The 114418-nt window shown below is 59.3% G+C and carries 101 protein-coding genes, 2 tRNA genes and 3 pseudogenes (1 of these 106 cut by a window edge); 55 read left to right on the top strand and 51 right to left on the bottom strand.

Translation table 11 applies throughout. The annotated features are described in order from the left end of the window. Together AC3WMT_RS14600 and rfbC are read right to left on the bottom strand one after the other, a co-directional pair. Positions 1 to 902, bottom strand: the 5' portion of a protein-coding gene (locus AC3WMT_RS14600) for a sensor histidine kinase (protein ID WP_103304161.1). The gene continues 907 nt to the left of window position 1, outside the view; the window shows 902 of its 1809 coding nt (coding positions 1-902); the start codon lies at positions 900 to 902; its stop codon lies beyond the left edge, outside the window. Between the two features lie 181 nt (positions 903 to 1083). Further along, positions 1084 to 1629 (bottom strand): dTDP-4-dehydrorhamnose 3,5-epimerase, encoded by a 546-nt coding sequence (gene rfbC / locus AC3WMT_RS14595; RefSeq protein ID WP_103304162.1) that lies wholly within the window; start codon positions 1627 to 1629, stop codon positions 1084 to 1086. A gap of 564 nt (positions 1630 to 2193) precedes the next feature. Here rfbC and AC3WMT_RS14590 point away from each other — a divergent pair. The 4 genes from AC3WMT_RS14590 to AC3WMT_RS14575 all read left to right on the top strand — a co-directional run bounded on the left by AC3WMT_RS14590 (position 2194) and on the right by AC3WMT_RS14575 (position 7859). Next, positions 2194 to 5106: an aminotransferase gene (locus AC3WMT_RS14590; RefSeq protein ID WP_103304163.1), complete on the top strand. Its 2913-nt coding sequence runs from the start codon at positions 2194 to 2196 to the stop codon at positions 5104 to 5106. 303 nt (positions 5107 to 5409) lie between these two features. After that, a complete protein-coding gene (gene aguB, locus AC3WMT_RS14585; protein WP_103304164.1) occupies positions 5410 to 6288 on the top strand; it encodes an N-carbamoylputrescine amidase in 879 nt (292 codons plus the stop codon). Between the two features lie 5 nt (positions 6289 to 6293). Next, complete coding sequence (gene aguA, locus AC3WMT_RS14580; RefSeq protein WP_103304165.1) at positions 6294 to 7400, top strand: agmatine deiminase; 1107 nt, start codon at positions 6294 to 6296, stop codon at positions 7398 to 7400. Between the two features lie 246 nt (positions 7401 to 7646). Further along, a complete protein-coding gene (locus AC3WMT_RS14575) occupies positions 7647 to 7859 on the top strand; it encodes a hypothetical protein (RefSeq protein WP_103304166.1) in 213 nt (70 codons plus the stop codon). Positions 7860 to 8034: 175 nt separating this feature from the next. On the opposite strand, the gene AC3WMT_RS14570 is transcribed toward AC3WMT_RS14575, so the two are convergent. Continuing rightward, on the bottom strand, positions 8035 to 10134 hold the full coding sequence (locus AC3WMT_RS14570; RefSeq protein WP_103304167.1) for a TonB-dependent receptor: 2100 nt from the start codon (positions 10132 to 10134) through the stop codon (positions 8035 to 8037). Positions 10135 to 10390: 256 nt separating this feature from the next. On the opposite strand from AC3WMT_RS14570, the gene AC3WMT_RS14565 reads away from it, so the two are divergent. The 6 genes from AC3WMT_RS14565 to AC3WMT_RS14540 all read left to right on the top strand — a co-directional run bounded on the left by AC3WMT_RS14565 (position 10391) and on the right by AC3WMT_RS14540 (position 15124). After that, complete coding sequence (locus AC3WMT_RS14565) at positions 10391 to 11059, top strand: DsbA family protein (RefSeq protein ID WP_103304168.1); 669 nt, start codon at positions 10391 to 10393, stop codon at positions 11057 to 11059. Positions 11060 to 11356: 297 nt separating this feature from the next. Next, a complete protein-coding gene (locus tag AC3WMT_RS14560; protein ID WP_103304169.1) occupies positions 11357 to 12679 on the top strand; it encodes an OprD family porin in 1323 nt (440 codons plus the stop codon). 232 nt (positions 12680 to 12911) lie between these two features. After that, a complete protein-coding gene (locus AC3WMT_RS14555; protein WP_034151909.1) occupies positions 12912 to 13658 on the top strand; it encodes a 2OG-Fe dioxygenase family protein in 747 nt (248 codons plus the stop codon). A 79-nt stretch (positions 13659 to 13737) separates the two neighbouring features. Next, a complete protein-coding gene (locus tag AC3WMT_RS14550; protein WP_016986309.1) occupies positions 13738 to 14115 on the top strand; it encodes a GNAT family N-acetyltransferase in 378 nt (125 codons plus the stop codon). Next, a complete protein-coding gene (locus tag AC3WMT_RS14545) occupies positions 14112 to 14828 on the top strand; it encodes an AzlC family ABC transporter permease (protein WP_103304170.1) in 717 nt (238 codons plus the stop codon). The genes AC3WMT_RS14550 and AC3WMT_RS14545 overlap by 4 nt, the downstream gene beginning before the upstream one ends. Then, a complete protein-coding gene (locus AC3WMT_RS14540; RefSeq protein WP_007909127.1) occupies positions 14807 to 15124 on the top strand; it encodes an AzlD domain-containing protein in 318 nt (105 codons plus the stop codon). Before AC3WMT_RS14545 ends, AC3WMT_RS14540 begins: the two co-directional genes overlap by 22 nt. Here the strand turns inward: AC3WMT_RS14540 and AC3WMT_RS14535 are convergent. Continuing rightward, positions 15041 to 15967 carry a LysR family transcriptional regulator gene (locus AC3WMT_RS14535; RefSeq protein ID WP_103304171.1) on the bottom strand — a complete coding sequence of 309 codons (927 nt, stop codon included), beginning with the start codon at positions 15965 to 15967 and terminating at the stop codon, positions 15041 to 15043. The genes AC3WMT_RS14540 and AC3WMT_RS14535 overlap by 84 nt on opposite strands. A 442-nt stretch (positions 15968 to 16409) precedes the next feature. On the opposite strand from AC3WMT_RS14535, the gene AC3WMT_RS14530 reads away from it, so the two are divergent. From AC3WMT_RS14530 to AC3WMT_RS14520, 3 genes are all read left to right on the top strand, one after another. Beyond that, positions 16410 to 16919 carry a PBECR2 nuclease fold domain-containing protein gene (locus AC3WMT_RS14530; protein ID WP_158249173.1) on the top strand — a complete coding sequence of 170 codons (510 nt, stop codon included), beginning with the start codon at positions 16410 to 16412 and terminating at the stop codon, positions 16917 to 16919. Between the two features lie 309 nt (positions 16920 to 17228). Next, a complete protein-coding gene (locus AC3WMT_RS14525) occupies positions 17229 to 17639 on the top strand; it encodes an MbcA/ParS/Xre antitoxin family protein (protein ID WP_103304172.1) in 411 nt (136 codons plus the stop codon). Then, on the top strand, positions 17636 to 18316 hold the full coding sequence (locus AC3WMT_RS14520; RefSeq protein ID WP_103304173.1) for an RES family NAD+ phosphorylase: 681 nt from the start codon (positions 17636 to 17638) through the stop codon (positions 18314 to 18316). The genes AC3WMT_RS14525 and AC3WMT_RS14520 overlap by 4 nt, the downstream gene beginning before the upstream one ends. A gap of 149 nt (positions 18317 to 18465) precedes the next feature. Here the strand turns inward: AC3WMT_RS14520 and AC3WMT_RS14515 are convergent, their stop codons facing one another. From AC3WMT_RS14515 to AC3WMT_RS14485, 7 genes are all read right to left on the bottom strand, one after another. Beyond that, positions 18466 to 21813: a DEAD/DEAH box helicase gene (locus tag AC3WMT_RS14515; protein ID WP_158249174.1), complete on the bottom strand. Its 3348-nt coding sequence runs from the start codon at positions 21811 to 21813 to the stop codon at positions 18466 to 18468. A 131-nt stretch (positions 21814 to 21944) separates the two neighbouring features. Next, a tRNA-Thr gene (locus AC3WMT_RS14510) sits at positions 21945 to 22020 on the bottom strand. A 418-nt stretch (positions 22021 to 22438) separates the two neighbouring features. After that, positions 22439 to 23674, bottom strand: a complete 1236-nt coding sequence (locus AC3WMT_RS14505; RefSeq protein ID WP_103304175.1) for a methyltransferase — start codon at positions 23672 to 23674, stop codon at positions 22439 to 22441. After that, a complete protein-coding gene (locus AC3WMT_RS14500) occupies positions 23655 to 24344 on the bottom strand; it encodes an ABC transporter permease (RefSeq protein WP_099757735.1) in 690 nt (229 codons plus the stop codon). The genes AC3WMT_RS14505 and AC3WMT_RS14500 overlap by 20 nt, the downstream gene beginning before the upstream one ends. Beyond that, complete coding sequence (locus AC3WMT_RS14495; RefSeq protein ID WP_095047149.1) at positions 24344 to 25036, bottom strand: ABC transporter permease; 693 nt, start codon at positions 25034 to 25036, stop codon at positions 24344 to 24346. Before AC3WMT_RS14495 ends, AC3WMT_RS14500 begins: the two co-directional genes overlap by 1 nt. 75 nt (positions 25037 to 25111) lie before the next feature. After that, positions 25112 to 25861, bottom strand: a complete 750-nt coding sequence (locus AC3WMT_RS14490) for an ABC transporter substrate-binding protein (RefSeq protein ID WP_103304176.1) — start codon at positions 25859 to 25861, stop codon at positions 25112 to 25114. Between the two features lie 13 nt (positions 25862 to 25874). Further along, positions 25875 to 26648, bottom strand: a complete 774-nt coding sequence (locus tag AC3WMT_RS14485; protein ID WP_103304177.1) for an ABC transporter ATP-binding protein — start codon at positions 26646 to 26648, stop codon at positions 25875 to 25877. 552 nt (positions 26649 to 27200) lie between these two features. On the opposite strand from AC3WMT_RS14485, the gene gabP reads away from it, so the two are divergent. Further along, positions 27201 to 28592, top strand: a complete 1392-nt coding sequence (gabP, locus tag AC3WMT_RS14480; RefSeq protein ID WP_103304178.1) for a GABA permease — start codon at positions 27201 to 27203, stop codon at positions 28590 to 28592. Positions 28593 to 28661: 69 nt separating this feature from the next. Here the strand turns inward: gabP and vapC are convergent, their stop codons facing one another. From vapC to AC3WMT_RS14450, 6 genes are all read right to left on the bottom strand, one after another. Continuing rightward, positions 28662 to 29069 (bottom strand): type II toxin-antitoxin system tRNA(fMet)-specific endonuclease VapC, encoded by a 408-nt coding sequence (gene vapC, locus AC3WMT_RS14475; protein ID WP_103304179.1) that lies wholly within the window; start codon positions 29067 to 29069, stop codon positions 28662 to 28664. Continuing rightward, positions 29069 to 29299, bottom strand: coding sequence for a type II toxin-antitoxin system VapB family antitoxin (gene vapB, locus AC3WMT_RS14470; RefSeq protein WP_103304180.1), 231 nt, complete (start codon positions 29297 to 29299; stop codon positions 29069 to 29071). Before vapB ends, vapC begins: the two co-directional genes overlap by 1 nt. Positions 29300 to 29463: 164 nt before the next feature. Beyond that, positions 29464 to 29916: a hypothetical protein gene (locus tag AC3WMT_RS14465; RefSeq protein ID WP_103304181.1), complete on the bottom strand. Its 453-nt coding sequence runs from the start codon at positions 29914 to 29916 to the stop codon at positions 29464 to 29466. Between the two features lie 6 nt (positions 29917 to 29922). Then, the gene (locus tag AC3WMT_RS14460) at positions 29923 to 30336 is read right to left on the bottom strand and encodes a hypothetical protein (RefSeq protein ID WP_103304182.1); all 414 of its coding nucleotides are present in this window, start codon (positions 30334 to 30336) and stop codon (positions 29923 to 29925) included. Between the two features lie 29 nt (positions 30337 to 30365). After that, a complete protein-coding gene (locus tag AC3WMT_RS14455; RefSeq protein ID WP_249412148.1) occupies positions 30366 to 31277 on the bottom strand; it encodes an alpha/beta hydrolase family protein in 912 nt (303 codons plus the stop codon). 130 nt (positions 31278 to 31407) lie between these two features. Continuing rightward, positions 31408 to 32466: a PDDEXK nuclease domain-containing protein gene (locus AC3WMT_RS14450; protein WP_103304184.1), complete on the bottom strand. Its 1059-nt coding sequence runs from the start codon at positions 32464 to 32466 to the stop codon at positions 31408 to 31410. 261 nt (positions 32467 to 32727) lie between these two features. On the opposite strand from AC3WMT_RS14450, the gene AC3WMT_RS14445 reads away from it, so the two are divergent. Beyond that, positions 32728 to 33177 (top strand): hypothetical protein, encoded by a 450-nt coding sequence (locus AC3WMT_RS14445; RefSeq protein ID WP_103304185.1) that lies wholly within the window; start codon positions 32728 to 32730, stop codon positions 33175 to 33177. Here AC3WMT_RS14445 and AC3WMT_RS14440 read toward each other — a convergent pair. From AC3WMT_RS14440 to AC3WMT_RS14385, 12 genes are all read right to left on the bottom strand, one after another. Further along, entirely contained in the window at positions 33174 to 33521 is a 348-nt protein-coding gene (locus tag AC3WMT_RS14440) for a hypothetical protein (protein WP_103304186.1), read from the bottom strand. The two genes, AC3WMT_RS14445 and AC3WMT_RS14440, sit on opposite strands and share 4 nt — an antisense overlap. A gap of 29 nt (positions 33522 to 33550) precedes the next feature. After that, positions 33551 to 35029, bottom strand: a complete 1479-nt coding sequence (locus AC3WMT_RS14435) for an aminotransferase-like domain-containing protein (RefSeq protein WP_103304187.1) — start codon at positions 35027 to 35029, stop codon at positions 33551 to 33553. Positions 35030 to 35056: 27 nt separating this feature from the next. Further along, positions 35057 to 36481, bottom strand: coding sequence for an L-lactate permease (locus AC3WMT_RS14430; RefSeq protein ID WP_103304188.1), 1425 nt, complete (start codon positions 36479 to 36481; stop codon positions 35057 to 35059). Between the two features lie 17 nt (positions 36482 to 36498). Further along, positions 36499 to 37113, bottom strand: a complete 615-nt coding sequence (locus AC3WMT_RS14425; RefSeq protein ID WP_103304189.1) for a glutathione S-transferase family protein — start codon at positions 37111 to 37113, stop codon at positions 36499 to 36501. Next, a complete protein-coding gene (locus tag AC3WMT_RS14420) occupies positions 37110 to 38885 on the bottom strand; it encodes an FAD/NAD(P)-binding protein (protein WP_103304190.1) in 1776 nt (591 codons plus the stop codon). Before AC3WMT_RS14420 ends, AC3WMT_RS14425 begins: the two co-directional genes overlap by 4 nt. Beyond that, positions 38879 to 39910, bottom strand: coding sequence for a 2,3-diaminopropionate biosynthesis protein SbnB (gene sbnB / locus AC3WMT_RS14415; RefSeq protein WP_371919312.1), 1032 nt, complete (start codon positions 39908 to 39910; stop codon positions 38879 to 38881). The genes AC3WMT_RS14420 and sbnB overlap by 7 nt, the downstream gene beginning before the upstream one ends. Before the next feature lie 5 nt (positions 39911 to 39915). After that, on the bottom strand, positions 39916 to 40890 hold the full coding sequence (gene sbnA, locus AC3WMT_RS14410) for a 2,3-diaminopropionate biosynthesis protein SbnA (RefSeq protein WP_349306216.1): 975 nt from the start codon (positions 40888 to 40890) through the stop codon (positions 39916 to 39918). Positions 40891 to 41296: 406 nt separating this feature from the next. After that, a tRNA-Phe gene (locus AC3WMT_RS14405) sits at positions 41297 to 41372 on the bottom strand. A 103-nt stretch (positions 41373 to 41475) separates the two neighbouring features. Continuing rightward, positions 41476 to 41748, bottom strand: coding sequence for an oxidative damage protection protein (locus AC3WMT_RS14400; RefSeq protein ID WP_003220737.1), 273 nt, complete (start codon positions 41746 to 41748; stop codon positions 41476 to 41478). Next, on the bottom strand, positions 41745 to 42812 hold the full coding sequence (gene mutY / locus AC3WMT_RS14395) for an A/G-specific adenine glycosylase (protein WP_103304191.1): 1068 nt from the start codon (positions 42810 to 42812) through the stop codon (positions 41745 to 41747). Before mutY ends, AC3WMT_RS14400 begins: the two co-directional genes overlap by 4 nt. Continuing rightward, a complete protein-coding gene (locus AC3WMT_RS14390) occupies positions 42809 to 45031 on the bottom strand; it encodes an AsmA family protein (protein ID WP_103304192.1) in 2223 nt (740 codons plus the stop codon). Before AC3WMT_RS14390 ends, mutY begins: the two co-directional genes overlap by 4 nt. 78 nt (positions 45032 to 45109) lie before the next feature. Beyond that, entirely contained in the window at positions 45110 to 45514 is a 405-nt protein-coding gene (locus tag AC3WMT_RS14385; RefSeq protein WP_103304193.1) for an acetyl-CoA sensor PanZ family protein, read from the bottom strand. Positions 45515 to 45747: 233 nt separating this feature from the next. Between AC3WMT_RS14385 and AC3WMT_RS14380 the strand changes: the two genes are divergently transcribed. The 7 genes from AC3WMT_RS14380 to AC3WMT_RS14350 all read left to right on the top strand — a co-directional run bounded on the left by AC3WMT_RS14380 (position 45748) and on the right by AC3WMT_RS14350 (position 51620). After that, complete coding sequence (locus AC3WMT_RS14380) at positions 45748 to 47412, top strand: OFA family MFS transporter (protein WP_103304194.1); 1665 nt, start codon at positions 45748 to 45750, stop codon at positions 47410 to 47412. Positions 47413 to 47681: 269 nt separating this feature from the next. Beyond that, positions 47682 to 48275: an imidazoleglycerol-phosphate dehydratase HisB gene (hisB, locus tag AC3WMT_RS14375; protein WP_007909204.1), complete on the top strand. Its 594-nt coding sequence runs from the start codon at positions 47682 to 47684 to the stop codon at positions 48273 to 48275. Next, the gene (gene hisH, locus AC3WMT_RS14370) at positions 48275 to 48913 is read left to right on the top strand and encodes an imidazole glycerol phosphate synthase subunit HisH (RefSeq protein ID WP_103304195.1); all 639 of its coding nucleotides are present in this window, start codon (positions 48275 to 48277) and stop codon (positions 48911 to 48913) included. Before hisB ends, hisH begins: the two co-directional genes overlap by 1 nt. Beyond that, positions 48913 to 49170, top strand: coding sequence for a DUF2164 domain-containing protein (locus tag AC3WMT_RS14365; RefSeq protein ID WP_103304196.1), 258 nt, complete (start codon positions 48913 to 48915; stop codon positions 49168 to 49170). Before hisH ends, AC3WMT_RS14365 begins: the two co-directional genes overlap by 1 nt. Positions 49171 to 49273: 103 nt before the next feature. Beyond that, a complete protein-coding gene (hisA, locus tag AC3WMT_RS14360) occupies positions 49274 to 50011 on the top strand; it encodes a 1-(5-phosphoribosyl)-5-[(5-phosphoribosylamino)methylideneamino]imidazole-4-carboxamide isomerase (protein WP_003220753.1) in 738 nt (245 codons plus the stop codon). Between the two features lie 9 nt (positions 50012 to 50020). Continuing rightward, entirely contained in the window at positions 50021 to 50791 is a 771-nt protein-coding gene (hisF, locus tag AC3WMT_RS14355) for an imidazole glycerol phosphate synthase subunit HisF (RefSeq protein ID WP_003220755.1), read from the top strand. A 73-nt stretch (positions 50792 to 50864) separates the two neighbouring features. Further along, positions 50865 to 51620 carry a substrate-binding periplasmic protein gene (locus tag AC3WMT_RS14350; protein ID WP_103304197.1) on the top strand — a complete coding sequence of 252 codons (756 nt, stop codon included), beginning with the start codon at positions 50865 to 50867 and terminating at the stop codon, positions 51618 to 51620. Here the strand turns inward: AC3WMT_RS14350 and AC3WMT_RS14345 are convergent. The 5 genes from AC3WMT_RS14345 to gpmI all read right to left on the bottom strand — a co-directional run bounded on the left by AC3WMT_RS14345 (position 51601) and on the right by gpmI (position 58342). Then, entirely contained in the window at positions 51601 to 52980 is a 1380-nt protein-coding gene (locus AC3WMT_RS14345; protein ID WP_103304198.1) for a Vps62-related protein, read from the bottom strand. The genes AC3WMT_RS14350 and AC3WMT_RS14345 overlap by 20 nt on opposite strands. Positions 52981 to 53095: 115 nt before the next feature. Continuing rightward, entirely contained in the window at positions 53096 to 53872 is a 777-nt protein-coding gene (locus AC3WMT_RS14340; RefSeq protein WP_103304199.1) for a divergent polysaccharide deacetylase family protein, read from the bottom strand. A 2-nt stretch (positions 53873 to 53874) separates the two neighbouring features. Continuing rightward, positions 53875 to 55194, bottom strand: a complete 1320-nt coding sequence (locus tag AC3WMT_RS14335; RefSeq protein WP_103304200.1) for a S41 family peptidase — start codon at positions 55192 to 55194, stop codon at positions 53875 to 53877. 34 nt (positions 55195 to 55228) lie between these two features. Next, entirely contained in the window at positions 55229 to 56515 is a 1287-nt protein-coding gene (locus AC3WMT_RS14330) for a murein hydrolase activator EnvC family protein (RefSeq protein ID WP_103304201.1), read from the bottom strand. A 300-nt stretch (positions 56516 to 56815) separates the two neighbouring features. After that, positions 56816 to 58342, bottom strand: coding sequence for a 2,3-bisphosphoglycerate-independent phosphoglycerate mutase (gene gpmI, locus AC3WMT_RS14325; RefSeq protein WP_103304202.1), 1527 nt, complete (start codon positions 58340 to 58342; stop codon positions 56816 to 56818). 153 nt (positions 58343 to 58495) lie between these two features. Here gpmI and AC3WMT_RS14320 point away from each other — a divergent pair, with 153 nt between their 5' ends. Genes AC3WMT_RS14320 through secB form a run of 3 tightly spaced genes read left to right on the top strand, consistent with a single transcriptional unit; the run spans position 58496 to position 59707 of the window. Beyond that, the gene (locus AC3WMT_RS14320; RefSeq protein ID WP_083367280.1) at positions 58496 to 58909 is read left to right on the top strand and encodes a rhodanese-like domain-containing protein; all 414 of its coding nucleotides are present in this window, start codon (positions 58496 to 58498) and stop codon (positions 58907 to 58909) included. 1 nt (position 58910) lies between these two features. Next, positions 58911 to 59165, top strand: coding sequence for a glutaredoxin 3 (gene grxC / locus AC3WMT_RS14315; protein ID WP_103304203.1), 255 nt, complete (start codon positions 58911 to 58913; stop codon positions 59163 to 59165). Between the two features lie 56 nt (positions 59166 to 59221). Further along, on the top strand, positions 59222 to 59707 hold the full coding sequence (gene secB, locus AC3WMT_RS14310; protein ID WP_103304204.1) for a protein-export chaperone SecB: 486 nt from the start codon (positions 59222 to 59224) through the stop codon (positions 59705 to 59707). Positions 59708 to 59810: 103 nt separating this feature from the next. Here the strand turns inward: secB and AC3WMT_RS14305 are convergent, their stop codons facing one another. Continuing rightward, complete coding sequence (locus AC3WMT_RS14305; RefSeq protein ID WP_003220777.1) at positions 59811 to 60266, bottom strand: tRNA (cytidine(34)-2'-O)-methyltransferase; 456 nt, start codon at positions 60264 to 60266, stop codon at positions 59811 to 59813. Here AC3WMT_RS14305 and AC3WMT_RS14300 point away from each other — a divergent pair. After that, positions 60265 to 60705, top strand: coding sequence for a hypothetical protein (locus AC3WMT_RS14300; RefSeq protein ID WP_103304205.1), 441 nt, complete (start codon positions 60265 to 60267; stop codon positions 60703 to 60705). The genes AC3WMT_RS14305 and AC3WMT_RS14300 overlap by 2 nt on opposite strands. Before the next feature lie 559 nt (positions 60706 to 61264). Here AC3WMT_RS14300 and ntrC read toward each other — a convergent pair. From ntrC to glnA, 6 genes are all read right to left on the bottom strand, one after another. Further along, on the bottom strand, positions 61265 to 62701 hold the full coding sequence (gene ntrC / locus AC3WMT_RS14295) for a nitrogen regulation protein NR(I) (protein WP_007909238.1): 1437 nt from the start codon (positions 62699 to 62701) through the stop codon (positions 61265 to 61267). Beyond that, the gene (gene glnL, locus AC3WMT_RS14290) at positions 62698 to 63783 is read right to left on the bottom strand and encodes a nitrogen regulation protein NR(II) (RefSeq protein WP_103304206.1); all 1086 of its coding nucleotides are present in this window, start codon (positions 63781 to 63783) and stop codon (positions 62698 to 62700) included. Before glnL ends, ntrC begins: the two co-directional genes overlap by 4 nt. Before the next feature lie 231 nt (positions 63784 to 64014). Next, positions 64015 to 64638: a DUF4124 domain-containing protein gene (locus tag AC3WMT_RS14285; RefSeq protein WP_103304207.1), complete on the bottom strand. Its 624-nt coding sequence runs from the start codon at positions 64636 to 64638 to the stop codon at positions 64015 to 64017. After that, positions 64635 to 65147: a DUF4124 domain-containing protein gene (locus tag AC3WMT_RS14280; RefSeq protein ID WP_103304208.1), complete on the bottom strand. Its 513-nt coding sequence runs from the start codon at positions 65145 to 65147 to the stop codon at positions 64635 to 64637. Before AC3WMT_RS14280 ends, AC3WMT_RS14285 begins: the two co-directional genes overlap by 4 nt. A gap of 108 nt (positions 65148 to 65255) precedes the next feature. Beyond that, entirely contained in the window at positions 65256 to 67319 is a 2064-nt protein-coding gene (locus AC3WMT_RS14275; protein ID WP_103304209.1) for a toxin-antitoxin system YwqK family antitoxin, read from the bottom strand. Between the two features lie 127 nt (positions 67320 to 67446). After that, on the bottom strand, positions 67447 to 68853 hold the full coding sequence (gene glnA / locus AC3WMT_RS14270) for a glutamate--ammonia ligase (protein ID WP_007961736.1): 1407 nt from the start codon (positions 68851 to 68853) through the stop codon (positions 67447 to 67449). Positions 68854 to 69181: 328 nt separating this feature from the next. Here glnA and thiI point away from each other — a divergent pair, with 328 nt between their 5' ends. Next, complete coding sequence (gene thiI / locus AC3WMT_RS14265) at positions 69182 to 70636, top strand: tRNA uracil 4-sulfurtransferase ThiI (protein WP_103304211.1); 1455 nt, start codon at positions 69182 to 69184, stop codon at positions 70634 to 70636. 139 nt (positions 70637 to 70775) lie between these two features. Beyond that, on the top strand, positions 70776 to 72596 hold the full coding sequence (gene typA / locus AC3WMT_RS14260; RefSeq protein ID WP_003220792.1) for a translational GTPase TypA: 1821 nt from the start codon (positions 70776 to 70778) through the stop codon (positions 72594 to 72596). A gap of 214 nt (positions 72597 to 72810) precedes the next feature. Here the strand turns inward: typA and AC3WMT_RS14255 are convergent, their stop codons facing one another. Then, positions 72811 to 73248: a YkgJ family cysteine cluster protein gene (locus AC3WMT_RS14255; protein ID WP_008080573.1), complete on the bottom strand. Its 438-nt coding sequence runs from the start codon at positions 73246 to 73248 to the stop codon at positions 72811 to 72813. Between the two features lie 260 nt (positions 73249 to 73508). Between AC3WMT_RS14255 and AC3WMT_RS14250 the strand changes: the two genes are divergently transcribed. The 5 genes from AC3WMT_RS14250 (at position 73509) to AC3WMT_RS14230 (ending at position 83163) form a co-directional block, all read left to right on the top strand. Continuing rightward, entirely contained in the window at positions 73509 to 75959 is a 2451-nt protein-coding gene (locus AC3WMT_RS14250; protein ID WP_103304212.1) for a glycogen/starch/alpha-glucan phosphorylase, read from the top strand. Between the two features lie 291 nt (positions 75960 to 76250). Continuing rightward, positions 76251 to 79847 (top strand): DUF2339 domain-containing protein, encoded by a 3597-nt coding sequence (locus AC3WMT_RS14245; protein ID WP_103304213.1) that lies wholly within the window; start codon positions 76251 to 76253, stop codon positions 79845 to 79847. Continuing rightward, entirely contained in the window at positions 79844 to 81208 is a 1365-nt protein-coding gene (locus tag AC3WMT_RS14240) for a DUF3999 domain-containing protein (RefSeq protein ID WP_103304214.1), read from the top strand. Before AC3WMT_RS14245 ends, AC3WMT_RS14240 begins: the two co-directional genes overlap by 4 nt. Before the next feature lie 338 nt (positions 81209 to 81546). After that, positions 81547 to 82557: a class 1 fructose-bisphosphatase gene (locus AC3WMT_RS14235; RefSeq protein ID WP_007909265.1), complete on the top strand. Its 1011-nt coding sequence runs from the start codon at positions 81547 to 81549 to the stop codon at positions 82555 to 82557. Positions 82558 to 82560: 3 nt separating this feature from the next. After that, entirely contained in the window at positions 82561 to 83163 is a 603-nt protein-coding gene (locus tag AC3WMT_RS14230) for a DUF924 family protein (RefSeq protein WP_103304215.1), read from the top strand. 1 nt (position 83164) lies between these two features. Here the strand turns inward: AC3WMT_RS14230 and AC3WMT_RS14225 are convergent, their stop codons facing one another. From AC3WMT_RS14225 to AC3WMT_RS14210, 4 genes and pseudogenes are all read right to left on the bottom strand, one after another. Continuing rightward, complete coding sequence (locus AC3WMT_RS14225; RefSeq protein WP_103304216.1) at positions 83165 to 83497, bottom strand: type II toxin-antitoxin system RelE/ParE family toxin; 333 nt, start codon at positions 83495 to 83497, stop codon at positions 83165 to 83167. After that, positions 83494 to 83766: a type II toxin-antitoxin system Phd/YefM family antitoxin gene (locus AC3WMT_RS14220; RefSeq protein ID WP_095190102.1), complete on the bottom strand. Its 273-nt coding sequence runs from the start codon at positions 83764 to 83766 to the stop codon at positions 83494 to 83496. The genes AC3WMT_RS14225 and AC3WMT_RS14220 overlap by 4 nt, the downstream gene beginning before the upstream one ends. A 222-nt stretch (positions 83767 to 83988) precedes the next feature. Next, positions 83989 to 84753: a methyl-accepting chemotaxis protein gene (locus AC3WMT_RS14215; protein WP_371850962.1), complete on the bottom strand. Its 765-nt coding sequence runs from the start codon at positions 84751 to 84753 to the stop codon at positions 83989 to 83991. A 93-nt stretch (positions 84754 to 84846) separates the two neighbouring features. Further along, positions 84847 to 85869, bottom strand: a pseudogene (locus AC3WMT_RS14210) (HAMP domain-containing protein); the annotation flags it as partial. A 293-nt stretch (positions 85870 to 86162) separates the two neighbouring features. On the opposite strand from AC3WMT_RS14210, the gene AC3WMT_RS14205 reads away from it, so the two are divergent. After that, the gene (locus AC3WMT_RS14205; RefSeq protein WP_034152995.1) at positions 86163 to 86417 is read left to right on the top strand and encodes a lipoprotein; all 255 of its coding nucleotides are present in this window, start codon (positions 86163 to 86165) and stop codon (positions 86415 to 86417) included. A 30-nt stretch (positions 86418 to 86447) separates the two neighbouring features. Then, positions 86448 to 87017 carry a lipocalin family protein gene (locus tag AC3WMT_RS14200; protein WP_103304218.1) on the top strand — a complete coding sequence of 190 codons (570 nt, stop codon included), beginning with the start codon at positions 86448 to 86450 and terminating at the stop codon, positions 87015 to 87017. A 142-nt stretch (positions 87018 to 87159) separates the two neighbouring features. Here the strand turns inward: AC3WMT_RS14200 and AC3WMT_RS14195 are convergent, their stop codons facing one another. Next, a complete protein-coding gene (locus AC3WMT_RS14195; RefSeq protein WP_103304219.1) occupies positions 87160 to 88524 on the bottom strand; it encodes a formimidoylglutamate deiminase in 1365 nt (454 codons plus the stop codon). Between the two features lie 145 nt (positions 88525 to 88669). On the opposite strand from AC3WMT_RS14195, the gene hutC reads away from it, so the two are divergent. From hutC to AC3WMT_RS14095, 20 genes and pseudogenes are all read left to right on the top strand, one after another. Further along, a complete protein-coding gene (hutC, locus tag AC3WMT_RS14190) occupies positions 88670 to 89380 on the top strand; it encodes a histidine utilization transcriptional repressor HutC (protein ID WP_162130175.1) in 711 nt (236 codons plus the stop codon). Further along, positions 89377 to 89949, top strand: a complete 573-nt coding sequence (locus AC3WMT_RS14185; RefSeq protein WP_103304220.1) for a HutD/Ves family protein — start codon at positions 89377 to 89379, stop codon at positions 89947 to 89949. Before hutC ends, AC3WMT_RS14185 begins: the two co-directional genes overlap by 4 nt. Before the next feature lie 46 nt (positions 89950 to 89995). Continuing rightward, positions 89996 to 90256, top strand: coding sequence for a hypothetical protein (locus AC3WMT_RS14180; RefSeq protein ID WP_146041239.1), 261 nt, complete (start codon positions 89996 to 89998; stop codon positions 90254 to 90256). Positions 90257 to 90441: 185 nt separating this feature from the next. After that, positions 90442 to 92127, top strand: a complete 1686-nt coding sequence (hutU, locus tag AC3WMT_RS14175) for a urocanate hydratase (protein ID WP_103304239.1) — start codon at positions 90442 to 90444, stop codon at positions 92125 to 92127. A gap of 146 nt (positions 92128 to 92273) precedes the next feature. Beyond that, on the top strand, positions 92274 to 93746 hold the full coding sequence (locus AC3WMT_RS14170; protein ID WP_103304221.1) for a purine-cytosine permease family protein: 1473 nt from the start codon (positions 92274 to 92276) through the stop codon (positions 93744 to 93746). Between the two features lie 70 nt (positions 93747 to 93816). Next, positions 93817 to 94785 carry an ABC transporter substrate-binding protein gene (locus AC3WMT_RS14165; RefSeq protein WP_103304222.1) on the top strand — a complete coding sequence of 323 codons (969 nt, stop codon included), beginning with the start codon at positions 93817 to 93819 and terminating at the stop codon, positions 94783 to 94785. Between the two features lie 70 nt (positions 94786 to 94855). Beyond that, a complete protein-coding gene (locus AC3WMT_RS14160) occupies positions 94856 to 95707 on the top strand; it encodes an ABC transporter permease (protein ID WP_007949591.1) in 852 nt (283 codons plus the stop codon). Then, positions 95704 to 96534, top strand: coding sequence for a quaternary amine ABC transporter ATP-binding protein (locus tag AC3WMT_RS14155; RefSeq protein WP_103304223.1), 831 nt, complete (start codon positions 95704 to 95706; stop codon positions 96532 to 96534). The genes AC3WMT_RS14160 and AC3WMT_RS14155 overlap by 4 nt, the downstream gene beginning before the upstream one ends. Before the next feature lie 188 nt (positions 96535 to 96722). Further along, positions 96723 to 98246, top strand: coding sequence for an HAL/PAL/TAL family ammonia-lyase (locus AC3WMT_RS14150; RefSeq protein ID WP_103304224.1), 1524 nt, complete (start codon positions 96723 to 96725; stop codon positions 98244 to 98246). A 116-nt stretch (positions 98247 to 98362) separates the two neighbouring features. Then, positions 98363 to 99895, top strand: coding sequence for a histidine ammonia-lyase (gene hutH / locus AC3WMT_RS14145; RefSeq protein ID WP_103304225.1), 1533 nt, complete (start codon positions 98363 to 98365; stop codon positions 99893 to 99895). Between the two features lie 136 nt (positions 99896 to 100031). Continuing rightward, positions 100032 to 101237, top strand: a complete 1206-nt coding sequence (gene hutI, locus AC3WMT_RS14140; protein WP_103304226.1) for an imidazolonepropionase — start codon at positions 100032 to 100034, stop codon at positions 101235 to 101237. A gap of 10 nt (positions 101238 to 101247) precedes the next feature. Then, positions 101248 to 102051, top strand: a complete 804-nt coding sequence (hutG, locus tag AC3WMT_RS14135) for an N-formylglutamate deformylase (protein WP_103304227.1) — start codon at positions 101248 to 101250, stop codon at positions 102049 to 102051. Positions 102052 to 102057: 6 nt separating this feature from the next. Beyond that, a pseudogene (locus AC3WMT_RS14130) lies at positions 102058 to 102180 on the top strand (metal ABC transporter ATP-binding protein); the annotation flags it as partial. 99 nt (positions 102181 to 102279) lie between these two features. Then, positions 102280 to 103251 carry a prolyl aminopeptidase gene (gene pip, locus AC3WMT_RS14125; protein WP_103304228.1) on the top strand — a complete coding sequence of 324 codons (972 nt, stop codon included), beginning with the start codon at positions 102280 to 102282 and terminating at the stop codon, positions 103249 to 103251. Then, entirely contained in the window at positions 103248 to 103685 is a 438-nt protein-coding gene (gene dtd, locus AC3WMT_RS14120; protein WP_103304229.1) for a D-aminoacyl-tRNA deacylase, read from the top strand. The genes pip and dtd overlap by 4 nt, the downstream gene beginning before the upstream one ends. Positions 103686 to 103990: 305 nt before the next feature. Continuing rightward, positions 103991 to 105775 carry a glucan biosynthesis protein G gene (locus tag AC3WMT_RS14115; RefSeq protein ID WP_177431399.1) on the top strand — a complete coding sequence of 595 codons (1785 nt, stop codon included), beginning with the start codon at positions 103991 to 103993 and terminating at the stop codon, positions 105773 to 105775. Beyond that, positions 105768 to 108338, top strand: coding sequence for a glucans biosynthesis glucosyltransferase MdoH (mdoH, locus tag AC3WMT_RS14110; protein WP_103304230.1), 2571 nt, complete (start codon positions 105768 to 105770; stop codon positions 108336 to 108338). Before AC3WMT_RS14115 ends, mdoH begins: the two co-directional genes overlap by 8 nt. A gap of 190 nt (positions 108339 to 108528) precedes the next feature. Then, positions 108529 to 109326 (top strand): transporter substrate-binding domain-containing protein, encoded by a 798-nt coding sequence (locus AC3WMT_RS14105; RefSeq protein WP_103304231.1) that lies wholly within the window; start codon positions 108529 to 108531, stop codon positions 109324 to 109326. A 161-nt stretch (positions 109327 to 109487) separates the two neighbouring features. Then, positions 109488 to 110447, top strand: a complete 960-nt coding sequence (locus AC3WMT_RS14100; RefSeq protein ID WP_103304232.1) for an amino acid ABC transporter permease — start codon at positions 109488 to 109490, stop codon at positions 110445 to 110447. After that, positions 110440 to 111174 (top strand): amino acid ABC transporter ATP-binding protein, encoded by a 735-nt coding sequence (locus AC3WMT_RS14095; RefSeq protein WP_103304233.1) that lies wholly within the window; start codon positions 110440 to 110442, stop codon positions 111172 to 111174. The genes AC3WMT_RS14100 and AC3WMT_RS14095 overlap by 8 nt, the downstream gene beginning before the upstream one ends. A 154-nt stretch (positions 111175 to 111328) precedes the next feature. On the opposite strand, the gene AC3WMT_RS14090 is transcribed toward AC3WMT_RS14095, so the two are convergent. The 4 genes and pseudogenes from AC3WMT_RS14090 to AC3WMT_RS14075 all read right to left on the bottom strand — a co-directional run. Further along, on the bottom strand, positions 111329 to 112042 hold the full coding sequence (locus AC3WMT_RS14090; RefSeq protein WP_407047289.1) for a methyl-accepting chemotaxis protein: 714 nt from the start codon (positions 112040 to 112042) through the stop codon (positions 111329 to 111331). Between the two features lie 141 nt (positions 112043 to 112183). Further along, positions 112184 to 113128, bottom strand: a pseudogene (locus tag AC3WMT_RS14085) (methyl-accepting chemotaxis protein); the annotation flags it as partial. Positions 113129 to 113483: 355 nt separating this feature from the next. Next, positions 113484 to 114191, bottom strand: a complete 708-nt coding sequence (locus AC3WMT_RS14080; RefSeq protein ID WP_103304235.1) for a 16S rRNA (uracil(1498)-N(3))-methyltransferase — start codon at positions 114189 to 114191, stop codon at positions 113484 to 113486. Next, positions 114188 to 114418, bottom strand: a 231-nt coding sequence (locus AC3WMT_RS14075; RefSeq protein ID WP_177431400.1) for a twin-arginine translocase subunit TatC, incomplete at its 5' end; no start/stop codon positions are given. The genes AC3WMT_RS14075 and AC3WMT_RS14080, both read right to left, overlap by 4 nt.

Raw genomic sequence — 114418 nt, 5'->3', positions numbered from 1 at the left:
ATCATCAGACCGAGCAACAGCATCACCACCAACAGCGTGGCGCCGCCGATGGCTACGACGGTGCGCACCGGCCGGTCGATCAGCGTGCGCGGGGCAAGGATGCTGACGCTCCAGCCGGTTTCGGCGATGTCGTGGGTCTGGGTGAGCCAGGCATCGGGGCTGAGATTGAGTGGGCGTGGTTCGCGGGTCGGGTAAGGCTGGATCGCAGTGATCGCCGCTCGCTCGGCGTCACTCAAGACACGCGTCGAGCGGAAGCGCCATTCCGGACGCGAGGTGAGGATGACCACGCCGTTATGGTCGGTCACCAGCAGTTGTTCCGGGGTTTTGCCCCAGAGGCTTTCGGTGTGGTCGAGATCGACCTTGATCACCAGCACGCCAATGATCTTTTCGCCATTGCGCACGGCGGCGGCGAAGAAATAACCACGCTTGGCAGACGTTGTGCCAAGACCGAAGAATCGTCCGAGGCGTCCGGCCATGGCTTCGCTGAAATACGGCCGGAACGAGAAATTGCGGCCGACGAAACTGTCGTGTTTGTCCCAGTTCGACGCCGCCAGCGTTTGGCCGTTGGTGTCCATCAGGTACATCACTTCAGCGCCGGTCTGCGCACTGATGTTTTTCAGCAGGCGATTGGCATTGCCTTGGGTGACACCATCGTCCGGTGCCCCCAGCACCGCGCGCAGGGCTGGCAGGTCGCCGAGGATTTGCGGCAGTACTTCATAGCGGTGCAGGGTGCCCAGCAGGTTGGCGACATACAGGTCGAGCGTCTGGCGGTTCTGACCGGCCAGTTCGCTGCGGTAATAGCGCTCGGCCAGATGTTCCAGCGGCCACAGCAGTGGCGCCAGACACAGGGCCAGCAGGGCGAGGCTGCGCCAGCGAGGTCTGCGGGGGAGAGATGGTTTCATGAGCGTGCGCCTGTGGGGACAGGCGCATTATGCCCTTGCTCCCTACGAACTGCCTGCGCGTCGATCATGCTGCGTTAAAAACAGGCTCGTAATGCTCGTTTAGGCCCCTGAACTCCGCTTACTCGCCTGTTTTTGCCTTGCCAGATCGTCGCTCGGCTGGTTTTCGCAGGGGCCCGATGGCTCAGGCGAAGACTTCAGCGTCCTTGAGCAGGGCTGCTGCCTGATCCTTGGCCGACAGCGTCGGCGCTTCGTTCAACTGCCAGTCGATACCCAGAGCAGGGTCGTCCCAGCGAATACTGCGCTCGGACGAAGGGTCGTAGTAGTTGGTGGTCTTGTAGAGGAATTCAGCGAACTCGCTCAATACCACAAAACCATGGGCAAAACCTTCCGGGATCCACAGCTGACGATGGTTGTCAGCCGACAGGCGCACTGCTACCCACTTACCGAAGTGCGGCGAGCTGCGGCGGATGTCCACGGCCACATCCAACACTTCACCGGCGGTCACGCGGACCAGTTTGCCTTGGGTGTTTTCAAGCTGGTAATGCAGACCACGCAACACACCTTTTTGCGAACGCGAATGGTTGTCCTGGACGAACTGTGTATCCAGACCGGTCGCTTGCTGGAACCCCTTGGCGTTGAAACTCTCGTAGAAGAAACCGCGCTCGTCACCAAACACCTTGGGTTCGATGATCAGAACACCGGGCAGATCGGTGGTGATTACATTCATGAGGATTGTCCAGTGTTAGGTGTGGATTGCTGACATTCTTGCGCAAAGTATTGGTTAGTGCGAGTGAGAACCGCGACGGGATACTCATTCGACTTCACCCCAATACCAACGTTGTTCTTCATAGGTCTGGCCTTCTTGATATTCAACATGGTAGCGCAGGCCTCTCTCTGCCACGTCCTGCGGCAAGACGAGTCTCCACTCTTTACCAGCCTTTTAGCGGTTTTGATGTATCTGTCACATGGAAACCATGTCAGGGCAGGCAGAGGGGGTCGTCGTTCGACAATCGATAGCCTGTTCCGTTCGGGACATACGCAGGTGAAGCGCTGCGGGACATTTCGGTAATGGTTTCTAGTCGATAATGGTTTCTGGCTGATGACATTCAAGCGTCTCAGGTTGAACAGTGAAGCCTTCAAACACAATCTGAAAATGTTGTGGGAAAAGTTACCCGGAGTGCTCTCGGTGCAGCGTTGCGCCCTTGATTAGATCGATAGTCGGTACAAGGGGTTGCGTCTCGCCGGAAGCAATGGCGATATAGGCGCCTAATAAAATTTCAGGGGTCGTTTCATGCCGCTCGCCACGTTGATTCATCGCGCCAGTTTGCCCAGTCCGCAAATTTGTGAAGAGCAGGCGCTGCAATGGCTGGCGGAGCATTACGGGCTCAGTGGCACGTTGCAGGCCCTTGGCAGTCAGCAGGATCTGAATTTTCGTGTCGACAGTGCGCGCGGGCGCTTTGTGCTGAAGATCTGCCGTGGCGATTACGCCCTCGTTGAGTTGCAGGCCCAGCACGCCGGGCTGAAATATCTTGCCGAACATTCTAACGTCAATGTGCCACGGGTGATTGCGGCCAATAACGGCGAGGACCTGCTGTCACTGGAGGTCGGTGGCGAAACGGTGCATGTGCGGCTGCTGGATTACATCGAAGGCCAGTCGCTGACCCACCTCGATCATTTGGGCAATACCGTGGTGGCCGGGTTTGGCCGGCTCTGTGGCGAGATGGATCTGGCGCTGGCCGGGTTTGACCATCCGGGCCTTGAGCGCACGTTGCAGTGGGACGCACGCCATGCCAGTGCATTGATCAGCCATTTGCTGCCGGTGATCAAGGATGAACGGCAACGCGCGCTGATTGCCGATGCCGCCCAGCAGGCCGAAAGCCGCTTGCGACCCTTGCTCGACAAACTGCCGGTGCAGGCCATCCACATGGACATCACCGATGACAACGTGGTCTGGCAGCGCGACGCCCAGCGTCACTGGCAATTGCAGGGCGTCATCGATTTCGGCGATCTGATACGCACGTGGCGGATCACCGATCTGTCAGTGACTTGCGCGGCATTGCTGCATCACGCCGGCGGTGATCCTTGGGTGATTTTGCCGGCGGTGCAGGCTTATCACTCGGTCAATCCGCTGCAACGCGAAGAACTGCAAGCGCTGTGGCCATTGATCGTCGCGCGTGCGGCGGTGTTGGTGCTCAGTGGCGAGCAGCAGGTCAGCATTGACCCGGGCAACGCCTATAGCCGCGACAATCTCACACACGAATGGGAAATCTTCCGCGTCGCGACATCGGTGCCGCTGGCGCTGATGGAGGCGGCGATCCTGACGGCGGTGGGGCAGAGCTTGCCGGCGATCAACGGCGAAGGTTTTGCACCGTTACTCCCGAGTCTGGTCGGGCGCGAGTTTGCGCTGATCGACCTTGGCGTGCTGAGCCCGCATTTCGAGGCCGGCAATTGGGAGCAGGCAGGCATCGATCAGCGCCTGCTGACGGAAGCGGCGGCGGCCCATGGCCTGGCGGCGAGCCGTTATGGTCAGTACCGTTTGTCGCGCACCCGGCCCGACAGCGCCGAGGAACCGGACACCTTCCCGCTGCACGTTGAATTGCGCGTACCCGATGGCACAGCGGTCGAAGCGCCGTTTGCCGGTGTGTTGCATCAAACGGCGGACGGCGTGCTGCAACTCGATGGCCCGCAACTCAGTGTGCGGCTGTGGGGCGTGACGCCTTCACTGCACAGCGGCGCGGCACTGGTCAAAGGTCAGGTGCTGGGCGCGGTCAGCGGGCCGTTGATCGTGCAGTTGAGCCGAGGTGCGCAACTGAACGCGCCGCTGTTCTGCACGCCTTCCCATGCCCCGGCCTGGCAAGCACTGTGCCCATCGCCCGCCGCGTTGCTGGGACTGGCCTGCGATGCCGAACCGGAGCTGGACGCGAAAACCCTGCTTGAACGCCGCGATGCCAGTTTTGCCCGCACGCAGAAACACTACTACGTCGACCCGCCGCGCATCGAACGCGGCTGGCGCAATCACCTGATCGACATGCAGGGCCGCTCCTATCTCGACATGCTCAACAACGTCGCGGTGCTCGGTCACGGTCACCCGCGCATGGCTGCAGTCGCGGCACGCCAATGGTCGTTGCTCAACACCAACTCGCGCTTCAACTATGCGGCGGTCGCCGAGTTTTCCGAGCGCTTGCTGAAGCTTGCGCCGCAAGGCATGGACCGGGTGTTTCTGGTCAACAGCGGCAGCGAGGCCAATGACCTGGCGATCCGTCTGGCGTGGGCCTACAGCGGCGGGCGCGACATGATCAGTGTGCTGGAGGCCTATCACGGCTGGACAGTTGGCGCCGATGCGGTGTCGACGTCGATTGCCGACAACCCCAAAGCCCTCGAAAGCCGCCCGGACTGGGTACATCCGGTGACCGCACCGAATATCTATCGCGGGGAATTCCGTGGCCTCGATTCGGCGCCGGAATATGTGCGCAGCGTCGAGCATCATCTGGCGAAAATCGCCGAGCAGAAACGCCAACTGGCTGGGTTTATCTGCGAACCGGTGTACGGCAATGCCGGTGGTATCTCGTTGCCGCCGGGTTACCTGCAAGCGGTGTATGCGAAGGTCCGCGCGCTGGGCGGCGTTTGTATTGCCGATGAAGTGCAGGTCGGCTACGGGCGCATGGGCCATTTCTTCTGGGGTTTCGAAGAGCAAGGCGTGGTCCCGGACATCATCACCATGGCCAAAGGCATGGGTAACGGCCAGCCCCTGGGCGCGGTCATCACTCGCAGGGATATCGCCGAGGCACTGGAGGCCGAGGGTTACTTCTTCTCGTCGGCGGGCGGCAGTCCGGTGAGTTGCCAGATCGGCATGGCGGTGCTGGATGTCATGGAAGAAGAAAAACTCTGGGAAAACGCGCAGGTGGTCGGTGGCCATTTCAAGGCACGGCTCGAGGCGCTGATCGATAAACATCCGCTGGTGGGGGCGGTGCACGGCTCAGGGTTCTATCTCGGGCTTGAGTTGATCCGCAATCGCCAGACGCTGGAGCCGGCGACCGAGGAGACGGCGTTGCTGTGCGATCGCCTGCGCGAGCTGGGTATCTTCATGCAGCCGACCGGTGATGACCTGAACATTCTCAAGATCAAACCGCCGATGGTGACGTCGCGCCAGAGTGTGGATTTCTTTGTCGACATGCTTGATCGCGTTCTAACCGAGGGTCTGTAAACCCTGCAAATCCCTGTGGGAGCGAGCCTGCTCGCGAATGCGGTATGTCAGTCACTGATTAGGTTGACTGACGCGCCGCCTACGCGAGCAGGCTCGCTCCCACATTTTTTTGGGTTGTTAGTTAGATTTATATCGGTATTTATTCGGATTATTTAGACGTAAGGCATTTTACACGCTTCTAAAGCCGATATTTATCGGCTATAAAGTCGCCATTGCTCCGGCATGGCGATGGCTGTCCGGTGCGCGCGTTTTTTCTTTTCGGTCGAATCCTCGGCCGTCAAAGCACTTGCCCGGAGATGATTCATGAGCCGTATCGTTACCGTCGCCGCCACTCAGATGGCCTGTTCCTGGGATCTGGAAGCCAACCTCGAAATCGCTGAAAGGCTGGTGCGTGAAGCTGCCGCCAAAGGCGCGCAGATCATCCTGATTCAGGAGCTGTTCGAGGCGCCGTACTTCTGCCAGAAGCCGAACCCGGACTATCTGCAACTGGCGACGACGGTGGAAGAAAACGTCGCGATCAAGCATTTCCAGAAAATCGCCAAAGAGCTGCAAGTGGTGCTGCCGATCAGCTTCTACGAACTGGCCGGGCGTGCGCGTTTCAACAGCATCGCAATCATCGATGCCGACGGCAGCAACCTCGGGATTTATCGTAAAAGCCACATCCCGGACGGCCCGGGCTATCACGAGAAGTACTACTTCAACCCAGGCGACACCGGTTTCAAGGTGTGGAACACCCGTTACGCGAAGATCGGCGTGGGCATCTGCTGGGATCAGTGGTTCCCGGAAGCAGCGCGGGCGATGGCGTTGCAAGGTGCGGAAATCCTGTTCTATCCAACAGCCATCGGCAGCGAGCCGCACGACAAGACCATCTCCTCACGCGATCACTGGCAGCGCGTGCAGCAGGGCCACGCCGGCGCCAACCTGATGCCGTTGATCGCCAGCAACCGCATCGGCAACGAAGAACAGGACGGCTACGACATCACGTTCTACGGCTCGTCGTTCATCGCCAACCAGTTCGGTGAAAAAGTGCAGGAGCTGAATAAAACCGAAGAAGGTATTCTTGTGCACACTTTCAACCTCGACGAGCTGGAACATATTCGCAGCGCGTGGGGTTCATTCCGTGACCGCCGGCCAAACCTGTACGGCGCGTTGAAAACCCTCGACGGTTCCCTGGAGTCCTGATCCCGATGACCACATTGAAAAGTACCCCACGTGCCGACGGCTTCTACATGCCGGCCGAGTGGGCTCCCCAAACTCAGACTTGGATGATCTGGCCCGAGCGCCCGGACAACTGGCGTCTTGGCGGCAAACCGGCGCAAGCCGCCCACGCGGCGGTGGCCAAGGCCATCGCCCGTTTCGAACCGGTGACCGTGGCCGTGTCCGCCGGCCAATACGAAAACGCCCGCGCTCGTCTCGACGTGCCGAATATCCGCGTGGTCGAGATGTCCAGCGATGACGCCTGGGTGCGCGACAGCGGCCCGACGTTCGTCATCAACAACAGCGGCGAAGTACGCGGTGTGAACTGGGATTTCAATGCCTGGGGCGGCTTCGATGGCGGTCTGTACTCGCCGTGGAATCGTGATTCGCAGGTCGGCGGCAAGATCCTCGAGATCGAGCGCAGCCCGCGTTATCGCACCGAAGGTTTTGTGCTCGAGGGCGGCTCGATTCACGTCGACGGCGAAGGCACGCTGATCACCACCGAAGAATGCCTGCTGAACCGCAATCGCAACCCGCACCTGGGCCGCGAAGAAATCGAAGCGGTGCTCAGCGCCAATCTGGCTGTGGATAAAATCATCTGGCTGCCGGACGGTTTGTTCAACGATGAAACCGACGGCCATGTGGATAACTTCTGCTGCTACGTGCGTCCGGGCGAAGTGTTGCTGGCATGGACCGATGATCCACAGGATCCGAACTACCCACGCTGCCAGGCCGCGATGAAAGTGCTGGAAAGCAGCACCGACGCCAAGGGTCGCCCATTCACGGTGCACAAGATGCCGATTCCGGGGCCGCTGTTCGCCACCGAAGAAGAGTGCGCTGGTGTTGATCCGGTGGACGGTACGCAGGAGCGTAATCCGTCCGTGCGCCTGGCCGGTTCTTACGTGAACTTCCTGATCGTCAACGGCGGCATCATCGCGCCGAGCTTCGACGATCCGATGGATGCACCGGCTCGGGAAATTTTGCAGAACCTGTTCCCGCAACACGAAGTGGTGATGGTGCCGGGTCGTGAACTGTTACTGGGTGGCGGCAACATTCACTGCCTTACCCAACAGCAGCCAGCACCGCACAAAGAGTGAGTTGAGTCGTAACAGCTTGAGTTGATTAACAAATCAACCGGGCAATGTTTAGCTCGCTATGCATCAACTGAGGCCCGCAGCCCGAAAGGACGGCGGGCTTCTTTGTATCCGCTTGTCGACAAATCGCAAACCTTGGCATAGCTCTTGTATCGGTCCAGGCGCACTAGGGAGGGGGAAAGAACTTCAACAGTTCTGTCATAAACCTTGGATAACGTAGCCGCTCACGAACGGGGAGAGAGCGCTGAAATGAACGCCGAAGTGAACGTAGTCAGCGAGCGGACGTTGCATCCCATGGCCGTAAACGGCGAATCGCTCCAGATTGTCGCGCACTTTTTGAAGTCCAATGGAACGCGTCAGATCAGGGAAGCTGATCCGCGCCGGATGATGATCGAGCGCTACCCCGCTGGCCTGTTCAGCGAGGCCGAACTGGAAGCGTTGTGGGCTGTGATGGAAGGATAAGAAAAACAACAGGGATTACTGAAAGCGCTGCCGGGATGGCGGCGCTTTTTTATGCACGACACATAACCCTTTGTAGGAGTGAACCTGCTCGCGATTGCTATCTGTCAGCCGCCATAAATATCAACTGACACACCGCTATCGCGAGCAGGCTCACTCCTACAGGTATTGGGTTGAATCAGAAGGAATAGGTACCGGTCATCACGACGCTACGTGGCGCGCCCGGCATTATCTGCGCGGCGCTGGTTGCCGACGCGTAATACTCGCGATCGGTGATGTTGTTCAAAGCCGTGCGCAAATCCCAGTCCTTGAAGCGATAACCGACCAGCGCATCCCAGCGGCCATAACCCGGCAGCACCGTGGTATTGGCGTTATCGGCATAACGCTGGCCGACCAGCGTCAGGCCGGTTTCGCCATACCAGCCCATCTCCGGTTTCCAGGTCAGGAACAGGCTGCCGTTGTGCTTGGCGACGTTGTTGATGCGTTTGCCTTCGAGGCCGTTGTTGTCCTTTTCGATTTTCGCGTCCTGCATACCGACGCCACCGCGCATGTACCAGTTACCGACGATGTTGCCGGTGGCGGTCAGCTCGATCCCGCGTGAACGTTGCAGGCCGGACATCACCGTCAGGGTCGGATCATTCGGATCGGTGGTGCGGCGGTTGTAGAGTTCCAGGTCATAGATCGCCAGCGTCGTGCTCAAACGATCATCGAGCCAGTCACTCTTCACGCCGATTTCTTTCTGCTTGGTCAACTCGGGGCTGAGGTCGTTGGTGTTGCCGGCCGCACCGGGAGTGATGCCAATCAGGCCACCGCCCACCGGCGAAAAGGTCTTCGACCACGAGGCGTAGAACGAGTGATTCTGCAACGGCGTCCAGACCAGGCCCACACGCGGGCTGGTGCTGTGGCTGTCGCGGTCTTCGGAAGTGTTCTTGAGCTTGTTGGTCGATTCGATATCGAAGGTGTCGTAACGCAAACCGCCGAGCAATTGCCATTGATCGTTCAGGCGCAGTTGATCCTGCACGTACACCGCACGGCTTTCGACTTCGGTGTGGCTGTCGCTGAAGGTCTGCATGCTGCCGGTGTGGCGCAGGTCGCGATTGGGGTTGAACAGGTCCAGCGACGGCACGGCTTGCGCGCCAGGTGTCCTGCCGGTGGCGGCGTTGTACAACTTCGGATCGCGACGCTGGCTGCCGATTTCGATACCGGTCAGCAGGCGATGCTCAAGGCCGAAGGTATCGAAACCGCCTTCCAGTTCAAGGTTGTTAGTGACGTTGCGGGTGGTCAGATCCTGTTGCCAGTGCTGGCGCGTAACCTTGTTGGTCGCCGGGGTGTAACCGGTCAGGTAGGTGTTGTCGAAATCACTGTCGAGCTTGAACACGCCGAGGGTCTGGCGCAGTTGCCAGTTGTCGTTGATCTCGTAAGTGAGTTTCGAGCGCAGCGATTGCGCCTTGTCGTCGATGAAATCGTGATCGTTGCCATAGGTCGTGTCGCGGCCGACATCGGCTGGCCGCCCGTTTACGCCTGGAATGCCGCGATCCGGCGTGCGGTTGTAGCGGCTGTATTCGTACTGCACCAGCCAGTTCAGGTCGGGTGTCAGCTGCCAGCTCATCGACGGTGCGAACAGTTGGCGGTTGCCGCTGACGCCGTCGCGGAAACTGTTTTCGTCCATGTTGCCCATGTTCAGGCGCAGGCTGATGTTCTCGCTCGGATCGGTGCTGAGGTCGGCGTACAGGCTGCGCAAGTCTTCACTGCCGCCCTGGGCTTCGATGGTCGAGCGACGGCCAGCCACAGGCGCCTTGCTGACGCGGTTGACGATCCCGCCCTGACTGCCGCGACCGTACAACACGGCGGCCGGGCCTTTGAGCACTTCAACGCGTTCGATGTTGTGCAAGTCGCGTTTGTATTGGCTATCGTCGCGGATGCCGTCCAGATAGAAGTCGTTGCTGGCGTCGAAACCGCGGATGCGCAAGCTGTCGAAACGGGTGTCGGCGCTGCTGCTGACGTTGGGCATTCCGCTCAGGGCATCGCCGATGTCGTTAGTGCCGTAGTTGGCAACGTTCGACGTCTTGATCGAATCGATGGCCTGCGGCACGTAGCGCACCGGAGTCGAGGTGCGGGTTGCGGTGTTGCTGATTTTTACGCGCGGGTCATCGGCTTCCTCTTGCGCTTGAGCGCTGATGGCGGTGGCGGGCAATTCAGTCGCCGAGTAGGCAAAACCACTGGATAGAAAGGCAGAAAGCCCAAGGGTGGCGGGCGTAAGACGGAACGGGGCAGGCATTGAAAAGCGCATCCGAAAGGGTGGAAGAATTCGAGTGCGCGAATGGTAATGCTTTGCATTTACTTCCGTTAATTATTCCCTATAAGTTCCTTTGTCAGTTTGTTTCTATTTGTGTCGATGTCGATACAACTTGAACGATCGGACAATTCGTCCGATTCGCGAAACAGACTGAAAGCCAATCTGGCGTTTTTCCGCAACAAGTCGAGGGCTAGTCTGCCGGCATCGATTTTCCCCACTTTTCTGCCGGAGTTTTCTGATGGTCCTTCACTACATTTACGACCCGCTGTGCGGCTGGTGCTACGGCGCCAAACCATTGGTGCAGGCGGCGCAGGCAGTGCTGCCAGTGATCGCTCATGCCGGCGGGATGATGAGCGGCGCCAATCGCCAGCGTGTTTCGTCGCAGCTGCGCAACTACGTCATGCCCCATGATCGGCGGATTGCCGAATACACCGGACAACCCTTTGGCGAGGCCTATTTCGAAGGCTTATTGCGCGATGACACGGCTATTTTCGATTCGACGCCCCCGATCGCCGCCGTCATGGCAGCAGAGACCGTTGATGGTCGTGGTCTTGAGCTGCTCGGGCGTTTGCAGACGGCGCATTACCTGGAAGGTCGCCGGATTGCCGATGAATCCGTACTTCTCGAATTCGCCCGTCAGATGGGCTATGCCGGTGAAGCGTTTCTCGCGGCGTTCCAATCCGTGGATACCGAACAACATATAAAGGCCAGCCGCGCACTGCTGGCTCAGCTGGGCGGCCAGGGATTTCCGACGTTTGCGCTAGAGCGGGACGGCCAGTTCACGCTGGTCGATATCAGCCCTTGGTTAGGCAAGCCACAAGCCTTCGCTGCTTGGTTGGGACAGTCCGTTGAAGTGAATGGGGCGGGTGAATCGCCAGCGCTCTGTGGTCTTGATGGTTGTGCGTGATACGCCTTGATTCACTGGCTGGCGGCATTTCCCAGCAAGGAGTCAGCGCAAAATTTACGATTCTTAGACGATTTTTGCCTATTTAAAGACGATTCTTGAAATTGACACATAGTTCAGGGCGCGGCTACGATTCGGCCCAACGCCTGTGGCCAACCGCCATGACTCAAAATAAGGAGCAGGCCCGCCATGACATTGTCTTGGGCGGGTCTTTTTGTTTCGGGGTGAATAAAAGAGTGCAATAAGCGCCGTTTCAGCCGTTCGACACAGCGCGTTTCAACCCGTAATAAGGAAAACAAAATGTTGAACAAGCGAATCAGTCTGATCGCATTGGGGATGTTGAGCGCCACTTCGGCCATGGCTAACGACCAGGCCGAGTCCAAGGGTTTTCAAGAAGACAGCAGCCTGAAAGTGTTGCTGCGCAATGCCTACATCAATCGTGACTACAAAGACGGTAACAAGGACAAAGCCGAATGGGGCCAAGCGGCCATCGGTACGTTCTCGTCCGGCTTCACCCAAGGCACCATCGGTGTCGGTGTTGACGCTTTCGGTTTGTACGCGCTGCGTCTGGATGGCGGCAAGGGCCGCAGCGGCGCCGGTGGGATCGACTTCTTCAAGCAAGACAACAGCTATGAAGAAGGCCACAACGGTAGCGCGGCCAACGACCTGGCCAAGGCCGGCGCGGCGGTCAAATTCCGCTTCTCCAACACCGTGCTGACCTACGGTGACCAGATGCCGGCTCTGCCGGTGCTGAACTACGACAACTCCCGCCTGCTGCCGGAAAGCTACACCGGTACTTTGATCACTTCCAAAGAGATCAAAGGCCTGGAGCTGAACGCCGGTCGTTTCACCGCTGAATCGCGCAAGAGCGATGAAGGTCGTGACAGCGGTGGCCTGAAGTCGATCAACGTGTTGGGCGGTAGCTATCAGTTCACTGAGCGCTTCAAAGGTGCGCTGTACGCTTCCGACGTTGAAGACGTATTGAAGAAACAATACGTGAACGCCAACTACGTGTTGCCGTTCAACAAGGATCAGTCCCTGACCCTGGACTTCAACGGCTATCGCACCAAGCTCGACAGCTCGTACGTCCGCGAAAACACCGTGCCGGGCAAAAGCATCGTGACCGGTCAGGACAACAAGATCTGGAGCCTGGCAGCCACCTTCGCCACTGGCCCGCACTCGTTCACCGTGGCGCACCAGCGCTCCACCGGCGACAGCAACCTGGGCTACGCCTACGGCGGCTATCAGAAAGATCAACAGCGTGTTGGCGACGGTGGCAACACCATTTACCTGGCCAACTCCTACTGGTCCGACTTCAACGCTGAAGACGAACGCAGCTGGCAGCTCGGCTACGGCCTGGACTTCGGCGCATTCGGCGTTCCGGGTCTGAGCTACAACTTCGCTTACGTGCGTGGCGACAACATCACCACGTCCACCAGCGAAGGCGGCACCGAGCGCGAAATCTTCAACCAGTTCAAGTACGTCGTGCAAAGTGGCCCGGCCAAAGACCTGAGCGTGAAACTGCGCAGCTCGATCCTGCGTGTTTCGCAGAAGTCCAGCGAGTACAACGTCGGCGGCAACGAGTTGCGAGTATTCGTGGATTACCCGATCAACATCTTCTGATGCGCGATCAGGTCTAATCGATGTGAGAAAAACCCCGACTGGCTCGGGGTTTTTTTTCGACGGTTTTTTGATGAAAACCAGAAAAAACCCGAGTTTTTGTCATGTAAAAGTTGTTTTTCAGACGCTGCAAACGCCGTTTCAAACAGGGCTTTAAATGCCTGAAATTCTTTCTCATGGACGCAAATTCTCCACCTAATAGATTAGGCCGCTCAACGCAGCGGAGAATTTGGTAATGATCGTTTTGAACAGAGAAGTGGGCGAATCGCTACGGCGCGACAAATATGTCAACGTCCAGGGTGGTGACTTCAATCTCTACGGTCATTTTGCCGACTTCGTCAGACTGACCAAAAGTTGGGAAAACATGGAGCCTGACAGCTACTACGGTCAGGCCGAAGCCGGCATGCGTTACCGTCGTTACAGCGACTTTGAGTACAACCCCAAGACACGTGAACTGAAACAACTCGAGCATCGCGCGTACGTGCAGTCCAAGGAAAACAACGCCTATGTGGGCGGCCTGGTGCGGCACTTTCAGGACTTCTCCGATGAAGTGATTACTTCGCCGGTGATGCGCAGCCTGATCGACACCGATTTTGAAGTGTACAAAAGCGTCTTGCCGGAAGAGCTGCACGATGAAATCTGGCAATGCCAGATCCACCAGATCCGCATCGAAATCAAACCCGGCAAACAACTTGAAATCACCCCGGAAGGGATTCACTGCGACGGCTATCCGTTCAGCGGCGTGCACTTCTGGGGGCGCAACAATGTCGAGGGTGCCGAGAGTCGTCTGTACGACATCCATGAGCATCAACTGGCGTCGACCACCTACCAGGAAATTCTCGACACCACGTACTTTCTCGACCGCGACATGCGCCACTACGTGACCCCGGCGCGCAACACGCATACCCATGCCATGGCGTACCGGCAGATTCTGGCGATTTCTTTCTCGCGGCCCGGGACCGCTTTCGACATTGTTCGCTAATCAGATCACCCCAATCGACGGCGTCGAGTGCTCGACGCCGGTGGTGCTGCGCCGCGCCACGGCCAAGGATGCGCAGCGCATGGAGCGCTTCTTCCGCCAGTTCGACGAAGTGTCGTTCTGCGAGTGGCAGGACGCCAAATGCCTGCGCGGCGTGTTGATCCAGAAAACCACCACCGCCTATCTGGCGTTCGACGTGGCCGGCGAAATCGTCGGCGCGGTACTGGGCGGCATGCTCGGCAGCCGCGGCACGATTAATCATCTGGCCGTCAGCCCGCGCTATCGCAGCCAAGGCGTCGGTCAACGCCTGGTTGAAGCAGCGTCGTCGGACATGAAGCGGGTGGGTGTGTTGCGGATGTTTCTGTTCGTCGACGATGCTAACCTCGCGGGCAAACGATTCTGGGCTGCCCAGGGTTTTTGCGAGCCTCATGGCGAACGGACATTTGAGAGGGATCTATGAATGAAACGTCCGGCAGTGCGCCGCTGATGGTCAACCATCAGCCATCGCGCACGTTTGCCGAAGCCAGCCCGGTGGTGGCCGGGTATTTCACCGTGTCATTTGTATTCGGGTTGATGGCCGTCAACGCCGGGCTGCCGATGTGGTTACCCGTGGCGATGTGTTTGTTCGTCTACGCCGGCGCTTCACAATTCGCTGCACTGGCGTTGATCTCCAGCGGTGCTTCGCTGACCACCATCGTGCTGACCACGTTCCTGATCAATGCGCGGCACATGCTGATGTCGGTTTACATGGCCAAAGCCCTGCGCGCCTTGGGGCTCAGTCGCATGGAGCGCTGGTGTTACGCCGGCGGCCTGACCGACGAATCCTTCGCTTTCCACAGCGTTAAACTCGGCACTGGCGCACCGGTCAACGTGCGCTATCTGATTGGCTTCAACCTGTTTTGCCACACCTCATGGGTGCTTGGCGGTCTGCTCGGCGCTGTGTGCGCGCAGTACGCCGCGCACTTGATCAAATACCAGCTCGACTACGCACTGACGGCGATGATGCTCTATGTGCTGGTGTCGCTGTGCAATACCCGCAACAAACTGATTGCAGCCGCTGCGGCAGTGATTTGCATGGGCGCGCTGAGCCTGGTCGGCAGCTCGCCGTTTAATGTGTTTATCGCCACGTTTGTGGGCTGCGGAGTGGGTGTATGCCTGACCAAACGTTCCTGATTCTGGTGGTCGCGCTGATGATGGCCGTGACCTTCCTGCCACGCGCCTTGCCCCTGCAAGTGAATACCGAGCACTGGCCGCCGTTTATCGCGCGGGCGCTGGAGTACTTGCCGGTGGCGATCGTCGCTGCGATCAGCCTGACACCCTTGTTGATCAAGGATCAGCACATACAGCTCGATCGCCCGGAATTTTATGCAGCGATTCCGACGTTGTTATGTGCGTACTTCAGCAAAAACCTCTTTCTCAGTGTGGCGGTTGGGACGGCTGCGTACATTGCGCTCGGCTCGTTCATGTAACGGCAGATCGACGACGTCGCTCAGTGCCTGATTCGACAGATCAGGATTGTTCACCGCCAGGCGCACTTCGAGGAAATCCTCGAAACCGGGGAAAATCGTCAGGCCATTCTTTTGCGCGGCCTCGCGAGAAACCATGCCGACCGCATCCATCTGGGTGATCAGCGACAGCGTCAGGGTTTCGCTGCACGAGTAAACCATGCGCTGGCCATTCTCGTGATTGCCCAACCCGGCGTCGAGAAAACGCAAAAAGCTGTGGGAATACGGACAATCTTCCGCAGGACGCACCTGAAACTTGTTGCCCAGCAACGTCAGCGGATCGTTTTCCTGGCCGCAATGCGCGCCGACCACCTGCACCTGAACATCCGGCAGCACGATGCTTGGCAAACCCGGCCGCTGCGGGCCGATCAGCACCGCGAGATCAAAGTCCTCGTTCTTCAGCTTGCTGAGATTTTCCATCGACTCGGCGTAGCTGAATTCCATCTGATAATCGGGAAACACCTCGATCAGGCGTCCGATCATTCGCCGATTGAAATCGGGCGACAACGTGTTGTTCAACGCCACTTTCAACGTGCGCTGCCCCGGCACTTTCAATGCCTCGACTTTTTCTTCCATCTGTCGTGTGGCAATCAACACTCGGTCCATATACGGCGTGAGCTCGGTGCCTTGCGGCGTCAGCGTCAAGCCTTTGTTGGAACGGCGAAACAAGCGGAAACCGAACTGCTCTTCGACCTTGTTCAACTGCGCGGCCAACGCCTGCACAGTCAGGCACGAATGCTCGGCTGCGGCCGACAACGAGCCGGTCTGCACGATGCGCATGAGGTTGCGTAAGGTTCTGCTATCCATGGGTAATGCCCTCTGAAGTGGGCTGGGTATTGTTGTTTACGAGACTGCCGATCCGGCGTCATATGCCGGCTATATTCCTGCACCTGAGCATAGTTGTCGCGGGTTTAGTAGCGAATTGATGTCCCCGCCGATGGCTGGAGGCTGACAAAGGATCGGGGTTTTTGGTGACGTGGGGGTGATTGGGGTCAAAAAAAGTGCCCGACTCGGACGAGTCGGGCAATTTTATATGTCTCGGGACTACATCATTTCGAGTTGTTTCCCACACCGCTAAGCCACCGGTTTTCACCGCTGGCGGAAGCCTCCTATAGAACAAAGCGAATGGGCTGATTTACCGCCAACGCACAAGTGGCTGAAATATCGGGCAGTTATTTTCGGGACTTTTAGTCCTAGGCCATGGATATCCAGGCAATGCCGGCATCCGCGAAGCTAGCGAGTCGATGCCATGAGTTTGCAGGGGAGCAGGGCGTTACCCGACCAAAAAAACTGGAAAGATCTGGGCTTGCCGGATATTCGGGATATTGAACCCGGGCTTCTGATTTCTGCGGTTAGAGAGCTTCCGGGTGCATCAAGCCTCAATGCCGCGTGGGAGCAAGTTGCCAGCGGCTTCGGACTTGATCAGGGGCTGGATGCTGTTCTGATCGAAACACCTTATGTACCGATTTTGGTGAAGCGTGAAAATTTACTTCATACGGTGGAAAAGCGTCCGAATGCCCGTGAGCGGTTCACCGAATTTGCCCGCGATACCCTGACGAGACCATTAGAGATATGGCGGGTTTCCTACGATGATGCCTCATTTCGACTTTCCTTCATCGGTGCTTACAACGCGAGATACCAGATGCTGGTGGTGATACATGTTGAGCACGGCAACGTACTCTTGAATTTCATGAACTGTGACAAGAAAAGCCTGAACAAGCATCGGCATGGTGGGCTGCTGTATCGACGTTACCGATAGCGCAAACAAAAAAGGGCAGCCTTCTCAGGCTGCCCTTCACATTAATGTCGCTTGATATTTTGCTCCCTCAAGCAGGGGGAGAAGAGGTCTCACCCGAGCGCTGATTTTCAGGTCATCAACGGGGTTCCTAACGCCGACTATCGCCACCTGAAGGCAGTCGGTTTCGCGCTCTTGGCCAGATTCTCTGCCACGGAATATTGCAGTGTCAATCTGAAGTTTTGAGTGGCTTTATTCGTATACGAATAATTCAATGGAAAATATTCATATTTGTACTACGCTCAAGTTGCGTTACAGCTACGAAGGATAAACATGCCTACCTCAACTCAAGCCCTCACCCCGCGTGAACAACTCGACGTTCCGGAAGCCGGGCGCGTTGCGTTGAAGTTCTTCTTCAATCTCATGGAGCGTTGGGGCTGCAACGCCGAGCAGCAACGCACGTTGCTGGGTGGCGTCGGCAACACCACGTTCTACAAGTACAAACACCTGCCGCCGAACATTCGCCTGCCACACGACACGCTGGAGCGTATCTCGTACCTGATGGGCATTCACAAGGCGTTGAGCATTATCTTCAGCAACAGTCGCGAGCGCGCCTACACATGGGTCAGCAGCCCCAACACGGCTGCGCCATTCAATGGCCGAACGGCACTGGATTACATGCTGGCGGGGAGGGTGGTCGACATCGCCGACGTGCGCCGTTACCTCGACGGGGTGCGCGGGTGAAGGCCCCGCCGCTGGCCGAACCGCAATGGCCCAAGGCTTATCGGATCGTCAACAGCAGCTTCCCGCCGATTGCGCTGTTTGAAGATGTGCTCGACCCCGAAGACCTGGAACTCGCCTACGCGCTGGAAGCGCTGACCAATGACCGCTTGATCGAACAGGCCGGCGTGCTCGCCCGCGTGCGCCCCGAAGACCGACTCTCCGGCCCCGGTTCGACGCCGGTGATGGCGGCTTTTACCCACATTGGCAAAAGCAGCCGTTTCACCGATGGCACTTTCGGCGTCTACTACGCCGCCAGCAGCCAGACTGCCGCCATCGCTGAAACCTGCTATCACCAGGAGCGTTTCCTCGCGGCCACCAACGAGGCGGATCTTGAATTGACCATGCGTACCTACGTCAATCGCGTGGTTAAACCGCTGCATGATGTTCGTCACGACTTCCCCGACTTACATCAACCCGATCCAGACGCCTATGGCCCATCCCAGTCGTTTGCCCGACAACTGCGCGAATCTGAATCCTGGGGACTGCTCTACAACAGCGTCCGCCTGCCGGGCCACGAATGTGTCGCCGCGTTCCGTCCGCCGGCAGTGTCGATACCGAAGCAGGGCAATCATCTGCGTTATGTGTGGAGTGCGAGCCAGCGCAGGATTTCGTTTGTGTTTGAGATCAGTCAGGTTTGAAATGCAGAGTTTTTGCGCAGGAAGGTACATTGCGCTGCATCCGGGTCTTTCGCGCCGCCGGATAATGCTGGTTGTGACCGGCAAACCCTGCACGTTGTCGGTGTGCAGAGGGCCGGTCCGTGGAGTCCACATACCTGAAGCTTCTCGCGTTACAGCGAGGGCGTTTTTCTGCCTGTTTTGTCGGGTTTTATCTTTTGTGCAATAACGGCAAAGTCTGCGCGCTTCCAACGCGGCAGGGTAGTGTCACCCCGGGATGCCTCCTTGAAGTAGGGCAAAGTTCCCCAGAGATCCACATCGCCTACCAGGTACACGCGATGCTGGGCACGCGTCAGCGCCACATTGATCAGGTTTGGTTTTGACGAAGCCCACTGGGCTCCTCCAGCGTTTTCGGGGTCGGTCCCCAACACCATAAACACAGTTTTTTCTTCCTTGCCTTGAAACGTATGGACGGTGCCGATGCTGCGCTTGATCCAGTGTTTCAACTCATCACGCTTTGGCACTGAAGGTTGCCACTCGACTTGCATGATCTGTTCACGCAGGGCCTGACGAATAGCCTTGAACGGCGAGATCACATAAAGCTCGGGCAGTACGCGGTCACGTTGGAAGAGCGACACAATGACCTTGATCATGAACTCGATCTGTTCTGGCACCGATTGCTTGCGTTCAACGGCGCCCCGAATGTCGACCCATCCACTTGCAAGATCAATCAAAGGTGCAGCCATGGGCACGCGGGTTCGCAGGCCGTAGACCATTTTGTTGTCGTAGGCGATGCGATTGGCGAGCGAGAACATCGGTTCATGACAACGACGGTGTACGCGCAGGGGGCTTCCGATCCAGATGTTCTCGTCCATGAAAGAGGCATAGGCGCCGAACCGATTAGCCTGGTCGGCCAGGCGCTGCACGGAAACACAATGGGGGGCGTAAGCATTGTCGGCTGTTACTGGATGGAGCTTTCCCAGCGCATCAATAAGGGGGGTTGGCAGGGTAAATACCGGTTCAATTTGCAACGGATCCCCCACCACGACGCACCGCTTGGCGCGCCAAAGTGCGCCGACCGCTGCTTGTGGGACAGCCTGTCCGGCCTCATCGATAAATACCCAGCCCAGCGAGCCTGGGCCTAAGCCGCGAAACTGATTGGCGAAAGACGCGAACGTACTGGAAACGACGGGCACGACCATGAACAGGTTTTGCCAGATTTGCAGCGTATGCTTCGGATCTTCCGGCACTTGATTGGAAAGCACTTTGTTTACAGCAACCAGGTTGGCTCCCAGCGCACCACCCTTTTGTGCGGTCTCATGTACCCACGCTTGCTGAAGCTGCAACGCAGCGGCGAACAGTGCTGAGCGCAGCTGCGCCAGCTCTTCGTCGTGCCATAGCCCTTCGATCTGCAATTGCTCATCACTGACTAGGTCCAGCGCTCGAGTGGGCAAGCGAGGTACACGTAACCGAGTACGGAGTTGGTCATGTTCCGAGCACCAATTGCGCCATTGCTGCGTCAACAAGCTCAGTTTCTGTTTCTCGTTCTCTAGATCACGGGTTGCTTCGTTTAATTCGTCGGTATGTTTCGTCACCTTGCCCTGTAGCGCCGTGATCCCTTGATGAGTGCTGAGCTGATTCAGAGCGTTGGATTTGCGTTGTTGAACGTACGCCTTCGCTTCCTGAGTGCGGAACAGGCGCGCCCAGAAACCGGGAGATGAGCGATCAATCAACTGCTGCTCCAGAATCAGCTGTTGTAGTGTCTGCTGCAGGGTACGCACTTCGTGCTGTTTAATGGTCAGCGCAGCAGAGATGACATCGACGTGTGCTTTCGCCTCTTGAATAAGGGCGACCGATGAAGCGAGATAATCGGCTTCAGTGCCTTGGCCAACGATGTCGAGCAATTCGGCCAGTCGCTCACGTTCGGTCAAGGCGGCCTCGACGGCTTTATCGGCCTGGTGAAAGAGCTCGCGAGCGTCGCTGAAGTTCACCGGGTTAGGTTCTTTGAGCCAATCCCAGAACCGTTTTGGTTGCTCACTGCTCTTGGTCTTAAGCGAGAACATGCTGAAGCGCTCATTAAAGAGGCGTCGATTACGGGAGTTGCCCAGTGCACAACTGATCAACCCCCAGGGCATCTGATCTCCCTGAGGAGAAGTTGCGCCGCCCTTGCCTTCTTTCACCGCAATATTGTGTGCCACGGGTTGCAGATAACCGCAGTGACGCCAGTGTTCACCCAATGCTTTGCGCTTGACCAGGTCGACGGAGATATTTTCGACCGCAGCATTGTTTGTCGACGCTACCACCATTTCGAACCCGGTCAGTGCGTCAATCAGTGGACGCAATGTGACCGTGTTCGAGTTTCCTTTGAACCGAACCCGGCTGGAGTTTTTGACAAACGCATCATCCGCTTTCGCCAGCCCCGCCAGTATCCGAGCGCGCTGGACGATGTTGTCGGCAAACAGATCGCGCAACAGTGTCGTCTTGCCTGTGCCTGGCGGGCCGTTGACGGCAAAGAGGCCGTCGTTTTGGGTTTCTTGGCGAATCTGGTTGAGCGCAAACTGTTGCATCAGGCTCATCGATTGATCAGCTTCCGCCAACCAGTGTCCACGGTTGAGAAAACGTGGACGCAGTGCATTCAGGATCGCCGTGCAGCCGTCTTCGCTGTACAGGTCTATTCGATTGATCGCGGGCAGTGCACTCAGGAACTGCGCCAGCGTTGGTGGAATGGTGCCGCTGCTGACGCCTTCAATGGCGCGTTCGATATCGCGGATATAAAAGCTGTTGAGGATATCCAGTTCCTCAAGCACATCTTCTTCGTCATCCTTTTCTGACTCGTCCGGGACAATCTTTTCAGAAGATGAGCCGTTGAGGGGTTTTACTTTCGCGGTTAGCACTGCAATGGGTTGCGCGTCGTCAGGGGTGAAGCCGGCCCAATCGCAGAGCAGAGTCTGAAGCTTCACCACCTCGTGGGCTTGCATGCTTTGGCCCGCGAAAGTGCCACGACTGCTCATGAAGTTACGCAGTCTTTGTATGAGGTCCTCTCGTGCCGAATTGAACGCGTCATGGCTCAGGGACTGGAGTCCGCTGGACAGCGTTTGACCAAGCGCCCAGGGCGTTGTGGAAATGGAAATTGCGTCGATGACCGGGTTGCCTGCTCTATCCAGAGGCAACTTGGCGAAGCAGGTCATGCCCTCAAGCTCTGTCCGCTCTTCATTTTCAAAGCCGCCTTCATCGGTCGAAGCCGTTTGTGGAGGAGGCAATACGCTTTCACAGATACGACTGATTTGCGATTTGTCGAAGATGCCAAGAAAAAGGTTATAGCCGGTAACAGTTTTTTCTTCGGCTACGTCGATGCTGAGCCAGTCAGCATCAGTTTGTTCAAGGTTGTTACGCCGAAGGGTCGTGGATTGCCATTCTTCAAGATCATCAAGATATTGCTCCAATCCGTAGGGGATGAAGAATTCGACCTTATGCCAGTAATCCAGAATTGCGAGGGTTGTTGCTTGAGCGAGGGGGGTCACGTACTTATTCCCGAAAGTCCTTGTTCGAGCGCGCAGTTTACAACGGATGCTTTGACCGCAGTCAGCACGCTTAATGTGGACGTTCCAGAAACAACAAAGCCCCTGCATTTCTGCAAGGGCTTTGTTTTGTATGGTGCCGGCACCAGGAGTCGAACCCGGGACCTACTGATTACAAGTCAGTTGCTCTACCAACTGAGCTATACCGGCGTGTGGGCGACGATTATAGCGATTGGGTTGGTTCTGTAAACCCCTGAATTCAGACTATTTTTATGCAGGTGCTGGATCAGGTTCGGTGAAGAGGCTGTCTCTGCGTTTTGGCCCTTGAAAACAGGAGCTTCAACAGTCTGGCGCCTAAGGGAAGAGGGTGCGTTTTTCTTGATCAAATATGTCGCGCATAAGCGGTTTATGTCCTTTTGATTGGGAGCTTATGCACAACGGATCGACTGGATTGCTCGCATTGGCATGAATTTGCGGAGCGGTTCTCATTTTGTTCGCAAATCCCTGTTTTTCAGGTTTTTTATCTATATGAACAAAAAATGACCAGCTGTGCTAAAGCCTCGAAACAGGCGCGGATATTGGATCCACTGAAATTCCATCAACAGAGTTATCCACAGGTTGTGCGAATTTAAACGCGCTCGGCCAACAACATGAAATTACGCGGAGTCAGCGGCGTATCGCAGAAGGTGCCAAGACGTACGACGTATCCCAGCTCGACGAGGAAAAGTGCGCGGTCCAGATTCAGCCAAAGCTCCAGCGGTCGTCGGAATAATCCTCGCAATAACTCCAGGTTGCGAACTTCGGCCAACCGCAGCCATCCGGCTGCTTCCAGCGCTGGCCAATCTTGCGAGCCGACTGTGGATAACTCTTTGAGCGCTGCCAGATCGCGGCAGTAATCAGCGAATGGTTTGTCCAGCCAGGCGCTGGGTAGCGATGGCGTCGGCAAGTATTGGTCGACACCGCGCAGCTGTCGTTGCAGCAGATCGAAAGCTAAACGACGGGCCATCGAGGTATCGCGCTGCCGACGGACCCGTGCACCTGCGGTAACGGTTTCGCTCATCGGCAGGGCCAGATCTTCCACCGAGAGGTGTAGGAACGATCTCGATCCGACCGAGGACACTGGCTGATATTCGCTGCGGCTGATGCGGTTGTAGCAGCAAGGCGCGATTGCCATTTGTTGGCAACCGGCCGCGCCGGCCAGTTGCATCAGGCGTACATGCAAATCGCCGCAGGCGTGGAGGGCGACGGGTGTGTGGGCTGCGTTCAATACACCTGAAGCATTCGCTGCCAACACATCCTGCTCGACATGCAGCGCATGTAAATGATGGCGCTGACTCAACGCCTGACCGCTGGCGACCAATGCCGGATCGTATTCAACGCAGGTCAGCTGTTGGCCATCACTCAACAACCGCCGGCCCAGGTGGCCCTTGCCGGAGCACCAGTCCAGCCAGTGCGTCGGTTGCGAGGCGAAAGCCAAACGGCTGGCAAACGCCTCGATCTGCTGCCACTTGCGTCCCGGTACGTCGACATTCAAGCGATGCTCGGCAGCTTTCAGCGCATGCCTCGGCAACTCACCGACCGCGCTCAGCTCAGCCGACAGCGTCGCCAACGAAGCAAACGGCTCCGGCGCATCCACAAGATCAGCAGGTTGGTTGTGAGCGTTTTCTGCGTCTTCCAGAGTGCGCCCGCGTAGCCACAAGGCCAACTCCGGGTAGGACGCTTCCCAGGCAAGAGAACGATGAGTGAACGGACGAGGTTTCCACAGCGCCTGATGCTCAATCAAAAAAGTGTCCAGCGCGGTGAAGCGGGCGAGTAAGTCCTCGCCCGTCAGCACGCAGGAGGAGTCAACGCCCTTGGCAGGCATCGACGCGCAACCATCGCTCCAGCTGTTTGAATGCCTGAACGAGAACAAACGACATCAGCAGGTAAATGACGCCTGCGGTGAAGAACATATCCACGGTGAGGTAGTTGCGGGCAATGATCGTGCGGGTAATGCCGGTGAGTTCGAGCAAGGTCACCGTGCTCGCCAGAGAACTGGCCTTCAACATCAGGATGACTTCGTTGCTGTAGGCCGGCAGGCCGATGCGCGCGGCGCGGGGCAGGACGATATAGAACAAAGCCTTGGCCTTGGACATGCCCAGTGCGCGTGCGGCTTCGATCTCCCCAGGCGGGATCGCTTGAATGGCGCCACGCAGGATCTCGGCGATATAGGCAGCGGTATGCAGGGTCATCGTGGCGACGGCGCACCAGAAGGGTTCTCGCAAATACGGCCACATGAAACTGTCGCGTACGGCGTCGAACTGAGCCAGGCCGTAGTAGACCAGAAACAGTTGCACGAGCAACGGAGTGCCACGAAAGAAAAAGATGTAAGCGTAAGGAAATGCGCGAACAAACCAGAGCTTGGAGGAGCGCGCGATGCCCAGAGGGATCGCCAGCAACAACCCGAGAATAACGGCGATGCCCACCAGTTCGAGTGTCAGGACCGCGCCCTGAAAGAACTTCGGCAGCCACTTATAGATGACTTCCCATTCCATTACGTCGTCCTCACGAAGCCACGGGCGGCGCGTTTTTCCATGAAGTGCATGGTGGCCATCGCCAGTATGGTCAGGCCCAGATACATGACGGCTGCGACCAGATAGAAGGTGAATGGATGCTTGGCAAAGGTCACGGCGTTCTGCGCATTGCGCATGATTTCTTCCAGGCCGATGACCGACACCAGAGCGGTGTCTTTCATCAGGATCATGAACAGGTTGCCAAGGCCTGGAAGGGCGATACGCCACATCTGCGGCATGATCAACCGGGTGAAGATCCGCCATTTCGACAGGCCCAAGGCCTGACCGGCCTCACGGTGTCCTTTCGGAATGGCCAGGATGGCGCCACGAAATACCTCCGTGGCATAGGCGCCGAAGCACAGCCCGAGTGCGGTTACGCCCGCCACAAAGGGGCTTAGCGCCAGGTCTGGATTGCCAAAGTATTCGCCAATGGCATTCATCGTCTTGACGGTGCCGAGGTAGATCAGCAGAACCCAAAGCAGTTCCGGCACACCACGTACGATGGTCGAGTAGGTTTCGCCAAGCCATTGCAGCGGCTTGTACGGGGAAGTCTTGGCCAAGGCGCCGAGCAGGCCGAGCACCAGTCCCAGGCACAGGGCCGTGAGAGCCAGTTGCACGGTCATCAGCGCGCCGGCAGCGAGGGCCGGGCCGAATCCGTAGAGGTCGATAATCATGGATTTCTGTTCAAATTGCGGCAGGCAAAGTCGGGAGCCGGCGCCATCGCATGGCGCCAGTCCCACAGGTCAGGATCAGTAGATGCTGAACGGGAAGTACTTGTCGTTGATCTTCTTGTAGGTACCGTCGGCGACGATTTCCTTCAGGGCGGCGTTCAGCTTCTCACGCAGAGGGTCACCCTTGCGCACAGCGATGCCGATCTTGTCGCTTTCCACGACCGGGTCGCCTTTGAACTCGTAGTTCTTGCCAGCGTCGCTTTTCAGCCAGTCGTAGTTGGCGTACTTGTCGGCGAGGATCGCGTCGACACGACCGGAAGTCAGGTCGAGGTAGGCGTTTTCCTGAGTGTCGTAGAGTTTGACGTTGACATCGCTACCGTAGGTGTCATCAAGCCAGGTGCCCGCCAGCGTGGCGCGCTGCGTACCGATGGCCTTGCCTTTGAGCGAGTCCTTGTCGGTTTTGAAGTCGACGTTTTTCGGGGCGATGAATTGCAGCTTGTTCGAGTAGTACGGGTCGGTGAAGTCCACCGCGCCTTTGCGCTCGTCGGTGATCGACAGCGAGGAGATCAGGAAGTCGAATTTCTTCGCGTTCAGGGCCGGGATGATGCCGTCCCAGTCGGAGGTGACCACGGTGCACTCGACTTTCATCTTGGCGCACAGGGCGTCGCCGATGTCTTTGTCAAAGCCGACAACCTGGCCGCTGGCATCTTTGTTGTTGAACGGCGGGTAAGCCGCTTCGATGCCCATCTTCAGGGTTTCGGCCATGGCACCGGCGCTGAACGCCAGGGTGACGGCCGCAGCCAGGAAGACCTTTTTATAGTTCTGCATGCATGTTGCTCCGTTAGCGGTTGCTGGACATGAATTGTTTGCAGCGCGCCGAAAGCGGGTTTTCGAACACCTGCTGTGGCGATCCTTGCTCTTCTATAAGGCCCTGATGAAGGAACACCACTTCGCTGGAGACCTGACGGGCGAAACCCATTTCGTGGGTCACAAGCAGCATGGTGCGGCCTTCTTCGGCCAATGCGCGGATGACACTAAGTACTTCCTGAACCATTTCCGGGTCAAGCGCGGAGGTGGGTTCGTCGAACAGGATCACCTTCGGTTGCATGGCCAGCGTGCGGGCAATCGCTGCACGTTGTTGCTGGCCACCGGACAATTGCGCCGGGTAGGCGTGGCGCTTGTCGGCGATGCCGACCTTGGCCAGCAGCGCTTCGGCGACTTCGATGGCTTCGGCCTTGCTCTGGCCGAGCACACGGCGCGGTGCCTCGATGATGTTGTCGAGGATGCTCATGTGCGGCCACAGATTAAAGTTTTGAAACACAAAACCAATTTCGGAACGCAGGCGGTTGATCTGTTTGCCGTCGGCGGCAACCAGTTCGCCATTTTTGGCGGCCTTGAGCTTGAGTTCTTCGCCGGCCACCAGAATCTGGCCCTGATGCGGGTTTTCCAGCAGGTTGATGCAACGCAGGAACGTGGACTTGCCGGAACCGGAGGAACCCAGGATCGAGATCACATCGCCGTCACGGGCGGTCAGCGAAATGCCTTTGAGCACCTCAAGCTTTCCGTAGCGTTTGTGCAAGTTGCGGATTTCAAGCGCGGGCGTGGCCTCAGCCATGTGCGTTCCTCATATATGTTGCGCTCCAGCTGTTGGGTGGCCTTCCTGGCGAGGCGGCCACGCTAGCATAGCGTTTCAATGGCAGCCAACAGCGCTACGAGCGGTAAACGGATGGCATGTGGCAGGTTGTCGCATCAGCACAGCTGACTGTCGCCCCATCAACAACCGAACGGGTGTTTGATCGTGCAATCCCGTGGGTGTCGCGTAAAAAAAGGCGCGATGTTGCCAGCTTTGGCGGGGTGTTGGAAGCGCTATCCGGCCGAACGTTCCTGAATCGCCCTTTTATTGTGCATCCCACACTTTTTCAGTGTGTTTCTGGTGCGCCCGATCGTTTGAAAAGTGAGTCGCAGGGTAACGCTCTGGCGTAATGCCATTAAATCCAAGGACTTGCGATGACTGTCCGGTCGCGCCGGAACCCGCAGGCCAGAAGAGTTTGAAACATTTTGGCGCAATTATTGCGTGCAGAATCTGGAACGCCCCGTTGGTTTCTTTTTACGAGAAGGAAAACCAGACGGGACGGACGCAATCGCTTTCCTCGCAAAGGTAGTTCCGATGAGCAGTACCCCAAGCTCCAATGGCCTTGAACAAGGGCTCAAACCGCGTCATGTGACCATGCTGTCGATCGCCGGTGTTATCGGCGCAGGTCTGTTCGTTGGCTCCGGCCACGCCATCGCTGCCGCCGGCCCTGCCGTGCTGCTGGCCTACGCCGCTGCCGGTACCCTGGTGGTGCTGGTGATGCGCATGCTCGGCGAAATGGCGGTTGCTTCGCCGGACACCGGTTCGTTCTCGACTTATGCCGACCGTGCCATCGGGCACTGGGCCGGTTTCACCATCGGCTGGTTGTATTGGTGGTTCTGGGTATTGGTGATTCCATTGGAAGCCAACGCCGCCGCGACCATCCTGCACGCGTGGTTCCCCGATGTGGGTATCTGGGCTTTCGCTCTGATCATCACCATGTTGCTGACCGTGACCAACCTGTTCAGTGTGAAGAATTACGGCGAGTTCGAATTCTGGTTTGCCCTGATCAAAGTGTTGGCGATCATTGGCTTCATCATCCTCGGTCTGGCAGCGATCTTCGGCTTCCTGCCGAACAGCCAGGTCAGCGGTGTTTCGCACCTGTTCGACACGCAAGGCTTCCTGCCAAACGGCATGGGCGCGGTGTTGGGCGCGATCCTGACCACCATGTTCTCGTTCATGGGTACCGAAATCGTGACCATCGCGGCCGCGGAATCGAAAAACCCGGGCAAGCAAATCTCCAAGGCCACCAACTCGGTGATCTGGCGGATCGGCTTGTTCTACCTTGTATCGATCTTCATCGTTGTGGCGCTGGTGCCGTGGAACGATCCTACGCTGGCCAACCTTGGTTCCTACCAGACCGTGCTTGAGCGCATGGGCATCCCTAACGCCAAGATGATCGTTGATATCGTGGTGCTGGTCGCTGTAACCAGCTGCCTGAACTCGGCGCTCTACACCTCGTCGCGCATGCTGTTCTCCCTGGGCAAACGCGGTGATGCACCGGCCATGGCGACTCGCGTGAACAAAAGCGGTACGCCTTACTGGGCGGTGATGCTGTCTACTGGTGCGGCGTTCCTGTGCACATTCGCCAACTACGTGGCTCCGGCCGCCGTGTTCGAATTCCTGCTGGCCAGCTCCGGCGCCATCGCGCTGCTGGTGTACCTGGTGATCGCCTTCTCGCAACTGCGTATGCGCAAACAGCGCGTGGCTCGCGGCGAGAAAATCGTCTTCAGCATGTGGCTGTTCCCGGGCCTGACCTACGCGGTGATCATCTTCATCATCGCGGCCCTGACCATCATGCTGTTCCAGGAAGCCCACCGCGTGGAAATCCTCGCGACCGGCCTGCTGAGTCTGCTGGTCGTCGCAGCCGGTCTGCTGGTGGCGCGCCGCCGCAAGCTGGAAAAAAGTGGTGCGGTGGTGCTGAACTGATCCGTAACACGTAATGCAAACGGCCGCTGTCAGTGATGACGAGCGGCCGTTTTTGTTTGAGAGCTTTGCTCAGACGGGATGAACCCAATCCTCAATACGCAATCCGGAAACACGTTCAAATTCCCGCACATTGTTCGTGACTACGATAAGTCCAAGCGACCGTGCGTGGCCTGCGATCATTTGGTCGTACGGTCCAATGGGTGTTCCCGCTTTCGCAAGTTCAGATCGAATCATCCCGGTCTGTGCTGCTGCGTCATTATCGAAAGGCAAGATTTCCAATCGCGCAACGAATCCTTCGACAACCGCTAGATTCTTTTCTGGGGCCGCGGACTTTTCAGCACCGTAAATAAGCTCCATGAGCGTGATAGCGCTGATGCACAACTGCCCGGAATGTCGATTGAAAGCTTCCCGGACAATTTGTGGTTTGTTCTTGATGGTGAAGATGCAGATGTTGGTATCCAGCATGTATTTGATCATCAGAACGACTCGCGCTCCTGATCAGCGGGTTGCTCACGGTCAGCCATGAAATCAGGGGTGACGCTGTCGCCATCAAACCAGCTATCCCAGCTTTCTCCAGCAGGCGTAATGACGCGTGTTCTGCCAATCGCGATGATTTCCACTCGTTTAACGTCGCCGGGCATCGCAACTGCCTTTGGCAGTCGAACTGCCTGACTTCTATTGCTCATGAAAATTGTGGTCTGTTCCATATTTGACCTCCAAGGTCTGCTCCTGCGATGAGCTCAGGATAGGTTGAGCTTGGGATATGTCAATGGGATATACATTGTCATCGGACAAAGGGTAACCAAGCCATCCAAACTAAAACGGCCGCTGTGAGTGATGACTAGCGGCCGTTTTTGTTTGTGAGCGTGGTTTATTCGCTCTTGTCTTCCTGTGCTTCCACCGACTTGCCATAAGCATCCAGCGCAACCCCGAAATCGGTGATGAACTGTGGTTCGCTCAGCCAGGCCTGGGCTTCTTCGATCGTTACGCCTTCTGCCCACATGCGGTAGTCGATCAGCATGTCGGCGGCCAGGTGCGTGGCGGCCATGCCTTCGTTGTCGGCGTTTTCCATGTCCAGCAGTTCTGGATGATCAACGATGATGAACGCCAGTTCGCGCAGCAGCGTCAACAGCATCTCGTTGCGGCTGATGGCTTCGGCGTCGCGCATTTTGCTGAACATCGCCAGGGTGTAATCCGGGATCGGCTCGGCGAGGTGACCGAGGTCTTCGTCCTGATCCAGCGGCTTACGCCCGACCATACGGATTTGCTTGGCTTTGGCCTTGGCGCGTTTGGCGCGTTTCTGTTGCTTGTTCAGGGATGCCATGGGAACTCAGTTCTTCTGTTGGGTTTGTGCGGCGATCGCGTCGGACGCTGCTACATAGTCGGCCTGGAAGGCCGGGGATTCGATCCACGCCAATGCGCCGGCCTCGTCGGTTTCTTTCGACCACTGGCGATACTCGATCAGCGCCGCGAGGATGAAGTCCATCGCGCCTTCTTCGCCTTCCTGCTCATAGACCAGTTCCAGCAACGGGTCTTCGAGGAACGCGGTGCACAGGGCTTGCTGGCTGATCTTCTCGGCGTCGATCATTTTCTTGAACAGCTCGGTCAGATCCACCGACTCGAAGTCGATGCGGTCGTCGTTCGGGTCCAGCTCGACCGGCGCTTCGGCGCGTTTGCTGCGGTTCTGTTTGGCCTTGGTCTTGGCCCGGGCGGCGCGTTTTTGCTGCTTGTTGGCGGAGGCCATGATGTTGTTCCGTGGTGCGTTGGTTGGGCTCAGCTGCGCGGAATTTGCCGCCCGGGTGTGTCGGGGGCCAATTCACCGGTTTGCAGCCAGGTCAGAGCGATGGGCCATAGTGTGGCTTGGTATGCGCTGCGAAAAAAGGCGAAATGTCCGACTTGTTGCTCGCCGATGTCCTGCGGTTCGATGCGCAGGTGGGTTTTCGAGGCGTTAGTGAAGTAGGCGAGCAGGCGTTCGATGGCCGAAACAGTGCCGTAGGGATCGTCGCTGATGCTGATCGCCAGGGTTTGAGCACGGACATTGTCGAAGGGCAGAGCGCCGCGTTTTTCCATGAGGGCGCGACCGCTTGGGCGCCGTTCGAAACGCGGGGCAGGCGTGCTCCAGTCGCGCACAACGCCGGTTGGCGTATCCTCCAGCCAGCCAAGGCGTTTGCCGGGGAAGTAGCCGCAGAACAGCGTCAGCAGCGGCATCAGCAGATGCCATTTGCCGAACATGCGCCAGCGCTGCTCGGGGGCGTAATCGCGCCAATAGGCGAACTGAGCGCCAACGGTGACCAGCCGTCGGATGACCTGCCCGGATTCACCGAGGCCCGCCGCACAGCCACCAAAACTATGCCCGACCACGTCGATGGGTTGACCGGGAAACTCTCGCTGCACACGTTTGAGCATCGCCTCGAAATCCAGCGCTCCCCAATCGGTCCATGAGGCGTGCAATCCTTTCATCGAGTCGGGGCGCGATTCGCCGATGCCACGGTAGTCGTAGGTGATAACGTCGAAACCATTGGCGAACAGATGAGCGGCGAAACGCGAGTAATGACGGCAGCGCACGGAAGTGGCGGCGTTGATGATCACCACCGGGTGCTGGATGTCGGGCAGGGCATGTCGCCAAGTGAAACCGCCAAGGACAAAACCGTCGGCAGCGGTTTCCTTGAAGGCTTCACCCTGCATCTCAGCGGCTGCTGATGCCCTGCGCTGCACACTTTCCAATTCGGGCGTGTCGTGAGAACTCATGGCACTCGATCTTCGCGGGTAGCTGCCAACAATAGTCTCGGCGCATCCAGGGGACAATCCGCAGCGCTTACTCAGTGGATTCGCTGAGTAAGCGTTCCTCGATCAACGCCTGTTCTTTTTGCAGCTCCGCTCGTAGTTCTTCGACACTTGGCAGCACCTTTTTGTAGCTGCTGGCGAACAGTTGTTCATTGCCTTTGAGTATTGAGTAGCGTGCGACCGCCTCGTTGTCCTGCGCACATAAAATGATCCCGACGGTGGGACGGTCGCCTTCACTGCGCTTGAGTTCGTCGTACATGCGTACGTACATGTCCATCTGCCCGACATCACCGGCACTGAGCTGGCCGCGTTTGAGATCAATGATCACGAAGCATTTGAGCAGGTAGTTGTAAAACACCAGATCGATGTACAGATCCGAACCGCCTGCGCTGATGCGTTGTTGTTGGGCCACAAAGGAAAAGCCTTTGCCCAGTTCAAGCAGAAAACTTTGCAGGTGATCGATGAGCGCTTGTTCAAGCCCCGATTCATTGACCTTGCCCGGGGAGGGCAAGCCGAGAAACTCGAGGATCACCGGGTCGCGGATGAACTCTCGCGGATTGCAGTGCATCGCTGCGATGTTGGTTGTGGCTTCCTCGACCACACCCGCCTTGTCCCGACTCATCAGCAGGCGCTCGTAGTACATCGTATTGATCTGGCGGTCGAGGACGCGGCTCGACCAGTTGAGGGTGGCGCATTCGTCCATATACCACTGGCGGGCCTTGGCACTTTCGACCCGCAGGAGCCGGCGATAGTGGGTCCAACTCAATTCGAGACGCAGTGCGTCTCGAATTGGGAAGGTCCGATAGAAAAGGCGCATCTTGCGCAGGTTGGTCTCATCAAATCCCTTCCCGAATTTAACCGTCAGATCCTTCGCCAGTATGGCCAGCAACTGCTTGCCATACCCAGCGCGCCGGGCGCCTTCCTGTTCAAACTCCACGATATGCCGGCCAGTCTGCCAGCAGGTCTGAACCTGAATCGTATCGACCACACGCAGCACTTTTTGCCGTGACTGGCGAATCAGCTCGCCCAGTTCACCCAACAGTGAATCGATTTTCGGATCTTGCGTGTCAGCAGGTTCAAGCTTGCTCATCAGGTCTTCCACGTCATTGGAAACAGGAGCACAAGCATGCCGACAGTCGTTGCCCAAGGATGTCGGGCGCGCCTGTGAAGTCAGCAGGAAGACGGGATGGGTGTTGCAGGACGTTGCTGGCGAAGGGGGCTTTCGGTGACTTTGGTCTGTAGTCCGTTTCGTACACGGCCCAAGTTCGAATCATTCTAAAACGCGATCTGCCTGCCGCCGATCCAATGCAGGGTAACGGTTGGGCTCTACGAGAGCCCGGGAGTCACTCTCATGAAACGCGTTCTTTCATTCGTGCTGTCCGTCGCTACGGTTGCCGCATTGTTGTTTCCGGTGATGCTGCAGGCCGGCAGTCTTGAGCCCGTCGACAGCACGGGTGTGCAAGTGCAGCAACAACAGCAAAATGGCACCCGGTATCTGGCCGGCGGGATCGGTGAGGATGAGGCGAAAGCCATTCAGCAATCCAGCGGTTACAACCTGCACATGACGTTTGCGGTCGGCGCGCAAGACGAGTACACCGCCGACGTCGATGTGACGATTCAACAGGCCCCGGGGCAAATCGTGCTGACGCTGAGTCAGACGGGACCACTGGTGTACGTGCAATTGCCACCCGGCAAATACACCGTCGTGGCCACGCGTAAGGGCGAGACACGGCAGGATGTCACGGATGTTGGCGGCGGTGCTGCGCGCAATCTGGTGTTCCACTGGAACGACAACAGCTAGCGGGTTTTGGCTTTGCGCTTTGGCTGGGCAGCAGGCCGGGATATACGATTGACCCAGTACCATCCCGGTCCTGCGGCCAGTAACAGCAGCGCGAACAATCCCTGCCAGACGATCTCGAACCAATACAGGCGCGGTTGGGCCGCGAGGGTATAAGTCCTGGCCGGGCCGCCACGGGTGATCATGGTGATGGAGCCCTGTTCTAACCCATCGATGACCAGGTAACAGAGCATCCCACCCAGACATACCAGAAACACGCTGAACAGGATCGTCAGGCATATCGACAGGCGGCTTTGGCGATACGGCGGCGGATGGGGCAGGGGGATGCGGGTTCTTTTCTGATTCATGAGTTAGCTCTGCGAACGTCCTTTCGCGGTCAGGAAACCGCCGGTTCTTCCTGTTGCTCAATCAGTGGCTGCCGCACAGGCGACGGTCGCCCGGCGAGGTGCGCGCACTCGGCAATCACCTTCAGAATCTCGATCACGCCTGGGGTCAGTGCTGTACCCAGGCAGATGCGCACGCCCGTAGTCGCATGTCCGTCGGCGAAGAAAATTCCGCTGCCGGCGACGTGGCAACCGCGTTCGGTGGCGAACGCTTGCAGAGCCGGCATGTCGGTGTGTGCGGGCATTTCGATCCAGTGAATAAAACCTCCACGCGGTGGCACGTACACGGTTCCCGCAGGGAAGTCCGTGCGCACCAGCCCCTCGACAAAACTTGCCAGCGATGACAGTTGCGACCTGAGCCTGGCGCAGTGCTCGTCCATGTAACCGCGCCCGATAAATTCGTTGAGGACATTTTGCGCAAGGCTGGACACCGCCAGATTGCGCGAAAACATTTGCGCCAGAATCGCGTTGCGGTACTTGCCGGCCAGACACCAGCCGACGCGATAACCGGGGGCGATGGTCTTGGAGAACGACGAGCAGTAAATCGTCTGCCCACTGGTGTCGTAGCTTTTGATGGCGCGCGGGCGCTCTGTTTCCGGCACCAGATCGAAGAAGATGTCGTCCTCGATAATCGGCACGTCCGCTTCGCGGGCCATGTGTGAAAGTCGGGCGCGGGTTTCATCGGGCATGATGAAACCACGGGGATTCTGCAGGGTCGGGTTGAGAAAGATCACCGAGACCTTTTTCAGTTTCAGCGCTTCTTCGAGGTGATCGACGTCCAGGCCCAGTTTGCCGTGGGTGCGGATCGGCAGGGCGCGCATGCCCAGACGTTCGATGGTCTGCAGGATGCCGTAATAGGTCGGGGTTTCGATGGCGACCGTAGCGCCTCGCGGTGCGACGGCTTCGAGTGCCAGTTCCAGGGCAATCGTGTCGCCCGAGGTCACCAGAATATCGTCCGGCCCGCAGACCACGCCGCGCGTCAGCATCAGCCCGGCAATACGCCGTCGCAGTGCCGGCAGGCCGGGTGGCGCGACCAGGCCAGTCAGCGAGTTGTCAGCCTTGCCGGCCAGCACTGAAAGGCATTTGTTGAGTAGCACATTGGGCGTGAGATCGCTGTGCAAAACGGCTGAGTTCAACGAGGCGGTGGTGCGTGAAGCCGCCTCGGAGAGCATCGCCACCACCGCATGATTGACGTTGACGGTGACACTGGAGAAATCAAAACCGCTGGCGGGTTTTGCCTGCCCCGAGGCCGAAACGAAATAGCCGATGCGGGGCTTGGTCGACACGTAAGCATCGGCCTCCAGATCCGCCAACGCGCGTTGCACGGTGGTAATGCTGGTTTCAAACATTCTCGCCAGGGTGCGGATCGAGGGCAGTTTTGCATCGGCTGCCCACTCACCACTGTCGATCTGACGAATAATCCAGTCCTTGACGATCCGCCAGCGCTTGTCCGGTAAATCAAACCTGTCCATAAGTTCTCTGTTATGTCTCGAAACAATTCAGAGAAAGTAGAGCAAAACGATTCCCGTTGCAGCAACTATGACGATGTTGAGGGCCACCAGTCCGAAGGCGAATCGGATCAGGTTGTGCTCCTCCTGCCGGTTGGCACCCGCCAGCCCGATGATCAGCGACAGAATCGATAGCGATCCCAGCGCACCATGCCCGGCGGCACTGTTGACCATCGCCGCCAGCCACGCTCCGTGTTCGCTGCTCAGTGCGGCGATGGACGGCATGACCAGGGTGTTGCCGCCGACGTTGGAACCGGTGACATAACCGGCGATCCCCGCCAGCAAGGCGATGGTCGGCGCCAGGGAAATCCCCGACAACGATTGCAGTGTGCGCTGTGCCTCGACCAGAAATCCGGCGTTGACCATGACCTGGGAAAGCAGCAGGAACAGGAAAATCGTCGTAACCGGAAACTTCGCCCGGTTGAACAGTGCGCGCCACGGGAAACCCGTCGCCGCGCTTTGTTTGATTGCCATCAGCAGGGTGACGATCAGCAGCGCCAGCCCCGGGGATGCCAAAGGCTTCCAGGAAACGTGCTCGCCTTTGACGATCCACAGCGCATCCCAGCCCGACAGAACAAACACGCCACGCGAGGCAACGATCACCCCAAGCAAAGCCAGGTAAGGCCACGCCGCGTTCGGCCAGCGCACCAGTTTCTTCCGTTGTGCGTAGGAGATGCCCAGGCCCACGCAGGCCACGGCAAGACCCGCCAGCACCCCGGACACTTCCGGGCCGATCCACAGGTTGATGGAGAACAGCACCGCCACGAATAGCGCCGTTACCACGATCAGCCCGAGCCATGGTGAAACCGTGCGGATGCCGCCCTGCCACAGGGCGATCGCTGCGAGGCAGAGGAACACTGGGGCACTGATCAGCGCCGAATGACTGCCAAGGGTTTCTGCCGGCAGATGCGCCAGCAGCGCACCAATCACCGTGGCCAGGCCCAAGGTGCCCCACGGCATGATGACCATGCCCGCCAGGGCGATTTTCATCCCCGACTGACGGGTGAACAGGCCCATCAACAACGGCACCGTGGCGATCAGTGAGACACCGAAACCGGTCATCGCTTCAAGCAGCGGCGCCAGGCCCAGCACGATGAAGATGACTTGCGCCGGCGGGGTCCAGCCCAACTCCTTGACCCAGGCGCCGATGGCCTGCGGCGCACCACCGCGCTCGACCAGGATGACGAAGGCCAGCCCCGGCACGATCACGCACGCGGTGCTGAGAAACAGGATCGTGGTGTCCTGAAAAATCGCTGAGCTGATGGCCGCCGACACCGGTCCGGCAGCGCCCAATGCCCATAGCACGAGCACCAGTACCACGCCTGCCAGCGCGGCTTGAACCGGCGGTCGGCGGACGATCAGGATCAGCGCGATCACCAGCGCGATCGGTGACATTTGTAACAAGAGAGAGCTCATACACAGTTTTCCTTAACTTAATCGTGAGTCTGCCCGCTGTACTCGGTCGCCCGCATGGAGGGGCGCTCACAAAAAGTCTGATACCACTCGGTCAGGCGTGTCTGAGCGGAAAAGTCCGATAGCTGGCGAAAGGCGATCCAGTCGAGTGCGGTCGCCAGGGCGATGTGGCCAATGGTGATCGGACCATTGAGATCGACGTGCTCTTCGATGAAGCGATAAGCCTCTTTGAGTTTGAACGCCTGACCCTCGGCGTAGGCCGGATAGCGCAAGGCTTCCGGGCGACGCTCGACTTCCCAGCGCAGCTTGATGCCGACATCGCACATGCCCTGCGCCAACGCCTGCAGGCGCAGGGCCTTGTAGCGTTCGGGGCCACTGGCCGGGATGAGTTTCAAGCCGTTGCTCAGGTCGTCGAGGTACTCGCAAATCACGATGGAATCGAACAGCGCGCTGTCGTCAGGGAGGATCAGCACCGGCACCTTGCCCAACGGATTGGCCTTGTAGATAACCTCGTTCGGCGACGTCGGGCTGGTCTCGTGATGGATCACTTCCAGGCTCGAAGCGATGCCGAGTTCGTGGGCAAGCACCAGCACTTTGCGGGCGTAGGGTGAGTGCGTCTGGTAGTAAAGTTTCATGCGGGAGTACCTGCCTCAAGAATTGCAGTGGCGGCGCGATGAGCGTCCATGAACAGGCGCGAGGGCGCACCCGCTGATGTGACGTAGTGGTTGTAGTAGCAAGAGCCTTCGGCGAGCGGGCCAAGCACCCAGAGGTTGCGCACTGGCTCGCCCGCGCTCGACTTGGGATGACACGCCGCGTCGACATCAATGCCGTCGATGCCCGGCACGTCGGTACGCGGGCGGATCAGTCCAAGGCGCGCCAGGTCGCGTACCGGCGCGCAGTCGCTGTTGGTCACGCCGCTGCTCTGAACATAGCCGGCGACACGCTTGAAGTGGTCTATCGCCGGTCGAGAGCCAGGCTTGAGGAACGTCAGCAGACCGGCGTCACACAGGGCCAGCAGGTCGGCGTGGCGCTCTTTCTGCGGGCCGGCGACGAGGCGGTTGATCGCCTTGTGCCAACGACCATAGAACTGCCGGTGGGAGGCGTCGGTCAGCCCGTCGAAGTCGACCGCTTCACGCAGTCGGTCACGCAGATCACGCCAGACTTCGATGGCCGCTTTGATCGCCGACGCCCCACGGCCCAGCCGCGACTCCTGCAAGTCGGCTTCGAGCGTGTCGTAGATCCAGGCGTGATAGTTGTGCGGCGTGACATTGTCCGGCAGTGCATGCCAGATCAACGCCTGCGGATTGATCGCGCCGCCGTTTGCTTCGTAATCGCGCAGCAACGCTTCGCAGGCGACAACGCCAGCAGGCCCGGCAACGCTGACGCTCCTGAGTTGCTCAAGTACCTGCGTCGGGTTTTCATGCAGAACAGCGACGGCCGCCGCACGCATCTCCAGCAGCATCAGCGGCAGGATGTCTTGCTCGAAATCCAGCTGCCGGTTCGGTGCATCGGCCCGCAAGCATTCGATGCGCGCGCTGGTGAGCAGCACGGCTTGATGACGCGGGAACTCGATCAGGCCGTTGGGGCGGGTGCGGAAAGGCAGGCCGTCCCGCGACTGGATAAAGATCACCGGCTCGCGACCTGACGGTTGATACGCGTGACTGGCATCGGCCATGCGCTTGTAGTGACCGCCGCGGCCCGAGGTGAGCGCCGCGAGGGTGTCCATCGCGCCGAGGCCCAGCCCTTCAATCAGCACGGTTTCGCCGGGTTCGATGGTGTCGAGGCTGCCAGGCAGCGGGTAGACGTCCTCGATGCGGTTGCGATCAGCCAGGCGCAGGCGACCGGTATGGCCGACCGTCAGAATCAGCCGATCCACCGCCACCGCCTCGCCTGATGCGGTTTGCAGAGCGTACTGCTGAGCCGCATTGCGTTCGACCGCCGTCACTGCCTGTTGATGCAGGTTCACGCTGACCCAGCTCGGCGCGGTGGCGAGGATTTGCGCAAAGGCATCCGCCAAGTAAGCGCCGAGCAGATGACGCGGCAAAAAGTCCTGCGCCTCGACATCGCGTCCATCGGCGGCGAGCAAGCCGCTGTCGGGATCGACCTTGATGCGCTGCTCACGGCACCACGTCAGGAAATCCGCGCCCGGCCTTTCGCGTGCATCCGCCAGACTTCCAAATGCCGCCGCGTCGGGGAATACCCCGAGCTGACCGGCGACAGTATTGAGCAAAAGATAGTCCGGCTGATCCGGCCAGTGCGCGCCGCTACCGAGCACATTGGGCTCGAAAATATCGATGACGACCGATTGCTCCGGGCGCTCCTCGGCGACGCTCAGCAGGCGTTCGAAAATCGATAGCCCGCGCGATCCGCAGCCCACCAGGCCGATAAGCAGAGGTGCCTTCACCATCTGCGCTCCTCCCCGAAGAAGGACGGGATGGCGACCGCCGAGCCGTCCTTGACGGCGATGTCGTGAATCATCCGGCCAATCGCCAGATCGAGGATGCCCATGCCGAATGGCGAGTAGATCAGCGGTTTGTCTGTGGCGACTTGCAGATCGCCGCGAATCAATTGCGCCACGGTGCCGGTAACGAAGTCGCGATGACCGTACTGCTGCTCGGCCAAGTGCGGCGAGGTATTGGCCTTCAGGCAATGGGTCACATCGTCGAAGTAGTTGTAACTTTCTTCGATGATTTCTGCGCCGATATCCCGCAGCGAAATGTTCAGGACGATCTGCCCCGGACGGAAAGTGCCGCTGCCTTTCACATAAGGCTCGCCGGCGCTGGTGGCGAACACCACGATGTCGGCGCTGAGTGCGTCTTGCAGCGACAGCAGCTGTACATCCGGAACCCCAAGCTGTTTGCCAAACGCTGACAGCGCTTGCGCTGATTCGGCGTTGAGATCGTGGATCCCCACGCTGTCGAACGACCAGTCGTCGGCGATGAACGTCTCAAGGATGTTTCGCGAAATCACCCCGCCACCAATGATCGAAAGTCTTGGCGCGCTTTTCCTTTGGCCATTCAGCCACCACGCGCCGAGCACCGCCGATGCGGCAGTGCGCACAGCACTGATCAACGCACCCTCGAGCAGCGAATAGGGATAACCGGTGTCCGGATCGTTGAGGATCAATACCGCCGAAGCGCGCGGGATGCCCGACTTGATGTTGTCGGGATAGCTGGCAATCCACTTGATCCCGGACACGGACTGATCGCCCTCGCTGTCGACGATGGCCGCCGGCAACGCAATGATCCGGTTCGCCGGTTCCGCCGGAAAGCGCAGGAAGTAACTGTCAGGGTTAACGGTTTCGCCACGTTCGTGGGTCAGGTAAGTCTGCGCGACGATCTCGATGGCTTCCTGCCGCAGGCCGTTGAGGATGTCCTTGACGACTGCGCCGGGGATAACGTGGAACGGTTGGATCGGGTTCTGTGTGGTCATGGGAATTACGCCGAAAGTGCCAGAGCGATTTCTGGGAAAAGGGGTTGCAGCGCCGCTGCGCCAATACGCTGGGTGACCCAGTCGTCGGAATAGATGGTTTCGAGGTAGCGCTCACCCATGTCGGGCGAGATCGCCACGACAACGTCGTCGGGACGGATGTGCGGCGCCCATTGCTGGATGCCCGCGAGGACGGTGCCGGTGGAGCCGCCGAAGAGCAGGCCGTAGCGTTGCGCCAGCCAGCGGCAGACCTTGATCGTCTGTTCCTCGGGAATCGACAGGAAGTCGTGAATCCCGGACGCCTCGAATATCTCTGGCAGGCGACTGGTGCCCAGACCCGGGATATGCCGCGTGCCCCCCGGCAGGCCGAACGTGACCGAGCCGACAGTATCGACAGCGATGACTTTGGTCTGTGGATGATGTTCGGCGAAGTAGTTCTTGCAGCCCATCAGCGTGCCGGTAGTGCCGGCGCCGACAAACAGGTAATCCACATGGGGAAACTTATGGGCAATGGACTTCGCGGTCGCTTGATAGTGGGCGAGGGGATTGGTCGGATTCTTGTACTGGTTGAGCCAGATGTAATCCGGGTTCTCCGCGACCAGTTGCTCGATCAAACGAATGCGCGAATTAAGGTAACCGCCGTTTTCGTCACGTTGATCAACCATGATCATCTCGGCGCCGAGTGCCTGCATGAGCTTCCTGTTTGGCGCAGAAATATTCGGGTCAATCACACAGACAAACTTGTAACCCTTGGCGGCGCAGACCATGGCCAGCGCAACCCCCAGATTCCCCGATGAAGACTCGACCAGGCGTGTCTTATGGGAAATCCGCCCCTGATTCTCCAGATCGGTAATCAGTGCGTGTGCGGTTTTGAGTTTTATCGATCCGGCAGGATTCAGTCCTTCGATTTTCAGTTGGATCCTTGCGCTGCAAAGTTCTCCAATCTGCACATAACTATCTTCATTGATAAGTTGCTTGATCATACGTCGTCCGTTTCGCTCTTTTGCCGGGCGCACGGGGGCGCCAGCATTCATCCTGGAATGTTTGAAAAGCAGTAAATGCAGTTCGCCTGTTTGGTTTTTAGATTTTTTAGCTGGACAGGAAGTGACCTTGCGGTGAACGCCGATCTATTCAAAAAATCAGGTTTTGCGCTCTGACGACCTCAAGGGCCGAGAGTGTTGCGGGGCGCAAAGTAGAGCCAGTCATTGGCTCGCCAAGGCTTGGAGAAATACTGGCGAAATTTCCTACAAGGGGAGAGATACAGATTTCGGGTATTTTTCAGTACAGGTGGGGATGGGTGTATCGAGAGGGAGAGGGCGAGTAGGGAGGCATGATCAAATCGCAGGCATAAAAAAACCCTGAATCTTGCGATTCAGGGTTTTCGGTATTTGGTGCCCAGAGACGGAATCGAACCGCCGACACGGGGATTTTCAATCCCCTGCTCTACCGACTGAGCTATCTGGGCAACGGGGCGCATTAAAAGGGTTTTTCGGATTTACGTCAACGACTTTTTTAAAATTTCTTAAATTAATTCCGTCGCTTACGATCCGACCCCCGATTTTGCGGGTTTACTCGGCAGGCGGAACGTAGCCTTCGGCCTTGGCGTAATCCTCGCCGGAGAAGTACTTGTCCATCTCGCCCTGAAGATATTTGCGATCTTCGGCGTTCATCATGTTCAGGCGTTTTTCGTTGATCAGCAGGGTCTGGTGTTTCTGCCAGTCGGCCCAGGCCTTGGCGGAGACGTGATCAAAAATATCCTGACCTTTGGCGCCCGGGAAAGGAGCGCGTTCCAGAGCGGGCAATTCTTCTTTGTACTTACGGCACATGATGGTGCGGGTCATGGTGACTCTCCTGCATTCAATACGGCAGCCGCGCGTTCGAGCAAGGTTTTGACCGGGGCGGCGAGGCCCAGGCGCGGCGGGGTGGCGAGGTTATACCAGAGCCAGTCGGCCTCGGCCACGTGATGGCTGGCCTCCTGCACCTGAACCAGCCAAGGTTCGATGGACAGCTGGAAATGGCTGAAGGTGTGGACAAGGCTTGGCAGCGCCTGCTGCTCGCCCATGGTCAGCGAGTGCTGATCGGCGAGATGTTGCAGGTCGTCGAGGTCGTCGAGTTCCGGCAAGCTCCACAAGCCGCCCCACAGGCCTGTCGACGGACGGCGATAAAGCAGAATCGCGCCGTCGCCATTGGCGAGCATTGGCATCAGCGTGCGTTTCTGCGGAATGGCTTTGCGCGGCTTGGGAATCGGGTAGCGCGTCTCCAGGCCAAGCATGTGCGCTTCGCAGCCACGTTCCAGCGGGCACAACAGGCAACTCGGTTTGCTCCGCGTGCAGAGTGTGGCGCCCAGATCCATCATCGCCTGGGTGTAGGCGTTGACCCGATCGTACGGCGTAAAACGCTCAGCGTTGGCCCAGAGTTGTTTGGCGACCTTGGGCTCGCCGGGGTAGCCCTCTTGCGCGGTAAAGCGCGCCAGAACGCGTTTGACGTTGCCGTCGAGGATCGGCGCGCGCAAGCCCATGCTGATGCTCGCGATGGCGCCTGCAGTGGACAGGCCAATGCCTGGCAGATCCGTAAGCTTTTCGACGTCACGCGGAAACTCGCCGCCGTACTGGCTGACGACGATCTTCGCGGTCTTCTGCAAATTGCGCGCGCGGGTGTAATAACCCAGGCCCGTCCACAGGTGCAGTACTTCGTCTTCCGGCGCCTCGGCCAGCGCTTGAACCGTCGGCAGCGCGGCAATGAAACGGTCGAAATAGTTGAGCACGGTGCTGACTTGCGTCTGTTGCAACATGATCTCCGACACCCACACCCGATACGGATTGATATCTTGCTGCCAAGGCAGATCGTGGCGGCCGTGGCGGTCGAACCACTCCAGCACCGCCTGTGAAAACTGCTCCGCTCTCATCGCTTGAACAGCCCCTTCAATGCGTTTTTCAATTCCGGGCTGACCTTGTCGCCGAGTTTCTCGTTAATTTTTTCGCTGAGTTTGTCACCAGCCAGTTTGGTCGCGACCTGACCGAGTCGATCGTTGTCCACACGGCAGGCCTTGGCGCCCAGTTCCAGCGGGCCACGGCAGCGCAGCGGCCACTCGATGCCGACGAACTTTTCGCCGACCTGACAGGCCGGATCCGGCATGGCGCTGGTGTCACCCTCAACGATGATGCCGACGCGGTAGTCCATGCCGAGCACACGCAGGTCAATATCGCCGTCACCGTTGACGGTCATGCCCGGGATGCGCACTTTCAAGTCCGGGTTGCTGGCGATGCCGTTGCGGAAAGTCAGGTTGCCCTTGAGTTCCTGGAACGGGGTGTCCTTGCCGCGTGGCTCGCCGCTAAGGGTTTTGCGGTTGAGCGTGGCGATGCCTTTGCACAGTTGCTGCTCAAGGTTGGCGTTGAGCAGCACGCCGTTGTTGATCACGAAACTGGCGTTGCCGTTGAGGGTTTCGATCAGTGCCTGTTGGCTGTTGCCGCTGCCGGTGACATTACTGGTGAGGGTTACCAGGCCTTTGACCGGCGGATTCTTGCCCTGGCTTTCGAGTATTTTTTCCGCCGGTACGCGGTTGATCTTCGTCTGCAGGTTCAGCACTGGCGCGCTCGGGCGTACGTCGAGGGTGCCTTTGGCTTCGAAGCCGCCGTTGTACAGTTCGCCGCTCAGATTATTGAGGGTCAGCAAGCCGCCTTGACCAGTGGCTTTGAGTGCGGCGTTCTGGATCGGCAATTTGTCGAGGGTCAACTGGCCGAAAGTCAGGTCGGCATCCACATCGAGCTTGGCCAGGCGTTCAACCGGCAGGAGACGATCAGTGCTCCAGGCGCTTTTGCTCGGTTTGTCCGGCAGCGGCGTGGAGCCTGCGCCGGCCATGGCATCGGCTTCGGTGCTGGCGACTTCGGCCTGACGCACTTGCGTGGCGCTGGTGGCTTTTTCCGATTTCGGCGGCAGGTAGCGGTCGACGTTGAAGGTGTCTGCCTTGAGGATCGCCCGCAGCGATTGCTTGGCGAAATCCTCGACGGCGATGCGGCCGCTGAAGCTGCTGTCGTCGATCTTCAGGTTGATGTTGTCGAACGCGGCGCTGGTTGGCGTGGCCGAAACACGGCTGACCAGTTCGACCTTGCTCAGGCTGCCCTCGGCCATGGCCGGCAGTTTCTGGCCGATGCTGTCGACGAATTTCGCCAGATCGAACTGCGCGATCGAGATGCCGCCAGTGATCTGCGGGGTCTTGTCGAGGTCGTTGGCTTTCAGTTCACCCAAGGCGCGCAACTGGTTGGCGGAGATCTTGATGCCGGTCCATTCGGCGACGTTCGCGGCTTTATCCAGCAGCAACTGCCCCTGAGCGGAGAAGGTCATGGTCTTGCCTTGGAGCGGGTCACCGGCCAGTTCGCCGGAAAGCTTCAGGTCTTCAAACTTGTAGCGTTGCAGAGCGCGCTCGAAGCGCAGTTCACCCGTGAGTTCGGTACGCACCCGCAGCACGGGCTGATTAGTGCCGAGGAAGGCTGTGGCTTTCACCGGAATGTTGGTCGAATCGTGCACCGGGCCGGTGCTCAACTGGATGCTTTCGGCACTGAACTGCTTGCCGGTCAGTTCGTCGTTGTACTCAACACGGGCGTTGTTGACGGTCAGGCTGTCGATGTCGAGGCGGATCGGCTGCGCGGGTTTTTCCACCGCGACCGGCGTGTCACTGGCGGGTTCGCCGGGGGTGGCTGGCGGCGTTGTGCCGGCCGCGACAGGCACTTTGCCGATATCTTCCCAGTTGCCGTGACCGTTCTTGTCGCGGTTCAGACGGAGGTTGAGGCCTTCGACGCGCACATCGCTCATCTGCACTTCGCGGCGCAACAGCGGCAGCACGCGCACGGACAGGCCGAGCATCTGCAGGTCGGCAAACGGTTCGGCAGGCTTGGCCAGGGTGGCGACGCTGGCTTCGTGCAATTCCAGGCCGAGCCACGGGAACAGGCTCCAGCCGATATCGCCATTGAGCGTCAGCTCGATGTGGGCCTTGTCGCGGGCTATCTGGCGGATCTCGTCTTTGTAATCGTTGGGATCGAAGAGGTGGGTCAGGGCAAAGCCTGCCGCCACGATGATCAGCAACAGCCCGAGAAGTACCAGACCCAGGATTTTGCCGAACGCTTTCATGGGCGAGTCCTTGTAGTTAGTCGAATTCGTAATTTAGCCGGGGAGTATAGCGCTGCAACGGCCCGGTTCGGGTTGAAGTCATGTTGCCAGCACCGCCAGTGGCACCTGTAACTTGGCGGCGATGGCTTGGGCTTCAAGATGCCCGGCAGGCGCCAGCAGACGCAGTTCTGCCCCCGCTTGCGACGCCATTTTCTGCGCTTGGTTCACCAGCCGCTCGGCAACCCCACGGCGTCGGGTAACTTTTCGTACGCATAAATGCGACAAGTACCAAACCTCGGGGTGCCTTGTCAGACGTGCGGCGCCGAGCAAGCGGTCATTGAAACGTCCGGCAATAAAACAGCCGTCAGCCAAGGCGCTTTTGATCAGCTCGGCCTCGCCGGAGAACGGCGCAAACAGCCAATCGGGCGCATCGCGGTAAATCTTCTGCAAATCCTGCTGGTCCTGATAACTGGCGTCTTCAAGCGTCTGAACGATGACTGGCATGGTGGCTCCGTAGGAAATGTCCTGTGCAGGAGATCAGGTGACATGAAAAAGGTGATATCAGTTTGGTTTTTCTGTCACGTGCAAATGGTAACCTTCGCCGGTTCGTCCGTCCTTCTGCGACTTAACGTCGCGCCTTCAAGGAGCTTCACCTGAAAAAACGGTCATGCCTGCGTGCATTAAGGCCGAGGGTGAACAGTGGCTGGCGAACCATACTAATAATTGGGGGATACACAATGAGCACGAGCATCACGGCGGACGGCGTCAAAGCCGACCAGCCCGCGTTCCTGTCCAAGGAACGCATCATCGCCAAGCCCGGTTTCAACCGCTGGCTGGTACCACCGGCCGCTCTGGCCATTCACCTGTGCATCGGCATGGCCTACGGTTTCTCGGTGTTCTGGCTGCCGCTGTCCAAGGCGTTGGGCATCACAGCGCCAGTGGCTTGCGCGCCGGACATGAGCTTCATCGCACAAGTGTTTTCTTCGCAATGCGACTGGCCGATCTCGATGCTCGGCTGGATCTACACCCTGTTCTTCATCTTCCTCGGCTGCTCGGCAGCGATCTGGGGCGGCTGGCTGGAACACGCCGGGCCACGCAAGGCCGGTGTCGTATCGGCGCTGTGCTGGTGCGGCGGCCTGCTGATCTCGGCGCTGGGTATTTATACCCACCAGATCTGGCTGATGTGGATCGGTTCCGGTGTGATCGGCGGTATCGGTCTGGGCCTGGGCTACATCTCGCCGGTGTCGACCCTGATCAAGTGGTTCCCGGACAAGCGCGGCATGGCTACCGGCATGGCGATCATGGGCTTTGGTGGCGGCGCGATGGTTGGTGCCCCATTGGCCGCAGCGCTGATGGGCCACTTCGCCTCGCCAACCAGCGTCGGCGTGTGGCAGAGCTTCCTGGTGATGGCCGCGATCTATTTCGTGTTCATGATCGGCGGCGCACTGTCTTACCGCGTACCGCCAACTGGCTGGAAGCCTGAAGGCTGGACGGCTCCGGCGAAAAAAGCTTCGAACTCGATGATCACTCACCGTCACGTGCACGTGAATGTCGCGTGGAAAACCCCGCAATTCCGTCTGGTCTGGCTGGTGCTGTGCCTGAACGTATCGGCGGGTATCGGCATCCTCGGCATGGCTTCGCCACTGCTGCAGGAAGTGTTCGGCGGCAAACTGCTGGGTGTTGACGTGCCGTTCGGTCAGCTGGATGCCGGGCAACTGGCGTCGATCGCCGCGATTGCGGCCGGTTTCACTGGTCTGTTGAGCCTGTTCAACATTGGTGGCCGGTTCTTCTGGGCATCGTTCTCGGATTACTTGGGCCGCAAAAACACCTATTTCGTGTTCTTCGCTCTGGGTTTTGCCCTGTATGCGTTGATCCCGAACCTCGGTCATCTGGGCAACGTTGCGCTGTTCGTGGCGGCGTTCTGCATCATCCTGTCGATGTACGGCGGTGGTTTTGCGACGGTTCCGGCGTATCTGGCCGACCTGTTCGGTACGCAAATGGTCGGCGCGATCCACGGTCGTCTGCTGACGGCGTGGGCGGCAGCTGGTGTGCTCGGTCCGGTGCTGGTGAACTACCTGCGTGAGTATCAGCTGAGCATCGGCGTGGAACGCGCGGCGGCTTACGACATCACCCTGTACATCCTCGCCGGCCTGCTGGTGCTGGGTTTCCTCTGCAACATGCTGGTACGCCCGGTGGCTGACAAGTACTTCATGACCGACGCTGAGCTGGCGGCCGAACAGGCACTGGGTCATGACAAAGGTGCTGACGCCACCACCGTGCTGGAATGGAAAGCCGCGCCGGGCAGCAAGCCGTTGGCGGTGGCTGCGTGGCTGGTGGTGGGTATTCCGTTGGCGTGGGGTGTGTGGGTGACCCTGCAGAAAACGGCGGTACTGTTTCACTAAGTAATTGGTAAAACGCAGTACCCCTGTAGGAGTGAGCCTGCTCGCGATAGCGGTCTGACAGTCACAGAAATGTTGACTGTGAGGCCCTCATCGCGAGCAGGCTCACTCCTACAGTCGTTTTGGGGTGCCTGTAATGGCTTGTATGGACATGTCTACCCGCGACAGCCGGGGGTTCTATCCGTCTGCCATGTCACGTCTCGTGTTTCTGTTTCGGCCCCGCGTGCCTATAATGGCTGCCTTTTTCGCCCAATGATTTTGCGGAGCTGGTGATGGCCGAACGTAAGGCGTCTGTCGAGCGCGACACTCTGGAAACCCAGATCAAAGCCTCGATCAACCTTGATGGCACCGGAAAGGCCCGATTCGATATCGGTGTTCCTTTTCTTGAGCACATGCTGGATCAGATCGCCCGTCACGGGTTGATCGACCTGGATATTGAATGCAAGGGCGATCTGCATATCGACGACCACCATACGGTGGAAGACGTCGGTATCACTCTCGGCCAGGCCTTCGCCAAAGCCATCGGCGACAAAAAAGGCATCCGTCGCTACGGCCACGCCTACGTGCCGCTCGATGAAGCACTGTCGCGTGTGGTGATCGACTTCTCCGGCCGCCCAGGCCTGCAGATGCACGTGCCGTACACCCGCGCCACCGTAGGCGGCTTCGACGTCGACTTGTTCCAGGAATTCTTCCAGGGCTTCGTCAACCACGCACTCGTCAGCCTGCACATCGACAACCTGCGCGGCACCAATACCCACCACCAGATCGAAACCGTGTTCAAGGCTTTCGGCCGCGCCCTGCGCATGGCCGTGGAGCTGGATGAGCGCATGGCCGGGCAAATGCCATCGACCAAAGGCGTTCTGTAATGCAGACGGTTGCAGTTATAGATTACGGCATGGGCAACCTGCACTCGGTGGCCAAGGCCCTCGAGCACGTCGGCGCCGGCAAGGTGTTGATCACCAGCGATGCGGACGTGATCCGCGAAGCCGACCGCGTGGTATTCCCCGGCGTCGGCGCGATTCGCGATTGCATGGCGGAAATCCGTCGTCTCGGTTTCGACTCGCTGGTGCGTGAAGTCAGCCAGGATCGTCCGTTCCTCGGCATCTGTGTCGGCATGCAAGCCTTGCTCGACAGCAGCGAAGAGAACGACGGCGTCGACTGCATCGGCCTGTTCCCGGGCGCGGTGAAGTTCTTCGGCAAAGACCTGCATGAGGACGGCGAACACCTGAAAGTCCCGCACATGGGTTGGAACGAAGTGAAACAGAAGGTCAGCCACCCGTTGTGGCATGACATTCCGGACATGGCGCGTTTCTACTTCGTGCACAGCTACTACATCGCCGCCGCCAACGCCCGTCAGGTGGTGGGCGGCGGTCATTACGGTGTCGATTTCGCCGCAGCGCTGGCCGAAGGCTCGCGCTTTGCCGTGCAGTTCCATCCGGAGAAGAGCCATACCCATGGCCTGCAATTGCTGCAGAACTTCGCGGCGTGGGACGGTCGCTGGTAATGGCTATCAAGAAGAAACCGCCGATCCTGACCCTCACTCCCGAGCAGGAGAGCGAGGCCAATCACAAGATCAAACGCTTCATGGAGGATCGATTCGAACTCGACCTCGGCTCGTTTGAAGCGGCGGAAATTCTTGAGCTGTTTACCCGCGAAATTGCTCCGCACTATTACAACAGGGCGATTTTCGATGTGCAGACCCACCTCAAGGAGCGGTTTGAAAGCATCGAAAGCGACCTGTGGGCGCTCGAAAAAAATTAAGAGCAGCGGCAAGCGTCAAGCTGCAAGCTGCAAGAGATAGACGCGCGTGCGCGCTTGCAGCTTATGGCTTGCAGCTTGCCGCTCTTTTGACGAAGGAAAAAGCATGCTGATTATTCCCGCTATCGATCTTAAAGACGGTGCCTGCGTACGTCTGCGCCAGGGCCGCATGGAAGATTCCACAGTGTTCTCCGATGACCCGGTGAGCATGGCTGCCAAGTGGGTGGAGGGCGGTTGCCGTCGTCTGCATCTGGTCGATCTGAATGGTGCGTTCGAAGGTCAGCCAGTCAACGGCGAAGTGGTCACCGCGATCGCCAAGCGCTACCCGACCCTGCCGATCCAGATCGGCGGCGGCATCCGTTCGCTGGAAACCATCGAGCATTACGTCAAGGCGGGCGTGAGCTACGTGATCATCGGCACCAAAGCCGTGAAAGATCCGGCGTTCGTCGCTGAAGCCTGCCGTGCGTTCCCGGGCAAGATCATTGTGGGTCTGGATGCCAAGGATGGTTTTGTCGCCACTGATGGCTGGGCTGAAATCAGCACCGTGCAAGTCATCGATCTGGCCAAGCAGTTTGAAGCCGACGGCGTGTCTTCGATCGTTTATACCGACATCGCCAAAGACGGCATGATGCAGGGCTGCAACGTGCCGTTCACCGCCGCACTGGCCGCTGCCACCAAGATCCCGGTGATCGCCTCCGGCGGCATCCACAATCTCGGTGACATCAAGTCGCTGCTCGACGCCAAGGCGCCGGGTATCATCGGTGCAATCACTGGCCGGGCGATCTACGAAGGCACTCTCGACGTCGCCGAAGCGCAAGCTTTCTGCGATTCGTACCAAGGCTGAGGACTGACCATGGCGCTGGCCAAACGCATCATCCCTTGCCTGGACGTGGACAACGGCCGGGTCGTCAAAGGTGTGAAGTTCGAGAACATCCGCGACGCCGGTGACCCGGTGGAAATCGCCCGTCGCTATGACGAGCAGGGTGCCGACGAGATTACCTTTCTCGACATCACCGCCAGCGTCGATGGCCGCGACACCACGCTGCATACCGTTGAGCGCATGGCCAGCCAGGTGTTCATTCCGCTGACCGTCGGTGGCGGTGTGCGTACCGTGCAGGACATCCGCAACCTGCTCAATGCCGGTGCCGACAAGGTCTCGATCAACACCGCAGCTGTGTTCAATCCGGAATTCGTTGGTGAAGCAGCGCAGCATTTCGGCTCGCAATGCATCGTCGTCGCCATCGACGCCAAGAAAGTCTCCGGCCCCGGCGAAACCCCGCGCTGGGAAATCTTCACCCACGGCGGCCGCAAGCCGACCGGCCTCGACGCGGTCGAGTGGGCGAAGAAAATGGAAGGCCTCGGCGCCGGTGAGATCCTGCTGACCAGCATGGATCAGGACGGCATGAAAAACGGGTTCGACCTCGGCGTGACCCGCGCCATCAGCGATGCTCTGGGCATTCCGGTGATCGCTTCCGGCGGTGTCGGCAATCTGCAGCATCTGGCTGACGGCATCCTCGAAGGTCATGCCAGCGCCGTGTTGGCGGCGAGTATTTTCCACTTCGGCGAATACACCGTGCAGGAAGCCAAGGCGTATATGGCGCAACGCGGGATTGTGATGCGCTAAACCGTACAGGCCAGTGGACAGCATGGCGTACCCAAGGCACTCTTGGGCACGCCATGGATTTCGGTAGCCCGACATGATCAAACGCCTGCTTCTTGTTCTCGCCAGTGCCTGTGTGTTGCTGCTCAATACTGCCCGGGCCGAAAACAGTCCTGACACCGATCTGGTGCTCCTCACCGAAAACTTCCCGCCGTACAACATGGCCAAGAACGGCAAGAATTTCGCTCAGGGCGAGAACATCAACGGCATTGCCACCGACATCGTGCGCGAGATGTTCCAGCGCGCCGGCATCACCTACAGCCTGACCCTGCGTTTCCCTTGGGAGCGCGTCTACAAACTGGCCCTGGAAAACCCCGGTTACGGTGCGTTCGTGATGGCGCGGCTGCCGGATCGCGAAAAACTCTTCAAATGGGTCGGCCCGATCGGCCCCGACGACTGGATCCTGTTGGCCAAGGCTGACAGCAAGATCACCCTCGAAACCCTCAATGACGCGCGCAAGTACCGGATCGGTGCCTACAAGGGCGATGCGATTGCCGAGACGCTGACCAAGCAGGGCTTGAAGCCAGTGGTCGTGCTGCGTGATCAGGACAATGCGAAGAAACTGGTCAACGGTCAGATCGATCTGTGGGCAACCGGCGATCCTGCCGGCCGTTATCTGGCGCGGCAGGATGGCGTGACCGGACTCAAGACCGTGCTGCGTTTCAACAGCGCCGAGCTGTATCTGGCGCTGAACAAGGACGTCTCCGACGAAGTTGTGGCCAAGCTTCAGGCTGCGCTCGATCAGTTGCGCAGAGAAGGCGTGGTTGACGACATCATGGCAAGGTATCTGTAGCGTTCGGCAAGTCTGGCTCCGGCTCTGGTAATGGCGCGGTGACCTCGTTGTCTGCCGATGGCGTATCGATGATCGCCTGCACTGCCGGTTCAACCAAAGGCACAACCATTACTTCAGGCTCCGTCGGCGTGTATTGGCTGATGTGCAAGCTGTTGCCATCGGTGTAACTGACGTCGTCGGTAACGTGCGTACCGTCCGCGCGTAGCAGCACATAATCACTTTGCATCAGATAGACCCCTATCGAGCTGTTTTTTGCCATAACGGCAGCGACCTCGATTGGCGCGGGGTTGAGCCATTCATTCGACTGAATTTCGCACTGGGTAAAAGCATTGTTCAACCGCGCCGAAAACAGGAACGGCTGGCGAGCGTTGCTTTGCCATTGAGCGCCGAACTCGATCGAGGTGAGCTGGGTGAAGGTGCGCAGGTTTTCCGATCTCTGGGCGCGGGGTGCCGTCCAGCGAATCGGTCTGGCGTCATCTTGGCCGTTCTTGCAATGGCCGACGAGCTGATAGTAATCCGTGCGTTGCAGAAGATAGAAAGGTGACTCTCGCAGTTGCTCGCGTCTGGAAAGCTGTGGGTCCTTCACCGCGAACCATGGAAGCCTAGCGGTCTGTGTGGGGTGTTCAGGTACCTGCGCACAGGGAGGTATTTCACTGTCGAGCACGGGCAAGGTGGGGGCAGGATTGACCTCGAGCGAAATCCGAATGCGCAGCGAATAGGCGAACAAGTTGTCGGGTCTGGAATAACCGCTACAGCCGACAAAGGTGCCGGGCACCAAGTAAATCTCATCCGCTGGTGCCGATGGCGGAATGGCGCTCCAGGTGCTGATGCTTTTTCGAGCGCCGCTGCTCCTGTCATTCCATGTCTGTTCACTGAGACCAGAAGCGATCACAAGGTCGGCACGGACACAGCGGACGGCGTTGAAAGAAGGTTTTTGATGGCCGTCGGAACATACCGATCCCAGCGCCACGTAACCTTCGGGAGGAACGGGGCGCCAGATCGCTCCGTCCTTTTTCGATCCCGATCCGGTGTCTTCCCAGATCAGTTCGTAGTCGACAGGCCGGCATAGTGCTTTGCCTTTGGCAGGATCTGCGCTGGGTGTATCAGCCTCGCAAACCACGGCCACGATATGCCTGCCAGTGATGTTGTCGTGGTTATCTATGAGCACGTCGCCCAATGGAAAATAGCCGGGAAGCACATCAGCGGCCGGGGTCGGACGCCAGATCGCGGCCTTTTTTGCCCGTGAACCGTGGGTGTCCCAGATGCGGAGAAACTCCGTCGTGAAGTTGATCAGCAGGTTGTCGTGGCGGATGGGCTCCATTTGCCCGGCTGGCACAGCGGTATCGTCATGCGTCGTCATAGTCACTCCTGATAGTTGAAAGGCGACTCAGGGAGTCGCGACCTGTTGCAGGTCTAACTATCCGGATGTAGGCCCAACCTCTGGCGGTAACTATGTATTGCGTGGTGACCGCGTGTTACCGATACACGCCGTCTTTGCCATGACCGGCCATAGCGCGATTGCTGCGCACGCTGATCATTTGCTTGATGTCGATCCATTCGATGCCCTGAGCCTTGAGCTTGGGCAGCTCGCGCTCCAGCACAGCGAGGGTCTGCGGGTACGGATGGCCGATCATCACCGCCGATCCTTGTTTGTGCGCCAGGCTGATCGCCGTCTGCAATTGGCTGAAAATTGCCGCTTCGGTGCGCTCGTCATCGAGAAACACATCCCGCGACACGCTCGCCAGATCGATCCTCTGCGCCTGTTGCGCCGCCACGGTTTGCGCACTGGTGCGGCTGTCGACGAAGAACTTGTGGCGGCGCTGCAATTCAGCCATCAACCACGCCATCGCCACTGGTTGCGCGGTCATGCGGCTGCCCATGTGGTTATTGATGCCGGCGGTGTAGGGGACCATTTTGAAAGCGGCGTTGAGGCGTTTTTCAAGTTCTTCGATGGGCAGTTCGGGGTGCCAGGCATACGGCCCGGTGGCCGGGTCCATGGGCATGTGCAGGATCACGATTTTGCCGGCGCGATGGGCTTCCCGGGCAAATTCGGTGGCGTGCGGGGTGTCGGGCATGATCGCCGTGGTCACCGGGACGGGCAAGGCCAGCACGCGGCGATCCCGGGGCAGGTTTTGCCCCAGGTCATCGATGATCAGTGTCAGGTAGGCTTTGTGAGGTGTCGAACCAGCGGGCTCTGCATGAGCAGCACCCGCCAGACAGCACAACAGAACGAAGACGAAACGCAGAGACATCCTCAGCGGCCGGACGTAATGCTCAGCCCTTTGAGCAGGCTCAGGGCCTGGGCCAGTTGGTAATCGTCATCCTGCGGCATGGCCTTGGCCTTGGCGCCGGAACCGGTCGGTTTGTCGGCGCCGCCGTTGCCATTGCCCAGGTGACCCTGCAGGTCGGCTTCCTTGAAGTAGTCGCCGTCCGCTTCGTTGGTGATCTTCGCCTTGCGCACTTCGATGTCCGGAACGATGCCCTGGGCCTGGATCGAACGGCCATTCGGCGTGAAGTACAACGCCGTGGTGATCTTCAGTGCGCGGTCGTTGTTCAGCGGCAGCACGGTTTGTACCGAGCCCTTGCCGAAACTGGTGGTGCCCATGACCACGGCGCGTTTCTGATCCTGCAAGGCACCGGCAACGATTTCCGAGGCCGAGGCGCTGCCACCGTTGATCAGCACAACCATCGGCACCGCTTCGCTTTCGTCCTTGCCAGTGGCCGAGAAGCGCAGTTCCGAGTTGGCGATCCGCCCCTTGGTGTAGACGATCAGGCCTTTGGTGATGAAGTGATCGACCACTTCCACCGCTGCCTGCAACACGCCGCCCGGGTTGTTGCGCAGGTCGAGGATGACGCCGTTGAGCTTCTTGCCGTTGTCCTTGCGCAGCTTGGCCAGGGCTTTGGAAACTTCTTCGCCGGTTTTGACCTGGAACTGGGTGATGCGGATATAGCCGTAGCCCGATTCGAGCAATTGCGCCTTGACGCTCTTCACTTGAATCACGGCGCGGGCCAGGGTCACGTCGAATGGCGTGCCGCCGTCGCGCACCAGGGTCAGGGTGATTTTCTGGCCGATCTTGCCGCGCATCTTGTCCACGGCTTCAGTCATGGTCTGGCCGCGAGTCGGCGCGCCGTTGATCTTGACGATGAAGTCACCGGCCTGAATGCCGGCCTTCGACGCGGGGGTGTCGTCGATTGGCGAGACGACCTTGATGAAGCCGTCTTCGGAACCGACTTCGATGCCCAGGCCGCCGAATTCACCGCTGGTGCTTTCCTGCAACTCGGTGAAATCTTCCGGGCCCAGGTAAGCGGAGTGCGGATCGAGGTTGCTGAGCATGCCCTTGATCGCGTTTTCCAGCAGGGTCTTGTCGTCCACTGGCTCGACATACGCGGCTTTGATCCGGTCCATGACCTCGGCAAAGGTGCGCAACTCTTCCAGCGGCAACGGGGCCTTGGAGGTTGCAGCAGTGCCTGCTGGAGCGACAGCCGGAGCCGGTTGTGCGGCGAACGCCAGAGGCGCGCCGATCACCAGGGCGATCGTCAGGGCCAGCGAGGTAAGGCGGGACAAATGCAGCATGTCGAACGAACTCCTAATGTTGGTGACTCAACGCCTATCCTTGCGCGCGGCACCATTGCGCCGGATCACTCGGGTGACCCTGCTGACGAATTGCGAAATACAGTGCAGGTGTGTCCTGACCGCCACTGTTTCCGACAGTGGAGATGGACTCACCGGCTTTTACCACGTCACCGGCCGACTTGAGCAGCGTCTGGTTGTGACCGTAAAGACTCAGAAAACCGTTGCCGTGATCGAGGATCACCAGTAGCCCGGCACCGCGCAACCAGTCGGCGAATACCACACGGCCGCCGTGTACAGCATGCACCTGACTGCCGGCGGAGGCGCTGATCATCACGCCGTCCCACTTGGTCCTTGCGTCGTCGCCACGGGTTTCACCGAAACGTGCCAACAGTCGACCATCAACCGGCCACGGAAGTTTTCCCCGGGTTGCGGCAAAAGGGCCGCCGAAGGTCTCGCCGCTGCTGGAAACCAAGGCGCCGGGTGTTGATCTGGCAGGTTTTCGTGGGGCGTCGCTGTTTTCAGCTTCGGCCTCACGTAAACGCTTTTTTTCCGCTTCCTGCTGGGCGATCAGCGCTTTCTGCCGCGCTTCTTCTGCCTCACGAGCCTGGCGGGCCAAGGTTTCTTCAATGGTTTTAAGGACTTTAGACAGGTCTGCCTGATCCTGCTCGCGAGAGGCAAGTTTCTGGTCGCGGGCCTTTACGTCGTCGTTGAGTTTGGCGAGGACTTGCTGGCGTTCCTTGCGGACCTTGTCGAGCTCTTCGCGCTGAGTGTCGAGGCTGCTTTTCTGTACGAGCAATTGTGCCTGCTGCAAGCCGATGTCTTTTTCGACATTGGCCAGTTGGCGCAGGGTTTCGTTGAAATTCTTCAGCTGCTCCAGGCGGGCCTGGCTCAGGTAATCGTAATAGGTGAGGGTACGGGCGAATTTCTCGGGATTCTGCTGGTTGAGCAGCAGTTTTAGGTATTCCTGGCGGCCGTTCTGGTAGGCCGCGCGGGCCTGGATGGCGATCAGTCGCTGCTGTTCAGTGCGCGCGCTCTGGAGTTTTTTTTTCTCCGCATCGAGCCGCTGCAACTCGGATTCGCTTTTCTGCAGTTCTTTCTGCAGGGCGTCGACCTGCTTCTGCAGCTTGCCCATCTCGGTTTCAGTGCCCTTGAGCTCTTTCTGCACGCCGGACTTTTCTTCCTGGAGTTTGCCCAGCAGCTTTTTCAGCTCGGCAATGTCCTGACGCGTGGCATCCAGCTGCTGCTGGGTTTGCGCGCGCTCGTCAGCGAAGGCCGGTTGGAGCAGGCAGGTCAGAGCGAGGGCAATCAGGACGCGAAGCATAGGGGCGGGCGGCACCAGGGTAAGGGACGGCCTAGTATGCCCGCCCGACGCTGCAAAAAAAACGCCCAATTGGGCTTGTGTGATAACTGGCCTTAAAAACTCTGCAAACCAGTGTAGAGCGACCTGTGGCGAGGGGATTTATCTCCGATCGGCTGCGCAGCAGTCGCGAAATCAGCTTGCACGGCGCGTCAGACACGCCGTGGTGTTCGGTTTCAGGGCGGCTTCGCCGCCCATCGGGGATAAATCCCCTCACCACATAGCCCACTCCCACAAGGTTTTGCAGGGTTTTCTGGATTCGGGTCAGACCAGAATCGAGGTGCCGGTCATTTCCGCCGGTTTTTCCAGGCCCAGCAGCTTGAGCATGGTTGGCGCCACGTCCGCCAGTACGCCGCCTTCACGGACCTTGAGGTCGCGCTTGCCGACATAAATGAACGGCACCGGCTCGGTGGTGTGCGCGGTGTGCGCTTGCCCGGTGGACTCGTCAGCCATTTGCTCGACGTTGCCGTGGTCGGCGGTGATCAGCGCTTCGCCGCCAACCTTTTCCAGAGCCTCGACGATGCGGCCGACGCAGGTGTCCAGGCATTCAACCGCTTTAACTGCCGCGTCGAACACGCCACTGTGGCCGACCATGTCGCCGTTGGCGTAGTTGACCACGATGACGTCGTAGCGCTGGTTTTCGATGGCGTCGACGATACGGTCGGTGACTTCCGGCGCGCTCATTTCCGGCTGCAAGTCGTACGTGGCGACTTTCGGCGACGGGATCAGGATGCGCTCCTCGCCCGGGAACGGTTCTTCACGGCCGCCGGAGAAGAAGAAGGTCACGTGAGCGTATTTTTCGGTTTCAGCGATGCGCAGCTGAGTCTTGCCGTTCTTCGCCAGATAGTCGCCGAGGACATTTTCCAGGCTGCCCGGCGCAAAGGCTGCGGGAGCCGGGATACTCGCGGCGTATTGGGTCAGGCCCACGTATTGCACTTTCGGCTGGCGGGCGCGCTCGAACTCTTTGAACCCGTCTTCGACAAATACACGGCTCAGCTCGCGGGCACGGTCGGCGCGGAAGTTCATGAACACCACGGCGTCGCCGTCTTCGACCTTGACTGGCTCACCAATCGAAGTGGCTTTGACAAATTCGTCACTCTCGCCACGGGCGTAAGCCGCTTCCAGACCTTCCTGCGCGGTGGCTGCGTTGAATTCGCCGTTGCCGTCAACGATCAGGTTGTAGGCTTGGGCCACGCGATCCCAACGGTTGTCACGGTCCATCGCGAAGTAGCGGCCGATGATGCTGGCGATGCGGCCCTTGCCGAGGGCCTGGAACGTCGCGTCAAGCAGTTCGATCGACGATGCGGCGCTTTTCGGCGGCGTGTCGCGGCCGTCGAGGAAGGCGTGCAGGTAGATTTTTTCGGCGCCGCGCTTGAAGGCCAGTTCGGCCATGGCGATCAGGTGATCCTGGTGGCTGTGCACGCCGCCATCCGACAGCAGGCCCATGAAGTGCACGGCTTTGCCGGCGGCCACGGCTTTATCCACAGCGGCGCAGATGGTCGGGTTCTCGAAGAACTCGCCGTCGCGGATCGCTTTGGTCACACGAGTGAAGTCCTGATACACCACCCGGCCAGCGCCGAGGTTCATGTGGCCGACTTCGGAGTTGCCCATCTGGCCGTCCGGCAGACCGACGTCCATGCCGCTGCCCGAGATCAAGCCATTTGGCACGGTGGCCCAGAGGCGATCCAGTACAGGCTTCTTCGCCGCAAAAACGGCGTTGGATTCGGGGCTGTCGCTGTGACCGAAGCCGTCGAGAATGATCAGGACCAAAGGTTTAGGCGTGGTAGTCATGGAATCCACTCGTGGCTAATAAAGAAGAGGGCGATGGAAAAGGGAGTTGGAGTTTAAAGCGAAGTTCCGACGGCGTCACCGCCGGACGGGGTTTGGCCGACCATAGTGGCTGTGTATACTGGCCGACATTTTAACGCCCTGGAACCTCCTTCGATGGTTGCTCACCTGATTGAATTTGCCACTAACCACTACATTCTTGTCGGTATCTTCGTCGTACTGCTGGCTCTGCTGCTGGCGCACACGATGCAGGGCGGCGGTAAAAGCCTGAGCACCGGTGAGCTGACCGCACTGGTCAACAAAGATGCGGGCGTGGTGGTGGACATCCGTCCGGCCAAGGATTTCGCTGCCGGCCACATCGTTGGCGCCGTGAACATTCCACAGGACAAACTGGCTGCGCGTATCGGCGAGCTGGAAAAACACAAGGCCAAGACCATCATTCTGGTCGACGCTCTGGGCCAGACCGCCGGCACCCACGCCCGCGAGCTGATGAAATCCGGCTTCACCGCCGCCAAGCTGTCCGGCGGGATTTCCAGCTGGAAAGGCGACAACCTGCCGTTGGTGAAGTGATATGAGTGAAGTCATCGTCTACTCCAGCGATTACTGCCCTTACTGTTCGCGAGCCAAATACCTGCTCGAGAACAAAGGCGTGGCCTTCAAAGAGATCAAGGTCGATGGCAAGCCGCAGGTGCGTGCCGAAATGACCCAGAAGGCCGGGCGCACGTCCGTGCCGCAGATCTGGATCGGCGAAAAGCACATCGGCGGTTGTGACGATTTGTATGCCCTGGAGCGCGCCGGCAAGCTCGACGCGCTGCTCAAGGCCTGAACGGCTGCACCCACGTACAGCAATCCCTAAAGACCCAAGATCAGAAAGGATCTGAGATGACTGACCAACAGAACACTGCAGCCAGCGAAGAAGAAACCGCACCGCAATTCTCCTTGCAGCGCATCTACGTTCGCGACCTGTCTTTTGAAGCCCCGAAAAGCCCGGCGATCTTCCGTCAGCAGTGGGATCCGACCGTTGGTCTGGATCTGAACACTCGCCAGAAAGAACTTGAAGGCGATTTCTACGAAGTCGTGCTGACCCTGTCCGTGACCGTGAAAAACGGTGACGAAGTGGCCTTCATCGCTGAAGTGCAACAGGCCGGTATCTTCCTGATCAAGAACCTCGACCCGGCGTCGATGAGCCACACCTTGGGTGCGTTCTGCCCGAACATCCTGTTCCCTTACGCTCGTGAGACTCTGGACAGCCTGGTAACTCGCGGTTCGTTCCCGGCACTGATGCTCGCTCCGGTGAACTTCGACGCCCTGTACGCGCAAGAGCTGCAGCGCATGCAGGAAAGCGGCGAGACCCCAACCGTTCAGTAAACGGTCTGAGCGACAACGAAAAAAGCGCCGTTACAGGCGCTTTTTTCTTGCCTGATCGTTCCTACGCTCTGCGTGGGAACGATCAGGCATTTATTTTGCGGTGTTATTTGAAGTCGTTCTGGCGCCACGCTTCGTACACAGCCACGGCCACGGTGTTGGACAGGTTCAGGCTGCGGCAGCCTTCGCGCATCGGCAGGCGCAGGCGCTGTTCGGCGGGCAGGGCGTCCAGCACTTCTGGCGGCAGGCCACGACTTTCCGGGCCGAAGATGAACGCATCACCCGGCACAAACGCGGCATCGTGAAACGGCCGCGAACCCTTGGTGGTGAACGCGAACAACCGTGGGTTGCCCAGGCTTTCCAGGCAACTGGCGAGGTCGGCGTGGCGTTGCAGCGTGGCATATTCGTGGTAGTCGAGACCGGCGCGGCGCAGGCGCTTGTCGTCCATCTCGAAACCCAGCGGTTCGATCAAATGCAGGTGGCAGCCACTGTTGGCGCACAGCCTGATAACGTTGCCGGTATTCGGCGGAATTTCTGGTTGAAAAAGGATGACGTGAAACATGCACGGCTCCGAAGGTAAAGATGAGCGGCATTCTACGCCGCCTGTGGACAACCGTTCGAAACTATTCCCGCGGGTGATCGGTTCGCTGGCGATTGTCGGCGTGATGATCGGCCTGATGATCGGCCGCCTGACCACACCGGATCCGAGCGTGCTGCAACAGGTCGAGGTGATCGACGGCGGTCTGGTGGTCTGGTTCAACAACGAGCCGAAGCTGCACGGCGAGGTGGTCGACGGTGCCGTGGCGCTTCTGTTCCAGGCTGAAGGCAAGGCGCAGAAAGGCCAGCTCAAGCTCAACGGCAAAGACGTCAACTGGCGTACGCGAGCGAGTGATGGCGGGTTGTTGCTGACGGTGCTGGCGGCGCGGCCGCTGCAAGGTGACTGGACCGGCAGCGAGGTCGATGACCGCTGGCGGCTGGAGATCCATCTCCGGGAGCAATAAAAGCGGGAATCCCTGACCTGCCTGTATCAGGGTTCCCAAAACGGGGTGGACTTCGCTCGTAGCGTCGGTCCGTTGTAAAGAGGGAACCCCCGGCCTGCCTGTACCAAGGATCCCAAAAGGGTGGGCGCATCGCATTGCGATGTGCGCCCGGTGTAAAGAGGGGAATCCCCGGCCTGCCTGTACCAAGGTCCCCGAAACGGGTGGTGAATCGAATCACCTGTAAGAGGTATTGCAGGGGGCGTGCCAGTTTTTAATCTGCTGAAACAAAAAAGCTGATGAGAAACGCGAAAGCCCCGGAATTCGGGGCTTTCGTGTTTTTGGCGTTGTTGTTTTTCGGTGATTTTCACTAACGATCTGAACTGAAAGTTATGCTCGATTGCGGTTCAAGGTGCATTACTCTGGTGCACAGAGGACTAGTTGTGGGAGCGGGCTTGATCGCGAAGGCGTCGTGTCAGTCAACATCCTTTTCAATGACAAACCGCTTTCGCGAGCAAGCCCGCTCCCACATTGGATCTTTGATGTTCACGTAATGTGTGTTCACCGCAGACCTATAGGCTGTTTAACCCTCATCCCCCTCATCATCATCCCCACCATCAACCTTCATCCCCAGTTCCTTGATCTTGCGCGTCAGGGTGTTACGCCCCCAACCCAGCAAAACGGCGGCATCACGGCGACGCCCGGCGGTGTGCTTCAAAGCCGTTTCGATCATGATCCGCTCGAACGCCGGTACCGCGCTGTCGAGCAGGCTCGACTGGCCGCGGGCCAATGCCTGATCGGCCCACTGGCGCAACGCTTGCTCCCAGTTGGTCACTGGCGCCGAATCCTGCGGCAGGTTCAACAGTTCCGGTGGCAAGTCGCTAATGTGCACTTCACGGCCGGAGGCCATGACCGTGATCCAGCGGCAGGTGTTCTCCAACTGGCGTACGTTGCCGCCCCACGGCAGGTTTTTCAGGTATTCCTCGGTCTCGCTTTTCAGCAGCTTCGGCTCGACCGCCAGCTCTTGTGCGGCACGGCTGAGGAAGTGCTTGGCCAGGGTCGGGATGTCTTCGCGACGGTCCGACAGGCGCGGGATGTGGATGCGGATCACATTGAGGCGGTGGAACAAGTCCTCACGGAATTTTCCGGCGTGGACCAGGGTTTCCAGATTCTGGTGCGTCGCGGCGATGATCCGCACATCGACCTTGACCGGTACATGACCACCGACGCGGTAGAACTCGCCGTCGGCCAGCACCCGCAGCAAACGGGTTTGTGTATCTGCCGGCATGTCGCCGATTTCATCGAGGAACAGCGTGCCGCCATCGGCCTGTTCAAAGCGTCCGCGACGCAGGTTGGCTGCGCCGGTGAACGCGCCTTTCTCGTGGCCGAACAGCTCGGATTCCATCAGGTCCTTGGGGATTGCCGCCATGTTCAGCGCAATGAACGGCGAGGCTGCACGCGGGCTGTGGCGGTGCAGGGCATGGGCGACCAGTTCTTTACCGGTGCCGGATTCGCCGTTGATCAGCACGGTGATGTTGGAGTGGCTCAAGCGGCCGATGGCGCGAAACACTTCCTGCATCGCCGGCGCTTCGCCGATGATTTCCGGGGTGCGGGTCAGCGCGGGCACCACTTCCAGGCCTTGCTGTTCTTGCGCGTGCTGGTTGGCGCGTTTGACCAGCGACACCGCCTCATCCACGTCGAACGGCTTGGGCAGGTATTCGAAAGCACCACCCTGATAGGAGGCGACAGCGCTGTCCAGATCGGAGTGGGCAGTCATGATGATGACCGGCAACCGTGGGTGCTGCTCGCGGATCCGCGCCAGCAGATCCAGCCCGCTGGCACCCGGCATGCGGATATCGGAAATGATCACATCAGGCTGCTGACGGGCCAGACGACTCATCACGCCATCGGCGCTGTCGAAGCTCTGCGTGGTCATGCCTTCCTGCTGCAAGGCCTTTTCCAGAACCCAACGGATAGAACGGTCGTCATCGACGATCCACACGGTTTCACTACGGCTCATGTCGATGTGGCTCCTTGTTCCAGTGGCAGAAAGATCGAGAACGTGGTGTGGCCGGGGTGGCTGTCACACTCGATCAGGCCCTGGTGCTGGCTGATGATGTTCTGGGTAATGGCCAGGCCCAGCCCGGTACCGTCCGGGCGGCCGCTGACCATGGGAAAGAAAATGGTTTCCTGGAGTTCCGCCGGGATGCCCGGGCCGTTGTCGATGATCTCGATCTTGGTCACCAGACGATGGCGGACGTGGCCGATGGTGAACTGGCGCATGGTCCGGCTACGCAGGCTGATGCGGCCCAGGCGCAGCTCGTTCTGGCTGCTGATCGCCTGCATCGCGTTGCGCACGATGTTCAACACCGCCTGAATCATTTGCTCGCGGTCGATCAATACGTCGGGAATGCTTGGGTCGTAATCACGCACCAAGGTGATGCAGCCCTGACTTTCCGCTTCGACCAGTTGGCAAACGCGCTCGAGCACTTCGTGAACGTTGCACATGGCCAGCGACGGCAACTTGTTCGAGCCAAGCATGCGGTCGACCAGATTGCGCAGGCGGTCGGCCTCTTCAATGATCACGTTGGTGTAGTCGCGCAGGCTGTCTTCCGGCAGCTCTCGGGCCAGCAGTTGCGCGGCGCCACGAATGCCGCCGAGCGGGTTTTTGATCTCGTGGGCAAGACCGCGCACCAGCATCTTGCTGGTTTCCTGCTTCGACAGCTGGGCCTCTTCCTTGGTGATCCGCAGCAAGCGATCACGCGGGTGGACTTCCAGCAAAAGCAGGGTCGCGCCGTTGCTGAGGATCGGCGTCACCGCGTAATCCACGGTCAAGTTCTGACCGGTGAGGGCCGTGAGCATCGCTTCGCGCTTGGTGAACGGGTGTGCCTGTTCCACCGCCTGGCGCAGGGAATTGAGCGCTTCGGTGGATTCGGTGAACAGCTCGCTGATGAACTGCCCATGGCTACGCTGCCCGCTGATGGCGAGCAGCATCTCCGCCGCCGGATTCATGTACTCAAGGCGCAATTCGGCATCAAGCAAGATGGTAGCGGTGGTCAGGTTGTCGAGCAGCAAACGGGGGATTGCGTCACTTATAGTCATCAGGGCCTCTTTTGGGGGCGGAGCGTGCGCAACAAGCAAGCGTCGTTATCGGGAAAATGCAAAAACCAAACCAAGGCTCCGAAAAGAAGCGTTCAACCCCTGAAACGGGCGTTTGACGCTCGTTTGCGTGGCAGTCGGCCAGCTCTCGCGGGTACTTTCGAACCAAAATGGGTTGCAATGTGGGTACGGTGCAGCCTGTTGCACCAATATAGTGCGCAAAGCTGAATGGCGTTAAAAGAAACGCAGGAAGGGATTTTTCGGTTCTGGTGGTTTGTCCTTCAACGGACATTCCGGGCGCACGCCGTAATCCTCGTTAACGCAGGGTTTGACCTGGCGTTTCTGCGCCAGTGAGATGCGCAGCATGTGGAACGGCTGGTTGGCGGTGCGTTCGACGGTTCGGCCCTGCGCATCAAGAATCTCGATCGAAAGGTTGTGGCTGCCACGGTCGATATTGCTCAGCGGGAATACCGGACTAAGACCGGGCTCGCCAGTGACCTGGCCGTCGAGCAACAAGCGATAGCGATGGCCCGCTTGCAAGCCGGGCTCGCTGGTAACGCTGACAATCAACTCGCCGGCGCTGCTGCGAATGGTCGCGTCCGGCTCGGGCACCAGAACGCGCAGCATGTCGTAATGGAGCAGCGGTTGCTCCGGGGATTTCTTTGCGGTGGTAATCGGCCGTGCAGCGCTCGGATTGGCCGGCATGCGATTGCTGGTCGCCAGCGGCACCCGCTTGGCGTTGCCGCGTGGTTGGTCGGTGTAGACGCGGTTGCCTTGCGCATCGATGTAGGTGAACACCTCGGCCGAGGCTTGCAGCGTGATCATCGCCAACAAGGCGATCAGCCATGGACGAATCATGGCTTGTGTACCCGCTGTACGGTAAAGACCACCACCGGGCTCTGCTGGATGATTGCCTCGCCATCGATGACCTGAACGGCAAGTCGATGTTCGCCACGGTCGACATTCACCAATTGCAGGATCGGCACGTTGCCTGGCTGCCCGTAAGGCTCATCATCCAATACCAGTCTCAATTGATGCGGCGGCTGCAAGCGCGGCTTGATCAGCACATTGACAGTGAAGGTGCCGTTGTTGGCGCGCAGGGCTTCTTCGGTGGGCATGCCGGCGAGTTCGAGAATCTCGTAGGCGCTGCGCACGGGCTCACGGCTATCGGAGATGGGCGCGGCGGGTGCGCTCGGCCCCTGAGGCTCAACGCTGTTGAGTGGCGGTAACTCAACCGTCTGCGCCTTGACCCCCTCCGGCGAGTGATCGCTGTACACCGTATTGCCGTTGGCGTCGGTGTACTTGTAGATCTGCGCGGCGGCGGGCAGGGCGATCACCAGCAACAGGAAGAGAAAACCACGACCCATGGATTCGACCGATCAACGATGAGAGTGGATGCAGCATAGGCCAGGGGCGGCGGTAAGCCCAACCGGGACAACATCCGCTCACACAAACCGGCCGATTCTGAACGGCTTTCAACTGCTGAAGTTGAGCATGCGTTTTTGCCTGCCAACGGGCACGACGGGTTTTGGACACCCCTCGGGGCCGGGATAGGTTTGCTGTCCGGTCTCGTCGTACTGCGTGGTGCAACCGACAGGCCCTTTGTCGTAAAACGCCCGGCTTTTAACCACGCCGTTACGGTGATAGCACAATTGCTCGCCGGTCAGGTCGCCCGCGTGTTCATAGGTTTTGACTTGTCGCTGATTGATGTTCAGCAGACTGAAACCCACGCGATTCTTTTGGCATTCGATCTGCCCATTGTCGTAATAACTGATGTCGGTGATATGGTCGTTATCGCCAATGATCGTCTCACTGGTCTTGCGACCGGTTTCATAGTTGTAATCAGTGGATGCTTGGCGATCACCGTAGAGGAAGTCGGTCTCCGACGACAATTTGCCATGGGTGAAGTGTCGGGTTATCCCGCAGCGGTCGACGGTCGGGTGACCATCCTTGTCAAAACGGCACCAGTTGGACTCTTCATAAAGCACTTCCTGGTCATCGTATTGTTTCATCGAGCCGACAAAGCGGCGCAGCTCGAAACGTCCGACGGTGGCGGGAGTGCCGTCACGCAAGAAGGTCAGATAGGGGCCTTCGCGCTCATCGTTGTGCCAGGAGATGTCATTGATCAATGCGCTGCCGTCGCTGCTGTAATCCAGTGCGCGGCCTTCTTTCTTGCCGTTTTCGTAATGACGCAAGTTCAGCAGTTTGCCGTCGGCGTTGTAGAACTCCTGTGTGCCGGACAATACATCGGCCTTGTAATGCTCGATTAGAATCACGACGCCATTGGCATCGGTTTCCCGCAGTTCACCTTCTTTTTTCCCAGCCACGAAGTTAACGCTCTGGCTGTGGCCCTTGTCGGTCTTGAGGGTCCATGGACCGCTTTTCAGGCCGTTTTCGAAGGCGCCGCTGCCGATCGCGGTCACCCATGGGCCTTCGCGCTGGTCGTTGCGGTAGTTGCCGCGCTCGATCACGGTGCCAGTGATCTCTTCGCTCGGGCCGTCGAGTACGCCGTGCAGGTACGTCTGGAATCCGGTCGTGGTGTTATCGGGATCGCCATCGTCGAGAATTGTCCAGCGCCCCTCGCGTGCGTCATCGACATACTGGCCGGTGTAGCTTTTCGAGTAATGGGTCTCGGTCCATTCGCCCTGTCGTTTGCCTGCCACATAGTTGCCGCTGGCCGAATATTTGTATTCCTTGGCGAACGACCAGGTGCCAGTACGCAGACCTTTTTCGTAAGCGCCCTGGGCACTGATGTCGCCGAAATTGAATGAAACCGAAGCGCCATCCTCGCTGCCAATGAAGGTGGCGGGAGTGGTTTCCCAGGCCATGCGGCCCACTTGATAGTTATAGAGCGTGCGATCGCCGTCTTTCACGGACGTATCGATGTCGCGCCAGAATGTGACAGTCAGAAAACGCCCGTTTTTTTCCTGATAGGTTTTTTTGAAGTAGTGCTGATCCGTACCGGGCGTGTTGATGTCCAGTGGCTTGGTCTGTTCATCGAAATAACCGACCAGCGTTCCTGCGGTGAGGTCGAGTTGGTCGAATTCGGGAATGCCCGATTGCGTGTAGCGCAATCGATAGTTGATCGGCGTGAGCTGCGCCAGTGCTTTCTTGATGGTGAGGGCGTCCAGCCGCTTCTGGCCTGCGGCAATTCGGTCGAGGGCTTTTTGCAGTCCTGTGACGCGAGTGTAGAGCTGACTGCTGGCGTCGTATTTGTAGGCGTAAATCCGGTACTTCGTTTGCTGCTTGAAGAGCACCAGGCGGATGGGGTCTTCGCTGTCGATTGGCGTCAAAAATACCGATTCGATGGTTGCCTGGCCGAAGTCATCCAGTAACTGCGGGCTCGCCTCGGGCGTGTCGCAGATGCAGTAGTAACCTTTGACGCCCTTGGCTTCCTTGATGAACGCCAGCGTCGCCGAGCTTTCCTGCAAGCCCTCGATCAGCGGGTGGGCCAACGGTTTGTCTTCATAGAACGCTGCTGCGCCGGCCATTTGGCAGGCGAGGCCGGCCGTCAGGGCGATGGCCCATAACCACTTCATGCGAATCCCTTCGTCAAGGCGCCGGACGGGCGCTGAGGCGGCGGATTATCCATGGAAGCGCGGGCACAAAAAAGGCCTCCCGAAGGAGGCCTCTTTTTGTCACGCCGCGTGCTGCAGCGCTACCGGATCAGCAGCTGTAGTACAGCTCATATTCCAGTGGGTGCACGAAGGTGCGGACCTTGATTTCTTCTTCGGATTTCAGCGCGATGTAAGCGTCGATGAAGTCGTCGGAGAACACGCCGCCCTTGGTCAGGAACGCACGGCCCTTGTCCAGCTCTTCCAGGGCTTCTTTCAGGCTGCCGCAAACTTGTGGGATCTCTTTCGCCTCTTCAGGCGGCAGGTCATACAGGTTTTTGTCAGCGGCATCGCCTGGGTGGATCTTGTTCTGGATACCGTCCAGACCGGCCATCAGCAGTGCTGCGAATGCCAGGTACGGGTTGGCAGCCGGATCCGGGAAACGCGCTTCGATACGACGGCCACGTGGGCTGTTGACGTAAGGAATACGGATCGAGGCGGAACGGTTGCGAGCCGAGTAGGCCAGCATTACCGGAGCTTCGAAGCCTGGCACCAGACGCTTGTAGGAGTTGGTGGCCGGGTTGGTGAAGCCGTTCAGTGCCTTACCGTGCTTGATGATGCCGCCGATGAAGTACAGGGCGGTTTCGGACAGGCCGGCATAGCCTTCGCCAGCGAAGGTGTTCTTGCCATCTTTGGCGATGGACATGTGGACGTGCATGCCCGAACCGTTGTCGCCGTACAGTGGCTTAGGCATGAAGGTCGCGGTGCGGCCGTAAGCGTCAGCAACGTTGTGTACAACGTATTTCAGAGTCTGAACTTCGTCAGCTTTCTTCACCAGGGTGTTGAACTTGACACCGATTTCGTTCTGACCGGCAGTCGCCACTTCGTGGTGGTGAACTTCAACGGTCTGGCCCATTTCTTCCAGTGCGTTGCACATGGCAGTACGGATTTCGTGGTCGTGGTCGAACGGCGGAACCGGGAAGTAGCCACCTTTGACGCCTGGACGGTGGCCTTTGTTGCCGCCTTCGATGTCCTGGTCGGACATCCACGAACCTTGTTCGGAGTAGATCTTGAACATCGAGCCGGAAATGTCCGACTTGAACTTCACTTCGTCGAAGATGAAGAATTCTGGCTCTGGGCCAGCGAAGACGGTGTCACCGATACCGGTGGTCTTCAGGTATTCCTCGGCGCGGTGAGCGATGGCGCGTGGGTCACGATCGTAACCTTGCATGGTCGACGGTTCGATGATGTCGCAGACCAGGATCAGGGTCGCGTCTTCGGTGAACGGGTCGAGCACGGCAGTGTCGTCGTCCGGCAGCAGGATCATGTCGGAGGCTTCGATGCCTTTCCAGCCAGCGATGGAGGAACCGTCGAACATCTTGCCGACTTCGAAGAAGTCGTCTTCCAGCGCATCGCGAGCCGGCATGGTCACGTGGTGCTGAGTGCCTTTGGTGTCCGTGAAGCGCAGATCAATCCACTTGACGTCATGATCTTTGATGAGTTGAACCGACTTCGACATAGTGTCCTCCGGGTGGCTTAGGGCTTGGTAGTGGATGCCCTTAATATGGGTGATGCCGGCGCAGATAGTCTGCCAAGGCAACCTGCCTCACAAGGGAGCAAATTGCATGCCAGTGCCCCAGCATGGGTTTTTTGCCCCAAATTCACGCTTATTAAGGTGCAAACCGTCTTAAAGCGTAAATTCTCGCCCTCTAATGTGGCGTCACAATCGCAAAATGACCTGTTTTGGTGCGTGCAAAACCTTCTGCACATTAACTGGTTAAACCTTGAGCAATTTCCGCTATAATCCGCGCCCCCCTTTTTCGGCTGGCCCTGCGCGCGCTGTTTTCATGAAACTAATCGTAAAAGTCTTCCCCGAGATCACCATCAAGAGTCGACCTGTCCGGACGAAATTTATCCGCCAGTTGGCCAAAAACATCCGCGCCGTGCTCCGCGATCTGGACCCGGCTGTGGTGGTGAACGGTGTGTGGGACAACCTCGAGCTGGAAACCCGTGTTACCGACGCCAAAGCCTTGAAAGAGATGGGCGAGCGCCTGACCTGCATGCCGGGCATCGCGCACTTTCTGCAGATCGACGAGTACCCGCTGGGGGACTTCGACGACATCACCGAAAAGTGCAAACAGCACTACGGTGATGCGCTGGCCGGAAAGATTTTCTCGGTGCGCTGCAAGCGTGCAGGCAAGCATGCGTTCAGCTCGATGGACGTCGAAAAATACGTCGGCAGCAAGCTGCGTCGTGAATGCGGTGCTGCCGGAATCGACCTGAAAGCGCCGGAAATCGAAGTCCGCATCGAAGTTCGCGACAAACGGTTGTTTGTGATTCACAGCCAGCACAACGGCATCGGCGGTTACCCGCTGGGTGCGTTGGAGCAGACCCTGGTATTGATGTCCGGCGGCTTTGATTCGACTGTTGCGGCCTACCAGATCATGCGTCGCGGCCTGATGGCGCACTTCTGCTTCTTCAATCTGGGCGGGCGTGCCCACGAATTGGGCGTGATGGAAGTCGCGCATTTCATCTGGAAGAAGTACGGCAGTTCGCAACGCGTGCTATTTGTCAGTGTTCCGTTCGAAGAAGTGTTGGGCGAAATTCTCGGCAAAGTCGATAACAGTCATATGGGCGTCGTATTGAAGCGTATGATGTTGCGCGCGTCCTCGGCCATTGCCGACCGACTGCACATCGATGCGCTGGTCACGGGTGAGGCGATCTCCCAGGTGTCGAGCCAGACGCTGCCGAACCTGTCGGTGATCGATTGTGTGACTGACAAACTGGTCTTGCGCCCGCTGATTGTCGCGCACAAACAGGACATCATCGACACGGCTAACGAAATAGGCACCGCCGATTTCGCCCGGCACATGCCGGAATACTGCGGGGTGATCTCGGTTAACCCGAAGACCGCTGCCAAACGTGGCCGCGTCGAACACGAAGAGAAAGAATTCGACATGGCGGTGCTCGAGCGTGCGCTCGCCAACGCCAAACTGGTCGCCATCGATCGAGTCATCGACGAATTGGGCCAGGATTTGCAAATTGAAGAAGTCGGCGAAGCGCTGGCCGGTCAGATCGTCATCGACATCCGTCACCCGGACGCCGCTGAAGACGAACCGCTGGAGCTTGCCGGCATAGAGGTACAGACGATGCCGTTCTATGCAGTGAACGCACGTTTCAAGGAACTGGACCCTACTCGCCAGTACCTGCTGTATTGCGACAAAGGCGTGATGAGTCGCCTGCATGCCCACCATTTGCTCAGTGAGGGGCATGCCAATGTGCGCGTTTATCGACCGAGCTAAGTGCCCGGGGCTGTTTGCCTGTGGCCTGCGTCACCGGCCCCCCGACACCGCCGTCAAGCTGTAACGGCCATGCCGGACACTACTGCTAATCGCTGCCAAGACTTGTCAGCAAACCGAATCCTCTGATCGAGATACACAAGTGATCGAAAATCTACGCAACATCGCCATCATTGCCCACGTTGACCATGGTAAAACCACCCTGGTAGACAAACTCCTGCGTCAATCCGGCACCCTGGAGCGCAACGAGCTCAACGACGAGCGCGTGATGGACTCCAACGACCAGGAAAAAGAGCGCGGTATTACCATTCTGGCGAAAAACACCGCCATCAACTGGAACGGCTACCACATCAACATCGTGGACACCCCGGGCCACGCCGACTTCGGCGGCGAAGTTGAACGCGTAATGTCGATGGTTGACTCCGTTCTGCTGCTGGTTGACGCTCAAGACGGCCCTATGCCGCAAACCCGTTTCGTGACCAAGAAGGCTTTCGAAGCCGGCCTGCGTCCAATCGTGGTCATCAACAAGGTAGACCGTCCAGGCGCGCGTCCGGACTGGGTTCTGGACCAGATCTTCGACCTGTTCGACAACCTCGGTGCGACCGAAGAACAACTGGACTTCCAGGTTGTTTACGCCTCGGCCCTGAACGGCATTGCCGGTCTGGATCACACCGCCATGGCTGAAGACATGACCCCGCTGTACCAAGCGGTTGTCGACCACGTTCCGCCTCCGGCTGTTGACCGTGATGGTCCGTTCCAGATGCAGATCTCCGCTCTGGACTACAACAGCTTCCTGGGTGTTATCGGTGTTGGCCGTATCGCTCGTGGTCGCGTCAAGCCGAACACCCCGGTTGTCGCTATCAGCGCCGACGGCAAGCGCCGCAACGGTCGTATCCTGAAGCTGATGGGTCACCACGGTCTGCACCGCATTGACGTTGAAGAAGCAGCGGCCGGCGACATCGTCTGCATCAGCGGCTTCGACGAGCTGTTCATCTCCGACACCCTGTGCGACATCAACACCGTTGAGGCGATGAAGCCGCTGACCGTTGACGAGCCAACCGTTTCCATGACCTTCCAGGTAAACGACTCGCCATTCTGCGGTAAAGAAGGCAAGTTCGTGACCTCGCGTAACATCAAGGATCGTCTGGACAAAGAGCTGCTGTACAACGTTGCACTGCGCGTTGAAGAAGGCGACTCGGCTGACAAGTTCAAGGTTTCCGGCCGTGGTGAGCTGCACCTCTCGGTACTGATCGAAACCATGCGTCGCGAAGGCTTCGAGCTGGCCCTGGGCCGTCCTGAAGTGATCATCCGTGAAGTTGACGGCGTGAAGCAGGAACCGTTCGAAAACGTGACCATCGACATCCCTGAAGAATCGCAGGGCAAGGTCATGGAAGAGATGGGTCTGCGTAAGGGCGACCTGAGCAACATGGTGCCGGATGGCAAGGGCCGTGTTCGTCTGGAATACAACATCCCTGCTCGCGGTCTGATCGGTTTCCGTAACCAGTTCCTGACCCTGACCAACGGTGCTGGCATCCTGACCTCGATCTTCGACCGTTACGCTCCAGTGAAGTCGGGCCACATGTCCGGCCGTCAGAACGGCGTTCTGGTTTCGGTTGAAACCGGCAAGGCACTGACCTACTCGCTGGAAACCCTGCAGGCTCGTGGCAAGCTGTTCGTAGAACACGGCCAGGAGATCTACAACGGTCAAATCGTTGGTCAGAACAGCCGCGACAACGACCTGGGTGTGAACCCAACCAAAGGCAAGAAGCTCGACAACATGCGTGCTTCGGGTAAAGACGAAACCATCGCTCTGGTACCACCTGTTCGCTTTACTCTAGAACAGGCTCTGGAATACATCCAGGAAGACGAGCTGTGCGAAGTTACTCCTAAGTCCATCCGTCTTCGCAAGAAGATCCTGGACGAAAGCGAGCGTACCCGCGCTGCCAAGAAAGCCAAGGCGTAATTTAGCCCGAGCTTGAAAAAACGCCCCCGGTCGCGAGACCGGGGGCGTTTTTGTTTGTCTGGGATTTGTGTGGTGTGTGCACTGGCCTATCGCTGGCAAGCCAGCTCCCACTGGGTTATGGGTCGTATATAAAATATGTGTACGACCACAATCATTGTGGGAGCTGGCTTGCCAGCGATGGCGGCCGATCAGCCGCTGAACGTTTCAGGGCAGATCAAAACTTCTCGATCGCCCGGAAATTCTGTTCGCGCACCACTTCCTTCGGCTTGTACGCACAATACCCCGGACGCGGGCCGATCTTCGGGTGATTGCGGCAGGTATCAGGGCGCTTGTCATAAATGGTGCACAGGCGGCTCTTACGATCCAGGTAGTAGCAATCGTTGTTGCTCATGCGCTGGAGGGTAAAGATCCCCGACTTCTGATTGAAGCGTTCGACCAGCCCTTCCTTTTGCAGGCGCTTGGCGATGTTCTTCGGCGGATCGCCCAGTTCGAACTCGTCGACCACACCGATGCGCACCAGATCCTTGATCTTCACCTCGACTGGCAGCGTGCAGCAGCTGGAGATGCAGGAACCGCACATCGGGGCCGAATATTTGGCCCACGTATCGAGACGATCGATCTCGGCGGCAGCAATCAGGTTGGGCTTCATCATCGGGAGTTACCAGGCGTGTGTGCATCAGGGCGCGCGATCATACCGGGACTGGTGGATTTTTGAACAACCTTTCGCCAGATTTTTTCTGCATGCAGGCTTTTTGCCGGACAGTTCGGCACGGCCCCTGCATTCATTAGCTCATCCGCCAGGGTAATGCCGGGCCATCTCACCGTCTCAGGAAAAACTGCCGAACCTGCGCCGCTACCGTCGGTCAGACCGTCTAGGCTCAGACAATTCCCCGCTCGCTCGAGGTCCTATCGATGACTCAAGAACCACTAGTTCGCGAAGCAGAGGTGGCCGCATTCCGCGACGCCGTCCTGACCAAACTCACCTATGCGGTGGGTAAAGACCCCGATCACGCCTTCGACCATGACTGGTTTGAAGCGATTGCTTTGGCCGCGCGCGACCACATGGTCGAGCACTGGATGGACCACACGCGCCAGATCTACCGCAAAGGTCAGAAGCGGGTGTACTACCTCTCGCTGGAATTTCTCATCGGCCGTTTGCTCTATGACAGCCTGAGCAACCTCGGCCTGCTCGACGTCGCCCGTGAAGCGTTGACCGAACTCGGTGTCGATCTGGAACGCATCCGACTGCTGGAGCCGGATGCGGCGCTCGGCAACGGCGGCCTCGGTCGTCTGGCGGCGTGCTTCATGGAAAGCATGTCGACCCTCGGCATCGCCGGACACGGCTACGGCATTCGTTATGAACATGGCTTGTTCCGCCAAGCGATCGTCGATGGCTGGCAGCAAGAACAGACGGAGCATTGGCTGGATTTCGGCAACCCGTGGGAGTTCGAACGGCCAGAAGTCGTTTACAGCATCGGCTTTGGTGGCAGCGTCGAAACCGTCACTGATGCCAGCGGCAAAACCAAGCAAGTCTGGTCGCCAGCGGAGACCGTCCGCGCGATTGCCTATGACACACCCGTAGTCGGCTGGCGCGGAGCGAGCGTCAACACCTTGCGCCTGTGGCGTGCCCGGGCCATGGAAGATTTGCACCTGGAGCGTTTCAACGCCGGTGACCACCTCGGTGCTGTCGCCGAAGTGGCCCGTGCTGAAAGCATCTCCCGCGTGCTCTACCCGGCGGACAGCACTGAAGCGGGGCAGGAACTGCGTCTGCGCCAGGAATACTTCTTCGTCGCCGCCTCCTTGCAGGATTTGCTGCGGCGTCATCGCAACATGCACACCTCGGTGCTGACCTTGGGCGATCACGCGGCGATCCAGCTCAACGACACGCACCCCTCGATTGCCGTCGCCGAACTGATGCGCCAACTGGTCGACGTCTACGACGTGGCCTGGGATGCGGCGTGGCAAGTCACCGTCGACACGCTGTCGTACACCAACCACACGTTGCTGCCGGAAGCGCTGGAAACCTGGCCAGTCGGTTTGATGGAACGCATGCTGCCGCGACACATGCAGATCATCTATCTGATCAATGCCCAGCACATCGACTCGCTGCGTGCCAAAGGCATTCACGATTTCGACGTGCTGCGCGCGGTGTCGCTGATCGAGGAAGACAACGGTCGCCGGGTGCGTATGGGCAACCTCGCGTTTCTTGGTTCGCACAGCGTCAATGGCGTGTCCGGGCTGCACACGCAACTGATGCGCAAAACCGTGTTTGCCGAACTGCACAAGCTCTACCCGGAGCGGATCAACAACAAAACCAACGGCATCACCTTCCGCCGTTGGTTGTTCCAGGCCAACTCTGAACTGACCTCGATGCTGGTCGATTCTCTCGGCCCGGATGTGCTGGATAACCCCGAAGAACGCTTGCTTGATCTGGAACCGTTCGCCGAGAAAACTGCGTTCCGCAAAGCCTTTGCCGAGCAGCGCCTGCACAGCAAAAAAGCCCTGGCCTATCTGATTCACGAGCGTCTGGGCATCGCGGTCAATCCGGCGGCGATGTTCGACGTCCAGGTCAAACGGATCCACGAATACAAACGCCAGTTGCTCAACCTGCTTCACACCGTGGCGCTGTATCAGGCCATTCGCGCCGAGCCTGAAGTCGACTGGGTGCCGCGAGTGAAAATCTTCGCCGGTAAAGCGGCCGCGAGTTATCACCAGGCCAAGCTGATCATCAAACTGACCAACGACATCGCGCGGGTGGTGAACAACGACCCGACCGTACGTGGTTTGCTGAAAGTGGTGTTCCTGCCCAATTACAACGTCAGCCTGGCGGAGAGCATTATTCCGGCGGCGGATTTGTCCGAGCAGATATCCACCGCCGGTTTCGAGGCGTCGGGCACCAGCAACATGAAGTTCGGCCTCAACGGCGCACTGACCATCGGCACGCTGGACGGTGCCAACGTGGAAATGTGCGAGCGCATCGGCGCCGAGCACATGTTCATCTTCGGTCTCAGCGCCCAGCAGGTTGAAGCGCGCAAACAGAACCACGAGTTCAGCGCCGCACCGGACATTGCCGCCTCCCATCGATTGAACGATGTGCTGCAAGCGATCCGCAGCGGGGTGTTCTCGCCGGATGACACGTCGCGTTATACCGGGCTGATCGATTCGCTGGTGGACTACGACCGCTTCCTCGTCTGTGCCGACTTCGATTCCTACTGGGAAGCGCAGAAACGCGTCGAAGAGCACTGGCACGACAGCAACAACTGGTGGCGTTCGGCGGTGCTCAACACCGCGCGGATGGGCTGGTTCTCGTCCGACCGGACGATTCGCGAGTACGCCACCGACATCTGGAAAGCGCTGGAGTAACTTTCCGCAACAATTGTGCGCAAGGCCCAACGTTTGTTGGGCCGGATCGATATACTGAGCGCCGGTTAGCGGGCCGCATCAGGCGCCGCATATCACTGAAAGGATTGAACCCTGTGGCGAGGGGATTTATCCCCGATGGACAGCGCAGCTGTCCCAAGATTCTTTGGGCCGCTTCGCACCCCATCGGGGATGAATCCCCTCGCCACAAAGGCTCACTCCTACAGGGTTTGTGCCTAGACTGAGGCAATCGCCGGACTCGCCCCGCCTTGGGGCCGCTTAGGGATATCGACCATGCAATGGATGTTCATGTTGATCGGGCTGGTGCTTGGCTGGCTGCTCGATGAGTCGTTCAGCTCGGCGCTGTTGGGCGCGTTGCTGGGTTTGGCGATCGGGCAGACGATCCGCATCGCGCGGCTTGGCTCGCAGGCGGCGGAACAGCAGCGTCAATTTGAACAGGCGAAAGTCGCCTTGCAGGCCGTCGAACAGCGTCTGTTTTTGCTGGAAGGCGCGCCGCTCCGTGCAGCGCCACCTCCGAGTGCGGCACCTGCCGCCGAGCCAGTCGCCGAACCCGCCAAAGTTGTCGAAGAGGCGCCGATTCCAGCCCCAGAACTGGTCTGGGAACTGCCGGCCGATCTGGAACCGCTATCCGCCGTCGCTCGCGAAACCAGCCAACAGCTACCGGACGATGTCTGGCGTCTGGACGCCGTTACGCCTGAACCTGAACCCCGACAACCAGCCGAGCCCCGTGGCCCGAATCTCATCGAGCGCGGCCTCGACGCGGCGCGTAACTGGCTGTTCGGCGGCAACACCGTGCTGCGCGTCGGTGTGGTGCTGTTGTTCTTCGGTCTGGCATTCCTGCTGCGCTACGCCACCGAAGGCATGGTCGTGCCGATCGAGTTGCGTTACGCCGGGGTCGCGGCGGCGGCGCTGGGCCTGCTGGCGCTGGGCTGGTGGCTACGTCATCGCAACAGCCATTACGCGTTGATGCTGCAAGGCACCGGGATCGCGGTGCTGTACCTGACGGTGTTTGCGGCGATGCGTTTGCATCCGTTGCTTGATCCTTCGGCGGCACTTGGCTTGCTGGTGGCGGTGACGGTGTTCTCGGCGATTCTGGCGATCACCCAAGACTCGCTGGCGCTGGCAGCGGTGGCCGCGCTGGGCGGTTTCGCCGCGCCGATCCTGACCTCGACCGGCGCTGGCAACCATGTCGCGTTGTTCAGTTATTTCGCCTTGCTCAACGCTGGCATTCTCACCATCGCCTGGTTCAAGGCCTGGCGGCTGCTCAACCTGATCGGCTTCGTCGGCACCTTCGGCATCGGTTTCGCCTGGGGCCTGCGTTCGTACACGCCGGAGCTTTTGTGGAGCACCGAGCCGTTCCTGATTCTGTTCTTCCTGATGTACCTCGCCATCGGCCTGCTGTTCGCTCGGCGCAAGTTGCTCGACATGCCCGACGCGCCGGCGGACGGCGACCGTGACGCGCTCCTGCAATGGTCGGCGCGCAAGGGCGATTACGTTGATGGGACGATGTTGTTTGGCCCGCCGATCATTGGTTTCGGTTTGCAGTTTGCGTTAGTGCAGCATCTAGAGTTCGCCGCCGCGTTCAGCGCCCTCGCGCTGGGCATGATCTACATGGCGCTGGCCAAGGTATTGATGGGCGGACGCGCGATTTTGCTGGGTGAGACCTGTCTGGCGCTCGGGGTGATTTTTGCCAGTCTGGCGATCCCGCTGGGGCTCGATGCGCGCTGGACGTCGGCGGCGTGGGCGGTGGAAGGCGCGGGGATTTTCTGGCTCGGTTTGCGACAGCATCGACCGTTCGCCCGGGCCTTTGCCTTGCTGCTGCAACTCGGTTCGGCGTTGGCGTTCCTCAGTCAGTTGAATGTCGGCGAGAGCAGTCTGCTCGATGGCGCTCCGCTTGGCGCATTGATGCTCGGCGCGGCGCTGCTGTTCAGCTTCTATCAACTGCGCCAAGCCGCGTCGGAGCAGACGTCGCCGTGGGAGCGCCAAGGCTTGCCGGTGCTGGCGTGTCTGGGGCTGACCTTCCTCTATCTGCTGGCGCCATTGTTCTTCTTCGTTCAAGGCACGGCGATCAGTTGGGCACTGGCCGGGCTGGCAACGTTATTAGTTGGTCTGCGCCTGCAATCGCGCACGTTCCTGTTCACCGCATTTGCCGTGCAACTGCTCGGCGGCGCGTTGTTCCTGTTGCGTCTGCAAGGCGCGGGCGAGGACTCTGCGGCGGTGTTCAGTGCCGGTTGGAGCGGCTTGCTCAGTGCGTCGCTGATCGGTCTGGCGCTGATCGCCGGCATGTTGCTGGCGGCGCGCGATGAGATGGTGCGCGGTGACGTGCGTCTGCTGCGCGGCTTGTCGGTGGTGCTGTTGGCCGGTCTGGTGCTGATCAATCTGGCGGTGCTGTTCGTGCTGCCGTGGCAGACCGCGAGCGCGGTGTGGGCGGCGAGTGGTCTGTTGATCATCTGGCTGAGCCTGTACCTCAAGCAGCGTGTGAGTTTTGTCTTCGGTCTGCTGTTGCAGTTGATCGGTGGCGCGGCGTTTTTGCTGGCCGGCCCCGAGTTGCTCGGGCCGCTGTCCAGCGAAGGGCTGAAGCCGTTGGCCCACGGCGGCTTCTGGACTCCGTTGGTGCTGGGGCTGGCGGCGATGATCGGCGCGTGGCGTCTGCAATTGGGTAATCACGCCTCGGCATTTGATGCGCTGAGTTTGCAACGCTTGTCCGAGGTCTCGCTGGTGTGGGGCGCCGGTTGGTGGGCGCTGGCGTGGGTCAGCGAGGTGCTGCGATTTGCGCCGTTGAATCTACAGGGCACACTTTTGTTGTTGGTCGCGGCACTGAGTGTCGCACTCTGGACCTTGTTGTCTCTGCGTCTGAAATGGCCGGCGTTGGGCCTGCTCTGCACGTTGCTGATTCCGGCGGCGGGACTGGTGTTATTGGCGGCGTGGCATTCGCGTTATCACCCGGCGGCAGACTTCGGCTGGCTGGCGTGGGCATTGGTGTTCACCGTGCACTTCTTCAGTCTGCGCCGGTTGCAACCGATGCTGCCGGCCCGCGCTTTGAGCACTGCGCATGTGCTCGGTTGCTGGCTGCTGATCGGCGTGCTGGCGCTGGAATTGCGCTACGGCTTGCTGCTGTTGTCCGAGCAATACAACGCCTGGCGCTGGCTGGGTTGGGCGATTCTGCCGAGCCTGTATCTGCTTATGGCGGCTGCACCGCGTAACTGGCCATGGCCGGTGGCGGCGTTTGCCCGCGAATACCGTTTGTACGCCGCTGCACCGCTGGCGGTGCTGATGCTTGGCTGGTTCTGGCTGGCCAACGGCGTCAGCGATGGCAATGCCGAACCGCTGCCGTACGTGCCACTGCTCAATCCGCTGGAACTGGGTCTGCTGTTCGCCTTGTTCGGCGTTTACGTCTGGTCGCGCAGTGCGGTGTCGCAGTTGTCGATCCGGCAGGACTACGCTGATAACGCTACGCAACTGATCGCCGGGGTTTCGCTGTTCGCCTTCTGCACGGCATTGGTGACCCGTGCCGCGCATCATTGGGCGGGCATTCCGTTCGAGCTGGATCAACTGCTGGAATCGATGCTGGTGCAGGCCGGGTTGTCCATCGTCTGGACGCTGATGGCGCTGGGGCTGATGATCGGCGGGCATTTGCGTCATCGTCGTGAGGTGTGGCTGATCGGCGCGGCGCTGATTGCGCTGGTAGTGGCCAAACTGATTTTTGTCGAACTGAGTAACCGTGGCGGTCTCGCCCGGATCGTTTCGTTTATCGGCGTCGGCGTGTTGTTGCTGGTGGTGGGCTATTTCGCGCCGCTACCACCCAAACGCGTCGAAGCCGAGCCGGCGGCGGGCAAGCCTGTGCCGGAAACCGAAGGAGTTTCATCTTGAGTCGCATGCGAAATCTGGGGTGGTTGGCGTTGGGCGTGGTGATGGCGGCCGGCGCCCAGGAAAAACCGGCGGACTTCGCCACGCAGGTGCCGCTGACGGTCAGCGGCAATGGCCCGTGGTATCGCCTCGAACTGCCGCTGAGCGTGCAATTGCAGGCGCGTCAGACTGATCTGAGTGACTTGCGGGTGTTTAACGCCGCTGGCGAAGTGCAAGCCTATGCCTTGGCTCGCGAATCGGCGCAGACCCGCGACGACGGCCAGTTGCATGAGGTCAAGTGGTTCCCGCTGTACACCGCCGCCGACGCCACGGAGCGCGCGCCGAACGTGCGCGTGCAATCCACCACCACGGGCACGCTGGTTGAAGTGCAACCGTCCAGCCAGTTGGAGGCCGGTGAAGAAGTGCTGCGTGGCTGGCTGCTCGATGCCAGTGCGATCAAGGCGCCGTTGCAACAGCTGATCCTCGACTGGACCAGCGAGCGCGATGGCTTCCAGCGTTTCAGCATCGAGGCCAGTGACGACTTGCAGCACTGGCAACCGTGGGGCGAAGGCCAGGTGGCGCGGCTGACCTTTTCCGATGAGCGCATCGAACAGCACGAAGTGACGTTACCCGGGCAATCCGCCCGCTATGTGCGCCTGCTGTGGGAATCGCCGAATTCGGCACCGACCCTGACCTCGGCGCAACTGAAAAGCAGCGACCCGCGCAACGTGCCGCTGCCGTTGGTCTGGTCGCCAGAGCTGGCCGGCAGCAGCACCAAGGCTGGCGAATACACCTGGCAATTGCCGATGGGGCTCAACGTCGAGCGGGTGCAGGTTGAACTGAAGCAACCAAACAGCTTGGCGCCAGTGACGTTGGCGGGTCGGCGCGAGAGCAGCCTGCCGTGGCAGACGCTGAGCAGTGGTTTGTTGTATCGCCTGGCGCAGAATGGCCAGGACGTGGTGCAGAACGAATTGCAGCTGTACGGGCAGACTGTTCAGCAGTTGAAGCTGACGGTGGATGAACGTGGCGGCGGTTTGGGTGAGCAGGCGCCGAGTATGAAATACGCGGTGCGGGCGACTCAGGTGATCTTCCTGGCGCGTGGGGACGGGCCGTACAGCCTGGCGTTGGGCAATCCGAGCGTGCGAACGGCGAATTTGCCGTTGTCGACGCTGATCCCCGATTTCAAACCGGAGAAACTGGCGACGTTGGGTAAGGCGACGGTGCAGGGTGACGTGGTGGTCACGCAGACTTCGACGGCAACGACGGCGGCGGTGGCTGAGACCAATTGGAAGAAGATCGGATTGTGGGCGGTGTTGCTGCTCAGTGTGGTTTTCCTTGGGGCGATGGCGTTCAGTCTGCTGCGTAAACCTCCGGCCAATTCCTGAGAATGGCTGGCGCTGCGCGCCAATCGCTGGCAAGCCAGCTCCCACAGTAATCTCTGTCGTTCACATATCTTGTGTACACCAAAGAACCTGTGGGAGCTGGCTTGCCAGCGATGAGGGCCGATCAGCCAACAAAAATCCTCAAACTGTTGCTTCACTCAACCACCACCCGTCCCGAACCGTACTACGCTAAATCCGCTACCTGAACTCTCCACCGACAATCACGTCTCATACAGGCAAATACACCCCAACGCACGTTACCGGGCGTCTTCGCTCGCTACGTTTTCAGACTCCCTGTAAACTGCGCGGGTTTTTAGCCCCCCATTCCACCGGAGCCGTCCATGTCCCGCGTTACCTTGAGTCGCTATTTGATTGAGCAGACCCGCAGCAACAACACTCCTGCCGATCTGCGCTTCCTGATCGAAGTGGTGGCGCGTGCCTGTAAGGAAATCAGCCACGCCGTGTCCAAAGGCGCCCTGGGTGGTGTTCTGGGCAGCATGGGCACTGAAAACGTGCAAGGCGAAGTGCAGAAGAAGCTCGACGTGATCTCCAACGAGATTCTGCTCGAAGCCAACGAATGGGGCGGTCACCTGGCCGGCATGGCGTCCGAAGAAATGGACAATGCCTACCAGATCCCGGGCAAATACCCAAAAGGCGCCTACTTGCTGGTATTCGACCCACTGGACGGTTCGTCGAACATCGACATCAACGCTCCGGTCGGCACCATCTTCTCGGTACTGCGTTGCCCGAACGAATACCTCAGCCAGAACGAGCCGCTGAACGAAAAAGCCTTCCTGCAACCAGGCACTCAGCAAGTTGCTGCCGGTTACGCGATCTATGGCCCACAGACCATGCTGGTGCTGACCCTGGGCGACGGCGTCAAAGGCTTCACTCTGGACCGCGAAATGGGTAGCTTCGTGCTGACCCACGAAGACATCACCATTCCTGAGTCCACCCAGGAATTCGCCATCAACATGTCCAACCAGCGTCACTGGGAAGCCCCGGTACAACGCTACGTAGGCGAGCTGCTGGCCGGTGAAGAAGGCCCGCTGAAGAAGAACTACAACATGCGTTGGGTCGCGGCGATGGTTGCCGACGTTCACCGCATCCTGACCCGTGGCGGTCTGTTCATGTACCCGCGCGACAGCCGTGAGCCGTCCAAACCCGGCAAACTGCGTCTGATGTACGAAGCCAATCCGATGTCGTTCCTGGTGGAACAAGCGGGCGGCGCATCCACCGACGGTCACCAGCGTATTCTCGACATTCAGCCTGAAGGCCTGCACCAGCGCGTAGCGGTGTTCCTCGGCTCGAAAGAAGAAGTGGCCCGCGCTACGGCCTACCACAAGGAATAAACCATGACCGCGCCCTGGCAGCCGTTGCTCGATTGGTGGTTCGGACACGCCGAATCACCGGACGACATTTCGGCTGACAAGGGCGGGTTGTGGTTTGGCAAGAAAGACAGTCAAGACCTCGAAGCTCGTGAGCGTTTCGGGGTCTTTGTCGATCAGGCCCTGGCCGGCGGATTGACCGAGTGGACGCAACGTCCCGAAGGTTGGCTGGCGCTGGTGCTGCTGCTCGATCAACTGCCGCGAATGATCTTTCGCGACACCCCCAAAGCCTTCTCCGGGGATCTGCGCGCGCAGAAGCTTGTCGCGCAAGGCATTGCGGCGGACTTTGATCGGCAACTGAAGCCGATTCAGCGGGTGTTCATCTACCTCGTCTTTGAACACTGCGAAAATCTCGCGGTGCAGAACGAAGCGGTTTCGCGGTTTATCGATCTGGTGGCTGAACAGCCGGAAGGGGAGCGAGCGGTGTTTGCCGATAACCTGGACTATGCCGAGCGGCATCAGAAAGTGATCGCGCGTTTTGGCCGGTTTCCGCATCGCAATGCGGTGTTGGGAAGGGAGTCTACGGCTGAGGAGTTGGTGTTTCTTTCTGAGCCTGGGTCAAGATTCTAAATCAAGGATTGCCTCGTAGAAGCCGTTTCATCAACAGCGCCGGCAGGCTTTTTCGTGTGTCGACAATGATATGGATGAAAACCGTTTTTTCTCGCACCTCATAAATAACCCGGTTCATCCCCAACACAATCTGGCGGTATTGGCCGAGATTGAGCTTCTCGATTTCTTCGGGGATTGAGCCTGAATAAGGCAGATCTGCGAGGCCAAGAATCGCAGCCCTGAGATCGGCATAAGTGCTTTGCCAAATTTGGTTTGAGAACTGTCTGACGAGGTAGCTGCGAAGTTCTTTGAGATCTGTTTGTGCGGACTGAAGAATAACGACCTTTAAACTCATTGATGATCGGCCTTATCCAGTTCGGTAAAGACATCTTCAGCATCACTGAACTTGCCTTCTTCGATCTCCCGATTACCCATCGCTAAAAGTTTAAGCAGGGCCATCGTGCCTTCTTGCTCTTCAAAGCTTTTCACATCCATGACCACTAGCTTGGCTTCACCATTTTGGGTGATTACCAGCGGCTCGCGGCTTTCTGTGATTGATTTGACTATTTCGGCCGTGTGGCTTTTCAAGTAACTGATCGGTTTGATTTGCGATGAAAGCTTCATGATCGAATCCCGCCAAATTGAACAGGACTGAGTTTAGTCTTAATTCAGTCCACCGTCAGTGTGAGCTGACCAGCGTGTTTCAATTCAAAATTCTTTCGTCACTAATGCCGCTTTCGCGAGCAAGCCCGCTCCCACAGGTATGTTCGGTGTTGACACAATTTGTGTTCCACCAAAAAACAATGTGGGAGCTGGCTTGCCAGCGATAGGGCCAGTGGCCGCGCCTTAAATGCGGAAGCTGCCCACCAACTGCTTCAGCCGCGCCGCCTGCTGCTCCAGATCCGAACAAGCCCGCAACGTCGCCTGCAAGTTCTCCACACCTTCCTGATTCAGCGTGTTGATCTCGTTGATGTCCACGTTAATCGACTCGACCACCGCCGTCTGCTCTTCAGTCGCGGTGGCCACCGACTGGTTCATCCCGTCGATTTCGCCGATGCGCTGGGTCACGCTGCCCAGACGTTCGCCGGCCTGGTTGGCGATGCCGACGCTGCTTTCGCTCTCGCGCTGGCTCTCGGTCATGATGCTCACGGCCTGACGCGCGCCGACTTGCAGCTCTTCGATCATCTTCTGCACTTGCTGCGCCGAATCCTGGGTGCGGTGCGCGAGGTTGCGGACTTCGTCGGCGACCACGGCGAAACCACGACCCGCCTCACCGGCACGGGCGGCTTCGATGGCGGCGTTCAGTGCCAACAGGTTGGTCTGCTGCGAGATGCTGGTGATCACTTCCAGAATCTGACCGATGTTCACCGTGTTGCTGTTCAGGGTTTCGATGTTGCCGCACGAATCGCTGATCTTCGCCGACAGCTGCTGCATGGCCTGGATGGTTTTATCCACAACCTGCTGGCCGTCGACCGCGAGGCTGCGCGCATCGCTGGAGTGTTGCGAGGCGAGCGCGGCGTTCTGGGCGATTTCCTGGGCGGCGGCGCCGAGCTGGTTGATCGCCGCCGCGACGCTGTTGGTGCGTGTCGCTTGCTGGTCGGAGTTGTACATCGACGAGTTCGAGGCGGCGACCACGCGCAGGGCGACTTCGTTGACTTGGCCGGTGGCCGAGGACACTTCGCGGATCGAGGTGTGGATACGTTCGACGAAACGGTTGAAGGACGTGCCCAGCGCGCCGAACTCATCGTTGCCATGGATCACCAGACGCTTGGTCAGGTCGCCTTCACCTTCGGCGATGTCGTGCATCGCACGGCCCATGGTCAGCAGCGGCTGCATCAGCACGCGGATCAGCATGCCGAGCAGGGCGATGATGATCACCACGGCAATGACCATGGCGATCAGCGCCGAGGTACGGAATTCGCTGAGCATCGAGAACGCGGTGTCCTTGTCCAGCACCAGCGCCACGTACCAGTCGGCCGACGGTACGCCGTTGACGCGGGTGAACGAGATCAGTTGGGTCTTGCCGTCGAACTCGACTTCTTTCAGGCCCGGGCTGACTTTCGGCGCGCCGTTGGGGTAGGCCTCGGCGAGGGTCTTGAGCACCAGTTTGCTGTCCGGGTGAATCAGGATTTTGCCGTCGGCACTGACGATGAACGCGTGGCCATGGCCGCCGAAGTTCAGCGAGTTGATGATCGCGCTGACACTGGTCAGGTCGATGTCGGCACCGGCCACACCAATCATCTGACCCAGGCGTTGTACCGGGGTGGCGACGGTGATCACCAGTTTGCCCGACGAGGCGGCAATGTACGGTTCGGTGACGATGGTCTGTTGCGCGCTGTTGGCCGCTTTGTACCAGCCACGGGCGCGGGGGTCATAGTCAGGTGCGCGGTTGCCGGCAGGGACCGAGAACATTACGCCGTCAGCACCGCCGAAGTAGCTCAGCTGGAAATTGCCGGTGTAGGCGGGCAGGTCGATGATGCGTTTCAGGCTGGCGGGAGCGTTGCCGTCGACGGCCACTTGTTGCGACAGCGACTGCAGCAACTGAATGCGGCTTTCCAGCCAGGTCTGGATGTTGCTGGTGGTCAGGCTGCCCAGTTCCTGCATCGACGCTTCGGTGCTGCTGCCCAAAGCTTCGCGCTGTCGATAGTCGTTGAAGAAAATGAAACAGGCGAACGCAACGGCCACCACGAGGGCGGCAGCCAACAAGATCTTGTGGCTGAATTTCATGTTTCTGGTCATCGAATGAACTACCGCGAAGGGGCTGGTCAAGAAAGGGCGGCAATTTGCCACACTCGGGGGCTTTGCGCTGCTCTTATTTCGACTGCGGCGCGCCAAAGATTAGGCGTCTTTTGCGAAATGCGACGAAATGCTCAATAGCCCTACAAAGTGTCTGATTTAGCGACAAATGCCGGACGAGTGGCGAGATAAATAGCCCTCGGTCGAGGGAACCAGAAGAGGGTTTTCTCTTCTAAGCTTCTGGTTGGCACCATGCCATCCCCCCTCGTTCCAGGAGTTACACCATGTCGCTGCGATCCCTCGCCCTGCTGTCGTTTTGCGTGCTGTTGGCCGCATGCAGCAAGGTCAACCAGGAAAACTACTCGAAACTGTCTGCCGGCATGGCCAAGGCCGAAGTGGAAACGTTGCTCGGTAAACCAACCGATTGTTCGGGCGCGCTCGGCATGTCCAGTTGCACCTGGGGCGACAAGAACAGCTTTATCAGCGTGCAGTACGCCGGTGACAAAGTGCTGATGTTTTCCGGCCAAGGCCTGAAGTAAACCGGGGCTTCGCGCCCACGGAGAAGAAAAATGAAGCGGTTATTGCTTATCCTTTTTGCTGGCCTGGTACTGGCCGGCTGCGCCACTTCCGGCGTGGATCCGTTGGCGCCGAAGACCGTCAACAGCGTCAATCTCAAGCGTTATCAGGGCACCTGGTATGAGCTGGCGCGTCTGCCGATGTATTTCCAGCGCAATTGCGCGCAATCCGAAGCCCGTTACACCCTCAAGCCCGATGGCAACGTCGCGGTGTTCAACCGCTGCATGACCGCGGACTGGCAGTGGGAAGAGGTCAAGGGCACGGCTTATCCACAGGTGCCGGGCAAGACCGACAAGTTGTGGGTCGAGTTCGATACCTGGTTCTCGCGGTTGATTCCGGGTGTTGCGAAGGGCGAATACTGGGTGTTGTACGTCAGCGACGACTACAAGACCGCCATCGTCGGCGATCCGAGTCGCAAGTACTTGTGGTTGCTGTCACGTACGCCGACCGTCAACGGTGTGGTGCGTGAAGAGCTGCTGAGCAAGGCGCGGCAACAGGGTTACGACACCACGCGACTGATCTGGCGAGCGTCGGATCGGCAGATGGCCAAGACCTCGAATTAAAGAACACTGCAAAACCAATTGATCGCTCCCACGCTCCGCGTGGGAGTGTCTCAATGGACGCTCTGCGTCCGCTTTTGAGACGCAGAGCGTCCCGGGCTGCATTCCCACGCAGAGCATGGGAACGATCAGCCAGGTTCTTGTGTCAACCTAAAAGGTCGCGCAGAACCAGGGTGAACGCGCGTGCACTTTCCTCTTCGCCAGCATGCCGGCCGTCACGCACCACCCACTGGCCGTTGACCAGCACGTCACGCACCTGACGGTCCCCGCCAGCAAACAACCAGCGATTCAAAATCCCGTCACCACTGGCGGTCGCCAGATATGGATCGTTGCCATCGAGCACAATCCAGTCCGCACGCTTGCCGACTTCCAGCGCACCAATTGGCTGCCCCAATGCCTGAGCGCCACCGTCCAGCGCTGCGTCATACAGCGTACGGCCAACCATCGGCTGATCCGCGCCATACAAACGGTTACGCCGCTGATCACGCAGACGCTGACCGTATTCCAGCCAGCGCAACTCCTCGACGACACTGAGCGACACATGGCTGTCGGAACCGATACCCATGCGTCCGCCTTGAGCGAGGAAATCCACCGCCGGGAAAATCCCGTCGCCCAGGTTCGCTTCGGTAGTCAGGCACAGACCGGCGATGGCGCGACTCTTGGCCATCAGCGTGACTTCTTCCGGGTTGGCATGAGTGGCGTGGACCAGGCACCAGCGCTGATCGACTTCGGCGTTTTCATAGAGCCATTGCAGCGGGCGGCGGCCGCTCCAGCTCAGGCAGTCGTCGACTTCCTTTTGCTGTTCGGCGATGTGGATGTGCACCGGGCATTGCTTGTCGCTGGCGGCCAATACTTCGCTGATCTGCTGCGGTGTGACCGCGCGCAGCGAGTGGAAGCACAGACCCAATGATTGCGCCTTTTGCTGAGCCAGCAGCGGCTGCAAGCGTGATTGCAGATTCAAGTAGTTTTCGCTGCTGTTGATAAAGCGGCGCTGGCCATCGTTGGGTGTCTGGCCGCCGAAGCCTGCGTGGCTGTAGAGCACCGGCAGCAGGGTCAGACCGATGCCGCTTTCACTGGCCGCCTGACTGATGCGCAACGCCAGTTCAGCCGGGTCCGCATACGGCTGACCGTTGCTGTCGTGGTGCACGTAATGGAATTCGGCGACCGAGGTATAACCAGCCTTGAGCATTTCGATGTACAGCTGACGGGCGATGACGCCGAGTTGATCCGGACTGATTTTTCCGACGAGCCGATACATCAGATCGCGCCACGTCCAGAAACTGTCGTTGGGGTTGCCGGCCACTTCGGCCAACCCGGCCATTGCGCGCTGGAAGGCATGGGAGTGCAGATTGGGCATCCCCGGCAGCAACGGACCGCTCAGCCGTTCGGCGCCATCTGCGGTGGAATCGGCCTGGATTCGGGTCAGCAGGCCATCGGCGCTGACCTCAAGACGTACATTGTTGGCCCATCCGTTAGGCAGCAGCGCGCGTTCGGCAAAGAAGGCGGACATGGTTCAGCACCCCATCGTGTGTTATTTGTATATACATATACAGACGTTTGCCTGCCCGGTAAACTCCGGCAAGCTAGCAACCTCTACCGACGAACAAGGATCAACCGTGCCGACTCCGCCTCCAGTTTCCCCGTTGGCCGCGAATATGGGCGACAGTCCGGCGCCCTTGTACGCGCGCGTCAAACAGATGATCACCCAGCAGATCGACAGCGGTAACTGGCCGCCGCACTACCGCGTGCCGTCGGAAAGTGAGCTGGTCAATCAGCTCGGCTTCAGCCGCATGACCATCAACCGCGCGTTGCGCGAAATGACCGCTGATGGTCTGTTGGTGCGTATGCAGGGCGTCGGCACTTTCGTTGCCGAGCCGAAGAGCCAGTCCGCGCTGTTCGAAGTGCACAACATCGCCGACGAAATCGCCTCCCGTGGTCATCGCCACACCTGCCAGGTGATCACCCTCGAAGAAGAGGCCGCCGGTTCCGAACGTGCGCTGGCGCTGGACATGCGCGAAGGGCAGAAGGTGTTCCACTCGCTGATCGTGCATTACGAAAACGACATTCCGGTGCAAATCGAAGACCGCTTCGTCAACGCGCTGGTCGCCCCGGAATACCTCAAGCAGGACTTCACCCTGCAAACCCCTTATGCCTATTTGAATCAGGTCGCGCCACTGACCGAAGGCGAGCACGTGGTTGAAGCGATCCTCGCCGAATCGTCCGAGTGCAAGTTGCTGCAGATCGAGAAGGGCGAGCCGTGCCTGCTGATCCGTCGTCGCACGTGGTCGGGGCGTCAGCCGGTTACCGCCGCACGATTGATTCACCCGGGTTCTCGTCATCGTCTGGAAGGACGCTTTCATAAATGAGCAGTGAAGTGAAGGTTTTACGTGCCGAAGGCTACCCGCGCATGCCGTGGAAAAACGGCGGCGGCAGCACTGAAGAAATCACCCGTGACGCGGGTGCCGGTCTGGATGGTTTTGGCTGGCGGCTGTCGATTGCCGACATCGCCGAGTCGGGCGGTTTTTCAACCTTCGCCGGATACCAGCGGGTGATCACCGTGTTGCAGGGCGACGGCATGACCCTGTGTGTGGACGGTGACGATACTCGGCCATTGTTACCGCTCGACCCGTTTGCTTTCAGCGGCGAAAGTCAGGTGTCCTGCACACTGCTCGGTGGCGCGATCCGCGACTTCAACCTGATCTACGCGCCGCAGCGTTACCGCGCACGCTTGCAGTGGCTGAATGGCGAGCAGCGGTTTTTCAGTTCGGCGGGGACGGTGCTGGTGTTCAGTGTCAGTGAGTTGCTGGCAGTGGCGGTCGGTGAAAAGACCGCACAGCTTGGACGGCATGATTGCCTGCAACTGGACGGTAACACCGGGCTGGTTGAGGTTGCGGTCAATGGCGGTTGCTGCGTGATCGAACTGACTACGCGCTGATCTCCCTGCTCATATAAAACACTTGTGGTGAGGTGATTTATCCCCGATGGGGCGCGAAGCGGCACTGCTTTTGTTTAGAAAGCAGGGGCTGCTGCGCAGCCCATCGGGGATAAATCCCCTCGCCACAAGTGCATTCACACTTCTTGTTTCTTTGGTGCACCAACTTGTTACCGAACGCCCCAGCGTGGAGCAAAACCGCGCCCACGTAACAACCATCAGCCTTCCACAAAATCCCTCGCGAAAAATTTCATCCACGCCCGAACCCTTGTTTCAGGCGCTCTCCAGCCTCATCCACGATTTTTCTTGAACACTCCTCCAGCAAGTTGGCCGCTTGATTGCATATGCTTGTATGTACAAGTAAAGACGTATGCGTATAAGTCCGCAGCGTCCACTGATTCGCTTGTCGCGCATAGAAGCGCACAGGCTGCTTGCCCACTGCCAGGGTTGGTTTGAATTGATCGCTGAGGAGTCTTTTTCGTGACTGACAACAAGATGACCACTGCTACTACATTTACAAAGCATCGTGACGTAGAAATCCGCGCCGCACGCGGCAACAAGCTGACCGCCAAGAGCTGGCTGACCGAAGCGCCGCTGCGCATGCTGATGAACAACCTCGATCCGGAAGTCGCCGAGAACCCGAAAGAATTGGTGGTCTACGGTGGTATCGGTCGCGCTGCGCGTAACTGGGAGTGCTACGACAAGATCGTCGAGAGCCTGACCAATCTGAACGACGACGAGACCCTGCTGGTGCAATCCGGCAAGCCGGTCGGCGTGTTCAAGACCCACAGCAACGCCCCGCGCGTACTGATCGCCAACTCCAACCTGGTTCCACACTGGGCGAGCTGGGAACACTTCAACGAACTCGACGCCAAAGGCCTGGCCATGTACGGCCAGATGACCGCCGGCAGCTGGATATATATCGGCAGCCAGGGCATCGTTCAAGGCACCTACGAAACCTTCGTTGAAGCCGGTCGCCAGCACTACAACGACAACCTCACCGGCAAGTGGGTCCTGACCGCAGGTCTCGGTGGCATGGGCGGTGCTCAACCACTGGCCGCCACCCTGGCCGGTGCTTGCTCGCTGAACATCGAATGCCAGCAAGTGAGCATCGATTTCCGCCTGAAAAGCCGTTATGTCGACGAGCAAGCCAAAGACCTCGACGACGCCCTGGCGCGCATCGACAAGTACACCAAAGAAGGCAAAGCCATCTCCATCGCGCTGCTGGGTAACGCCGCTGAAATTCTCCCGGAGCTGGTCAAGCGCGGCGTACGCCCGGACATGGTCACCGACCAGACCAGCGCCCACGATCCACTCAACGGTTACCTGCCGGCCGGCTGGACCTGGGACGAGTACCGCGCCCGCGCCAAAACTGAACCGGCCGCTGTGATCAAAGCCGCCAAGCAGTCGATGGCCGTGCACGTCAAAGCCATGCTGGAATTCCAGAAGCAAGGCATTCCGACCTTCGACTACGGCAACAACATCCGTCAGATGGCGCAGGAAGAGGGCGTCGAAAACGCGTTCGACTTCCCGGGCTTCGTACCGGCCTATATCCGTCCGCTGTTCTGCCGTGGCATCGGCCCGTTCCGCTGGGCGGCGCTGTCGGGCGATCCGCAAGACATCTACAAAACCGACGCCAAGGTCAAAGAACTGATCCCGGACGACGCGCACCTGCACAACTGGCTGGACATGGCCCGCGAGCGCATCAGCTTCCAGGGTCTGCCGGCACGTATCTGCTGGGTGGGTCTGGGTCTGCGCGCCAAGCTCGGTCTGGCCTTCAACGAGATGGTCCGCAGCGGCGAGCTGTCGGCACCGATCGTGATCGGTCGCGACCACCTCGACTCCGGTTCGGTATCCAGCCCGAACCGCGAAACCGAATCGATGCAGGACGGTTCCGACGCCGTGTCCGACTGGCCATTGCTCAACGCTCTGCTCAATACCGCGAGCGGCGCGACCTGGGTTTCCCTGCACCACGGCGGCGGCGTCGGCATGGGCTTCTCCCAGCACTCGGGCATGGTGATTGTCTGCGACGGTACTGACGAAGCGGCCGAACGTATTGCGCGCGTGCTGCACAACGACCCGGCTACCGGCGTCATGCGTCACGCCGATGCCGGTTACCAGATCGCCATCGACTGCGCCAAGGAGCAGGGTCTGAACCTGCCGATGATTACCGGTAAATAAAGATCCTGTGGGAGCTGGCTTGCCAGCGAAAGCGGTGGCACTACTGGCATTGATGTTGAAAGTGCCGACGTCATCGCTGGCAAGCCAGCTCCCACAAGGTTTCAGTAGCCCGAGAGAACAATTAAACAATCCACAGAGGTTGAATCATGGCTGTTAACACCGATCGTGCAGGCAACAAACCGTTGATCGAAAGGCGTTCGATCGACTACATCCCGGAAGCGGAAAGACACGGTCGTCTGTTTAGCCAGTTCACCCTGTGGATGGGTGCCAACCTGCAAATCACCGCGATTGTCACCGGGGCCCTGGCCGTGGTGCTGGGCGGTGATGTGTTCTGGTCGTTGATCGGTCTGTTGATCGGTCAACTGCTCGGCGGCGGGGTGATGGCGCTGCATGCGGCGCAAGGGCCGAAGCTCGGTCTGCCGCAGATGATTTCCAGCCGCGTGCAGTTCGGCGTGTATGGCGCCGCCATCCCGATCGTGTTGGTGTGCCTGATGTACCTCGGTTTCACTGCCACCGGCACGGTACTGTCCGGTCAGGCGCTGGGCCAGTTATTTGGCGTCAGCGACACCGTCGGCATCTTGCTTTTCGCCAGTGTCATTGTGGTGGTCACGGTGCTCGGTTATCGGGTGATCCACTGGATCGGCCGTGTCGCCAGTGTCATTGGCGTGATCGCTTTCGTTTATCTGTTCAGCCGGCTGATCAGTCAGGTTGACGTCGGCGCACTCCTGCAAATCCGCCATTTCAGCTGGAGCAGCTTCCTGCTGGCGGTGTCGCTCGCCGCTTCCTGGCAGATCGCGTTCGGCCCTTACGTGGCTGACTACTCGCGATACCTGCCGAGTAATACCTCGGCGGTAAAAACCTTCTTCGCCGCCGGTGCCGGTTCTGTGGTCGGCGCGCAAGTGGCGATGATCCTCGGTGTGTTCGCCGCAGCTTCCGCCAACGGTCAATTCGCCGGTCACGAAGTGGCCTACATCGTCGGTCTGGGCGGCACCGGTGCCACCGCTGCGTTGCTGTACTTCAGCATCGCGTTCGGCAAAGTGACCATCTCGACGCTGAACTCCTACGGCAGTTTCATGTGCATCGCGACCATCATCAGCGGCTTCCGTGGCCACCTGCAGGTCTCGCGTTTGCAGCGTCTGGTGTTCGTGCTGTTCATCGTCGGCGCTGCAACCCTGATCGCCTTGCTCGGCCAGCACTCGTTCCTCGGTGCGTTCAAGTCTTTCATCCTGTTCCTGCTCGCCTTCTTCACCCCGTGGAGCGCGATCAACCTGGTGGACTACTACTGCATCACCCGTGAGCGCTATGACGTACCGGCGCTGGCCAATCCTGACGGTCGCTACGGACGCTGGAACATGCTCGGGATCAGCGTCTATGTGTTCGGCGTGCTGGTGCAGTTGCCGTTCATCTCCACCAAGTTCTACACCGGTCCGCTGGTGGCAGCGCTGGGTGATGTGGATATCTCCTGGATCATCGGTCTGGTGTTGCCTGCCGCCGTGTATTACGTGTGCGCCAAAAAATGGCACAGCGCTGTACCTGATCAGCTGATTCTGCCGGTCGAGCAGAGCAGCCATGCACAACCTGAAAAAAGCGGGGCCAGTCGCGTAGCGGCGCAGGCCTGATTGGACGTGGACAGGGCTGGATGCCTCTTGACTGCCGTAAGCCCAATTCATGATTAGGAGCGTCACGACAATGAAATCGAACAAGACCCTGCTGACCACTTTGCTTTCCATGGGCCTGCTCGCCAGTGCCGGTGCCACTCAGGCCGCCGGTTGGTGCGAATCGGGCAAACCGGTGAAATTCGCCGGGCTGAATTGGGAAAGCGGCATGCTGCTGACCGACGTTCTGCAAGTGGTGCTGGAGAAAGGTTACGACTGCAAGACCGACAGCCTGCCGGGCAACTCCATCACCATGGAGAACGCCCTGAGCAGCAACGATATTCAAGTGTTCGCCGAAGAATGGGTCGGCCGCAGCGAGGTCTGGAACAAGGCCGAGAAGGCCGGCAAAGTCGTCGGTGTCGGCGCGCCAGTGGTGGGCGCGGTGGAAGGCTGGTACGTGCCGCGCTACGTGATCGAGGGCGACGCCAAGCGCAAGCTTGAGCCGAAAGCGCCAGACCTGAAAAACATCGCTGATCTGGGCAAATACGCCGCTGTGTTCAAGGACGCCGAAGAGCCATCGAAAGGCCGTTTCTACAACTGCCCGGCCGGCTGGACCTGCGAGCTGGACAACAGCGAAATGCTCAAGAGCTACGGCCTGGAAAGCAGCTACACCAACTTCCGTCCGGGCACAGGCCCGGCGCTGGATGCGGCGGTGCTGTCGAGCTACAAGCGTGGTGAGCCGATTCTGTTCTACTACTGGTCGCCAACCCCGCTGATGGGCCAGGTGGATCTGGTCAAACTCGAAGAGAAACCAGGCGTGAACAAGGAAGTGACGATCAAAGTCGGCCTGTCCAAGACCTTCCACGAAGAGGCCCCGGAACTGGTGGCCGTGCTGGAAAAGGTCAACCTGCCGATCGACCTGCTCAACCAGAACCTGGGGCGCATGGCCAAGGAACGCATCGAGTCGCCAAAACTGGCGAAAATCTTCCTCAAGGAACATCCTGAAGTCTGGCACGCATGGGTGAGCGAAGACGCAGCCAAAAAGATCGACGCGGCCTTGTAGGTCGAGTTTTTCCGGCTGCCGGCCACGGCAGTCGGATGCTTGATCGCAACCCCTTGATTGAGAGTCTCTTATGTTTCCCGAAAGCTTTACCTTTTCCATCGCCGACTGGGTCAACGGTTGGGTCGATTCGCTGGTGACCAACTACGGTGATGTGTTCCGCCACATCTCCGACACCCTGCTCTGGGCCATCGTCAATCTCGAGGGCCTGCTGCGCGCCGCGCCGTGGTGGTTGATGCTGGCGATTGTCGGTGTCGTCGCCTGGCATGCCACGCGCAAAGTCGTGACCACCGCTGTCATCGTCGGTCTGCTGTTCCTCGTTGGCGCTGTCGGCCTGTGGGACAAACTCATGCAGACCCTGGCGCTGATGATGGTCGCGACGATCATTTCGGTGCTGATCGGCATTCCGCTGGGGATCCTCTCGGCGCGCAGCAATCGCCTGCGTTCGGTACTGATGCCGCTGCTCGACATCATGCAGACCATGCCAAGTTTCGTGTACCTGATTCCGGTGCTGATGCTGTTCGGCCTGGGCAAGGTGCCGGCGATTTTTGCCACGGTGATTTACGCCGCACCGCCGCTGATCCGCCTGACCGATCTGGGCATTCGCCAGGTCGACGGCGAAGTCATGGAAGCGATCAATGCGTTCGGCGCCAATCGCTGGCAGCAACTGTTTGGCGTGCAACTGCCGCTGGCCCTGCCGAGCATCATGGCCGGGATCAACCAGACCACCATGATGGCCCTGTCGATGGTGGTAATCGCCTCGATGATCGGTGCCCGGGGCCTGGGTGAAGATGTGCTGGTGGGGATTCAGACCCTCAACGTCGGACGCGGTCTTGAGGCCGGTCTGGCGATCGTGATTCTCGCAGTGGTCATCGACCGCATTACTCAGGCGTACGGTCGGCCACGGCATGAGGTGAGCAAATGAGCAACGCAACCGTGAGCAAGATCGAAGTCAAAAACGTCTTCAAGATTTTCGGCAACCGCGCCAAGGACGCCTTGGCCATGGTCGGCCAGGGCAAGACCAAGGATCAGGTGCTGAGCGAAACCGGTTGTGTGGTCGGCGTCAACGACCTGTCGCTGAGCATCGGCACCGGTGAAATCTTCGTGATCATGGGCCTGTCCGGCTCCGGCAAATCGACGCTGGTGCGCCACTTCAATCGTCTGATCGACCCGACCAGCGGCGCGATTCTGGTCGACGGTGTGGACATCCTGCAATACGACATGGAAGCCCTGCGCGAATTTCGCCGGCACAAGATCAGCATGGTGTTCCAGAGCTTCGGCCTGCTGCCGCACAAGACCGTACTCGACAACGTTGCCTACGGCCTGAAGGTGCGCGGCGAGAGCAAGCAAATGTGCTCGGAGCGTGCGCTGCACTGGATCAACACCGTGGGCCTTAAAGGCTACGAAAACAAATACCCGCACCAGCTCTCCGGCGGCATGCGTCAGCGTGTCGGCCTGGCCCGCGCCTTGGCGGCGGACACCGACATCATCCTGATGGACGAAGCGTTCAGTGCGCTGGATCCGCTGATCCGCGCCGAGATGCAGGATCAGTTGCTGGAGCTGCAAAAGACTCTGCACAAGACCATCGTTTTCATCACCCACGACCTTGATGAGGCGGTGCGTATCGGCAATCGCATTGCGATTCTCAAGGATGGGCGGCTGATTCAGGTCGGTACGCCGCGCGAGATCCTGCATTCGCCGGCGGATGAGTACGTTGACCGGTTCGTGCAGCGGCGTGCTGCGGTGGTTTGATCTGAATAGTGCATTGCACTGACTGGCCCCATCGCTGGCAAGCCAGCTCCCACAGGGATTGTGTGAGCCCTGAGGGCTGCCAGGCCCGATTTCTACAGAGATTGTGTGAACACTGGAGATCCTGTGGGAGCTGGCTTGCCAGCGATGGGGCCAGTGAAGCTGCATCAATATTACGGTTGAGGTTTTAGATGTCCCAGGCTGAAAAAATCATCATCACCGGCGTCCCCCTGCGTTGGCAGGACGTGGTCGCCGTCGCCCGTCACGGTGCACAACTTGAGCTGTCGAGCGACACCTGGGCGCGCATCGAAAACGCCCAAGGCATCGTTCAGCGCATCGTCGAAAGCGGCGAGCGCGCCTATGGCGTCAACACCGGTCTGGGCGGCTTGTCCAACGTCTCGCTGCAAGACGAACAACTCAGCCAGCTCTCGCGCAACACACTGCTCAGCCACGCCTGCGGCGTCGGCCCGGTACTGCCCGACGAGCAGACCCGCGCCATCATCTGCGCGGCGATCCACAACTACAGCCACGGCAAATCCGGCATTCATCGGCGTGTCGTCGAAGCGTTGCTGGCGCTGCTCAATCGCGGCATCACCCCGCAAGTGCCGTCGCAAGGTTCGGTGGGTTACCTGACCCACATGGCGCACATCGGCATTACGCTGCTCGGCGTCGGCAACGTCAGCTATCGCGGGCAGATCACCTCTGCACAACAGGCGCTGGCCGAAGAAGGCCTGCAACAGGTACAACTCGGTGCGAAGGACGGTTTGTGCCTGGTCAACGGCACACCATGCATGACCGGCCTCAGCTGTCTGGCAATTGCCGACGCCAGGCGACTGGTGCATTGGGCCGACGTGATTGGTGCCATGAGCTTTGAAGCCCAGCGCGGTCAGATCGACGCGTTCGATGCCGAGATCATCGCGCTGAAACCACACCCGGGCATGCAGCACGTCGGCGTCAACCTGCGTGCATTGCTCGATGGCAGTGAAGTGATTGCGTCGAGCAAAGGCATTCGTACTCAGGATGCGCTGAGCATTCGCTCGATCCCGCAAGTGCACGGTGCTGCACGCGATCAACTGGATCACGCCATCAAACAAGTCGAAGCCGAACTCAACGGCTGCACCGACAACCCGCTGTTGCTCGGTACGCCGGACAACTTCCGCGTCATGTCGCAAGCCAACCCGCACGGCCAATCTGTGGCGATGGCGGCGGACTTGTTGGCGATTGCCATGGCCGAAATCGGCTCGATTGCCGAGCGCCGTCTCGATCGCTTGGTGAATCCGCACGTCAGCGGTCTGCCGGCGTTTCTGGTGGCCAATCCGGGGGTGAACTCGGGGATGATGATCGTGCAATACGTCGCCGCGTCGCTGTGTGCGGAAAACCGCCAATTGGCGCAACCGGCGGTGCTCGACAACTACATCACCTCAGGCCTTCAGGAAGACCATCTGAGCATGGGCACCAACGCCGCGCTGAAGCTGCATCGCGCATTGGAAAACTGCACGCAGATCCTCGCCATCGAATATCTGCTGGCGGCGCAGGCGTTTGAATTCCTCAAGGAGCAACGCTTCGGTGCGGGCACTGACCGGGCGTGGCGACTGCTGCGCGAAACGGTCCCGGCCTACGATCAGGATCGCTGGCTGGCGCCGGATATCGCCGCCGCCGCAAGCGTTCTGAAAAACCCGAATTCGCTGCACAACGTATTACCGAATCTGCACTGACAATACCCATACCAGCGTGCCAAGGCGCGGATCGCTCAGAAGGCGAGAGGCGACGGATAACGGAATGCTCCGGAGCGACTGGTAGTTAATAACAAACTCTCAAAAGGAGCATTTAAATGACTGCGCTGAACCTGATTCCCGGCCAACTGAGCCTGGCCCAACTGCGTGACGTTTATCAGAACCCGGTCAAGCTGAGCCTCGACAACAGCGCTTCCGCGCAGATCGAGGCCAGCGTCGCTTGCGTTGAACAGATCCTCGCCGAGAACCGCACCGCCTACGGCATCAACACCGGTTTCGGCCTGCTGGCCTCGACCCGCATCGCCAGTGAAGACCTGGAAAACCTCCAGCGCTCGCTGGTGTTGTCCCACGCCGCCGGCGTTGGCCAACCGATCAGTGATGACCTGGTGCGGCTGATCATGGTGCTCAAGGTCAACAGCCTCAGCCGTGGTTTCTCCGGCATCCGCCGTGTGGTGATCGATGCGCTGATTGCACTGATCAACGCCGAGGTTTATCCGCACATTCCGCTGAAAGGTTCGGTCGGTGCCTCGGGTGACCTCGCGCCATTGGCGCACATGTCGCTGGTGCTGCTGGGCGAGGGCAAGGCGCGCTACAAGGGCGAGTGGATGGAAGCCACCGAAGCGCTGAAAGTCGCCGGTCTGACACCGCTGACACTGGCGGCGAAAGAAGGCCTGGCGCTGCTCAACGGCACGCAGGTTTCCACGGCATTTGCGCTGCGTGGTTTGTTTGAGGGTGAAGATCTGTTTGCCGGCGCGATTGCGCTGGGCGGTCTGACGGTCGAAGCGGTGCTGGGTTCGCGTTCGCCATTCGATGCGCGGATCCACGCGGCTCGCGGCCAGAAAGGCCAGATCGATGCTGCCGCTGCCTACCGCGATCTGCTCGGCGAGCGCAGCGAAGTCTCCGACTCGCACCAGAACTGCGAGAAGGTTCAAGACCCGTACTCGCTGCGCTGTCAGCCACAAGTCATGGGCGCGTGCCTGACCCAGTTCCGCCAGGCTGCCGAAGTACTGGCCGTTGAAGCCAACGCCGTGTCGGATAACCCGTTGGTGTTTGCCGCCGAAGGCGATGTGATTTCCGGCGGCAACTTCCACGCCGAACCGGTGGCCATGGCGGCTGACAACATGGCGCTGGCCATCGCCGAAATCGGCTCGCTGAGTGAGCGCCGCATCTCGCTGATGATGGACAAACACATGTCGCAACTGCCGCCGTTCCTGGTGGCCAATGGCGGCGTGAATTCTGGCTTCATGATTGCCCAGGTGACTGCGGCAGCACTGGCCAGCGAGAACAAGGCGCTGTCCCATCCACATTCGGTGGACAGTTTGCCGACTTCGGCCAACCAGGAAGACCACGTGTCGATGGCCCCGGCGGCTGGCAAGCGTCTGTGGGAAATGGCCGAGAACACCCGCGGGATTCTCGCGGTGGAATGGTTGGCGGCGGTGCAGGGGCTGGATCTGCGTAATGGTCTGAAAACCTCGGCCAAGCTGGAAAAGGCTCGAGCGATTCTGCGTAAGGAAGTGCCGTTCTATGAGAAGGACCGCTTCTTTGCGCCGGACATCAATGCGGCGACTGAGTTGTTGGCTTCGCGGTGCCTGACCGCGCTGGTTCCGGCGAAATTGCTGCCTAGCCTTTAACCCTACCCACTGATCGTTCCCACGCTCTGCGTGGGCATGCCTCAAGGGACGCTCCGCGTCCAGTGACGCGGAGCGTCACGGGCTGCATTCCCACGCAGAGCGTGGGAACGATCATCAATCCAAACGGAGGCCAACAGTGAAAACCCTCTGGCAACACTGCCACGTCGCAACCATGGCGCAGGGCGTCTACTCGATCATCGAAGACGCGGCCATCGTGACGTCCGGTGCGCTCATCGAGTGGATCGGCCCGCGCAATCAATTGCCCTCCGGCGAATACCCGGCGGTCAATGACCTGCAAGGTGCGTGGGTCACCCCCGGTCTGATCGACTGCCACACCCATACGGTGTTCGGCGGCAACCGCAGCGGCGAATTCGAAAAGCGCCTGCAAGGCGTCAGCTATGCCGAGATCGCCGCGCAGGGTGGCGGCATCGCCAGCACCGTGCGCGCGACTCGCGAAGCGACTGAAGACGAGCTGTTCGCCAGCGCCGCCAAGCGTCTGAAAAGCCTGATGCGCGACGGCGTGACCACAGTCGAAATGAAGTCCGGCTACGGCCTCGATCTGGCCAACGAACGCAAGATCCTCCGAGTGATTCGTCGCTTGGAAAAAGAGCTGCCGATCAGCGTGCGCAGCACCTGTCTGGCCGCTCACGCGTTGCCACCGGAATACAAGGATCGCGCTGACGATTACATCGATCTGATCTGCACCGAGATGCTGCCGGCATTGGCCGCCGAAGGGCTGGTCGATGCGGTGGATGCGTTCTGCGAATACCTGGCGTTCTCGCCGGATCAGGTCGAACGTGTGTTTATCGCTGCACAGAAACTCGGTCTGCCGGTGAAACTGCACGCCGAACAGCTGTCGTCGCTGCACGGCTCCAGCCTCGCCGCACGCTACAAGGCGCTGTCCGCCGATCACCTGGAATTCATGGACGAAGCCGACGCCATCGCCATGGCCGAATCCGACACCGTCGCGGTGTTGCTGCCGGGGGCGTTCTACTTTCTGCGTGAAACCCAACTCCCGCCGATGGACGCCCTGCGCAAACATAAAGTGAAGATCGCCATCGCCAGCGACCTCAACCCCGGCACCTCGCCGGCGCTGTCGTTGCGCCTGATGTTGAACATGGCCTGCACCTGTTTCCGCATGACCCCGGAAGAAGCCTTGGCCGGTGCGACGATTCACGCCGCGCAAGCGCTGGGCATGGCTGATACCCACGGTTCGCTGGAAGTCGGCAAGGTCGCGGATTTTGTTGCCTGGCACATCGATCGTCTGGCGGATCTGGCTTATTGGCTCGGTGGTGATCTGGACAAACGCGTCGTGCGTCACGGCGTTGAATCAAGTCTGTAGGAGAGCGGTTGTGGATAAGGTTCTGAGTTTCAAACAAGGACGCGTGCCGCTGCTGATCAGCATGCCTCACGCGGGTCTGCGCCTGACGCCTGCGGTCGAGGCCGGGCTGATCGCGGACGCGAAAAGCCTGCCGGACACTGACTGGCATATTCCGCAGCTTTACGATTTCGCTGAAGAGCTGGGCGCCAGCACCCTGGCTGCCGAATATTCGCGCTTCGTCATCGACCTGAATCGTCCGTCCGATGACAAACCGCTGTACGTCGGCGCCACCACCGGGTTGTACCCGGCGACCTTGTTCGATGGCATCCCGCTGTTCAAGGAAGGGTTGGAGCCTTCGAAAGAAGAGCGCGCGACGTATCTGGAACAGATCTGGACGCCGTATCACCGCACCTTGCAGGAAGAGTTGGCGCGGCTGAAGGCTGAGTTTGGCTACGCGCTGCTGTTCGATGCGCATTCGATCCGCTCGATCATCCCGCACCTGTTCGACGGCAAGCTGCCGGACTTCAACCTCGGCACCTTCAACGGCGCCAGTTGCGATCCACAGTTGGCCACGCAACTGGAAGCGATCTGCGCGCGTCACGACGATTACAGCCATGTGCTCAACGGGCGCTTCAAGGGCGGCCACATCACCCGTCATTACGGCAACCCGGCCGAGAACATTCACGCTGTGCAACTGGAACTGGGCCAGTGCACGTATATGGAAGAGTTCGAACCGTTCCGCTATCGCCCTGACCTGGCCGAGCCGACGCGGGTGGTACTCAAGGAGCTGCTGCAGCACTATCTGGCCTGGGCAAAGTCTCACTACACCGCATAACCCCCTGTGGGAGCGAGCCTGCTCGCGAAGGCGTCCGGTCAGCCAATATTTGCGTTGACTGACACACCGCATTCGCGAGCAGGCTCGCTCCCACAGGTTTTGTATGCAGCAGAAAAATTTGCGGTAGTGCACAGGCATGCTCATTGACGTAAATCGGGTTTATGATGCCCAACGGCAGAATAATAGAAGTCCCCCCAGGGATGACCTCGACCCCTTACGGAGCGCGCAATGCAGACTTTGTTTCCGCAGATCAAACCTCACGCCCGGCACGATCTGGCTGTCGACGACACCCATACGCTGTACGTCGACGAAAGCGGTTCGCCGGAGGGTTTGCCGGTGGTGTTCATCCACGGCGGTCCCGGCGCCGGTTGCGACGCGCAAAGCCGTCGCTATTTCGATCCGAACCTGTATCGCATTGTCACCTTCGACCAGCGCGGTTGCGGCCGCTCCACCCCGCACGCCAGCCTGGAAAACAACACCACCTGGGATCTGGTCGCCGACCTTGAGCGCATCCGCAAACACCTGGGCATCGATAAATGGGTGCTGTTTGGCGGCTCGTGGGGTTCGACCCTGGCGCTGGCCTATGCGCAAACTCACCCGGAGCGTGTGCATGGCCTGATCCTGCGTGGGATCTTTCTCTGCCGTCCGCAGGAAATCGAATGGTTCTACCAGGCTGGTGCCAGCCGTCTGTTCCCCGATTACTGGCAGGACTACATCGCACCGATTCCGTTGGACGAGCGCGATGATCTGCTCAGCGCGTTCCACAAACGCCTGACCGGCAACGACCAGATCGCCCAAATGCACGCCGCCAAGGCCTGGTCGACCTGGGAAGGGCGCACCGCGACCCTGCGGCCGAACCCGCTGGTGGTCGATCGTTTCTCCGAACCGCAACGCGCCTTGTCGATTGCGCGGATCGAATGCCACTACTTCACCAACAATGCGTTCCTTGAGCCGAATCAACTGATTCGCGACATGGGCAAGATTGCTCACCTGCCGGGCGTGATCATTCACGGCCGTTACGATGTGATCTGCCCGCTCGACAATGCCTGGGAATTGCACCAGGCCTGGCCGAACAGTGAGCTGCAGGTCATTCGCGATGCCGGCCATGCCGCGTCCGAACCGGGTATCACCGATGCGTTGGTGCGTGCGGCCGGCCAAATGGCCCGGCGCCTGCTCGACTTGCCGCCCGAAGAAGCATGAAGGGGCTTTTACAGCGCGTACGCGGTGCGCGGGTTGAAGTGGCGGGAGAGGTGGTTGGCGCGGTAGACCAGGGTTTGCTGGTGCTGGTGGCGGTCGAACCCGACGACACGCGTGCCAGCGCCGACAAACTTCTGCATAAGCTGCTTAACTATCGTGTATTCAGCGACGCCGAGGGCAAGATGAATTTGTCCCTGGCGGATGTTGGTGGCGGGTTGCTGCTGGTCTCTCAGTTCACCCTGGCTGCCGACACCAAAAGCGGGTTACGCCCAAGCTTTTCCACCGCGGCGCCACCGGCCCTTGGCGAGGAATTGTTCGACTATCTATTAGGCAAAGCGAAACAGGTGCATGGCACTGTGGCATCAGGTAGATTCGGCGCCGATATGCAGGTGCATTTGGTCAACGATGGCCCGGTTACCTTTTTGTTACAGACCTGAAAGCGCCTGAAACACCTTTTTAGGAAATTTCGACTGTTTTTAGGGTGTTTTCGCGATAAATACTTTGTTACCCCTGATGCGTTGTCATGCGGGCTACTAGATAATCGCGCGCTACGGGGATCAGCGTTCGTTGGTCCATTTTGACTTAGGTAGAGACTTGTCCGGATCCGATTGGGGAATCATTTTGCCCCAGCGGAGTCGGAACAATGCTCGCCAACCTGGCATATAGATAGCTGGCCGTTGGTTTATTGATCTGTTTTCGGCGAGGGTTGCTCGTGATTGTTAGTCCCTGTAATGCAGCAAAAATGTCTGCCAAACGCATGCGAAGTGCCCTGGTAGCGGGTTCGGCGCTCCTGTGCCTGCTCAGCGCCGGTCAGCTTTGGGCGTTCAATCTTGACGATGTATCGACCAAGGCCAAAGAGCTGGCCGGGCAGAAATTCGAAGCCCCGCGCAGCAACCTGCCGAACGAATTCCGCGACATGAAGTTCGCGGACTATCAGAAAATCCGCTTCCTCACCGAAAAGGCTGAGTGGGCTGATCAGAAGACCCCGTTCAAACTGTCCTTCTATCACCAGGGTATGCACTTCGATACACCGGTGAAAATCAACGAAATCACGGCGAACACCGTCGAAGAGATCAAATATGATCCGACGCGCTTCGATTTCGGCGACCTTAAATTCGATCCGAAAGCTACCGAACAACTGGGTTATGCCGGTTTCCGTGTGCTGTATCCGATCAACAAGGCCGACAAGCAAGACGAAATCATGACCATGCTCGGCGCGAGTTACTTCCGCGTTGTCGGCAAGGGCCATACCTACGGCCTCTCGGCGCGTGGTCTGGCGATTGATACCGCGCTGCCATCGGGCGAAGAATTCCCGCGTTTCCGCGAGTTCTGGATTCAACAGCCGAAGCCGGGCGACAAGCATCTGGTAATTTTCGCGCTGCTCGACTCGCCGCGCGCTACCGGTGCCTATCGTCTTATCCTGCGTCCGGGCAGCGACACCATTGTTGACGTCAAGGCGCAGGTGTTCCTGCGTGACAAGGTCGGCAAACTGGGCATCGCGCCGCTGACCAGCATGTTCCTGTTCGGCGCCAACCAGCCGTCGAAAGTCCTCAACTATCGTCGTGAACTGCACGACTCCAGTGGTCTGTCGATCCATGCCGGTAACGGCGAGTGGATCTGGCGTCCGCTGAACAACCCGAAACACCTGGCCGTGAGCAACTTCAGCGTCGAGAACCCGCGTGGTTTCGGTCTGCTGCAACGTGGCCGCGACTTCAGCCACTACGAAGACCTCGACGACCGCTACGACAAGCGCCCAAGCGCCTGGATCGAGCCGAAGGGCGAGTGGGGCAAGGGCACTGTTGATCTGGTAGAAATTCCGACCGCCGACGAAACCAACGACAACATCGTTGCGTTCTGGAGCCCGGAAACCATGCCGGAGCCAGGCAAGCCGCTGGACTTCGCCTACCGTCTGCACTGGACCATGGACGAAGCGGCGATTCACGCGCCGGACAGCGCCTGGGTTTCGCAGACCCTGCGTTCGACCGGTGACGTCAAGCAATCGAACCTGATCCGTCAGCCGGATGGCAGCGTTGCCTACCTGGTCGACTTCGAAGGTCCATCGCTGGCGGCGCTGACCCCGGACGCCGACGTTCGCAGCCAGGTCAGTGTTGGCGACAACGCCGAACTGGTTGAAAACAGCGTGCGCTACAACCCGGAAACCAAGGGCTGGCGTTTGACCCTGCGGATGAAAATCAAGGACGCGAGCAAGTCGACCGAGATGCGTGCCGCACTGGTTCAGCCTGTCGTGACCGCCGATCTGGCCAAGTCTTCGGTGCCGGCGTCCAATTCGTCCGTCGCCAAGGCCGACAAGGTTGCCGCCAAGCAACAAGAGAAACTCGACAAGGAAGCCAAGGCCGCCGAGGCCAAACAGGCTGACGCCAAGCCAGTAGCAGATGCCAAGGACAAGGCCAACAAAGACGCCAAGCAGCCAGCGGCTGCGGACGCGGCCCCAGCCACACCGGAATCGGCACCGACTGAAGAAGTCCTGACCGAGACCTGGAGCTATCAGTTGCCTGCCGATGAGTAACTCTCAAGTACAGCCAGAGACTCTGTCCGAGTACCTGGCGCATCTGCCGATGACCGACGAGCAGCGCGCGGAACTCGCGGGCTGCCAGTCGTTCAGCGAGCTGCACCAACGCTTGTCGTCCTCGACGTTCGACGCCCCTGCCGAAGCCGCCCAGGCTTCGGTGGGCAAGCGCCTGACCCTGAGCACTGCCGAAGAGCTCGAGGAAGCGGAAATGCTGGTGCTCGACGCCAGCGGTCGGGTCAGTCTCAAAGCGACACCGCCGATCCGTCGGACCAAAGTCGTGCCAGAGCCATGGCGCACCAACATTCTGGTGCGTGGCTGGCGTCGTCTGACTGGTCGCACGAACCCGCCACAACCGCCGAAGGATGAGAACGTCCTGCCGGCCGCGCGCTGGCGCACGGTCGGTTCGATCCGCCGCTACATTCTGTTGCTGCTGATGCTCGGCCAGACCATCGTCGCCGGTTGGTACATGAAAGGCATCATGCCGTACCAGGGCTGGTCGTTCGTCGATCTCGATGAAGTCCTGCATCAACCGTTGCTGCAAACCGCCACACAAGTGCTGCCGTATGCGCTGCAAACCAGCATCCTGATTCTGTTCGGGATTCTGTTCTGCTGGGTCTCGGCCGGTTTCTGGACTGCACTGATGGGCTTCCTCGAGTTGCTCACCGGTCACGATAAATACCGCATCTCCGGCAAAAGCGCCGGCAACGAGCCGATTGCCAAAGACGCGCGTACCGCGCTGGTGATGCCGATCTGCAACGAAGACGTGCCGCGTGTGTTCGCCGGTCTGCGGGCAACGTTCGAATCGGTTGCCGCCACCGGTGATCTGGATCGCTTCGACTTCTTCGTGTTGAGTGACAGTAACGACACTGACATCTGCGTGGCCGAGCAACAGGCCTGGCTGGACGTCTGCCGTGAAGCCAAAGGCTTCGGCAAGATCTTCTATCGTCGTCGTCGCCGTCGGGTGAAACGCAAGAGCGGCAACCTCGACGACTTCTGCCGTCGTTGGGGCGGTGACTACAAGTACATGGTTGTGCTCGACGCCGACTCGGTGATGAGCGGCGAGTGCCTGACCAGTCTGGTGCGCCTGATGGAAGCCACGCCGGACGCCGGGATCATCCAGACCGCGCCGCGTGCGTCGGGCATGGACACCCTGTATGCACGCATGCAGCAGTTCGCCACCCGCGTATACGGCCCGCTGTTTACCGCCGGTCTGCACTTCTGGCAGTTGGGTGAATCCCACTACTGGGGTCACAACGCGATCATCCGCATGAAGCCGTTCATCGACCACTGCGCCTTGGCGCCGTTGCCGGGTAAAGGTGCGTTCTCCGGTGCGATCCTGTCTCACGACTTCGTTGAAGCCGCGCTGATGCGTCGTGCCGGTTGGGGCGTGTGGATTGCCTACGACCTGCCGGGCAGCTACGAAGAACTGCCGCCGAACCTGCTGGATGAACTCAAGCGTGACCGTCGCTGGTGCCACGGCAACCTGATGAACTTCCGTCTGTTCCTGGTCAAAGGCATGCACCCGGTGCACCGTGCGGTATTCCTCACCGGTGTGATGTCTTACCTGTCGGCGCCGTTGTGGTTCTTCTTTCTGGTGCTGTCGACCGCGCTGTTGGCGGTGAACACGCTGATGGAGCCGCAGTACTTCCTTGAGCCGCGTCAGCTCTATCCGTTGTGGCCACAATGGCACCCGGACAAGGCGATCGCGCTGTTCTCGACGACCATCGTGCTGCTGTTCCTGCCGAAACTGTTGAGCATCATCCTGATCTGGGCCAAGGGCGCGAAAGAGTTCGGCGGCAAGTTCAAGGTGACTCTGTCGATGCTGCTGGAGATGCTGTTCTCCATGCTGCTGGCGCCGGTGCGGATGATTTTCCACACCCGTTTCGTCCTCGCCGCGTTCCTCGGCTGGGCCGCAACCTGGAATTCGCCGCAACGTGACGACGACTCGACGCCATGGAGCGAAGCGGTCAAGCGCCACGGCCCGCAAACCTTGCTGGGTTTCTGCTGGGCGCTGCTGGTGATCTGGCTGAACCCGAGCTTCCTGTGGTGGCTGGTGCCGATCGTCGGTTCGCTGATGCTGTCGATTCCGGTGTCGGTGATTTCCAGCCGTGTCGGTCTGGGCCTCAAATCCCGTGACGAGAGCCTGTTTCTCATCCCCGAGGAATACAATCCGCCACAGGCGCTGCTGGCGACCGATCAGTACACCCATGAAAATCGTTACCACGCGCTGAATGACGGTTTTGTCCGCGCGGTGGTCGATCCGCAGCAGAACGCCTTGGCGTGCTCGCTGGCGACTTCCCGTCACGGTCAGGCCGAGCCGATCGAGTGGCTGCGTCAGGAGCGTGTTCGCCACGCGATCAAGGTTGGCCCTGCGGGGCTGAACAACCATGATCGTCTGCAACTGCTGAGCGACCCGGTTGCTCTGGCGCGCTTGCACGAGCAGGTCTGGGCCGAGGGTCACGCCGAGTGGCTGGATGCCTGGCGGGCTTCGGTGAAAGCCGATCCGCATGCGCCGCTGTTGCCGTTGCGACCGGTGAGCCTGCAGGCTCAACCGGCCTGATGAAGAAACCCCGCGAAAGCGGGGTTTTTTTTGCCCTGACGACAGCGGGCGCTGATCTGCAATCAATCAAAAAACCTTGTGCAAACGGACGAGTGCGTTAGCATCCGTCCCCGAATTGGCGCACCCGGGCAATCTTGCCCGCCTCTGTTGGTTTTCGCGCCGCAAACGCAATGGTTTTGGGGACTTGAAGATGAAGAAGTATCTGTCGATGCTGCTGGTCGGCGTCACGGCACTGGTTGCAGTCAATGCGGCGCACGCTGGCGCAATCGATGACGCGGTCAAGCGCGGCACCTTGAAAGTCGGCATGGATCCGACCTACATGCCGTTCGAAATGACCAACAAGCGCGGCGAAATCATCGGTTTCGAAGTCGACATCCTCAAAGCCATGACCAAGGCCATGGGCGTCAAGCTGGAGCTGGTCTCCACCGGTTACGACGGGATCATCCCGGCGCTGATGACCGACAAGTTCGACATGATCGGCAGCGGCATGACCCTGACCCAGGAACGCAACCTGCGCCTGAACTTCAGCGAACCGTTCATCGTTGTCGGCCAGACCCTGCTGATCCGCAAGGAGCTGGAAGGCACCATCAAGTCCTATAAAGACCTGAACACCGCCGACTACCGCATCACCTCCAAACTCGGCACCACCGGTGAGATGGTCGCCAAGAAGCTGATCGCCAAAGCCAAGTACCACGGCTACGACAACGAGCAGGAAGCCGTGCTCGACGTGGTCAACGGCAAGGCTGATGCCTTCATCTACGACGCGCCGTACAACGTTGTGGCGGTGAACAAGGTCGGCGCCGGCAAACTGGTGTTCCTCGACAAACCGTTCACCTACGAACCTTTGGCCTTCGGCTTGAAGAAGGGTGACTACGACAGCATCAACTTCATCAACAACTTCCTGCACCAGATTCACGAAGACGGCACCTACGATCGCATCCATGACAAGTGGTTCAAGAGCACCGAGTGGCTCAAGGACATGGAATAACACTCGGTCAGTTAGACCGAGTCGCCTCAATCGCGGGCAAGCCCGCTCCCACAGGTTTAGCGGCGAACACAAAATTTATGTTCACCGCTAAACCTGTGGGAGCGGGCTTGCCCGCGATGAGGCCCTTCCAGGCGACACAGAATTCGGAAACTGTAAAACAGATGAAACATAAAAAAGCCCAATGGCCCTGGCACGTCCTCACCGTGCTGGTGCTGATCGGCCTGGCTGGCGCGTTGTACTACGCGACGTCGCTGATGTCCTACGAATGGCGCTGGAACCGTGTGCCGCAGTACTTCGCCTATCAGGCCGAGGAAACCCAGCGCGCCGCCGACATTTCCACCGTCAGCGAACTGGTGCGCAAGGGCGGCAGCGCGCAGGTCACCCTGCGCAACGACGCCGGTGACGAGCAGCACCTGACCGTCGACGAAAACAGCCTGCAATTCGCTCAGGGCGACGATGTGGCCGAAGGCGACGTCGTGGGTGTGACCCGGCATTGGGCCGCAGGACCGCTGCTGTGGGGGCTGTGGACGACGCTTTGGCTGTCGGTGGTCTCCGGGATTCTGGGGCTGCTGATCGGTCTGGTCACCGGGCTTTGCCGCTTGTCGAGCAACCCGACCCTGCGCGACCTGTCGAGCATCTACGTCGAACTGGTGCGCGGCACGCCGCTGCTGGTGCAGATCTTCATTTTCTACTTCTTCATCGGCACGGTGATGAACCTGTCCCGCGAGTTCGCCGGGATCGCTGCACTGTCGCTGTTCACTGGAGCCTATGTGGCGGAGATCATCCGTTCCGGCGTGCAATCGATTGCCCGTGGCCAGAACGAAGCCGCCCGTTCGCTCGGTCTGAGTGCCGGTCAATCGATGCGCCACGTGGTGCTGCCGCAAGCATTCAAACGCGTGCTGCCGCCGCTGGCCGGGCAGTTCATCAGTCTGGTCAAGGACACCTCGCTGGTGTCGGTGATCGCGATTACCGAGCTGCTGAAAAGCGGTCGTGAAGTCATCACTACTTCGTTCTCGCCGTTCGAGATTCTGTTCTGCGTCGCCGGTCTGTACCTGTTGATCAACCTGCCGCTGTCGAAAATCGCCAGCCGGCTTGAGCGGAGGCTCGCGCAAAGTGATTGAAGTCCGCGATCTGGTAAAAGTCTTCGACACCCGTGGCCAGGTGGTGCGGGCTGTGGATAACGTCACCACCTCAGTCGCCAAGGGCGAAGTGCTGGTGGTGATCGGCCCGTCCGGTTCCGGCAAATCGACCTTCCTGCGCTGCCTCAATGGCCTGGAAGAGTTTGACTCCGGCTCGGTGAGCATCGACGGCCTGCAACTGGCCGACCCGAAAACCGACGTCAACGCCTACCGCCGCGAAGTCGGCATGGTGTTCCAGCATTTCAACCTGTTCCCGCACATGACCGTGCTGGAAAACCTCTGTCTGGCGCAGAAAGTCGTGCGCAAGCGCGGCAAGAAAGAGCGCGAAGCCAAGGCCATGGAGTTGCTGAAAAAGGTCGGTATTGCGCAGAAGGCCAACGAGTTTCCGTCACGCCTGTCCGGCGGTCAGCAGCAGCGCGTGGCGATTGCCCGGGCGCTGGCGATGGAGCCGAAGGTCATGCTGTTCGATGAGCCGACTTCGGCGCTCGACCCGGAAATGGTCGGCGAGGTGCTGGATGTGATGAAAAACCTGGCCGTGGAAGGCATGACCATGGTCTGCGTCACCCACGAGATGGGCTTCGCCCGGGAAGTGGCGGATCGGGTGTTGTTCTTCGATCACGGCAAATTGCTCGAAGATGCCTCGCCCGCTGAGTTCTTTGATGCGCCGAAGGATCCGCGCGCTCAGGCCTTTTTGCGTCAGGTTCTGTAACTGCGGCGTACTCTCGGACGCCATCGCTGGCAAGCCAGCTCCCACAGTGAGCGGGTTGAACACAACCTATGTGTTCGACACAAATCCTGTGGGAGCTGTCTTGCCAGCGATAGCATCACTTCGGTCCCAAGAGAACCGAGGCAGATGAGTTACCTCAAACCTTGAATCGGCCGACCAGCATTTGCAGGTGAGTACCAAGGCGCGCCAGCTCAACACTCGACGCTGCCGTCTCCTCACTCGCTGCCGAGGTCTGATCCGACACATCCCGCACATTCAGCACGCTACGGTTGATCTCTTCCGCCACTGCGCTCTGCTGTTCGGCTGCTGCGGCAATCTGCTGGTTCATCGCCTGAATCGCCGACACCGTGCGGGTGATGCTTTCCAGCGAGCCGCCGGCGCGACGGGTCAGCTCTACGCTGCTGTCGGTCAGGGTGCGGCTGTTGTCCATGATCGTCGCCACCTGCTGGGTACCGTTTTGCAGGCCGACGATCAGCTCTTCGATTTCTTCGGTGGACTTCTGCGTGCGCTGGGCGAGGCTACGCACCTCGTCGGCAACCACGGCGAAACCCCGTCCGGCTTCACCGGCTCGGGCGGCTTCGATCGCCGCGTTGAGGGCCAGCAGGTTGGTTTGCTGGGCCACGGATTTGATCACGTCGAGCACGCTGCCGATCTTGTCACTTTCGCGTTTCAGTTCGCCCATGGCTTCGGTGGAGTGACCCACTTCAGCGGCCAGGCGCTCGATCTGGGCGATGGCTTCACCGACGACTTTGTCGCCTTCGCGGGCCTGTTGGTCGGCGGCGACGGCGGCTTCTGAGGCTTCCTCGGCGTTGCGCGCAACTTCCTGCACGGTGGCGGCCATTTCGTTCATGGCGGTGGCGACCTGGTCTGTCTCGATCTTCTGATTGTTGACCCCGGCGCTGGTCTGCTCGGTGACCGCCGACAGCTCTTCGGCAGCGCTGGCGATTTGGGTGACGCCGTCGCTGATCCCGCCGATCAACTCGCGCAGGCCTTGGGTCATGCTCTGCATCGAACGTTGCAACTGACCGAGTTCATCGCGGCGCTGCGAGACCAGGTTGTGCGTGAGATCGCCGGCGGCAACACGCTCGGCAACTTTCAGGGTCTGGTTCAACGGAATGATGATCTGCCGGGTGATTGCCCACGCGGCCAGCAGGCCGAAGGCCACGGCCAGCAGGGTCGCGATGATCAGCATGTTCTTGGCGTGGGCGGCATCGGTGTCGCGCACCACGGTTTGGGATTCGGTGAGCTTTTTGCTGACGTCGAGCAGGATGTCGCCCTGAGTCGACATGCGCGCCTGGGCCTTGGCGCTATTGACCTGGGAGTCGCGGAACTGGGCGACTGCCGCACGGTAGGCCTTGATCGAGTCGGTGGCCTGTTGCAGGTTGGCGATGTGCTGTTCCGGCAGTTTCGCCGGCAGGCTTTCGAGGTTTTTCAGGGCATTGTCGATGGCGTCCAGCGCCGGTTGTTCGGCCTCGGCCTTGCCGCTGTAGGTGTAGCCGCGCACCTGATAGCGGGCCTGTTGCAGCAGTTTGCTCAGCTCGATCACGCTGTTGAATTGCGCGACGCTGTCGCCCTGCAGCACGGATTTTTCGACTTCGGAAACCTTGGCCACGGCGTTGTCGGCGCTGGCGCCGAGTTTGCTGCGGGCGTCTTCGCGTTGCACGGTGGCTTGGGTCATGTCGGCGAAAGCGCGTTTGTACTCGGCGACGGCTGCCAGTTGTTGATCGACCATCGCCGCATCGGACGGTTGTTCGATCAGGCTGCGAGCGGTTTGCAGGCCGCTATCGAGTTTGTTCAGCAACTCGGTAACCGCGCCCGGGCCTTGTTCGCCACGGCGTGCTTCATAGTCCAGGCGTGCCAGGCGCAAGTCCTTGGTCAGCTCGTTGAGGCTGGAGATGAAACCGAGCTTGTCGCCACGGCTGATGATGCCGCTCATGCCGGTCCAGCCGGTAAAGGTGATCAACAGCGTCAGCAACAGCACCAGGCCGAAACCGATTCCCAGCTTGCGTTTGACGCTGACGTTCCCAAGATTCTCGGCTAACCAACGGTACATGCGACGACTCCCCTCGGACCACTAATTGGACTTATGGGGACTGTATCGGCCGCATGATGGCAATCTGTAACACCATTTATCCGGGTGGGACGTGATCCTGTGGCGAGGGAGCTTGCTCCCGCTCGGCGGCGCAGCCGTCGTAAACGCCTGAATGCGGTGTGCCTGCAGAATGAAAAGCGCTGGCCGCTGCGCGCCCAAACGGGGGCAAGCCCCCTCGCCACAGGGATCGGTGTGGAATTTAGAACAGGCGCGCGAGCAGGGCGGTGACGGCGGTTTCGACGCGCAGGATGCGTTCGCCCAGTTGCACCGGTTGCAGGCCGGATTTGGCCAGCAGATCGATTTCGTAGGGAATCCAGCCACCCTCGGGGCCGATGGCCAGGGTCACCGGTTCGTTCAGCGCGCGCGGGCAGGGTGGGTAGTTGCCGGGGTGGCCGACCAGGCCGAGGGTGCCGTCGGTAATCGCCGGCAGCCGGTCTTCAACGAAAGGCTTGAAGCGCTTTTCGATGATGATCTCCGGGAGCACGGTGTCGCGTGCCTGTTCCAGACCGAGGATCAAATTTTCGCGAATCGCGTCAGGCTCAAGAAACGGCGTCTGCCAGAAACTCTTCTCGACCCGGTAGCTGTTGACCAGAATCACCTTGGACACGCCCATGGTCGCCACGGTCTGAAACACCCGACGGAGCATCTTCGGACGTGGCAGAGCGAGTACCAGGGTCAGCGGCAGCTTGGCCGGTGGTGGCTGATCGAGGCTGACGCGCAGCTCGGCTTCACCTGCTTCGAGGCGAAGCAGTTCGGCCGAACCCATCAGCCCATTGATCCGCCCGACGCGCAGGCTGTCACCGACTTCCGAGCGATGCACTTCCTGCATATGCGTCAAACGGCGATCACGCAGCACCACACGGTCGGCCGCAATGAAATCGGCCTCTTCGAGCAACAGCAGATTCATGCCTGGGTCGCTGGCGGCTGGTCGTTGTGATCGTCAGCGGTTTCGTCCGGGCGTTCGCGCTTGCTGATCAGGCCACCAAACAGAATGCCGATTTCAAATAGCATCCACATCGGCACCGCCAGCAGGGTCTGCGAGAAGATGTCCGGCGGGGTGAGGATCATGCCGACCACGAAGCAGCCGATGATCACGTACGGGCGGATCTTCTTCAGGTATTTGACGTCGACCAC

It is taken from the genome of Pseudomonas sp. FW305-7 (genome assembly GCF_058786735.1).
This window is presented reverse-complemented; position numbering and strand designations above follow the sequence as displayed.

Coding starts and splice junctions, on each gene's coding strand:
- rfbC (WP_103304162.1), bottom strand. CDS start 1,629: ATGAATGTAATCACCACCGATCTGCCCGGTGTTCTGATCATCGAACCC.
- AC3WMT_RS14590 (WP_103304163.1), top strand. CDS start 2,194: ATGCCGCTCGCCACGTTGATTCATCGCGCCAGTTTGCCCAGTCCGCAA.
- aguB (WP_103304164.1), top strand. CDS start 5,410: ATGAGCCGTATCGTTACCGTCGCCGCCACTCAGATGGCCTGTTCCTGG.
- aguA (WP_103304165.1), top strand. CDS start 6,294: ATGACCACATTGAAAAGTACCCCACGTGCCGACGGCTTCTACATGCCG.
- AC3WMT_RS14575 (WP_103304166.1), top strand. CDS start 7,647: ATGAACGCCGAAGTGAACGTAGTCAGCGAGCGGACGTTGCATCCCATG.
- AC3WMT_RS14570 (WP_103304167.1), bottom strand. CDS start 10,134: ATGCCTGCCCCGTTCCGTCTTACGCCCGCCACCCTTGGGCTTTCTGCC.
- AC3WMT_RS14565 (WP_103304168.1), top strand. CDS start 10,391: ATGGTCCTTCACTACATTTACGACCCGCTGTGCGGCTGGTGCTACGGC.
- AC3WMT_RS14560 (WP_103304169.1), top strand. CDS start 11,357: ATGTTGAACAAGCGAATCAGTCTGATCGCATTGGGGATGTTGAGCGCC.
- AC3WMT_RS14555 (WP_034151909.1), top strand. CDS start 12,912: ATGATCGTTTTGAACAGAGAAGTGGGCGAATCGCTACGGCGCGACAAA.
- AC3WMT_RS14550 (WP_016986309.1), top strand. CDS start 13,738: ATGGAGCGCTTCTTCCGCCAGTTCGACGAAGTGTCGTTCTGCGAGTGG.
- AC3WMT_RS14545 (WP_103304170.1), top strand. CDS start 14,112: ATGAATGAAACGTCCGGCAGTGCGCCGCTGATGGTCAACCATCAGCCA.
- AC3WMT_RS14540 (WP_007909127.1), top strand. CDS start 14,807: ATGCCTGACCAAACGTTCCTGATTCTGGTGGTCGCGCTGATGATGGCC.
- AC3WMT_RS14535 (WP_103304171.1), bottom strand. CDS start 15,967: ATGGATAGCAGAACCTTACGCAACCTCATGCGCATCGTGCAGACCGGC.
- AC3WMT_RS14530 (WP_158249173.1), top strand. CDS start 16,410: ATGAGTTTGCAGGGGAGCAGGGCGTTACCCGACCAAAAAAACTGGAAA.
- AC3WMT_RS14525 (WP_103304172.1), top strand. CDS start 17,229: ATGCCTACCTCAACTCAAGCCCTCACCCCGCGTGAACAACTCGACGTT.
- AC3WMT_RS14505 (WP_103304175.1), bottom strand. CDS start 23,674: ATGCCTGCCAAGGGCGTTGACTCCTCCTGCGTGCTGACGGGCGAGGAC.
- AC3WMT_RS14500 (WP_099757735.1), bottom strand. CDS start 24,344: ATGGAATGGGAAGTCATCTATAAGTGGCTGCCGAAGTTCTTTCAGGGC.
- AC3WMT_RS14495 (WP_095047149.1), bottom strand. CDS start 25,036: ATGATTATCGACCTCTACGGATTCGGCCCGGCCCTCGCTGCCGGCGCG.
- AC3WMT_RS14490 (WP_103304176.1), bottom strand. CDS start 25,861: ATGCAGAACTATAAAAAGGTCTTCCTGGCTGCGGCCGTCACCCTGGCG.
- AC3WMT_RS14485 (WP_103304177.1), bottom strand. CDS start 26,648: ATGGCTGAGGCCACGCCCGCGCTTGAAATCCGCAACTTGCACAAACGC.
- gabP (WP_103304178.1), top strand. CDS start 27,201: ATGAGCAGTACCCCAAGCTCCAATGGCCTTGAACAAGGGCTCAAACCG.
- vapC (WP_103304179.1), bottom strand. CDS start 29,069: ATGATCAAATACATGCTGGATACCAACATCTGCATCTTCACCATCAAG.
- vapB (WP_103304180.1), bottom strand. CDS start 29,299: ATGGAACAGACCACAATTTTCATGAGCAATAGAAGTCAGGCAGTTCGA.
- AC3WMT_RS14465 (WP_103304181.1), bottom strand. CDS start 29,916: ATGGCATCCCTGAACAAGCAACAGAAACGCGCCAAACGCGCCAAGGCC.
- AC3WMT_RS14460 (WP_103304182.1), bottom strand. CDS start 30,336: ATGGCCTCCGCCAACAAGCAGCAAAAACGCGCCGCCCGGGCCAAGACC.
- AC3WMT_RS14455 (WP_249412148.1), bottom strand. CDS start 31,277: ATGCAGGGTGAAGCCTTCAAGGAAACCGCTGCCGACGGTTTTGTCCTT.
- AC3WMT_RS14450 (WP_103304184.1), bottom strand. CDS start 32,466: ATGAGCAAGCTTGAACCTGCTGACACGCAAGATCCGAAAATCGATTCA.
- AC3WMT_RS14445 (WP_103304185.1), top strand. CDS start 32,728: ATGAAACGCGTTCTTTCATTCGTGCTGTCCGTCGCTACGGTTGCCGCA.
- AC3WMT_RS14440 (WP_103304186.1), bottom strand. CDS start 33,521: ATGAATCAGAAAAGAACCCGCATCCCCCTGCCCCATCCGCCGCCGTAT.
- AC3WMT_RS14435 (WP_103304187.1), bottom strand. CDS start 35,029: ATGGACAGGTTTGATTTACCGGACAAGCGCTGGCGGATCGTCAAGGAC.
- AC3WMT_RS14430 (WP_103304188.1), bottom strand. CDS start 36,481: ATGAGCTCTCTCTTGTTACAAATGTCACCGATCGCGCTGGTGATCGCG.
- AC3WMT_RS14425 (WP_103304189.1), bottom strand. CDS start 37,113: ATGAAACTTTACTACCAGACGCACTCACCCTACGCCCGCAAAGTGCTG.
- AC3WMT_RS14420 (WP_103304190.1), bottom strand. CDS start 38,885: ATGGTGAAGGCACCTCTGCTTATCGGCCTGGTGGGCTGCGGATCGCGC.
- sbnB (WP_371919312.1), bottom strand. CDS start 39,910: ATGACCACACAGAACCCGATCCAACCGTTCCACGTTATCCCCGGCGCA.
- sbnA (WP_349306216.1), bottom strand. CDS start 40,890: ATGATCAAGCAACTTATCAATGAAGATAGTTATGTGCAGATTGGAGAA.
- AC3WMT_RS14400 (WP_003220737.1), bottom strand. CDS start 41,748: ATGACCCGCACCATCATGTGCCGTAAGTACAAAGAAGAATTGCCCGCT.
- mutY (WP_103304191.1), bottom strand. CDS start 42,812: ATGAGAGCGGAGCAGTTTTCACAGGCGGTGCTGGAGTGGTTCGACCGC.
- AC3WMT_RS14390 (WP_103304192.1), bottom strand. CDS start 45,031: ATGAAAGCGTTCGGCAAAATCCTGGGTCTGGTACTTCTCGGGCTGTTG.
- AC3WMT_RS14385 (WP_103304193.1), bottom strand. CDS start 45,514: ATGCCAGTCATCGTTCAGACGCTTGAAGACGCCAGTTATCAGGACCAG.
- AC3WMT_RS14380 (WP_103304194.1), top strand. CDS start 45,748: ATGAGCACGAGCATCACGGCGGACGGCGTCAAAGCCGACCAGCCCGCG.
- hisB (WP_007909204.1), top strand. CDS start 47,682: ATGGCCGAACGTAAGGCGTCTGTCGAGCGCGACACTCTGGAAACCCAG.
- hisH (WP_103304195.1), top strand. CDS start 48,275: ATGCAGACGGTTGCAGTTATAGATTACGGCATGGGCAACCTGCACTCG.
- AC3WMT_RS14365 (WP_103304196.1), top strand. CDS start 48,913: ATGGCTATCAAGAAGAAACCGCCGATCCTGACCCTCACTCCCGAGCAG.
- hisA (WP_003220753.1), top strand. CDS start 49,274: ATGCTGATTATTCCCGCTATCGATCTTAAAGACGGTGCCTGCGTACGT.
- hisF (WP_003220755.1), top strand. CDS start 50,021: ATGGCGCTGGCCAAACGCATCATCCCTTGCCTGGACGTGGACAACGGC.
- AC3WMT_RS14350 (WP_103304197.1), top strand. CDS start 50,865: ATGATCAAACGCCTGCTTCTTGTTCTCGCCAGTGCCTGTGTGTTGCTG.
- AC3WMT_RS14345 (WP_103304198.1), bottom strand. CDS start 52,980: ATGACGACGCATGACGATACCGCTGTGCCAGCCGGGCAAATGGAGCCC.
- AC3WMT_RS14340 (WP_103304199.1), bottom strand. CDS start 53,872: ATGTCTCTGCGTTTCGTCTTCGTTCTGTTGTGCTGTCTGGCGGGTGCT.
- AC3WMT_RS14335 (WP_103304200.1), bottom strand. CDS start 55,194: ATGCTGCATTTGTCCCGCCTTACCTCGCTGGCCCTGACGATCGCCCTG.
- AC3WMT_RS14330 (WP_103304201.1), bottom strand. CDS start 56,515: ATGCTTCGCGTCCTGATTGCCCTCGCTCTGACCTGCCTGCTCCAACCG.
- gpmI (WP_103304202.1), bottom strand. CDS start 58,342: ATGACTACCACGCCTAAACCTTTGGTCCTGATCATTCTCGACGGCTTC.
- AC3WMT_RS14320 (WP_083367280.1), top strand. CDS start 58,496: ATGGTTGCTCACCTGATTGAATTTGCCACTAACCACTACATTCTTGTC.
- grxC (WP_103304203.1), top strand. CDS start 58,911: ATGAGTGAAGTCATCGTCTACTCCAGCGATTACTGCCCTTACTGTTCG.
- secB (WP_103304204.1), top strand. CDS start 59,222: ATGACTGACCAACAGAACACTGCAGCCAGCGAAGAAGAAACCGCACCG.
- AC3WMT_RS14300 (WP_103304205.1), top strand. CDS start 60,265: ATGCACGGCTCCGAAGGTAAAGATGAGCGGCATTCTACGCCGCCTGTG.
- AC3WMT_RS14305 (WP_003220777.1), bottom strand. CDS start 60,266: ATGTTTCACGTCATCCTTTTTCAACCAGAAATTCCGCCGAATACCGGC.
- ntrC (WP_007909238.1), bottom strand. CDS start 62,701: ATGAGCCGTAGTGAAACCGTGTGGATCGTCGATGACGACCGTTCTATC.
- glnL (WP_103304206.1), bottom strand. CDS start 63,783: ATGACTATAAGTGACGCAATCCCCCGTTTGCTGCTCGACAACCTGACC.
- AC3WMT_RS14285 (WP_103304207.1), bottom strand. CDS start 64,638: ATGATTCGTCCATGGCTGATCGCCTTGTTGGCGATGATCACGCTGCAA.
- AC3WMT_RS14280 (WP_103304208.1), bottom strand. CDS start 65,147: ATGGGTCGTGGTTTTCTCTTCCTGTTGCTGGTGATCGCCCTGCCCGCC.
- AC3WMT_RS14275 (WP_103304209.1), bottom strand. CDS start 67,319: ATGAAGTGGTTATGGGCCATCGCCCTGACGGCCGGCCTCGCCTGCCAA.
- glnA (WP_007961736.1), bottom strand. CDS start 68,853: ATGTCGAAGTCGGTTCAACTCATCAAAGATCATGACGTCAAGTGGATT.
- thiI (WP_103304211.1), top strand. CDS start 69,182: ATGAAACTAATCGTAAAAGTCTTCCCCGAGATCACCATCAAGAGTCGA.
- AC3WMT_RS14255 (WP_008080573.1), bottom strand. CDS start 73,248: ATGATGAAGCCCAACCTGATTGCTGCCGCCGAGATCGATCGTCTCGAT.
- AC3WMT_RS14250 (WP_103304212.1), top strand. CDS start 73,509: ATGACTCAAGAACCACTAGTTCGCGAAGCAGAGGTGGCCGCATTCCGC.
- AC3WMT_RS14245 (WP_103304213.1), top strand. CDS start 76,251: ATGCAATGGATGTTCATGTTGATCGGGCTGGTGCTTGGCTGGCTGCTC.
- AC3WMT_RS14235 (WP_007909265.1), top strand. CDS start 81,547: ATGTCCCGCGTTACCTTGAGTCGCTATTTGATTGAGCAGACCCGCAGC.
- AC3WMT_RS14230 (WP_103304215.1), top strand. CDS start 82,561: ATGACCGCGCCCTGGCAGCCGTTGCTCGATTGGTGGTTCGGACACGCC.
- AC3WMT_RS14225 (WP_103304216.1), bottom strand. CDS start 83,497: ATGAGTTTAAAGGTCGTTATTCTTCAGTCCGCACAAACAGATCTCAAA.
- AC3WMT_RS14220 (WP_095190102.1), bottom strand. CDS start 83,766: ATGAAGCTTTCATCGCAAATCAAACCGATCAGTTACTTGAAAAGCCAC.
- AC3WMT_RS14215 (WP_371850962.1), bottom strand. CDS start 84,753: ATGTACAACTCCGACCAGCAAGCGACACGCACCAACAGCGTCGCGGCG.
- AC3WMT_RS14205 (WP_034152995.1), top strand. CDS start 86,163: ATGTCGCTGCGATCCCTCGCCCTGCTGTCGTTTTGCGTGCTGTTGGCC.
- AC3WMT_RS14200 (WP_103304218.1), top strand. CDS start 86,448: ATGAAGCGGTTATTGCTTATCCTTTTTGCTGGCCTGGTACTGGCCGGC.
- AC3WMT_RS14195 (WP_103304219.1), bottom strand. CDS start 88,524: ATGTCCGCCTTCTTTGCCGAACGCGCGCTGCTGCCTAACGGATGGGCC.
- hutC (WP_162130175.1), top strand. CDS start 88,670: ATGGGCGACAGTCCGGCGCCCTTGTACGCGCGCGTCAAACAGATGATC.
- AC3WMT_RS14185 (WP_103304220.1), top strand. CDS start 89,377: ATGAGCAGTGAAGTGAAGGTTTTACGTGCCGAAGGCTACCCGCGCATG.
- AC3WMT_RS14180 (WP_146041239.1), top strand. CDS start 89,996: ATGGGGCGCGAAGCGGCACTGCTTTTGTTTAGAAAGCAGGGGCTGCTG.
- hutU (WP_103304239.1), top strand. CDS start 90,442: ATGACCACTGCTACTACATTTACAAAGCATCGTGACGTAGAAATCCGC.
- AC3WMT_RS14170 (WP_103304221.1), top strand. CDS start 92,274: ATGGCTGTTAACACCGATCGTGCAGGCAACAAACCGTTGATCGAAAGG.
- AC3WMT_RS14165 (WP_103304222.1), top strand. CDS start 93,817: ATGAAATCGAACAAGACCCTGCTGACCACTTTGCTTTCCATGGGCCTG.
- AC3WMT_RS14160 (WP_007949591.1), top strand. CDS start 94,856: ATGTTTCCCGAAAGCTTTACCTTTTCCATCGCCGACTGGGTCAACGGT.
- AC3WMT_RS14155 (WP_103304223.1), top strand. CDS start 95,704: ATGAGCAACGCAACCGTGAGCAAGATCGAAGTCAAAAACGTCTTCAAG.
- AC3WMT_RS14150 (WP_103304224.1), top strand. CDS start 96,723: ATGTCCCAGGCTGAAAAAATCATCATCACCGGCGTCCCCCTGCGTTGG.
- hutH (WP_103304225.1), top strand. CDS start 98,363: ATGACTGCGCTGAACCTGATTCCCGGCCAACTGAGCCTGGCCCAACTG.
- pip (WP_103304228.1), top strand. CDS start 102,280: ATGCAGACTTTGTTTCCGCAGATCAAACCTCACGCCCGGCACGATCTG.
- dtd (WP_103304229.1), top strand. CDS start 103,248: ATGAAGGGGCTTTTACAGCGCGTACGCGGTGCGCGGGTTGAAGTGGCG.
- AC3WMT_RS14115 (WP_177431399.1), top strand. CDS start 103,991: ATGTCTGCCAAACGCATGCGAAGTGCCCTGGTAGCGGGTTCGGCGCTC.
- mdoH (WP_103304230.1), top strand. CDS start 105,768: ATGAGTAACTCTCAAGTACAGCCAGAGACTCTGTCCGAGTACCTGGCG.
- AC3WMT_RS14105 (WP_103304231.1), top strand. CDS start 108,529: ATGAAGAAGTATCTGTCGATGCTGCTGGTCGGCGTCACGGCACTGGTT.
- AC3WMT_RS14100 (WP_103304232.1), top strand. CDS start 109,488: ATGAAACATAAAAAAGCCCAATGGCCCTGGCACGTCCTCACCGTGCTG.
- AC3WMT_RS14090 (WP_407047289.1), bottom strand. CDS start 112,042: ATGAACGAAATGGCCGCCACCGTGCAGGAAGTTGCGCGCAACGCCGAG.
- AC3WMT_RS14080 (WP_103304235.1), bottom strand. CDS start 114,191: ATGAATCTGCTGTTGCTCGAAGAGGCCGATTTCATTGCGGCCGACCGT.